We start from the raw sequence: 112,790 nt of genomic DNA on the forward strand, positions 1-112,790 counted from the left end.
GGCGCGGTCTCCGGCCCCCACGGGATCGGCGGGGCCGCGGTGAAGGCGGTGGCCGCCGGTGTCGACGCCGTCTGCGTGGGCGGCGAGAGCGCCGAGGAGTCCACCGCCCGCCTCCTGACCGACGCCCTCGTGGACGCCGTGGTCCGCGGCGATCTCGCCGAGGAGCGGCTCGCGGAGGCGGCCTACCGCGTACGGTCGTTCGCGGACTGGTCGGCGGGGCTGCGCCGGGCCGCCTCCGCCGGCTCCGCCGACGGCGACATCGGGTTCGTCGCCGCCCGCCGCGCCCTCCGGCTGACCGGGGCCGTGGGCACCGCGCTGCCGCTGTCCGCGCCGCCGCACGTGGTGGAGCTGGTCCCCGCCACCAACCTGGCCATCGGCAAGGAGACCCCGTGGGGCGTCGCCGGCCCGCTGAGCGAGCGGCTGCCCGGGACCACCTCCGTCCGGCTGCGCCCGCAGGACCTGGGCGCGCCCGACGCCGCGCTGGAGACGCGCGCGCTGGGGGCGGCGGTGGGCCGGCCGCTGGTCGTCGTCACGCGGGACGCGCCGCGGCACGCGTGGATGAGCCGGGCCCTCGCGGACCTCACCACCGCGCGCCCCGACGCGATCGTCGTCGAGATGGGACTGCCGGGGAGCGCGGCGCCGGGGGCGGTGCAGATCTTCACTCACGGCGCGAGCACGGCGTCGGGGGTGGCCGCCGCGGAGGTCCTGGCGGGCGGACGCTGAGCCTCCCCGGTCGTACCCCGTCACCGTCTCTTCGACGGCCACGCCGGACGGGCCGAACGGCTCGTCCGGGCTCCCCAGCCCCTCGGTACGGCTCCTGAACCGATCGCCCTTGCGCGGGGTTGCCCCTCGCGGCCCCTCACCGCGGGCCGAGTCCGGCCAGCCGCTCCGCCACCTCCCCCGCGCCGGACGGCGGGACGCGCAGGGCGATGTGGTGGTCGGGCCGCACCAGCAGCAGGTCCCGCGCCGCCGGGTCCTCCTGGATCCGCAGCAACGTGCCGTACTCGTCGGCCAGTCGGCGGAGCTCCGGACCGCCGGGACCGCGCAGGGTGAACCACGGGCCGCCCTCGCCGCGCCGCACGCCGCCCGCGCGCTCGCCCGCGTCGGGGCCGCCCCAGGCCAGCGAGCTCCACGGGTAGCCGACGCGCAGCGTCGTGGTGTCCTCGGTGACGGCCGCCTCCGTGCCCACGCCCGCCCTGCGCACCCCCTCGCGTACCGCGCCCAGGCGCTCGTCGGTCAGCCGCAGGGTCCACGCGGCGACCGGCATGCGCTCCTCCTCGTAGGTGTCGAGCAGCGGCTCCGCCGCCTCGCCTCGGTGCACGAGCGCCAGCTTCCAGCCGAGGTTGAAGGCGTCCTGGATCCCGGTGTTCATGCCCAGGCCCCCGGCGATCGAGTGGACGTGCGCGGCGTCGCCGGCGAGGAGGACGCGGCCGACGCGGAACCGGTCGGCCATGCGGACACTGATGCGGTAGACCGAGGTCCAGCGCACGTCGGTCAGCCGGACGCCGGGCACGCGGGCGTGCCGGTCGAAGATCCGCTGGAAGGACTCCGGAGAGGGCGGCAGCACCGTGCCGTCGGCGTCGCGTTCGGGCGCGGCCTGGAGCTGCCAGTGGTCGCTGCCGCGGAAGGGGCAGAGCATGATGCCGCCGTCCTCGTCGAACCACTGGTGCCAGTAGGACGGGTCGAGCCCGTCGGCCCGTACGTCGCCGATCACCATGCACTCCTCGGCCTCGGTGGCGCCCTCGAAGGACAGGCCGAGGAGCTTGCGGACGGATCCGCGCCCGCCGTCGCAGCCGACGAGCCGCTCGGCCCGGATCCGCCGGCCGTCGGCGAGGGCGGCGGTCACCCCGTGCTCGTCCTGGACGAACCCGGTCAGCTCGGCGCCGAGTTCGACCTCGACTCCCAGCCGGGCGAGACGTCCGCGCAGGATCTCCTCGGTCCGCCACTGCGGGATGATCAGCCCGCTCGCGTACGGCGTGTCGGCCGTCGGGACGTTGTCCCCGAAGGTCACGTAGTCGCTGACCGGGACGCCGCCGCGGTACTTGCGCAGGGTGATGTGCTCGATGCCGGAGGCGGTGGCCTCCTCGCCCGCCCCCAGGTCCTCGAAGATCTCCCGGCTGCGCTGGTTGAGCCCCTTGCCCCGGGACTCCCGGTGGAATTCCGGCGCCTTCTCGACGACGCGGACGGCCACACCGGCACGCGCCAGCACGATGGCCAGCGTCAGCCCCGTGGGCCCGGCGCCGACGACGAGGACCGAGGTGTCCGGCGGAACGGTGGCGTGGGTCATGGCGGTTCCCTTCCCCTGCGTGCGCTGAGGCGGCGCCCGCTGTCCGCGCGCGCCGCCCTGCCATGAAAGCCCACCGCCACCAGAAAGGCAACTCGGTAATGTTTGATTCTTGGTAAATGATGAGGAGTCGCCCGGGGTGTCAGCGGCCGGCCAGTGTGGTCGGGCGTTCGGGTCGGTTTTCGGTCTCGGCGGCCAGCGCCGGACGGCCTGAATTCGCCGTTCCGACCGTTAGGTACACCTGCAGGGCGCCGGCCCAGACGAGGGCCGAGCCGAAGAGGTGGAGGACGACGGCCAGGGCGGGCAGGCCGCTCAGGGACTGCATCAGGCCGATGCCTCCCTGCGCCACGACGGTGATGAGCAGGAGCACGGTCTTCTGCCGGGCCAGGGCGCAGCCGCGCTTGGGCAGGACGGACAGCAGGTAGACCAGCAGGCCCAGGACGGCGGCGCCCAGCAGGCCGTGCAGAGTGGTGACGAACCTCCAGTTCAGGGGCATGCGGGGGACGTCAGACGAGTCACCCGCGTGCGGGCCGGTGCCCGTGGCGAGGGTGCCCACCAGGATGAGGAGGGCGTTGGCGGCGACCAGGGCGACGGTGGCGGGGCGGACGGCCGGCGGCATCGGCACCGCCGGTCTCGTCTCCTCGCCGTGCCGCCGGACCCGGTGCCAGGTGACCACCGCGGCCGTGAGCAGCAGCATCGCGGCGAGGAAGTGCGCGGCGACGATGTACGGGCTGAGCTTCATCCAGACGGTGAGCCCGCCGACCAGCGCGTTCAGGACGACGATCCAGAACTGCGCCCAGCCGCCGCGCAGCACCGAGGGCATCGGGGTGCGCTGCAGCCGCGCCGCGACGATGACCCAGCCCACGACGGCGCAGAGCACGCCGGTGAGCAGGCGGTTGCCGAACTCGATCGCACCGTGCATCCCCATCTCCGCGGTCGGGGCGAGGGTGCTGTCCGTGCAGGCCGGCCAGTCCGTGCAGCCCAGGCCGGAGCCCGTGACGCGGACGACGCCGCCGGTGACGACGATGCCGATACTGGCCACGACCGAAAGGAGTGTTGCCCATCGGACACTGCGGGGTGCGAGCGTATAGCGGTCCGCGAGCCAGGAGAGAGGTGTGCGCACGACGATCCCTTTCGTGCTCTGTGATACCTGGCCGTCAGCGTACGCGCGGGGTGGTGGCAAGGGTGCCGTTCCGGACACGCCCGGGTGGACGGGCGGTTGGACGGTCGCCGGGGTCCAGGCCGCCCCCTGGCGGCAGGATCCGCGGCCGTCCCCGGGCGAGGTCCGCGACCACCCCCGACGGGATCCACGACCGCCCGCGCGGTGCCCGCGGCGTGGCGCGGTCAGCCGTGGTCGTACACCGTCACCGATATCCCCCGGTCCGTCAGCCGCGCCCGTATCAGGGGCTCCATCCGCTCCCAGCGGCCGCCCGCCAGGCCGCAGCCGATGCGGGGCATGTGCACCGAGGCGCCGAGCCGGGCGGCCTCGTCCGCGAGCTTCGCCAGGGCCGCGTCGATCGCCTCGTAGCGCACGGGCACGCCGCCGCTGCCGCCGGTCCGTATGCCGTGCTGTCCGACCATGTTGGCGACCCACAACCACCGCTCCACCCGCACCATTCGCACCGCGCCGAGGCCGAAGTCGTTCTCGGCGCGGGCGCGGTGCCAGCGCCGGTACTCCCGCTCGGGCTCCGGCCAGCGGCGCGAGAGCGCCACGACGAACCCCTTGCCCCAGCCCCCCAGGTCGTTGCAGACGTGCGCGATCACCCGGGGCCCCTTGCCCTGCGGTGTCGTCGCGTCACCCCGTACGTATGCGATGTCCGTCCCCATGTCCGCAACGGTAGGGGGCACCACTGACAACCCGGTTCCGGCGCGGGCCGCCGAGGGGCCGGAACGGCCTCACACCGGTCGCGCCACCAGCCGCGGGTCGTACAGGGCCGCGGCCGCGGTACGGGCCTCGGCCGCGAGGGCGGACGCGTCGGTCTCGTCCGTCGCCCACCCGATGTATCCGTCCGGCCGGACCAGGACGGCGTTGACGCCGGCCCAGGCCGCGCGGTCCGGCGCGAGCGGGCACCGGCACCGGTCGATCCGGTCGTCGGCGTCCCCGAGGCCGTCGGTCCGGCCGAAGCCGACGAACGCCGGGCGGCCGTCCCGGAGTACGTCGAAGAGGGACCGGGTGTCCGAGAGCCGCAGGTTCGGCGCCCGGTGGCCCGTGAGGGGGTGCGCCCGGCCCGGCGGCGGGTAGCGCACGGACAGCCCGGAGAGGCGTTCGGCGAGCGCGTCGCGCAACTGCGGCCGCTCCGCGATCAGTTTCCCCAGCAGGGACCTCAGTGCGGCGCCCTGCGGCGAGAAGCCCATCATCAGCGCGGTCTGCGCCTGGGTGTGCTCGATGGTGTCGGCTCCCACCGGGCGGCGTTCGGAGTGGTAGGTGTCGAGCAGTTCGTCCGGCGCCCGGCCGTCGACGACCGCGGCCAGTTTCCAGCCGAGGTTCATCGCGTCCTGCACCCCCACGTTCAGGCCGACGCCGCCGGCCGGCATGTGCTGGTGCGCCGCGTCGCCGGCCAGCAGGAAGCGCCCCGCGCGATAACGCCTCGCCAGGCGGCTGGTGTTGCCGTAGCGGGACAGCCAGGACGGGTCGCGCATCCCGTAGTCCGTGCCCACCACGCGCCGGACCCGCTCGCGGAACTCCTCGAAGGCGAGCTCCCCCGGCCGGTCGGTACGGACGTCCTCGGGCGAGTGCATCACGATCCGGTGCCGGCCGTCGGGCAGCGGGACGGCGATGAGCGTGCCGTCCGTCGTCCACGCGCTCGCGACGGCGCCGGGCGGCGGGTCGTCGAGCACCACGTCGCCGAGCGTGCCGAGGGCGGTGTGCGGGGTCCCGTCGAACGCGACGCCCGCGCATCGGCGTACCAGGCTGCGCGTCCCGTCGCACCCGACCACGTACGCGGCCTCCAGGGTGTACGCGCCGTCCGGCCCCTCGACCGACAACGTGACCGCGGCGCCGGTCTCCGTACAGCCCGTCACCCGGTGCCCGCACCGCAGGTCCGCGCCCAGGGCCAGGGCGCGCCGCCGGAGCAGTTCCGTGGTGCGCGCCTGCGGGATCGTGAGCGTGAACGGGAAGTCGGTGTCCAGCTCCCGGAAGTCCAGGCGCTCGTCGAGCACGGCGAAATGCCCGCTGGGGATCCGGCCGCCCTCGGCCAGCAGTTCCCGGTGGGCGCCGCGGAGCGCCAGGGTCTCGATCGTCCGGGGGTGGACCGTCAGCGCCCGGGAGTGCGGATCGACTTCCGGCTCCCGCTCCAGGACCACCGTGGGGACGCCGGCCAGCCGCAACTCGCAGGCCAGCCACGACCCCGTCGGCCCGCCGCCGACGATGACGACGCTCTGTTCCATGGCTCCGCCTCTCTCACCGGGATCTCGGAAACACCGGATCTCTATCACCGACCAAGACCCGCTGGGCCAAGATATAATCGATCAGTGACCAAGAAGCAAGGGACGGCCGACCGCTCCAAGGTCGGCATCACGCTCGACCAGGTGGTCGGCGCGGCGTTCGACGTGCTCGACCGGGGCGGCATCGGCAAGCTCTCCACCCGGGCGATCGCGGCGGAGCTCGGCGTCAGCATGAACACCGTCATGTGGCACATCCGCAGCAAGGACCGGCTGCTGGACGCGATGGCCGAGGCCGTCGTCGGGGAGGTCGGGCTGGAGGGGCTGCCCGAGGAGTGGGAGGAGCGGGCGGCCGAACTGATGGGGCGGCTGCGCCGGGCGATGCTCGGGCACCGGGACGGCGCCTCGCTCGTCGCGGGCACGTTCCCCGCGGAGCCGCGGACCCTGGCCTTCGCCGACCGCCTGCTGACCGCCCTGCTGCGCGGCTGCCCCGACCGCAGGACGGCCGCGTGGACGGCCTGGAACCTGTTCTACTTCACCCTGGGCCTCGTCCAGGAGGAGCAGGCGGTGCCCGCCACCGGCGCCCGCGACCGGCTGCGCGCGGGCGTGGCGGACGCACGGCGGTTCCCGGGGCTGGGCGCGGCCCTCGAGGACTTCCTGTCCGTCGACTTCGAGGAGCGGTTCCGGTTCGGGATCGGGCAGATCCTCCGCGCCGCCGCGGTTCCGGCGGCGGCCGAGGGCCCGCCGGGTCAGGGCAGGGGCATCAGCCGGTAGAAGAGGGTCGCGACGAGCCGCCGGGCGAAGGCGGCGTCGAGCGGTCCGGGGCGGAAGAGGACGCGGTAGATCATCGGAGCCACCAGGTGGTCCATCACGGTCTCCGCGTCCGGTACGTGCTCGCCGCGCTCCGCCGCGCGGTTGAGGATCGACTCGACCTGGTCGTGCGCGAAACCGGAGCACTGGCCGGCTTTGGAGCCGTCCGGGTCGCCGGCGAGGGTGTCACGGATGTAGGAGCGGCCGGGCGGGGACGACATCTCCTCCAGGAAGGCGACGGCCCAGTGTTCCAGGTCGGCCCGCAGGTCGCCGTGGTCCGCCGGGGGCGCCTCCGGGCGCAGCCGTTCCACCGCGACGTCGGAGAGCAGTTCCTGGAGGTCGCCCCAGCGACGGTAGACGGTCGAGGGGGTCACCCCGGCCCGGGCCGCGACGAGCGGCACGGTCAGGGCGGCCCCCTCGGCCTGGAGTTCGCGTACGGCCCGGTGGACGGACTCCTGGACGCGGGCGCTGCGGCCCCCGGGGCGTACGGCGGGTCTGGGGCTCATGACCCCAGCTTAACGCGACATCATTGCGCGACGAGCCGGGCGGCGGCAGGTTCCGGCGCCAGGCCCGGCCGGTCCGTCCCGGCCCTCGGCCCGCTCTGTTCGAGGACGTGGCCCACGCCGAGGAGGGTCGCCTCGTCGAAGGGCCGCCCGATGAGCTGCATGCCGACCGGCAGCCCCTCGCCGTCGAGCCCGACGGGGAGGGAGAGGGCCGGCAGACCGGTGATGTTCGCCGGGGCGCACAGCCGTACATAGGCGTCGGCGACGGTCTCGGTGGAGCCGTCGGGCCAGGTCACGGTCTCCGTGTCGCGGGGTACGGCGGTGAGCGGGACGGTCGGCGCGGCGACGACGTCCACGGCGTCCGCGCCGTCGAAGAGGCGTGCCCACTCCTGCCGCATGAGGGCGCGGGCGCGCTGGGCCCGCAGGTAGTCGCCGGCCGGGACGAGCCGCCCGGCCTCCAGCAGCGGGTGGACGTCGGCGCCGTACAGCTCGGGCGACGAGCGGAGGGTCTCCTCGTGCACCGCGCTCGCCTCGGGCACCATCAGCCCCCACTGCGTGGCCTTGACGTGTTCGGCGAGGGGGATCTCGACGTCGACGAGGCGCGCCCCGAGGTCCCGCAGCCGGTCGATCGCCGCGCGGACCGCCTCCTCCACGGCGGGGTCCACCCGGTCGAAGTAGTGGTTGCCGGGGACGCCCACGCGCAACGAGGTGAAGTCCGGTCGCCGGTCCGGTACCGGGCGTCCCGTCAGGGCGGCGAGGACGAGGCCGGCGTCCCGGCTGGTGCGGGTCAGCGGGCCCACGTGGTCCAGCGACCAGGAGAGCGGGACCACCCCGTCGACGGGCACGAGCCCGTAGGTGGGCTTGAGTCCGACGACGCCGTTCAGCGCGGCGGGGACGCGGATGGAGCCGCCGGTGTCGGTGCCCAGCGCGAAGGTGGCCGCCCCCGCGGCGACGGCCACCGCCGAGCCGCCGCTGGAACCACCCGCCACCCGGTCCGGCGCCCAGGCGTTGCGGGTCTGCGGAGTGGTCAGCCCGTAGGCGAACTCGTGCGTGTGCGCCTTGCCCAGCAGCACCGCGCCGGCCTCCGCCAGGCGCGCGGCGACGGTGCTGTCCCGGTGTGCCGTGTGGTGCTCGCGGACCCGGGAGCCCGCGCGGGTGGGCGTGCCGGCCACGTCGATGAGGTCCTTGAGCGCCATCGGCACGCCGTGCAGCGGCCCGCGCCGCCGCCCGGCGGCCAGTTCGGCCGCCGCCCGGGCGGCGGCCTGCCGCGCGGTGCCGGCGAGGACCTCGGCGTAGGCGTTCAACTCCGGCTGGACGGCCTCGATCCGGTCGAGTACGGAGTCGGTGAGCTCCACCGGCGAGAGGTCCCCGGCCGCGACGGCGTCGGCCGCCTCGGCGAGCGTCAGCTCATACGGCCGCATCGGCGCGCTCTCCTTCCAGGGGACGGGCTTCCAGAGGGCGGGCTTCCGGTGCGACCGTGTCCGGCCGGTACGCGGCCGCGGGCCGGACGCCGTCGAGGTCGAGTGCGCGCAGGGATCCGAGGACGGACAGGACGTGGTCGGCCGTGGCCGCCACGGCGGCGGTTCTGCCGGCCGCCTCGGGCGGGCCGGGGTCCGGTGTGGTCATGACGTGCCTCCACCTTCCATGCAAAAGCTGATTCTTTGCGTTAGCGGCACCCTAGGCCCTAGGCTCCCCTTAAAGCAAAAATTCTGCGTTTGCAGCCCGGAGAGGATCCCGCCCATGCTCCGCCCCGATCCCGCCCCCGAACCGTCCCCTCAGCCGGCCGCCCCCACGTCGTGGCAGGTCGGCGACGTCCGCGTGCACCGTGTCGACGAGATCGCCCTTCCGCCGGAGACCGGCGCGTGGCTGCTGCCGGCCGCGACTCGGGACGTCGTCTCGGAAGTACCGTGGCTGCGGCCCGACTTCACCACGGCCGACCACGCTCCCCGGCTCGCCAGCCACACCTTCGCCTTCGAGGCGGGGGGCAAGCGGGTGCTCGTCGACACCGGCATCGGCAACGGCAAGACCCGTGCCAACCCGGCGTGGCACCAGCTCGACACCGGGTACCTCCGCCGGCTCACGGCGGCCGGTTTCCCGCCCGAGTCCGTGGACCTGGTCGTGCTGACCCATCTGCACACCGACCACGTCGGCTGGAACACCCGCCGGGCCGAGGACGGCTCCTGGGTGCCCACCTTCCCCAACGCCCGCTACGTCACCTCGCGTACGGAGTGGGACCACTGGGCCGGGCAGGCCGCCACCATGGAGGAGAGCCGCCGGCAGATGTTCCGCGACTCCGTCGACCCGATCCGGGACGCCGGGCTCCTCGACCTCGTCGACGTCCACGACGGCCCGGCCCCGCTCGCCCCCGGCCTCCGGCTGCTCCCGACGCCCGGGCACACGCCGGGCCACATCGCCGTCGAACTCCGCGCCGCCGGAGGGGCGGCCGTCATCACCGGGGACTGCGTCCACCACCCCGTCCAGCTGGCCCACCCCGGGATCGCCAGCTGCGTGGACACCGATCCCGCCCAGGCCGTCCGCACCCGCCGCGGCCTCCTCGCCTCCCTCGCCGGCGCGGAGACGCTCCTGCTGGGCACGCACTTCCCGCCGCCGACGGCGGGCCGCGTCACCGCCGAGGGGGACGGGTTCCGGCTCGTACCGGCGTCCTGAGACCGGCCGGAGTGAAGGCGGGTCGCCCCGGGCTCAGGACTGCGGTACCGCCTGGATGTCGAGTTCCACCCGGATCGTCGCACCGATCATCGCGATACCGCGCTGGATCATCGACTTCCAGTTCAGCGTGAAGTCCTCGCGGTGCAGCTCGGTCACGGCCGAGCAGGCGGCGCGGGTCTCTCCCATGATGCCGGTGCCGATGCCCAGGTAGCGGGTGTCGAGGGCGACGTTGCGGCTGACGCCGTGGAGGTTGAGCACACCCTGGACGGACCAGCGGGGGCCGCCGCGGTGGACGAAGCGCTCGCTGGTGAACTGCATGTACGGGTACTGGGCGACGCCCAGGAACTCGGCCGACCGCAGGTGCTCGTCCCGCTGCCGGACGCCGGTGTCGATGCTGGCCGTCTCGATCACCACGTCCAGCCGCGACTCCTCCATGCGGTCGCCGACCCACAGCGTCCCCTCGAACCCGTTGAAGCGGCCGTGCACTTGGGCGAGGCCGATGTGGCGGGCGGCGAAGCGCACGGCGGTGTGGTCCGGGTCGATGCGCCAGGCGCCCGGTGTGGGCAGGGTCGGCGCGGGGGCCGGCTCCATCGCGAACGGCTCGACGGTCGCGTGGGCGCCGGGGACGCAGGTGAAGGGGCGGCGGACCGGGCGGAACCCCTCGCACGTCACCGCGAGCACGTAGTCGCCCGGCGCCAGGGTGGCCGTGAACCGGCCGTGCGGGTCCGTCTGACCGGTCAGCACCTCCCGGCCGGACGCGTCGCGGACCGAGACGTCCGCGCGGTACAGCGGCAGTTGCACCGGATCCAGTACCTGGCAGTCCAGCCCTCCCGCGCCGTCCGGGAGCCGGACACCCCCCTGCCCCGACGAACCCTTCCACCGGCGCAACAGCACAAGAGCCATCCCCGCCACACCTTTCCCCTCAACACAACAACCGCCCCCAACACCACCACACCAAGCCACACCAGCGCAAAACGACCCATCAGGCCCTATCCGTACCATCGGTAACAGTGGTAGCCATCACGCTCATGGGGCGCCATCCGGTACAACCGGCCTTATCGGACCCGATCGCCCGGGAACCGGCCGGCCCGGCCGCCATGACGCCCCCTGCCCGCGCCCGCCTCAGTCCACCGTGGACAGCACCTTGAGCAGGGCCTCGATGACCCGCTCCTGGACGTCCCGGCGCAGCGACGGGTACATGGGCAGCGAGAAGATCTCCTCCGCGCACTCCTCCGTCGCGGGGAGGCGGACGTCGGCGGCGGCAGTGCCGGCGAAGCCCTTCATGGTGTGGACGGGCCAGCGGTAGCTGACGTTGAGCTCGATGTCGTGGGCGCGCAGGCGCTCCAGGATGAGGTCGCGCCGGGGGTGGCGGGCGACGTAGAGGTAGTAGACGTGGTCGTTCCCGGGGGCGATGTGGGGCAGGGTGAGCGAGGTGTCCTTCAGGGCCTCCCGGTAACGGTCGGCGATGGCCCGCCGGGCGGCGATGTAGTCGTCGAGCCGGCGCAGTTTGCGGCGCAGGATCTCGGCCTGCACCTCGTCGAGCCGGCTGTTGTGGGCGGGGAGCGTCTCGACGAAGTACCGCTCCTCCATGCCGTAGTAGCGCAGCCGCCGCAGCGCGCGGTCGACCTCCGCGCCGCCGGTGAGGACCGCTCCTCCGTCGCCGTAGGCGCCGAGCACCTTGGTCGGGTAGAAGGAGTAGGCGGCGGCGTCCCCGAACGTGCCGGCGAGCCTGCCGTTCCGGCGGGCGCCGTGGGCCTGGGCGCAGTCCTCCACGACCGCCAGTCCGTGGGCGCGGGCGACCTCCCCGATCTCCTCCATGGCGGCGCACTGGCCGTACAGGTGGACCGGGACGACGCAGCGGGTGCGGGGGGTCACGGCGGCGGCCAGGGCCGCCGGGTCCATGAGGTAGGTCGCCGGGTCGATGTCGACGAACCGCACGTCCGCCCCGGTGCCGGCGATGGCGACGACGGTGGGCGCGGCCGTGTTGGACACGGTGATCACCTCGTCGCCGGGGCCGACGCCGAGCGCCTGGAGGGCGAGCTTCACCGCGTTCGTCCCGTTGTCGACGCCGACGCAGTGGCCGATGCCGTGGTAGGCGGCGAACTCGGTCTCGAAGTCCCGCACGCTGGGCCCCAGCACCAGGCGTCCGGAGGAGAACACCGTGTCCACGGCGTCGAGGATCTCCGCGCGTTCGGCCTCGTACTCATCGCCGTAGGCCCATACCAGCACGCTCATGCACATCCCACCTCGGGTCGAAGACGGACAGTCGAAGGCGAACAGTCGAAGACGGACATTCGGATGACGCGGTCGTACCAGGGCGCCGACTACCGCTCCGGCGCGAGGACTTCACCCGTGGCGGCGTCGCGGACGGTGATCGCCTCCATCGGGCAGGTGTCGGCGGCGTCGGCCACGCTGGGGTCGGGGTCGACGACCTCCGCGACCGGCCGGGCCCTGCCGTTGTCCAGGCGCATGTGCCGGGAGGCGGTCCCCAGGCACAGGCCGGTGCCGGCGCAGACGTTCCGGTCCACCTCGATGCGCCAGCGGCCGGCGGTGGCGGCCGGTCCGGGGGCCGCGGGGCGGTCCTGTGGCGGGACGTCGGGCGCGGTGCGGGGCTCGGGCATTCTCTTCTCCTCGGGGCGGGCGGGGCGCGGGCGGGGCGCGGGCGGTGGGACGGTGGTACGGGCTCGGCGACCGCGGCTCAGGGCCGCGGTCCGGGCCCCTCCGGCGCGTCCACGGTGTGCCGGTAGAGGGCGTCCACGGTGCGTTCCAGCGCCTGGTCCAGGGTCAGGCGCGGCTGCCAGCCGGTGACGCCGCGGAACGCGGACGCGTCGATCTCGACGCTGTGGAAGTCGGCCAGTTCGGCGTATTCGGGCGGGTCGACGGTGAGGACGGAGACCGGCGGGCGGCCGGTGCGTTCCGCGACGAGGTCGGCGATCCGGCGGAAGACGGCGCCCAGCGGTTCGCCGTGGCCGCTGCCGATCAGCCAGTGCCGGCCGACGAGTTCGTGCCCGTGCTCCAGGGCCGCCGCGAAGGCGCGGGCGACGTCGTCGACGTGCAGCAGGTCGCGGAGGACGGTGCCGTCGTGCCACATGGTGATGGGCTCGCCGGCCAGGGCGCGCTTGGTCATGGCGGCCACGACGCCCTTGGAGGTGGTGCGGCCGGGCGCGCAGCCGATGACGGTGGGCAGGCGCAGGGTGATCCCGTGGACGTCGCCCGCCCGGGTCGCCTGTTCCAGCACCCGTTGCGCGGCGAGTTTCTGCCGGTCGTAGGCGCCCTGCGGCTCGTCGGGCTCGGAGCCGTCGATGCGCGGGGCGGCGGTCAGGCCGACCTGGCTGGCCGCCCCGGCGTAGATCACGGTGACCGGACGGCCGCCGGGGCCCGGGCGGAGGACGTCGGTGAGGTGCCGCATGGTGCCGACGTTGACGCGCTCGGCGACCGGGTCCGCGCCCCGCCAGTTGATGTCGCCCGACAGGTCGGCCAGCAGGTGGACGACGACGTCGGAGCCGTCGACCGCGGCGGCGAGGGCCGCCGGGTCGGTGGCGTCGGCGGTGCGCAGTTCGACGTCCTTGGCGTCGGCGACGGCGGCCGGGGGGCGGTGTCCTCGGGTGACGAGGCGCAGCCGGACCGGCCGCCGGACGAACTCGGCCGCGACGGCGGAGCCGATGAACCCCGAGGCGCCGAGCACGGTCACCAGCGGGCGCTTGCCGTCCTGGGCGTTCACGCGCCGCTCCCTTCACGGCGGTCGCCCGGGTACGCGCCGTAGAGGGCGGCCTCGATCTCCAGCGACTTCTCGTAGTCCGGCAGCATGCCCCGCTCGGCGGACTCGTCCAGGGTGAGGGCGACCCGGTCGCGGTCGGACAGGATCACGTCCTCGGTGGGGACGGGGAGGTTCAGCGCCGGGTCGTGTATGGAGACGGCCTGTTCGTGGGCGGCGGTGTAGGGGACGGAGAGGAGGTACGTCATCACCGTGTCCTCCAGGGCCACGAAGGCGTGGCCGACCCCGACGGGGAGGTAGACGGCGCTGGGGTGTTCGGCGGTGAGCACCACCGACTCCCACACCCCGAAGGTGGGGGATCCGACGCGTACGTCCACCACGATGTCCAGCGCCCTGCCCTGGGAGCAGTGGACGTACTTGGCCCCTCCCGGCGGGGTCGTGGTGTAGTGGACGCCCCGGACGACCCCGCGGCGGGAGCGGCTGTGGTTGGTCTGCCGGACGGGGAACAGGCCGTGCCCGGTGGCCTTGGTGAAGGGCTCCTCCTGGAAGGGCGAGGCGAGGTGGCCGCGTTCGTCGGGGAAGTTGTCCGGGACGCAGTGGAAGGCGCCGGCGATCCTCAGTTCACGTACGTCCATGAAGGAGCCTTTCGGTAGGGGGCGCCGTCGGGGAGCCGGCGGCGGCCGACGGCATGAGGGAGAAGGGATGGGGAACGGGTCCGGGAGGGCCGACGGCGAGAAGGCGCTCCATGGCCGGTTCGCGGCGAACCGGCACCGGGGCAGGGGGGACGGAAGCTCCCTGCCGCCGCGTACCGAAACGATGCGCCCGCGGGGCCGTTCAAGGAAAGCGGCGTTCGAGCCCGGGGCGCGTCCGGCCCCGCCGCGCGCCTCGCCGGCGGGCGGTGTTCCGCGGCCGGCCCCGCCCGCGGCGGCCGCGGCCGAGCACGGTACGGTGACCTGCCGAAAGTTCCTTCGCGGAGCGCGACTTGCCGGTGTTCAACCGGGCAGGAGCCACGGTTGAACGGCCACCGGTGCGGCAGCGGCACCGAGTTGGGCCGTGTCCGTCGCGGGCGCTCCTCTCCCCGGCCTTCCCCACCGGCGCCCGCGACAAGCACAACCAACGCGCCCGGGAGCCGAAAGGCAAGACGGGGAACCGGCCTTCGGTCTCCGGGGCACGTGTGGCCCCGCCGTGCCGCGGGGGCGCCAGAGGCGTGGCGCGGACGGCGCGGGAAGCGGCCGTATCCGGACGTCCGCCGGGGCGTACCGGCGTGCCATCCTGGCCTGCGGGAGGGGGAAGCCTCCGGGGCACCGGCCGCCGGACCGGACGCCGTACGGGCCGGGTCCGTTCCCCGCCGCCGTCCGGGAACCGGCGTGCCCCTCCGGCCGACTTCCTCAGGGCGGTGTCCTTCCCCCGACGAGACCGGGAGCCCCCGGAATCCGGCCCGGCCGGGGAGTCCCACCGCGAACGATCGTCCGACCACCGGGGCGCGGGCCGCGCCGGTGGCGGGGCACGGGTGCGAGCGCCCTCGACACCCGGTTCCGGTCAACGGCGGCCTCACGGCCTCGGAGGGGAAACGATGCGGCACGGTACGCAGGAACTGCCGGAGGGGACGCGGCCCCCGGCCGAGGACGGACGGCCCCGGTGGGTGCTGGTCGGCATCGCCGGAGTGCTCTCGTTCGTGGCCATGCTCGACATGAACATCGTCAACGTCTCACTGGCCGACATCGCCCACGACCTGCGGGTCTCCCCCTCCATGGCGCAGTGGACGGTACTCGGCTACCAACTGTCCGTCGTCGCGCTGCTGTTGCCGGCCGGCCGCTGGCTGGACCTGAGCGGCGGCGGGACGGGCACGGGGCTGCGGCCGGCGGTCCTGACGGCCACGTCCGGGTTCGCCCTCTGCGGTCTGCTCTCCGCGGCGTCGCCCTGGATGCCGATGCTGGCCACCGCGCGCGTGCTCCAAGGGGCGTTCGCCGCCGTGCTGTTCGTCCTGATGCCCGTGCTGGCGGCCCGGTCCGTGCCGCCGCACCTGCGCGGCCGGGCCATGAGCGTCCCGGCGACCCTGGGCCCCCTCGGGGCCGTCACCGGACCGGCCGTGGGCGGTGTCCTGCTCGACGCCTTCGGGTGGCGTGCCGTGTTCCTCGTCAAGCTGCCGTTCTGCCTCGCGGCCCTGCTGGTGGCGCGCCGGGCGCTGCCCGCCCGGGGCCGTCTCGTCGCGCCCGACCGCCGGCTGCTGGCGGACGCCGCGCTCGTCGGCGGCGCGATCACCGCGCTGCTGCTCGCCCTGACCCTCGCCCCCTCCTCCCCCGCCTGGCTCCTGCTGGCGCTCGCCGGCCTGCCGCCCGCGGTGCGGTGGCTGCGCGGGCCGGGCGCCCGGCCGGTGGTGGACGTCGTGCGTGCCTCGGGTACGCAGGGTGTCTACGGGGCGGTGTTCGCGCTCGCGTGCGGCTTCGGTGCCATGCACTACGTCGTGGCCCTGCGGCTGCAGGACGACAGCGGGCTGTCGGCGACGGCCACCGGCCTGACCGTCCTCGCGTTCCCGCTCGCCATGGGCGTGGCCGGGCCCTTGGGCGGACGCCTCGCCGACCGCTACGGCCACCGGCCGACCGCCGTCGCCGGCGCCGCCCTCACCACCTTCGGCCTCTTCCTGCTCACCCTCCTCGGCGACCACGACTGGTCCTCGGGCGACATCGTCTGGCGGCTCGCCATAGCCGGGGCCGGCATGGGCCTGTACGGCGGGCCCACGCAGGCCCTGGTGATGAACGCGGCGCCCCCGAAGGCCGCCGGAACGGCAGGCTCCGCCGTTCAGCTCTCCCGCAACCTCGGCTTCACCTTCGGCCCCGCCCTGGCCTCCGCCACCTGGGGCCTCACCGACTCCCCCACCGGCGCCCGCTACGCCCTCGCCGTCGCCGCGGCGGCGGCCGCCTTCGCCTGCGCCCTGCTGGTCGTACGACGCAACACGGCAGGCGAGACGGAGGGAGCGGCGCCCCCCAGCCCGTCCGGCGTTTGAGGACAACCACGCGAAGCGTGGTTTCAGGGGGTCGGGGGGCTCCGCCCCCAGGAAACGGCGATAGCGAGGGGCCGGGGCAACCCTCACCTACCGGTACGAAGCCGAGCGTCACTCGTAGTGCACCACGGCCTCCCACGCCGCCGCCCGCACGTCCCCGTCCTCGTGCCGCCGCAACTCACGCAGCAGGACCCGCCACTCCTCGGGCCACCCCAGCCGCCGCCCCTGACCGGCCACCAGGGCGACGGCCAGCAGCCCGCCCGGCACGCCGTCGGCGGCGGCCGAGTGCCGCGCCGCGGCCAGGAAGACCGCCGGGTCCGGCGGCGTCGCGCCGGCGATCTGGCGCTCCAGGTAGCCGGCCGTGCGGCAGGCGAGCCCGGGTCGGCCTCGGAGCGCGTCGGCCAGCGCGGACAACCGCGCGCACAGGCCGGGGAGTTCGTGTTCCCGGTCCACCAGGCCGCGCAGCAGGCCGGCGCGGGCCTCGGCGAACGCGGGCTCGCCGGCCAGCTGGGCGGCCACCGCCTCCAGGACGGGGACGAGCCCGGGATCCGGGCGGTGGGGCACGCCCTGCAGTAGTCGGTCCAGCCGCTGGCGGGCGGGAAGGTCGCGGTCCGGGCAGGCGTCGTATTCCGCGCGCCGGACGGCGGTGAGGAGCTCGCCGATCGTGTCGTGGAGCAGACTGCCGGGCGCGGCGCCTCCGACGGGGTGGGGCAGTCCGGAGACGGCCAGGGAAGCCAGCGCCCGGGCCGCCTCGAGCCAGCCCACACGAACGTCGAAGTCGGTGACGGTCTCGCGGAGCACGGCAACGGCCCCGGGAGCGTAGGGGGCCCAGTCGGCCAGCGAGCCGAGCGCCGCCTCACGGACCTCGGGGTCCTCCGTGGAGCACACGCCGGCGACCAGCCGCGCGTACCGGGCGCGGTGCGCGGCGGGCAGTCGCCAGGGCACGGCGGCCAGGAGCGCCTGCCGGACCTGCGGCGCCCCGCGGCCGGCGTCGTCGAGCACGGCCCACGCGTCCGGTGCGCCGGGCAGCCGCGCCGCCGAGGCGACGACCGCGGCCCGGACGTCGGGATGCTGGTCCGGTATCCGGTAGGTGGCGGCCAGGAGCGCCGCGGCGCGCGGTGCCGGCAGGAACCGGGCCGCGAGCCGGACGGCCTCCTTGCGGCTGGTCACCTTCGCGTCCGGCTGCCGCAGGAGCACGTCCTCCAGCCGGCGGGCCAGCTCGGACGGTGTGACGGACCGCGCGGCCCGGCCGGCCGCGTACACGGCCACCCGGGCGCGGTCGCCGCCCGCGTGGCCGAGCAGGGTGCCGAGGGTCTCCCCGGGCCGGCCGCCGCGGGGCAGCGCGGCCAGCGCGGCCTCGGCCAGGAGCACGTCCGGCGCATGCAGTTGATCGACCACCAGCCGGTGGCCGGCGGGCAGTCCGGCGACCGTGCGCAGGGCTGCGGCGCGCTCGGGCAGCGGCCGGGACGCGTCCGTGACGACCGCGCGCGCCACCCGGACGACCGCCTCCTGCTGGCGGGGCAGCAGCCGGTCGCCGTGGCGGGGGCCTGGCAGGGGGCGGTCGGCGCCCGGGGGCAGGAAGCGGCCGTACGGCGGCCGGTCGCCGAGGAGGCCGTCGAGCAGGTCCGTCCGGCGCGCGGCGAGGACGTCCAGGACGGGCGGGAGGGCGGCGGCGGAGGGCTCGCGTTCCAGGACGCGGGCGACGCGTTCGTCGCGGGTCGCGGGCGGTTCCAGCCACAGCCGGACCGCCGTCGTGAACGCCCCGTCGTCACCGGTGCCGAGGGCGTCCTCCAGCATGCTCTGCAGCGCGGGCATCCGGTGGGCCCGCCGTCCGAGGGCGGCGGTGAACGCGAACAGCAGCCGGTGGTCCGCCTTTTCGTGGGCGGCTTCCAGCCAGGGGCGCAGCACCTCGAAGAGCCGGTGCTCCTGGCCGCGCCGCAGGGTGCGGTGCAGCGGCCCGAAGTCCTGGTCGCCCATGTGTCCGGTGATGCGTTCGAAGGCGTGCAGCGCCCACTGGAGGAGGGCCGGCCGGGTGCCGTCGTCCGTACCGTGCTCGACGAGCAGGCCGGCGGCGAGCCGGCGCAGCGCGTCCCGGGTGGCGGCCGAGGCGTCCCGGGCGCCGAGGGCGTCCAGCAGGATCCGGTCGAGGAACGCGGTGTCCTCGTCGGCGAACCGGGCGGGGTGGAGGTCCGCGAGGGCGCCGAGGGCGTCGGCGCGTACGGGATCCCGCTCGTTGCGCAGCCGCCGCGTCATGAGCTCCAGCACTTCCGCCATCCCGGCCCGTCCCCCGTCGCGTCCCGCGCAGGCGACCAGCAGCGGCCAGACGGCCGCGCGGTCGCCCGCGTCGGGGCGGTCGAGCGCGGCGAGCAGGTGGGGCCGCGCCTCGTCGAAGGGGCCGTGCGCACGGGTGTCCAGGAGGTCCAGCCAGAACATCTGCTCCACGTCCGGCTCGGCGAGGGACCTCCGGACCTCGGCCCAGCGGCGCTCGCGCGGGAGGAGGTCGAGGTCGCCGAAGGGCACCCGGCCGGGCTCGTCGGCCGCCGTGACCTCGGCGAGGAACGCGCCGCGGCGGCTCGGCGGCACCGCCTTGACCAGGGCCGTCAGGTGCGGCGTGCTTCTCGTCCAGTGGCGGCCCAGCTGGGGGAGGGACGGCGGATCGGCCCGCACCAGCGCCCGGAACGCCCCGGACGGCAGATGGGGTTCGTAGCGCGGGTGGTCCCGCTCCGGTGCGAGGAGCCAGCGGACGAAGCGCTCGGCGTCCGCGGCGACGAGGGCGCGGGCGGACCGGCGGAGGCAGTGGGGCAGGGTGCCGGGCCCATGGCGTTCCAGCAGGGTCAGTACCCGCTCCGGGTGGGTGGCCGTGGTGACGGCCAGGGCGCCGTCGTGCCGCTGCCACCAGTCGGTGCGCCCGGTGCCCCGGGGGCGTTCGGCGAGGTCCCGTTCGGCCTGGTCGAGGAAGGGGCCGGGGTGGCGGCGGGCCAGGCGCACCGGTGCCGTGACGGCGTGCGCGAGGCCGGGCAGCGCGGCGGCCACGAACGACGGCGAGCAGCCGGGGAGCAGCCGGGCCGCTTCCGCGTCGTCCCCTTGTTCGCGGAGGCGGGTCACCAGCCGTTCGGTGAGGCGCGGGCGGTCCCCGGCCCACAGGAAGCGGGCGATCCGGTCGCGGGTCGCGGCGGACGCGTCCTCGTGCGCCGTCTCGATCGCGGCGTCCGGCAGCGGCAGGGCCCGGGCGCCCCGGAGCGCGTAGCCGGCGACGACGGGGTCCGGGTCGGCGAGGCGCGCGGCGAGGAAGTGCTCCTGGCGGCCGACCAGGGCGGCCAGGGCCGCGAGCCGGCGCTCGTAGTCGCCGCGGCCGTCCAGTTCGTCCAGTACGGCGGTGAGCGTGCCCCGCTCGACGAGACCCGGCACGCTCAGGGCCAGCCGCCGCAGCCGGTGGTGGTGCGGGAGGGGGTCGAGAACGGCGAGCAGCGCGTCGGCGGTGTGGACCATGACGCGAAGTGTGCCTGGTCAGGGCCGTTTCCGGCCAATGGATTAACGGATGAGCGGATGAAGGGATGACGGACGGCCGGGGCCCCGGGGAACGTTCCCCTCAGCCGCCGTCATGTTCCTCGGTGGTCCCGGGAACCATCCGGCCCCCCGTGAGCGTCATCCGGTCACAGGCGTAACCTTCGTACCGGGATGAAACGGTGGCCTTCGTTCCGCCCGCGTCTCCGTCCGGTCACGGTGGAGGTTCCGGCCCCGGCGGGAACGCACAGGGAACCGTAATGTTTTCGCGACAGAACGGCACAAACCTATGGGATCCCATCCCATAGGGTCGAGCAGTGATCGAACGTCGTAAAGGGGCACATGCCCGGAAAGCCGCCGCTCCCGCCGGCCTCCGCCGGCTGCTGGGCACTCGTCAGGGAACCGCGCGCCGCTTCGGGCGGTGGTTGCGTCCGGCGTACCCGCGCCCGGGGCGGTCGGGCTGGCGGCGCTGGGTCCCTTCGTGGCGGCAGACCCTGGGGCTGATATTCAGCTGCGTCGGCGTCGTCACCGGCCTCCTGGCGATCATGTACGCGCGCACGGAGATACCCGCCGACCTCAACGCCTTCGCCACCCAGCAGGACAACGTCTACTACTGGGCCGACGGCACCGAGATGGCGCGCACCGGCGAGGTCAACCGGCAGGACCTGCCCCTCGACAAGGTCCCGGAGAAGGTGCGCTGGGCCGCGCTGGCCGCCGAGAACGAGACGTTCTACTCCGACAGCGGCGTCTCCCCCAGCGGCATGCTCCGCGCCGTCACCAAGATGATCACGGGCGGCAGTACGCAGGGCGGCTCCACGATCACGCAGCAGTACGTGAAGAACGCCTACCTGAACCAGGAGCAGACGTTCTCGCGCAAGCTCAGCGAGATGTTCATCGCCATCAAGCTCGACCGCAAGCTGTCCAAGGACGAGATCCTCGAGCAGTACCTGAACACCAGCTGGTACGGGCGGGGTACATACGGCATCGCGCGGGCCGCCCACGCGTACTACGACAAGGACGTCTCGGAGCTGAACGCGAGCGAGGGGGCCTTCCTCGCCTCGCTGCTCAAGGGGGCGGCGCTGTACGACCCCGCCGTGAGCGCCAAGAACCACGAGCGCGCGGTCGAGCGCTGGAACTGGGTCCTGGACCGGATGGTCGCCATCGGCAAGCTCTCGAAGAAGGAGCGGGCCTCCTACACCCGCTTCCCCGAGCCCGTCCGCCCGCCGCACCCCACCGGGCTGGCGGGCCAGACCGGTTATCTGGTGGAGACCGCGCGGGCGTACGTGACCGCGCACAGCGACGTCTCCGACCAGGACTTCGCCCGGGGCGGCTACCAGATCCACACCACCTTCGACCGGCGCCGCGTCGAGGCACTGGCCAAGGCCGTCGGCAAGGCGCGCGCGACCCTCGGCCCGGACCCGGACCACCCCGACCGCGACCTGCGCATCGGCGCCGCCTCGGTGACCACCGACGGGCGCATCACCGCCCTCTACGGCGGCGAGGGCTATCTGAAGCAGGGCTTCAACGACGCCAACTCCTCGGTGGTGCCCGCCGGGAGCGCCTTCACCCCGTTCGTCTACGCGGCGGCGCTGCGCGACGGCGTCCAGAAGGAGCGCGGCAAGCCGCGCACCCCCGTCACCCCGGCGACGCTGTACGACGGCGATGACAAGATCTCCCTGCTGACGCCGGAGGGCCCGTACTGGGACCGCTCGGGGAAGATCGTCAAGGCCGAGAACGACAACGGGAAGTCCTGGGGCAAGATCTCGCTGAAGAACGCGGTCGCGCAGTCGGTCAACACGTCGATGATGCAGCTCGGCATGGACGTCGGCCTGGACCGGGTCGGCAAGGTGGGCGTGGAGACGGGTCTGCTGGAGAGCAGCCTCGGCGAGAAGCTGCCGTCGTTCTCGCTCGGCACCTCGACGCCCAGCGCGATCCGCATGGCCGACGCCTACGCCACCTTCGCGGCCGAGGGCCGGCACACCGACCCCTATTCGGTGAGCGGGCTCCGCCGGAACGGGGCGGACGTCCCCGTGGAGCGGCCCAAGCCGCGGCAGGCGCTGCCGGCCCCCGTGGCCAAGGCGGTGGACGACGCGCTGCGGGAGGCCGTCCGGCACGGCACCGCGCTGGCGGCGAAGGCCGCCGGGCCCGGCACCGCGGGCAAGACGGGCACGGCTCAGGACGCCAAGTCGGCCTGGTTCGTCGGGTACCGGGGGGACCTGTCCACCGCGGTGTCGCTCGCCCGCATCGACCCGAAGACGCAGGAACTGCTGCCCCTGGACGGGAGCGGGGACGGCAAGGACAAGAGCGACGCCAAGGGGAAGGGGAAGGCCAAGGGCGGCGGCCCGTCCCCCGCCTCCGTCCCGCTCGGCATCTGGACGCGGTACATGACCGGCCGCTCGTGAGCGGGGGCCCGGGGCGGTCCCCTGACCGCCCCGGGCCGTGCCCGAGGTCTACTTCACGATCGACTTCCAGTCCGGGGACTGCGCCGGGTCGAGCCCGCGCAGCCGGGCCAGGACGTCGGGGTCCTGGACGTCCAGCCAGTCGGCCAGCTGCTTGAAGGAGACGCAGCGGACGCCGTCGCGCTTGCACACGGACTTCACGACGTCCTCTATCGCCTTCATGTATATGCCGCCGTTCCAGTCCTCGAAGTGGTTTCCGATGAACAGCGGCGCCCGGCTTCCGTGGTAGACCCGCTCGAAGCCGTTGAGGTAACCGTCCCGGGTCAGCTTCCGCCACTCCGCGTATTTCTTCGGATCGCCCTTGGTCTCGTCACCGGACTGGTTGTAGAGGAAGTTGAAGTCCATGGAGAGGACCTGCTTCTCGCTCTTGGGATAGGGCAGCAGCTGCAGCGGGAAGTTCCATATGCCGTCGATCTGGGACGGCCATATCTGGAAGTCGCCGGGCGAGCTGGCGTCGTAGCGCCAGTCGAACTGCCGCGCCGCCTTGAGCAGGTTCTGCTGGCCCTCCAGGCACGGCGCCCGGCCGCCGGCCAGCTCCTTCTCGTAGTCGAAGGGGAGCGGCGGCAGGTCCTTGTAGCCGGTGTTGGTCTTCCAGTGCTGGACGAAGGAGTACGCCTGCTCGATCTCGCTCTTCCACTCCGTCTCGCTCCAGTCGCCGCCACCCTTCTTGCCGCAGAAGTGGCCGTTGAAGTGCGTGCCGATCTCGTTGCCGTCGAGCCAGGCGGCGCGGAGCTGCTGGAGGGTGTCCCGGATGTGCGCGTCGGTCGCGTAGGAGATCGCGGATTCGCCCGGCTTGTGCTGCGGGGGCTTGTACTGGGACGCCTTGGATTTGGGCAGCAGATAGGTGCCGGTGAGGAAGAACGTCATGGTGGCGTTGTTCTCCTTGGCCACCTCGCGGAAGTGTGAGAAGAGGTGGTCGTCGCCCTCCAGGGCGCCGTCCCAGGAGAAGACGACGAACTGCGGGGGCTTCTCCCCCGGCTTCAGCTTCTCGGGCTTCGGCTGCTTCGGCTGGGGGCCGGTATAGGACGTGGAGCCGTCGCCGAGCACCTTGACCTTGCCGTCCCACTTCTCCTCCGGCTTGCGGCGGTTCTGCGGCCGGCTCTTGTGGGCGGCGGCGGAGTCCCGCGACGCGCCCGGCGAGGGCGACGCCGAGGAGTCCTTCCCGCCGGACTTCCCGCCGGAGTCGCCTTCGGAGTCGCAGCCCGACACCCCGAGTGCGACAGCGGCCGCGGCGACCAGGGCCGTCGCGCACTGCATGGTCCTCTTCGACACCTACGTACCCCCTGCCACCAAAACACACATTCCGGCCCCAGTATCACAGGAACCACTACTTCAACTCCCCATCACCCTGCCTTCATTCGGACATTTGCCGTCAAAAGCGACGCGATTCAATGGGCGGCAGGGGTGCGCGGGACCCGGTGGGCCCGGCCGGGGAACGCCGGACCGGGCCCCCGTCCGCGCGGCGAGGGATGCCCGCCCGCCGCGCGGCGGCACCGGTCAGGTGCGGTAGGCGTAGTAGACCGCGTCCGGGTAGGACGCGATGATGCTCGCCACCGACTTCCGGTAGGTGTTGGTGGAGTGGTACGTCAGGTACGGGAGGCCGTACCGGCTGCGGTACGTCACCATCATGGAGTGGTCCTTCGAACCGTCACCGTCGAAGTCCATCTGCATGACGTCGCCGACCTCGAGCTGGTACACGTTGGCCAGGCTGGTGACGCGCTTCGAGTTGAGCGCGTACCACGACCACTCGTTGACGCCGACCCAGCTGTCGGACTGGCCGGAGGAGCCGTACCACCACTTGCGGTAGTCGTCCGCCGAGCCGGTCTCGGGCTTCCAGCCACCGGCCTGCAGGGCCTGGCTGAGGAAGTTGGTGCAGTCGCCGCCGGCCTCGTTGAACTTCCGGTAGGACGGGTTGTAGTTCCGCCAGTACTTCTCGGTGTAGGCGGCCATGGCCGCGTAGTCGACACCGGCCTTGGCGCGCTTGGGCACCGACTGGCTCGTCCACGCGGTGGAGGCGCGGGGGGCGCTGGGCGTGGGGCCGAGGGAGGCGACGCGCTTCCGCACCGTGGGGTCGTTGACGGCGATGGGACCGTCGTCGTCGGTCGTCAGGGCCGTGAGCTCCCAGGTGCCGCCCGGGCGGGCGGTGAAGCGGGCCTCGTGCCGGGCCTTGAAGCCGGTCGTGACCGGCTCGTCGCCGCGGACCTTCTTGTAGGTGAGCGTGGTGGTCTCGGTGAGCCGCACGACCGCCCGGCCGCCGGCGGAGCGGGCCCCGTCCACGGCGACCTGGACGTCCGCCTTGGTGTACGCCTCGTGGAGGCCGGCGAGCCGCTTCTTGCGCGCCTGGAGGGTGGTCAGCCCGGCCTGCTCCGACTTGGCCGCGGCGGCGGCCAGCCGCACCTTGCGGTCGAGCTGGGTGGCTATTCGCGGCGTCTTCACCGAGTCCAGCAGCGCCGAGGTGCGCTCGGTCAGCAGGGTGTCGGCGGCCCGGCCGAAGGAGGCGACGGTCGCCTTGTCCACCGCGCCGGTCGCGGGCGCGGCGCTCGCGGTGGAGGCGGGCACCAGCACCGCCGGCACGGCCATGGCCAGCACGGCTCCGACGGCTGCTCTGAGAGTGGTTGGTTTCACGAAGTTTCCCCTTGTCACCCGGCCCACACGGGCCGGGCACGGAATCTTCGCACGAGCCCCCCACGCCCGGAATGCTGGCCCCCGCATCCAGCGCTCCCCCTTCCCGGCCCCTTCCCGGCCCCTCTCCGGCCGCCCGTGACGGCCCGTCCGCCGGTGTGGTCCCGGGGCCCGGTGGGCGGCGGAAAACCGCTGCCAGGAGGGGACCTTGTGACCTAAGGTCCAGACATGACGAGACTTCGCAGGGCGGCCTCGGCCGCCGTACTCGCCTGCCTGCTCCCCCTGACCGCGACGGTGGCCGCCTCCGCCGCGCCGGAGACCCCCCGGGCGCCGGCTCCCGCCACCGCCGCCGCCCGGCTGCCCGACCCCACCGGGCCGTACGCCGTCGGCCGTTCGACCTTCCACCTCGTCGACCACGGCCGCAAGGACCTCTGGGTCCCCGAGGCGGACGGCCGCGAGCTGATGGTCGACGTCCACTACCCCGCGCGCCCCGGGGCCGGCCCGTCCGCCCCCTACGCCACCACGGAGGAGGCGCGCCTGCTCCTGAAGGACCGTGAGCTGGACAAGGTCATACCGCCGGAGCGGTTCGCCGCGACGCGCACGCACAGCCGCGTCGACGCGGCACCGGTGGGCGGGCGCCACCCGCTGGTGGTGCTCTCCCCGGGCTTCAGCGTCGCCCGCTACACCATCACCGCCCTGGCCGAGGACCTGGCGAGCCGGGGGTACGTGGTGGCCTCGATCGACCACGCCTACGAGTCGGTGGGGACGCTCTTCCCCGGCGGCCGGATGCTGACCTGCGTGGCGTGCGAGAAGGCGCAGAGCGAGAAGGACTTCAACGCGGCCGTGGTGAACCGCGCCAAGGACGCCTCTTTCGTCCTGGACCGGCTGACGGGTTCGCGATCGCCGTGGAAGCACGCGGATCTGATCGACCGTCAGCGGGTGGGCATGGCCGGGCACTCGCTCGGCGGCGCGACCGCGGCCGCCGTCATGGCGGCCGACCCCCGGGTGCGGGCCGGGGTGAACATGGACGGTTCCTTCCAGGGGGCGGTGCCCCCCGGCGGGCTCGGCGGCCGGCCGTTCATGATGCTCGGCACCGACGACGGGATCCACCGGCCGGGCGGCGAGGACAAGTCCTGGGACGAGGCGTGGTCCCGGCTGGACGGCTGGAAGCGGTGGCTGACCGTGGCCGGCGCCGACCACTTCTCGTTCTCCGACTTCCCCTTCCTCGGCGACCAGTTGCTGCCGCCGGGGACCCCGTACCCGGGCTCCGGACTCTCCGGCCGGCGGTCGCTGGACATCACCCGGTCCTACGTCGCCGCCTTCTTCGACCGGCATCTGCGGCACATCCCGCAGCCACTGCTCGCGGGCCCGACGCACGCCAATCCGGAAGTACGGTTCAACCAGCCCTGACGAGGGAGTGACAGGTGATGGCGATCCGCCCCGCCGATGGTCAAGCGGCGCTCACGGCACGGTTGTCGGCCGAGGACGGAGAGGAACCGGACGTGCGCGAGGGCCAGTTCCACCGCGTGGTGGTCGGCGCGCGAAGAGTGCTGTGCTTCCCGCGCACCCCGGCCGCGGCGGCCCGGCTCCCCGCCCGCGCGGCGACGCTGCGGGCGGTCGGCCGGGCGGGCCTGCCGTTCGCCGTCCCGTCGCCGCTGTCCGTCGAGGACGGCACCGGCGGCCCGGCGCACCTGGTGCTCACCCGGGTGCCGGGCGCGCCGCTGGAGCCGTCCGCGCTCGCCCGGCCGGAGGCCGCCGACGCCGCGGCCCGGCAGTTCGCCGCGCTGCTGGCGGCGCTGGGTCGCGCGGGCGGCGAGCCGGGACCGCGCGCGGAGCTGCCGGAGGCCCCGCGCGACGAGTGGCGCCGGTTCGCGTCCGACGTCCGCGCGGAGCTGTTCCCGCTGCTGTCCGCCGCCGGACGGGCGCGGGCCGAGCGGGAGCTGGCGGCGGCCGAGGCGCTGCCCTACGTGTCGGGCGCCCTGGTCCACGGCGACCTGGGCGGCGAGAACGTGCTGTGGGAGACGGAGGACGGGCTGCCCGAGCTGCGCGGGGTGATCGACTGGGACGAGGCCGTGATCGGCGACCCGGCCGTGGACCTGGCCGCCGTCGCCGCCTCGTACGGGGACGCGTTCCTGCGCCGGGTGGTGGCGCTGGGCGGCCCCGCCCTGCGCGGCCCGGCCGCCCGAGTGGCCGCGATCCGCGGCACCTTCGCGCTCCAGCAGGCGCTGTCCGCGCTCCGGGACGGTGACGCGGCGGAACTGGCGGACGGGCTGCGGGGATACGGTCACCGGGACGGGACCGCGGTCACCCCCGGGGCAGGGCCTCAAGGCCCTCCCGCAGGTCGTCCGCGTTCATGACGGGGTGCAGTTCGACCTCGGCCTCCATGTCGAGGAAGAACCGCTCCAGCAGCGCCGGCATCTCGGAGGACTCCCGCATGTCGAAGACGAGGATGCAGGTGCGCCCGCCGTCCATGCAGGTGAAGTAGGCGGCTTCGGGACGGAGCTGTTCGAGGACGTCCCGCATGGCCGCCCCCATGGTGCCGTTCCTGACCGCCTCGTTGGCCGTGTGGGTGTCCAGCCGGGCCCTGAGCAGAGTACGCATGGCGCTCTCCTTCGCCATGGCGTGCCGCGCCCGGCGCTCGGGTTCCGCGCCGACCGGAAGCGCGGGACGTCCCTTCCACCGTCCCTCCGGGCCGCCGGGCAGGCAAGGCGGGACCGCGAGGGCCGGGGGAAGCGGCGGCGAGGCCGCCCGGTGGAGACCGGCCACATCGGCTCAACTTGACCTGTACATGCCCCCTCACCGGTGGTGGCATGTCTCGCGCAGTCACTCGGCGGAGCAGCTGGAGGCATCCCCATGTGGAAACCGGCACTCATCGGCACCGCGGCCGTGGCACTCGCCGCCACCGCCTTCTCCCCCCAGGCCGCCGCGGCCGAAGGCGCGCCGCCGCCGGGGAGAATCCAGATCGACGTGGTCTCCGTCAACGGGTCGGGCTGCCCGGCGGGGACGGCGGCCGTCGCCGTGGCGGGCGACAACACGGCCTTCACCGTCTCGTACAGCAACTACCTGGCCCAGGTCGGCGTCGGCTCCAAGCCCACCGACTTCCGGAAGAACTGCCAGCTCGGCCTGAACGTCCACGTCCCGCAGGGCTACACCTACGCCATCGCCAAGGCGGACTACCGCGGGTTCGCCCATCTGCAGAGCGGGGCGACGGGCCTGGAGAAGGCGAGCTACTACTTCCAGGGCATGCAGCAGACGACCTCCACCAGCCACCGCTTCAGCGGCCCGTTCAGCGACGACTGGCAGACCACCGACGTGACGGACGTCGACGCGCTGGTCTACGCGCCCTGCGGCACCCAGCGGATCCTCAACGTCAACACCGAGCTGCGGGTGAGCGCCGGCACCTCCGACCCGGGGTCGACCACCAGCTTCATGGCCATGGACTCGGCCGACGGCAGCGTCAACACCCTCTACCACTTCGAGTGGAAGCAGTGTTCCTGATCCGTGCCTCATCCGCGCTCCCGGGCGCGGCGCAGCGGGACCAGTGGGACCAGCGAGACCAGGGAGACCAGGGAGAGGGGCCTTCATGCGCGGACCCACCAAGCTCAGACCGGCCGTGCTCGGCGGCGCCGCGGCGGCCCTGCTGACCGTCGCGGCCCCGCCGGCGGGCGCCGCCCCGATCGGGGTGCCGCCGCCGGACAAGATCGTGATCGACGTGGTGACCGTCAACGGGTCGGGGTGTCCGGCGGGCACCGCGAACGTGGCGGTGTCCCCCGACAACACGGCCTTCACCGTGTCCTACAGCAACTACACGGCCCAGGTGGGCGTCGGCTCCAAGCCCACCGACGCCCGCCGGAACTGCCAGCTCAGCCTGAACGTCCACGTCCCGCAGGGCTTCACGTACGCGGTCGCGCGGGCGGACTACCGCGGGTTCGCGCACCTGGAGAAGGGGGCCGCGGGGCTGGAGCGGGCGAACTACTACTTCCAGGGGATGCAGCAGACCTCGTTCGTCAACCACCACTTCACCGGCCCGCTCAACGACAACTGGCAGACGTCCGACACTACGGACATCGACGCGCTGGTCTACGCGCCCTGCGGGGCGATGCGCTACTTCAACATCAACACCGAGCTGCGGGTGGACGCCGGTACCTCGGACACCTCCAAGACGTCCAGCTTCCTGATGATGGACTCGACGGACGGCAACATCAGCACCCTCTACCACTTCGCCTGGAAGCAGTGCCCCGCGAGGTGAGCGGGGAGCGTCCGGGTACGGAACGGCCCGCCTGGCGACGGATGGCGTCGCCGGGCGGGCCGGACGGCGAGGGGCGGGACGCGCCTCAGTCGTGCGCCTCGGCCTCCACCGGCTTCGGGATCAGGAACGACGTCCCGATCGCGAGGGCCAGGATCACCACACCGGCGATCATTCCGGCGACGTACCCGCCGGGCGAGGACGGGTCGGACGGCGCCATGGCCGTCTTGACGGCGTAGAGCGCGGCGAAGCTGAGCCCCGCGCCGAGGTTGAAGGCGCCCGCGTTCAGGCCGGGCAGGAAGCCGGGGTTCTCCTTGGGCGAGAGCACGATGCCCAGCCCGTTGAGGACGATGTTGGCCACACCCGCGTAGGCGATGCCCACCAGCAGGGAGGTGACCAGCAGCAGGACCCGGGAGTCCGCCGGCACGGTCACGATCATCAGGATGACGGAGAGCACCGAACCGGCGAGGCCCAGGCGCAGCACCCGGCCGTAGCCGTAGGTGGCGGCGAGCCGGCCGGCGACCGGCCCCATGGCCAGTCCGGCGAGCGCGTACGGGGTGAGGGTCCACCAGGCGGACTCGCTCGCGCTCATGCCGAGGCCGGCCTGCGCGTCCTGGGCGAAGGACGGGATCAGGCCGTTCATGACCGCGAAGACACCGGTCATGGTGAGCACGGTGGTGAGCAGGGTGGCCCAGGTGGCGCGCTGCTTCAGGTGGTGCGTGGCGACCAGCGGGTTCGGCGAACGGTTCTCGGTGCGCCAGAAGAGGGCGAAGGCGAGCGCGGCGACCACGACGAGCCCGCAGGCGAGCGTCCAGTCGGCGGCCTCCAGCTTCCCGGCCTCGTTGAGGGCGACGAGCAGCGAGCCGACGGATACGACGAGAAGGCCGACGCCGGGCCAGTCCATCCGGTGCGCCGACGGGACCCTGGTCTCGGGGGTCATGGTGGCGACCATGACGGTGGCGATGAGGGCGACGACGGCCATCGCCCAGAAGACGGCCTGGAAGCCGTGGTGGTCGGCGAGGTAGCCGCCGCCGAGGGAGTCCACGCCCGCGATGCCGCCGTTGACGGCGGTGATCACGCCGAGCAGGGTGCCGTAGCGCTTGGGCTCGGGCACCTCGACGCGGAGCATGATCAGGCAGAGCGGCACGGTCGGGCCGGACGCGCCCTGGATGACCCGGCCCAGGAACAGCACGGCCACGCTGTTCGCCAGCGCGGCGACGACGCAGCCCACGGCCATCAGGGCGAGCATCCCGACCAGCACCTTGCGGCGCCCGAGGATGTCGCCGAGGCGCGGGAGGAACAGGGAGAACAGCGCCGCCGAGGTGAAGAACGCGGTCTGGGTGAGACCGATCTCCGCGGAGGTGGCGCCGAGGCTGTCCTCGATGCTCTTCAGCGCGGGGCTGAGCATGCTCGCGTTCAGCTGGAAGGCGATGCAGGCCGTGAGGAGGGCGGTGACCAGGACGGCCACCCGGGTGGTGCGGCCGGCCGGGGCGCCGGTGGTGGCGTCGGCGCCGTGCGGGCCGGTGTGAGAAACGTTCATGCCTCGACGTCTTCGTGGGGGGCGACACCCGCTGCCCGATGGGACAGCGGTGGAGCGGAGCGCTTCGGGTGTGCGGCATCGTCTCCGCCGTCCGCGGCGCGGCCGTTCCGTCGGCCGGAACGAACCAGGTCACGAACCGCCCGTACGTCCAGTCCGTGGCCAAAGGTACCTGTTGTGGACGGTTGACCGGAGTCCGCCGTTCCGCTCCCGGCCGGACAGCTCCCTCACATCACCCGGTGACGCCCACGCCGTCACCGACCGCTACGAAGACCCCCAAGGGGTCGCCACGCCCCGTCAGGCGGTGCCCATGGTCTCCGCGAAGGTCTCCGGATCGGCGTCGAAGCCGCGCAGGAGCGGACGGAACGACCACAGCCCGCCGGCGTCGCGGACGAACTCGCCCACCGTGGCCGCGGTGGCCCCGCCCACGGACGCGAAGTCCTCCTCCGCCAGCACCTCGTACCCGGCCACGATCTGCACCCGGGGCGCGGCCACGTCCGCGAAGGTGAGCCGGCCGTCGGTCTGCTGGGCGGCCACGCCCACGACGACGCGCCCGTTGGCCTCGGACATCCGGAACAGCTCGACGGTCATCACCTCGTCCCAGCCCAGCCCCTTGCCGTCCCGGCTGTCGCGGTTGAGGACGACGGTGCCGTCCGGTGAGCGGCGGCCGAAGTGCACCAGCTGGGCCGGGGCGCCGTGCGGATCGTCGGCCCGGAGGACGGCGATCACCAGGTCGAGGTCGTGCGGGTCGGCGCCGTAGGGCGCGGGATCCCACTTCAGCCGCACCTCGGCCTTCTCGATGCCCTTGCCGAAAACGCTCACGCGTCGTCCCTCCCCGGGTCCGGTGCCTTGTGTCCCCACATGATGGCGTGGAGCGGGGCGGCCCCGGAAGGGGGATCCGGCGGCACCGCACGGTGGGGGGACGGGGCGGGCGCCCGGCCGCCGGGTCAGGACTTCCGGTAGCGCCGCAGCATCCAGGGCAGGGCGACCGCCCACAGCCGCCGCCACACCGGCCTCGGGAGGAACCGGCTGCGCTCCTCCCGCCCGTACGGGTGCCGGCCGCCACCGGGGCGAGGGCAGTGCCCTCCGGGATCCGCGGCCTTCGGTGCGGTAGGCACCGCTTCGTACCCCAGGCGCGGGGCCGCTCCCCGAGCCGCTTCTCTCCTGACGTCTTGTCAATGCAATGTCACATTACTACGTTACGCATCACACAGCGCTCAGTGGCCGTCTCCCCCAAGCACCCCGAACCAGGGGGAAGTCCGGCCTCCCTCGAATCCCCCACGTATCCCCCCACTCTGGAGACAACGGTGTCCCGACACAGACCTGTCCGCCGCACCCTGGCCGCCGGCGCCCTCGCCGCGGCCCTGCTCGGCCCGGCCGTCCCGGCGGCCGTCGCCGCGCCGGCGGGCGCACCCGGCCGTCCGGCCCCGAAGCCGGCCTCGACGGCGGCGCCGGGGACGGCCGGGCCGGACGACGGCCACGACCGGGCCGACCGCCTCGCCCGCGCCCCCCGGCCGGCCGCCCGCCCCCTGCCGGCCCCCGGCGGCCTCCCCGACGGCCGGGTGGCGGGCGCCCGTACGCCCGCCCACCAGGGCGGCACGCCCCGCCCGGGCCTGGCGCCCTGCACGCTCGACGGCGTCACCGGCCTGGGGCCCGAGGCGTTCGCCGACTTCCTCGCCGACCCGGCCGTCACCGCCGACGGCTGCCTCCGCACCCTCATCTGGACCTGGGACGCCCGGCTCGCCCCCGTCATGTCCAAGGCGCACGTCCAGGCCGTCTCCCGCCGGATATCCGCCCTCGCGCCCCGGCACGACGGCCGGAACGGCGGCCACCTGCTGGAGATGCTCACCTACCTCCACGCCGTCGTGTACCACGACTTCTCGCGCACCGAGATCGACGTCACGGACCCGCCGACCGCCGAGGCCATGCGCCGCGCGATCAGCGACTTCGGCGGCGCGGCCCACAGCTTCGACGTCACGCGCTCCAACGCGGAGAGCCTGCGCGAGGCCCTGTACGCGGGCAGCGGCCCCGGGCTGCGCCAGTCCCAGCTCGGCCTGATCCGCAAGGTCCTGGCGACCATGGACCCGTACCACACCACCACGTACAAGGACCCGTCCTGGGCCGGCGCCGCGCTCGCCGGGCTGTCCGTCAACTACCTGGGCCTGTACCCGGGCAACAAGGACACCGCGTTCCGCACCGTCGTCACCGGCAACGCCGCGTACCGCGAGGCGTTCCGCAAGTTCGCCGGCTACACGCACCTGAAGGGCACGCCCAACGAGTGGGTGGTGCGGGACGCCGTCGGCGAGTACGGCCGCTTCGGCGAGGTCGACGCGCTGCGGAACGAGACGGTGTCCGGCCTCGGCGCGCTGCTGCCCGTCGCCGAGCGGAACTTCGGCGCGCTCGGCTCACCGTGGGCCAAGGCGGCGGGCTGGCTGGTCTACTACCAGTCCTGCGCCGCGTACGGCGTCTGCAAGCCGGACATCGAGCGGCGCCTCTTCCCCGTCACCTACACCTACGACGGGGGCGGCATGAAGGTGCGCACCGCCCTGGACCGGGCCACCGTCGACCGGCTGTACTACGCGAGCAAGCAGGTGAAGGCCCAGTTCCACCGGGTACTGGGCACCGAGAAGCCGCTGGCCGGCGACGTCAACTCCACCCTGAACATCGTCCTGTACGCCTCGCGCGCCCAGTACGAGGACTTCCAGCCGCTGCTCACCGGGCTGAGCACCGCCAACGGCGGCATGTACATCGAGCAGGGCGCGACCTTCTACACGTACCAGCGCCGCGTCCCGCAGGACTCCTCGCTGACCCTCGAGGAGCTGTTCCGGCACGAGTACACCCACTACCTCAACGGGCGGTGGGCCGTGCCCGGCCTGTTCGGCGAAGGCCCCTGGTACCAGGGCGACCGGACCACCGCGATGGACGAGGGCACGGCCGAGTTCTTCGCCGGGGCCACCCGCGGCGACGGCGTCAAGGTGCGCAAGTCCCTGGTCCGGGGCGTCATCAAGGACACGGCGAACGGCGGTCCGCGGATGAGCGTCGACCGGCTGCTGCACGCCACGTACGACGGCGACGGCTTCCGCTTCTACGACTACGCGGGCACCTTCTTCGAATTCCTCTGGACGGAACGGCCGTCGCTGCTGCGCGAGATGTACGGCCTGCTGCGGGCGGACGACCCGACGGGGTTCGACGCCTGGCGCGACCGGATGGGCAAGGACGCGGGACTCCAGCGCGCCTACGACGCCTTCCTCGACCGGCGGATCGCCGAGGTGGACGGGCTGTACGTGCCCAGCACCGACGTCATCCCCAACGACCGGCTGCGGGACGCCTCCCCCGAGGCCGTCGGCGCGTCGCTGGCCTCGGCCACCTCGCTGACGCCCGCCTGCGCCGCCGGCCCGGACCCGTCGGTGCGGCGCTTCGTGTGCACCGGCCGGATCACCGCGAGGCTCACGGACGCGGCCGACCCCGACCGGGTGTTCCGCGACATGTCGGGCACGGTCGACTACTTCATCCTGGAGCGGGCCCGTCCCGCCTCCACCAACCTGGAGGAGATGAACTGCTCCTTCGGGCCGGTGGACGTCTGGTCCGACGGCCGGGGCGGGACCTCCGACTACACGTGTGAGGGGCCGCTGCGCAGCTGAGCGGCCTTACGGGCGGGCCGCCGGCCCGCCCTCTCACCGTTCGCCGCCCTCCTCCGGGCGCATCGGCGGCTCGACGGGCGCCTGCGGCTCGGGGCGCAGCAGGACGGCCCGGGCGACGGCCGGCGCGAACAGGGCGGACGGCGGTACGACGAGCCCCGTCATCGCCCGGAAGGCGGCCCCGACGACCGGGTCGCCGGTGGCCCGCCGGACGACGCGGGACATGTACCAGGTGCCGGGCCGGTCGACGGCCCGGACCGCGGTGGCGTTCCCGAGGGCGGTGGGCAGCAGGCGGTCGCCGCCCGCGGAGATGTTCCACGGTGGGCGGACGGTCGCGCACAGCGCCCGCTGCACCCGCCGGGTCGTCGGGACCCGGCGGGTGTCGTCCAGGGCCTCGCGCAGGGCCAGGGCACTCAGCGCGGCCACCGTCATGCCCTGCCCGTACACGGGGTTGAAGGCGCACAGCGCCTCCCCGGCGGCGAGGAAGCCCGCCGGGCGGCGGCCCGGACGGTCGTAGCGGCGGCGGACGTTGGCGGTCGACCGGTAGCCGTGGGCGGGGCCGAGCGGCTCGGCCTTGTCGATCCACTCGCCGAAGACGGGATGCGGCAGGTGGTCGGCGAAGGCCCGGAAGCCGGCGTCGTCGGTGGGCGGTTCGCAGCCCCGGAGCCCGGAGAGCAGGACGGTCCAGCGGTCCCCTTCCATCGGCAGGATGAGCCCGCCGTACGGCTGGGTGGCGTCGGGGACGATGTAGACGCCCCGGAACGGCGCGCCCACGTTGGCGCCCGCCCGGTAGAAGCGGGTGGCGTAGGCGAGTCCGGTGTCGATCCGTTCCTCGTGGGCCGGTTCGGCGCCGAGTTCCGTCAGCCAGCCGGGTGCCCGGGAGGAGCGGCCGGAGGCGTCCAGCACGAGGTCGGCCGCCAGCGTGCCGGGCTCCTCCCCCGCCCGTCCGGCGCCCCGGGCCCGCAGCCGGACGCCCCGCACCCGGTCGGCGTCACCGACCAGGCCGGTGACCTCCGTCCCGTCGACGAGCCGGATCCGGGGATCGGCCAGCACCCGGCGGCGTACGACCCAGTCGACCAGCGGACGGGACGCGCTGACGAAACGGAGGGTGGCGGGGGTGCGGCGGTACCACCGGCCGGCCTGCCAGTGCAGCAGCTCGTCGGGCATCCCGATCGCCGGGGCGCCGTGCCCGCGCAGCTCGTCCATGACCCCGGGCAGCAGCCGGTCCAGCGCCTGCCGCCCGCTCTCCAGCAGCACGTGCGTGTGCCGGTCCTGCGGCAGCCCCGCCCGGTGCTCCGGCCCGTCGGGATAGCGGTCGCGCTCGACGATGGTCACCGTATCGGCGTGGTCCGCCAGCACACACGCCGCGAGCAGCCCGCTCAGGCTCCCCCCGACAACCACCGCGTGCCGCCCACGCACCCCTGCCGTCGCACCCACACACAACCCCCAACTCCGGCCGCCCCACTCCCACGGCGAGACGGACTCCTTCCCCCGAGCAGGGCCACGCTACCGGTCGCGCGGCTCCTCCGCTCCCGGCCTCTTCGAGGAGCGCGGCGACCCCGGCCAGGAAGCGCCGCAGGCCGAATGCGAAGAGGCCGTCGAGGTCGAACTCGTAAGGCGCCCGCGGCCATCTGCGCGGGCGCCCCTCGCCGCGGGATGCCGTCGCTCGCACGGCAGTTGGCGCGGTGCCTCTAGCGGGGGCGTGCCGAGTGTTCGACGATGACGCAGCGGGTCTCGGCCAGGACGGCGACGAGGCTGCCGCAGTTGTTGCTGTGGTCGACGGCGGTGCTGGTGAGGATGCCGGTCAGGACGCCGTCGAAGGTGTCGGTGTTGTGCGTGGGGGCGTGGCCGCGGTCGCCGTCGTTGCGGCAGTCGCGGGAGGTCAGGAGTCCGACGGAGTCCCGGCAGTTGTTGGACGAGTCGTCGGCCTGCTTGTTCCGTACGCCGCTCGCCACGCCCGACGCGCCCACTACGTTGCGGTCGCCGCTCCGGCCCCCGTCGTCCGCCGAGGCCGGGCCCGCCAGGCCGAACAGGGCGACGGCCACCGTGCCCACGGCGACACCGATCCGCATCAGGCCACTCATCACGCATCACTCCGTCATGTAGTCGTTCGATCGCCCTACGCTCCGCCGTGTGGCGGATCCGTACGACCAACGGCGGGCGGTTCGTACGAGGAACGGACCATCGCGTCGACCCACTCGAAAGAGGGATCCGCTCTCGGATGACGACAATGGGGGGAGGAGCATGGCTCCTGCCCGCCAACCGGCTCTCCCTGGGAGCGGCACATGACGAACCCCGACCCATCGGCACGGCGTCTGCGCACACGCGTGGATCTCCACGGTGATCGCGCCGCCATTCGCCTCACGGGCGAGGTGGACCTCGGCACCGCCCCCGGACTGCGCCGGGCCATTTGCGCCTGCCTCGGGCAGCACCGCCCGTGCGCCCTTGACCTGCACCTCGCCGAGGTGAGCTTCTGCGACTGCACGGGGCTGAACACCCTGCTGTGGGCCCGGCTGGAGGCGGCGGACGCGGGGGCCGCGCTCGTCGTGCGGGGGCCGTTGCAGAGTGGCGTCGCCCGCCTGCTGTCGGTGACCGGGACCGATACGGTGCTCGGCCCCTTGGCCGCCTGAGCGGGCCGGCCGACCGCGCGTCTCACAGGCCGGTGGGGACGCGGTAGACCACCAGGGCCTCGTTCTCCTTCTCCAGGGTCAGGCCGCCCGGCACCGGGGCGGTCTCGCCGTCGTAGGCGAAGTGCGCGCCGGGGTGCAGCCCGCCGACGCGCAGGCGTCGCAGGCGGGCGGTGCTCAGGAGCGGAGTGCTGCGGATGCCGCCCGTCAGGGCCGCCGCCAGGAGGCGGGTGCGGGCCAGCCGGCCGGCCGAGACGATGCGGACGTCCAGGACGCCGTCGGCGAGGTCGTGGCGGCGCACCGGGGCCGCGCCGAGGCCGCGGTAGGTGCAGTTGCCGGCGAAGACCGTCCAGACCCGACGGCGCCGGCCGTTGATCTCGACGGTGATGGGCCGGCCGGCCCGCAGGACGTGCACGGCGGCCAGGATCCCGGCGGGCCAGGCGCCGATCCGGGAGGCCCATCGCTCGCGGATCCGGACCAGCTCCGGGTAGGCGCCGACGCTGAAGGTGTTGAGGAACCACCGTTCGTCGCGCTCCATCCCGCCCCGGATCCGCACCATGTCGACGGCGACCGCCTCCCCGCACTCGACGGCCCGGCAGGCGTCGCCGAGGGTCTCGATGCCCAGGTCGTAGGCGAAGTGGTTGCGGGTGCCGCCGGGCAGCACGGCCAGCGGCAGTCCGTGCCGCCTGGCGACGGCCGCGGCGGCGTTGACCGTGCCGTCGCCGCCCAGGACGCCGAGCGCGCCCCCGAGCTCCCGGGCCCGGTCCGCCGCCTCCTCCAGGGCCTCCTCCAGTGAGGGGCCGGAGGCGTCGGGGCGGGTGCCGACGGTCAGGAACTCGGCGCGCGGCAGGGCGGAGCGCAAGGGTTCGACGACGTCCGGGCGTTCGGTCAGCCGCTGGCCCGAGCCCGGGTTCGCGACCACGACCAGCCCCTTGCCCTCCGTGAGGGCGGGCGCGTCCGCCTGCGGCCGGGCGGGCGGCGCGAGCTGCCGGCGGGTGGGCACCAGGCCGCGTACGGCGAACGCGGCGCCCGCGCCGAGCGCCGCCCCGATCAGCACGTCGCCCGGGTAGTGGACGCCCGTGTAGACGCGGGAGAAGCAGACCGACGCGGCGAGCGGCGCCAGGGCGAGCCCCCAGCCGGGGTTCTCCAGCGCGACGCCGGTGGCGAAGGCGGCGGCCGACGCGGAGTGCCCGGAGGGGAACGACGTGGTGATCGGCTGCCGGGCCAGCCGGCGGACCAGGGGGACGACGTCCAGCAGGGGCCGCTCGCGGCGCACGGACCGTTTGCCGATCGTGTTCACCGTCGCCGAGGCCAGGGCGAGCGACGCGGCGCCCCGCAGCGCGGCCCGCCGGGCCGGCCTGCCGCCCAGGACGGCCGCACCGGCCGCGATGCCGAACCACAGCAGGCCCCGGTCCGCACTGCGCGACAACCGGGGCAGTACGCGGTCGGCGCCGGGCCAGTGCCGGGTCGCCACCGCGCGGAAGGCCGCCTCGTCCCATGAACTCACCGCTTTGCGCATGCGCCACGACTACCCCGGCGGCGGGCGATGATGCGGACGCGCCGGAGGGCGGCGGCATCCGGTTATTCGGTGCCGCCGCCCTCCGGCGCGTTTCGTTTTTCGCTCCCCGTCAGTAGGCGGAGTTCACGTTGTCCATCGAGCCGTACTTGTCGGCCGCGTAATTGCAGGACGCGACGATGTTGGCGACCGGGTCGTAGATGTCCCAGGACGTGCCGTCGACGTGGTACGCCTTGAACGTCGGGTCGATGATCTGCAGCAGACCCTTCGACGGCACACCGTTCACGGCGTTGATGTCCCAGTCGTTGATGGCGTGCGGGTTACCGGTCGACTCCCGCATGATGTTCCGCTTCACACCCTCGTACGAGCCCGGGATGCCCTTGGCCTTCATGATGTCCAGCGCCTGGGCGATCCAGCCCTCCAGGTCATTGCCGTACGCCTTCGGCGCCGGAGCGGCCGGCTTCTGCAGCGGCTTGCGGTCGGTGGAACGGTTCGCGGCCTGCTTCTCGGCGCGCTGCTTGTCCGCCTCGGCCTTCACCTTCGCCGCCGCCTCGGTCTTCGCCCGGGCCGCGGCCTCGTCCGCGTGACGCGCCGACTCGCCCTGGCCCTGACCCGCGAGCGCCTTGGTCTCGAACGCCACCGGCTTCACGGCCGGACGCGCGTCCGCCATCGCCGGGCCACCGGAGACCACCGCGAAAGCGACCGCGGCGGCACCGGCGGCACCAAGGCCGGCGGCGGAGAACTTGTGGACCTTCGACAGACGGGTATAGCCGGAGTGGTTGGAGCGCATCAGTAGCTGAACCTCTCGGATCGGGAAACCGCACTCGGCCGGAACCGGCGCAAGCAAAAGCGCCGTTCTCGGTCGGACGGCGCCGTGCGGTCCAGCAATTGTTAGCGGCCCGGGAAAACCCCGACAAGCACTGTGACCTACTCCCCCGCTTCGTTGTCAGCGCATCGCACCGGCCGATTTCGCGGGGAATTCGGGAGCGCACGGCACTAAAGAGGTCCGTATGTGATCGAGGCCCTATGCGCGGCCTCACACCGCGGCCCCCTCCGGATCACGCAGGGCGAGGGTGCGCATACGGACCGCGGGGGTCGCCGCGCGCGGCGCCGTGCGGCGGCGCGTTCCCGCCGCGTGCGCCAACTTCCCGCTCCGTCGCGCCGGTTGCGGCGCATCGGCCGGGGAGGAGCGGGCATGCGGTCCGGTGCCCACCGGCGGCACGGAGCCGGCAAGCGATGGGCGGCAACGGCATGGACGGTTGTGAGACCGGGAGGTGGACGATGCTCTGGTGGGGCTGGCTGATCATTGCGGCCGTGGGCCTGCTCGTCGTGGCCGGCACCCTGGCCGGCGTACAGGCGCGCAGGCGGGCCGGAACGGTGATCGTGGTCCGGCGCGGGCACCGGGCGGGCAGGGGAGGCACGCGGTGGACTCGCTGATGCTCGCGTCCGAGCTGGCCAAGCGGCCGGTGGTGACCCTGGACGGGGAAGCCGTCGCGGAGATCAAGGACACGGTCTTCGACGGCGCGGCCGGGCAGATCACCGGGTTCACGCTCAATGGGCGCGGCCTGCTGGCCGGGCCGCTCAAGCAGAGCCTGCCGTGGTCCTCGGTGCACGCGCTGGGCCGGCACGCGGTGATGATCCCCGGCCGGGAGGCGCTGGCCGAGCCGGCGGCCGTCGTGGCCTCGGGCGAGGCGGCGCACGGTGCGGTGCCGGGGGCGAAGGTGCTGACGGAAGAGGGCGTCGAGGCGGGCAGCGTGCTCGACGTCGTGGTGGCTCCGGATGGCCGTGTGGTCGGATTCCGGATCTCCGCCACCGAGGCGTTCGTCCACCGGGAGCACGGGCGGAACGGCGTCTTCGTGCCCCGGGGCGAGGCGCTGGCCGTCTCGGGGCGGGCGCTGGTGCTGCCTTCCGGCGCGTCCCATTTCGTGGCGGACGACCTGCCCAGTTTCACCACGCAGGTGGAGATCTTCGCGGCGAGGGCGGCGGACACCAGGCCGCGGGGAGCGGACGCCGGCACGGCGGCGGAAGGAAAGGAGCACCTGTGATGATGCTGTTCAGCGGGACAAAGGGGCTGCCCGTCGTGACGGCCGACGAGGCGGCCGAGCTCGGCACCGTCGAGGCGCTGGCCGTCGAGGCCCCGCTGGGGCTGATCGGTCACCTGCGGCTGTCGGGCTCCGGCGGCCCGGCCCGCAGGGGCCGGGCCTGGCTGCCCTGGAGTCTGGTGCGGGCGGTGGGCCCTGACGCGGTCATCGTCCGCTCGGCCGCGGAACCGGTGGTGGCGCGGGAGCCGGACCACCACGAGATCCTGGGCCGCCGGGTGCTCACCGACCGGGGTGACGAGCACGGCACCGTCAAGGACGTCGCCTTCGACCCCGCGACCGGGCGCATCGGGACCGTGCACACCACGCAGGGGAACGTGTCCGGGCACCGCCTGCTGGGCCTGGGCGACTACGCCCTGGTGGTCCGCGCGGAGTGACCGGCCGGCCGGCCTTCGGGCCGGACGGCCCGGTCCGCCGCCCGCAGCGCCGTGCGGGCGGCCGGGACGGCCGGGCGGGGCAGGACCGTGTCGACGGCTCCGGAGACGCCCCCGGCGCGCACCCCGGAGCGAGCCCCCGAGCGGGCGTCGGAGCCCGTCGCGGCGTCGGGGGCGTCGGCCAGCCGCCGGCGGGCCGCCCGCAGCGCGTCGGCGATGTCGCGGGTGCCGGTGGTCACGCACAGGGTGTAGGTCACGTCGGCGAGCTGCCGCCGGATCGCCGGGTCCGCCGGCCGTGCGGTCGCGGAACGCTGCAGTGCCGTGTGGCGCTCGACGAGGTCGCGGAGTACGGCGGGGTGGGCGAGCAGCATGGGTTCCTCCCGGAGGGGTGTGGACAGGCGTACCGACCAGGACGCGCCTGCCCCGGATCCCGCCGCTCATTCCGTTTTCGTTCACCGGTGCCTTCCGCTTCGCCGTCGGCACCGGCTCTTTCCCGGCCGCCCCCGGCTTCGCTCGCACCCCTGGAGGGACCGCGTGCACCGGGAATTCCCCTCCGTCCGGGGGGTAGCGCCAAAGGCGTTCCGCCGAGGGCATCAGTTCCGGCCTCGCGGATACACGCACCGGTATGAGCGGGGAACTCGCAGCCGTAGAGGAACTGTTGACGGGGGCGCGAACGCGCCGCCAGGTGGCCCGGGCCTATCGGCGGATCCGGGCGGGAGACGGGCCGGGACGGGACGGACCGTACGCGCGCGGTGCCGCGGCCGGATACCGGTGGGCGCTGGGCGCGCCCGGCGGGGCGCCCGTCACCGGCGCCACCCCGCACGGCGGGGTGAGCATGGAGACGCTGATGGCGGAGGTGGACGCGGCCGTGGTGCAGCTCGACGACCCGGCGCAGCCGCCCGGCGCCGCGCTGTACACCCAGGGCGCGCACGACGCGCTGGCCTGGATCTGCGGTCTCAGCGACCACTGCCCCTGACGGCGGAGCAGGAGGGCCCGGGAGCAGGGGTGCCGGGCGTGGTTCAGGCCGGTACCAGGGTCGTCACCAGCACGTCGCGGACGGCGGGACGGCCGGGGTCGAGGGGGCGGACGGGCGAGACCTCGTGGAGGGTGGCCCGGTCGTCGCCCAGGAGCAGGGTGCCGGGCTGGGTGAGGGTGACGGCCAGCAGCCGGTCGCCGTCCGGGGTGTGGACGGCGCTCTCGCCGCCGGTGGCGTTGTGCCGGGCGACGGCGAGGGACGAGACGAGCGTGACGCCGTCGCGGTGCCGGCCTTCGGGGGTGGGCTGCCCGTCGCCGTCGGCCGAGGCGAGGACGCGGAACGGGTGGACGTTGGCCTTCCACTCGGTGCGGTCGTCCAGGGCGGTGGCCGTGCGGCCCAGCAGCCGGAGGAGGGCGCGCAGCACGGGGTCGGCGACGAAGTCCGGGGTCAGGGGCTCGAAGTGGCGGTCGACGTCGACGTAGAGCGGGTTGCTGCGGTCGGGCTGGACGAACGGGACGTGGTCCAGCGGGCGGATCGCGCCGGTGGCCGGCGTCACGGCGAACTGACCGTAGCGGCGCAGCCGCCGGCCGCCGCGCGCGGCGGCGTACGGGTCGGGGGCGAGCCGGTCCCAGTGGGAGGCGAACGCCGCCCAGCGCCCGCCGGCGTCCCGCGCGTCGAGGCGGGCCCGTACGTCGGGGGCCGTGAGCAGGTACACGCCCTCGGTGGCGAGCGCCCGCCGGGCGGCCTCCACCGGGTCGGTGCCCGGGTCGGGCGGGGCCGCCGGGCCACCCGGCCGGACGCTCTCGCCGGTCTCGCCGGTCTCGCCGGTCTCGCCGGTCTCGCCGGTCTCGCCGGTCTCGCCGGTCTCGCCGGTCTCGCCGGTCACATGGTCCACGGGTGTGGTCCACGGGTGGTCGCCTCCCTCGGTCGGCGCGTCGTTCCCGCCGGGGCGGGAAGCGGTGGCCGCGCCCGGGCCGTCGCACGGGGGAACCGCCCGTGGAATGCGGACGGTTCCCCGGTGGCCGTGCTGCCCCGCGGGCCGGGCCGGGGGCCTCGGCCGGGGCCCTCGCGGTCCGGGCCTCGATCGTGGCCTCAGTCGCGGTCCTCGTAGTGGGCCAGCGCGAGGCCGAGGGTGAAGAACGTCGGCGCCCACTCGCCGACGAAGATGCCCCAGCGGTCGGCCCGGGCGGTGCCCGCGCCCTCCGCCTTCAGCGACCCGGCCCAGGCCACCACCGTCAGGGCGATCGAGCCGAAGGCCATGCAGTAGGCGTGTTCGCTCCGCAGTCCGGCTTCGTGCAGTTTCTGGACGATCATGCTCATTCACCCTTCCGTGGGGGACGTCGAGATCGTCGTTCCAGCGTGCACGCCCCCCTTCCGGGCCGCATCTCGGGCCGGGCGGGACGACGCTTGCGCACCGGACCGCCGGGAAGCCGGAGACCGGTCACCAGGGGTGGTCGGGCGCGTCGTCGGGCTCGGTGACCCAGCCGGCGGCCAGGATCAGACCGGACCGCCGGTGCACGGCCAGGAAGCCGTACGGACGCTCGAAAAGGGCGGACACGTGCCGTGAACGCCGCGTCGGCACGCCGGCCGCGGCCATGCCGAACGCGGTCACGGCCGCCGCCTCGAACCCACGGGCCGTGAACGCCGCCACGACGTTCTGCCGCGCCGACGAGACCGCCAGCGGGACCGGGCTGATGCCCGGGAAGTGCCCGGTGGACCGGTCGACGGCCGTGCGCAGCCCGAATGCTTCGGGGCGTTCGAGGAGGTCGTGTTCGGCGCGGACGGTGAACCGGGCGGTGGAGACCGCCAGGACCGGGCTGTCGTCCCAGCCGGTCGCGTCGGCGACGGTGACGCCCGGGCCCGGTTCGCCGTAGGGCAGGGCGGAGCCGGGAACGGTGACGTGGTCCCCGGCGAGCACGCCCGGGCCGGCCGCGAGGACGTCCGCGCCCGGGACGCCCTCGGCTCCGAGCAGCAGGTACACGTCCAGGCCGTTGTCCCCCCGGACCTCGGCGACGGTCAGCGGCCCGGCGGGGGTGTCCGGCGCGACCCGGACCGAGTCGAGGTCGCCGCCGGTCCGGTACAGCCCGGCCAGTCGGCGGTCCCGCCACGGGCCGGTCTCGGGGGTGAGCCGGCCCTCGGAGAAGGGCGTCGTCCACCGGGTGCGCACGAGCAGGGCGCCGGCCAGGACCATCGCGAGGTCGGGGCCGGTCGGCACGGGCATCGACGGGACGGCGCCGGCCGTGTGCCCGGCGGCCCAGGCGTCGAGCGCGCGGCCGTCCCGCTCGGGGTCGCCGGTCAGCTCGCCCCGCACCCCGTCGGGCAGCCTCGCCTCCCACACCGGCCGGATCGGCACGTCCCGTCGCGTCCACAGCCCGACGGCGGCGTCGACGCCGTCGGCCGCGCGCAGCACCTCGACCATCCGGCGGCCGCGTTCCGCCGCGTCGGCCGCTCCCGGCAGGCCCAGGACGGCGCGCAGTTCGGAGCGGGCCGGGCCGTCGGCGCCCGCCGCCAGGAGGGCGAGCAGCGGCCAGACGGCGGCCGCGGAGAACACGGTTCCGCGCCCCTCGCCCGGTCCCACGGCGAGCCGCGCCCAGTCGGCCGTCAGGTCGTTGACGGAACGTATCGCTTCTTCGTCGGGTCCGGTCGGCACCGGGCACCCACCCCTCTCGCTCACAGGCTCTCGTCGCTCATGGGCATGGCGATGGTCATGGCGAAGATCAGGGACGCCTCGGGCGTCCGTCGGGTTCCGCAGCGTGTGGAGCGGCTGGCCGGTCAGGGCCGTTCGAGAACCAGGTGGCTCCATGTCACGTCCGCCCGGCCGAGCGGGTCGCCGCCGTGCGCGAGGTGGAGGGCGGCGAGCCCGTACCGGCGGGCCAGGGCTGCCGTCTCGTCGGCGGTGACGGGGAACATCCGGCGCCCGGGCGGTACGGGTCCGTGCCGCAGGGAGAGGACGACCCGCCCGCCGGAGCCGACGAGGCCGCTCACGGTCTCCATGGCCGCCGGCCTCTCGTCCTCGTCCAGGTGCATCCACACGGCGGTCAGCAGGACCAGGCCGAAACGCCGTCCGAGCAGGGTCCGCAGCCCGGGCAGGGCGTCGTCGATCCATTCGATGTCGCGGTCCGCGTGCAGCCGCCGGCCCACCGCGCGGAGCGCGGCCGTCGGTTCCACGGCGACGACGCGGTGCCCGCGCCCGGCCAGCGCGGCGGCGTCCCGTCCGGTGCCCGCCCCGATGTCGAGGACGGTGCCCGGGCGTTCGGGGAACAGGTGCAGCACCTCGCGGTGCACCTCGGCGAAGTCCACGCTCTCGTACTGCTCGGCGAGCGCTTCGGCGGTCTCACCGTAACCGGCGGTACCGGGCGGGGGGCCGGTGCGGGTTCCGTCATGCATACCGCCGCACTCTAGAGGGCGCTGACGGGCGTGGTGCGAGCCGCACTCGGTCACCGGCGCCGGCGCCGGTCGCGCACGGCGTTCCGGAGCCCGTCCCGCAGCCTCCGGGCCGTCGGGGCGCTCGCGGTGACGAGCAGCCCGGAGAGCAGGTTGCCCAACAGGTCGTGGGTGATGAAGTCGTACACGGCGGTCCGGCGCGCGTCGGCCGTGCCGGACCGCGCGCCGTGCTCCTTCGCGTACGCCGAGGCCACCGACGTCCGGCACCATCCCCCCGGCTACCGGCGTCGTGCGAGGCCGCCGCGCCCCGCCGCCCTCGCGGGCGGTCCGGGTACAGACGGTCCGGTACCGCCGTCCAGTCTGCACCGGCGCGGGGCGGAGGGGAAGCGGGCGAACGAGCGCGAACGCGTCCGGGAGGCAAGGGCGTTCGGGCACGGGGTACGGACGGGATACGGCCCTCGGTCACCCGTAGGAGATGTGCGAGCAGATGTCGTCGTCGGCGGAGCGGGCCTCGTCGGTCACGCGGGAGGGCACGGTGGAAGGTGTCCGCGCGGAGGGCGAGGGGGTGTCCGGTCCCGGGTGGGAGGCGTAGGAGGTACCCAGGGTGACGTCGATCCCCGGTGTGGCAGCGGAGCGCAGTTCGGCGTCCGGGAAGCGGTCGGCAACGGTCCGCGCGCGGTCCTGGAGGCCCGGGCCGTAGGTGACGACGGTCTTCCGCTCGCGGGAGGGCGCGTCGCCGGTGCCGGTGACCGTGAAGCCCGCGGTCCGCAGCTCGCCGGCGGCCTTGGCGGCCAGACCAGGGACGTTCGTCCCGTTGTGGACGCCGACGCTGATGCCGGCGCCGGAGGTGGGCGAGGGCGAGGGCTTCGGTCTCCCGCCGCCGGTCTCCTCGCCGTCGAGGGTGCGGTCGTGCCGCAGCGCGTCCCACAGGGCGTCGGCGTCGGGCTGGACGATCGCCACCCGGTTGCCCTGGTAACGCCAGGGCAGGGTGACGAACTTGGTCTCGTGCAGGTCCACGTTCTTGAGCGACATGGCGAAGGAGAGCAGCTTCCGGGCCGAGTCGAGGCCCGGGTCGACGGTGAGGGAGCGGGTGGCGGCGTCGGCCAGCGGCAGCAGGGTGGTGGGGTCGAAGCCCTCGCCCTTCACCTTTTTGATGAGGGCGCCGACGAAAGCCTGTTGACGCCGGATCCGGCCGATGTCGGACCCGTCGCCCAGGCCGTGCCGCAACCGCACGTAGTCCAGGGCCTTCTGCCCGGACACGGTCTGCGGTCCCTTGGCGAAGATGCGCTCGCCGCGCGATCCGCGGTGGGGGTTGAGGTCCCCTTCGTAGACGTCGCCGGGCAGGCACACCCGTACGCCTCCGACGGCCGAGGTCATCGCCGCGAATCCGGCGAAGTCGACGACGACGGTGTGGTCGACGCGCAGGCCGGTGAGCTTCTCCACCACGTTCTGGGTGCAGGCGGGGTTGCCCTTGGCCGTGAGTCCCACGGAGAAGGCGGAGTTGAACATGGCGCCGGACTTCGGCTCGGTCCACGTCCCGTCCGGGAGGCGGCAGGGCGGGATGTCGACCAGGGTGTCCCGGGGGATGGACACGGCGACGGCGTGCCGCCGGTCGGCGTAGACGTGCAGGAGGAACGCGGTGTCGGAGCGACCGACGTCCCCTTCTCCCCCGCCGAGCGCGCTGTTGGCCCCGGAGCGCGAGTCCGAGCCGATGACGAGGACGTTCCGGCCGCCCTGCCCTCCTGCGGGGCGGTTCTTGGACAGCCCTCCGGCGTCGAAGCTGTCGATGTTGCCGTCGAGCCGGCAGTAGAACCACACGCCTCCCGCCAGCAGCAGGAGGACGCAGGCCGTGGCGGCGACCGCGAGGACGCGTATGCGGCCGCGCCGCCGCCGCTTCAGCCGCGTGGTCCGCCGGCTCGGGCGTGTGATCCGTCGACTCGGGTGTGCGGTCCGTCGGCCGCCGGGACGCTCGGCACCCGTGGCGCGTGTCATACGCACACCTTCATCCGCTTCATCCGCATTTTCATGGTTGCGCAATATAGCAAGTATGAATGACGGCGCGACCGGGCGGCGCCCGGGCCGGGTGCGCGCCACCGCACGGCGGCCGTACGGGACTTCGGCGGGCCGCCCGATGGGTAGGAACTTCCGGGGCGGGCCGCTCCCCGGCCTCGCGCCCGCCTCTCCCTCGCTCTCCCCTCGCCCTCCCCTCGCTCCCGCCCCCGCCCCGCTCCCGCCCGCCGTGACGACGAGGACCGTGCATGCCGAGCGCCGACCCCACGCGGACCGAAGACCGAGCCGACTTCGAAGACGTCCTTGAACAGGGCCTGAGTTCGCCGCGGATCGCCGAGGCGCTCCGGACCACGACCGCCGTCTCCGCCGACCGGCTGCGCGACTGGGCGCTGGAGTCCCGCGCGTCGATCGCCGCCGCCGCGATCCCCGAGTACCGCGCCTACCTGGAGGCCCGAGCGTCGCGCCGGCGCGACGGGCCGTCGCCGCTCGGGAACGGGCTGGGCGCGCTGGCCGTTCTCATCCCGGCGCTCGCGGCAGCCGCGGCGGCGGTGTTCCTCGTCCTCGGCTACGGCTTCCGCCTCCTCGGCGTCCAGGCCCGGCTCGCCCGCGGACTGCAGGCCGCCGGCTGGACGGCGGTCGCGGTGGCGACCGCGGCGGTCCTGCTCGGGGTCGTCGCCGTCCTGGTGATCGCGGTTCGCAACCGCACGGCGCGGCCCGCCGCTTCGGACGGCGAGCGCGTGGCGGCGGCGCGGGCAGCCTGGCGGCGGGCGCTGCTGGAGCGCGGGGTGCTGCCGTTCCTCCGCCACCAGATCGAGGAGGCGGGCCGCCCGGAGTGAACGGGCCGCCGGCCTTGTGCGCGCACCTTGCCTTCCTGCTCGCATCATTCGGTTTCTTGATTGCGCAACCAGGAAACTATAGGGTCCCACCTGGGGATGTCCCCCGTAGCGCCGACTCGACCGATCAACCGTCATCCGGAGGAAGTTCATGGCAGTGACCCTGGCCAAGGGCGGCAACGTCTCGCTGAGCAAGGAGGCGCCGGGCCTGACCGCCGTCACCGTCGGCCTCGGCTGGGACGTCCGCACCACGACCGGCGCCGACTACGACCTGGACGCCTCCGCCCTGCTGTGCGACGCCCACGGCAAGGTGCCGTCCGACCAGCACTTCGTCTTCTTCAACAACCTGCGGAGCCCCGAGGGTTCGGTCGTCCACTCCGGCGACAACCTGACCGGCGGCGGTGACGGCGACGACGAGCAGATCCAGGTCGACCTGGCCGCCGTCCCGGCCGAGGTCGACAAGATAGTCTTCCCGGTCTCCATCTACGACGCCGCCCAGCGCGGCCAGAGCTTCGGCCAGGTCCGCAACGCCTTCATCCGCGTGGTGAACCGCGCCGACGGCCGCGAACTCGCCCGGTACGACCTGACGGAGGACGCCTCCACCGAAACCGCCATGGTCTTCGGCGAGCTCTACCGCCACGACCCGGAATGGAAGTTCCGCGCCATCGGCCAGGGTTACGCCTCGGGCCTCGCGGGCATCGCCCAGGACTACGGCGTCAGGGTCTGAGCCGCCGGGCCCCCGAACTCCCGGGCGGGCGCCGCGCCGAACGCCGTCGCGAACGAGCCACCGGCACGACCCCCGCCCGGAACGCCGTGACCGGCACGCCCGGTCACGGCCCTTTTCTCGTATGGCTGCCGCCACCCGGCAAGTAGCGCTGAGCAGCCGTCGCAACGTTCTGTGCCACAGCTTGACTCCCTCGCCGAGGCCGGGGTGACGCGCGTCTCCCCGGGGAAGGTCTCCACCCGCGCCACCCGGCGCCCCGAGTTGGAGGCCGCCGTGAGGCTCGCCGGCGAACGGCAGGGCTCCCACCACCCCTCCGGCATCGTGTTCACTGTGCTCGCTGCGGTGTCCGGGAAGGAGCGCGAGTACATCCGCGACCGCACTCTCGAAGGGCACGATTCCGCGCGCAAGCGCGGCAAGGCCATCGGCGGCGCGGGCGTCACAGACGAGTCGATTGCGGCCAGGGTTTCCGGCCCCCGCCCCGCACCAGGAGCACCCACTGCCCAGCCGACGGGCCGCTGGGCAGGCTCGGTCTGAACGACCGTCCGGCTCTGACCGCTCCGGTACGACGCATCGACATCCCCGGCCGCTGCTTCTACACCCGACCTCCGGCAACCGGGCGCCTGCGGCAGTGACGCGCCCCGTCCACATGGCACGCGTGATCCGGCACGTCAGGGGACCTGGGCCTCGTCGGAAAGGCCGGACGCGCGCGCAGGGCCTGCAGCAGCACCTCCATGACCAATCGGGATCCGGTACCGCCCGACCCGTAGCGTCCCCACACCGCCGCGAGTTGGAGTTGCTCGCCGAAGGCCTCACGCAGGCGCAGGGCCAGGGCGGTGATGCGCTGCTTCCAGTCGCCCTCGGGGCGGTAGCCGTCCATGACCGTCAGCAGGATCCGGTCGGCAACGGCGCGTAGGAGTTCGGTCTGAACGACTCGGCGTCGCTCGTGCGCAGCAGTTCCGCCGCCGCGTCCAGGATCTCTTCGGTCGACGATCGTTTTCGGCCAGTCATCTCGCCCCTCTCGCCCGGGCCCAGCCCGATCTATGCACTTGCCGATGCACGCGGTGCGTGCATAATCGGTGCAACGCCCTGTTCGCCACAACGTCGCACCCGGCATCCGGCCGGGAGGGGAGAAGGAGACATGAGCGAGCTCACTACCGTGACGCGACCGCCGGAGCCGGACTTCTCGGTGATAACGACCGAGGAACTGCGCGCCTACCGGGAGGCGGAGAACCGCTTCCGGGCCTCCAGCGCGGCGCGGGCGATGCTCGGAGAGCCGGACACCGGTGTCGCGATCGACTGGCAGGAGATCGCGCTGCGTGGCCGCGACCTACCGGTCCGGGTCTACCGGCCGGCACCGACGGGAGACGACGAAGCCGCAGCCCGAACCGACCTGCCACTGGTGGTCCACGTTCACGGAGGCGGCTTCGTGGGCACGGCGGTTCAGTGCGACTGGACCAACAGCCACCTCGCCGCGCGGCTGCCCGCGCTCGTCGTCTCGGTCGAGCACCGCCTCCTCGCCCCCGGCGAACCGCTCGCGAACGCCGCCGACGACGGCTGGGACGTACTCCGGCACGTGGTGCGGCAGGCCGCGCAGTGGGGCGTCGACCCGGCGCGCACGGCCGTCTTCGGTGAGAGCTGCGGCGCGCTGATCAGCGCGCTGACGGCCATCCGCGCCAGAGAGGCCGGCCTGGAGCTCAAGGCGCAGGTGCTGGTCAACCCCGTAGTCGACGTGACCGGGACGATGTTCGACCACCCCTCGATCGCCGAATACGCATACAGCCCCACCCTGGCCCTGCCGCAACTACGGCTCATCCAGCGGCTCGCCGTCCCGCCGGGAGTCGACGCCCGCACAGTCTCGCCGCTGCACGCGGACGCCTTGAGCGGGCTCGCCCCGGCGCTCGTGGTCGTGCCCACCCAGGACCCGGTCGCCGACCATGGTCGCCGCTACGCCGAGCGGCTGCGCGAGGCAGGAACCTCCGTGCGACTTTCCGAATACCCAGGAGCAAAGCACGCGTTCCTCACCCTGCCCGGTGTGGAACCACAGGCCGAGGCAGCCCGGGCGGAGATCCTCGCGTTCCTCCGCGCGGCCCTGGCGAAGTGACGGAGGAACGATGCACCGCACCCTTGGACCCAACGGCCCGGCAATCTCCCGACTCGGTCTCGGCTGCATGAGCATGACCGGCATCTACGGCCCCACTGACCCGCGCGAGGCTGCGGCCACCCTGCTGGAGGCCCTCGATTCGGGCGTCATCATGTTCGACACCGGCGACTTCTACGGCGACGGAGCAAACGAGATACTCCTCGGCCGGACCCTCGCACCGCACCGCGACCGCGTCGTGCTGGCCACCAAGACCGGCGTCCGCCGCACTGCCGAAGGCCTGGTCCCCGCCGGCTCGCCCGACGATCTGCGGCGTGCCTGCGAAGCCTCGTTGCGCCGGCTGCGCACCGATCACATCGACCTGTACTACCTCGCCCGCATCGACCCGGCCGTCCCCGTCGAGGAGTCCGTCGGCGCCCTGGCCGACCTGGTCGCCGAGGGCAAGGTGAGCCACATCGGCCTGTCCGAAGTCTCGGCCGCCACCCTCCGCCGCGCCCACGCCATCCATCCGATCAGCGCCGTCCAGACCGAGTACTCGCTGTGGGAACGCCACGTCGAAACCGACATCCTGCCCACGATCCGCAGTCTCGGCACCACCCTGATCGCCTACAGCCCTCTCGGCCGCGGCCTGCTCACCGGGGCCGTCCGCGCCACCACGCGCTACGAACCCGGCGACTTCCGCGCCACTGCCCCCCGCTACAACGGCGACGGCCTCAAGGCCAACCTGGCCATCGTCGACGCCATCACCCACCTCGCCGCCACCAAGAGCGCCACCCCCGCCCAGATCGCCCTCGCCTGGCTCCTCAGCCGCGGCGACGACGTCATCCCCATCCCCGGCAGCTCCCGCCGCCCCCACCTGCGCGACAACCTGGCCGCCCTCGACCTGCACCTGACCGCCACCGACCTCGGCGACATCGACGCCGCCGTCCCCGACACCGGGGCCAAGGGGGCCCGATACAGCGACCACGGCATCGCCCTGATCGACCAATGAGCAGAGAAGCACCCTGATGACGAAACCACCCCATGCACGAGCACCGCTCGGCGTGGGCACTGACCAGATGCGCCTCGATCGGCGCCTGAGGGACAGGAGCAGTCATGTTCGACGACCTTGACCTTTCGTTGCCGGCCCGTCGCCCCGGAGCGAAGTGGAGCCGGGCCGAGCCGGGTGTGCTGCCGGCATGGATCGCGGAGATGGACTTCCCGCCGGCCCCCGCCGTGCAGGAGGCCCTCATTCGGTGTGTTCACGAGGAACTGGGATACCCCTCGTGGGACGGGCACCCCGAGCAGATCCCCCTGCGGGGCGCCTTCGCCGAGCGCATGCGCGAACGCCACGGCTGGGTGCTCGACCCAGGCCACGTCCGGGAGTTCACCGACATCAACCAGGGTCTCCAGGCCGTCCTGCGCGTCGCCACGCGCCCCGGCGACGGCGTCGCCCTGCACACTCCGGCATACCCGCCCTTCCTGAAAACGGTGACGGGCATGGAGCGGCGCCTGCACCCCGTCCCGTACATCCTTCAGGACGAAGGCTGGGTCTTCGACGCCGAACGGCTCGACCGGGAGCTGGCCGACAGCGGCTGCCGGGTGCTGCTGCTGGTGAACCCGCACAACCCGACCGGGCGCGTGCTGCGCCGCCAGGAACTGGAGACGATCGCCGAACTGGCCCTGCGCCACGACCTGCTGGTCATATCCGACGAGATCCATTCCGACCTCGTGCACAGCCCGCACCGGCACATCCCCTTCGCCTCCCTGTCGCCCGAGGCGGCCTCCCGGACAGTGACTCTGACCTCCGCGACCAAGGCGTTCAACGTGCCGGGGGTACGCTGCGCCGTCGCGCACATCGGCGCGGCCGATGTGCGCGCGGCCCTTTCGGTCCCGACCCATCTGTACGGCGAGCCCAACACCTTCGGCGTGGCCGCCACCTTGGCGGCCTGGCGGGATGGTGACTCCTGGCTGTCACAGCTGCGGCCGGTCCTGGACCGGAACGCCGCGCGAGTGCGTGAAGGGCTGCCGCGCGGCATCGGATACCGCGTCCCGGAGGCCGGCTTCCTCGCCTGGCTGGACTGCCGCGCCCTCGATCTCCCCACCGACCCGCACACATTCTTTCTGGAGAAAGCCCGTGTCCTGCTGAATGACGGCCGGACCTTCGGTCCTGACGGCGAGGGCTTCGTCAGGCTCAACTTCGGTACGTCACCGGACCTCCTGCGGGACATCCTGGGCCGTATGCGCGAGGCCGTGGGCTGACGGCGTTCTCAGGCCGAACCGGCCGCGGTCGCCCACGCGAGTCGTCATCGGTCTCGCGGGCGGGGCGATCCGCTGCCCGCCTTGCGCTGCACCGCAGTCGATGTGGTCACCACATCCTGGCGAGTGAGCCCCTGAGTGGCGTGAAGATCCAGATCGTTGCCAGATGATTACTCAGCGCTCCTTGTCGGGTGGCGGCAGCTATACGAGAACAGGGCCGTCACCGGTAACGTCACCGGGATGACCGCGACCTCCGCGAACCTCCTGTCCCGGGCCCTCGACGCCCCCGGCGAACCGCCCTTGCGACCGCTGCCGCCCGTGGTGGCGGAACTCCTGCGGACCCTGGGAGCACCACCGCGCCTGGCGGCGCACCTGCGCGCGGTCCACGACGTCGCGGCCCAGCTGACCGACTGGCTGCGGGACCGCCACCCGGACGCGGCCGTCGACCACGGCGCCGTCCTCTTCGGCGCGGCGACCCATGACGTCGGAAAGGTCCTGCACCCCGAGGAGTTGACGGGACCCGGCTCGGCCCACGAGGAGGCGGGCCGGGACCTGCTCCTGAGTCACGGCTTCAGCCCCGCGACGGCCCGGTTCGCCGCCACCCACGCGAGCTGGGCCGACCCGGCCGTGACGATCGAGGACCTCCTGGTCAGCACGGCCGACAAGATATGGAAGGACAAGCGCGTCCCCGACCTGGAGGACAGGCTCGTCCGCGTGTTGGCCGACGCCGGCGGCCGGGAGCCCTGGCAGGAGTACCTCGCCCTTGACGACCTCCTCACCCGCCTCGGCGCGGACGCCCCCCACCGGCTGGCCTTCCAGGCGGCGTTTCCCGTGCACGGCTGAGCCCGCCGGGCTGCGCTCTTCCGCCCGTGACGCCCGGTGTGTACGGCCGCGCGCCGCGACGGCCCGCGGGGCGATAACCCGGTGCCATCCGCCGCCCGGCCGCATAGGATCCGGGCACCTGACACGCGGCCTGACCGGAGCCGCGTCGCCCCTCCCCTGGAGACGACATGAGCAGCGCCCTTCTGGTGATGGACGTCCAACGGGCCGTCGTGGACATCGCCGTCGACGACTCCGGGTACCTGCCACGTCTGCGCAGGGCGATCGACGGGGCGCGGGCCGCCGGCATACCCGTGATCTACGTGGTCATCGCGCTGCGGCCCGGCTTTCCGGAGGTCGGTACGCGCAACAAGCCGCTCGCCGCCATCGCGCGGGACGGTCTCTTCGTCGAGGGGGAGCCGGGCACGGAGATCCACCCCGATGTCGCGCCCCGGCCGGGCGAGGTGGTGGTGACCAAGAGGCGGGCGAGCGCTTTCTCGGGCAGTGATCTGGACGTGGTGCTGAGGGCGCGCGGTATCGACAGCCTCGTCCTCACCGGCGTCGCCACCAGCGCCGTGGTGCTGGCCACCGTGTGCCAGGCGAACGACCTGGACTTCGGTCTCACCGTCCTCTCCGACGCCTGCGCGGACACCGACCCGGTCCTGCACGGCGTCCTCACCGAGCGGCTGTTCCCGCAGTGGGCGGATGTCGTCGCCGTCGACGACTGGCTCAAGACGGTCGCGCCGCGGTAGTGGCGGAAGGTGCGGAACGGGACGGCTTCGCGTGCGTCCTGCGGGAGTTGAGCATGGCGGACGCCGCCACGGCGTCGGAGGTGCGGGATGTCGGCCGTCGGGCCTACGCGGTCGAGGCCGGGCTGATCGGTTTCGCCGGCATCCCGGCCCTGCGGGAGAGTCTGGAGGAGATGCGGGCCCAGCCCCTGCGCTGGCTCGGCGCGGTCACCGGGAGCGGCCGGGTCGCCGCGTTCGTCGCCTGGCGGGAGCCCGGTGAGGGGACGGATGGGGAGGCGGTCGTCGACGTGCACCGCGTGTGCGTCGATCCGCCCTGGTTCCGTCGCGGACTGGCCTCACGGCTGCTGCGCCACCTGCTCGACGAACTGGCCCCGGCACACGACGTGGCGGTGAGCACGGGTGCGCGCAACCACCCGGCCGTGGCGCTGTACCGGCGGCTCGGTTTCGTCCGCGTCGGCGGTTTCGAGCCGGTTCCGGGAGTGCCCGTCTCCCGGTTCCGGCTGACGCGGCGGTCCGCGACGGACTGAGCGGCTTATGCGGTCGCGGAGTCGCCGGTAAGGGTGCGCGCATGCGATGCACTCCGACGGACGAACGACGACTCCAGCCGTAGTACTCTCAGCGAAGTGGCTCACGCTTAGTACTACGACCGGAGTACCTGACATGGCACGACGAAACGACCAGCGCCGCGCCGCCCTCGTCGACGCCGCGATCGAGGTGCTGGCCCGGGAAGGCGCGCGCGGCCTGACGTTCCGGGCGGTGGACGGCGAGGCGGGGGTGCCCGCCGGAACCGCGTCCAACTACTTCGCCGGCAGGGACCAGCTCCTCACCCAGGCCGGTGCCCGCGTCTACGAGCGGCTCCAGCCCGACGAGGCCACGATCGCCCGGCAACGGGCGGCCGGCCGCGACCGGGAGACCTACACGGAGCTGATGCGCGAGCTCGTCGGCCGCGTGGCCTCCTTCCGGACCGGGTACCTGGCCCTGCTCGAACTCCGGCTGGAGGCCACCCGCCGCCCCGAGCTGCGCGAGGTCCTCACCGAGCGGGTCCGCGCGGACCTCGACGCCAACCTCGCCTATCACGCGGCCTCCGGCCTCCCCGGCGACGCCATGGCGGTCAAGCTCCTCATCGCGACGCTGAACTGGCTGATCGTCGAGCAGCTCACCCTGCCGGACGTCTTCTCCGAGGCGGAGCGCGACGAGTTGGTCCGGGCAGCCGTCAACCGGATCGTGACGGAGGAGGAGTAGGCGAGCGGCTGCCGTCCGCGGCGGAGCAGCGCGATATTCGTGTGCGTGGACGAGCGGCGCTCCGGTAGCGTGCCGGCCATGTCGAGCCCCGAAGCATCCAGGGCGGGGGCTGCCGGTCACGCCGTCAGCTCCCTGCACCACTGATTTCCGCAGCCGCAGCCGCAGTTCTTCCTTCCGGACGGTTGCCGGACGGTTGCCGCACGCGTGCCGGACGCATACCGGACACGTGCGCCCAGGGTGCTGACCGCGGTGACGAGACGAGCCTTTCCGCGCCTCTCCTCACCTCGGAGCCACTCGATGCCCCTCCCCTTGTATCTGCTCGCCCTGGCGGTCTTCGCCATGGGAACCTCCGAATTCATGCTGTCCGGCCTCGTCCCGGACATCGCCTCCGACCTCGGCGTACCGCTCGGTACGGCGGGCGCGCTCACACCGGGCTTCGCGATCGGGATGGCCGTCGGCGCCCCGCTCGCGGCCGTCCTCACCCGCGACAGGCCGGGGCGCGGCAACCTCCTGCTGTTCGTCCTCGGGTTCGCGGCGGCGCACGCGGTGGGGGCGGTCGCGACGAGTTTCCCCGTGCTGTTCGCGACCCGGGTCGTCGCCGCGCTCGCGAACGCGGGCTTCCTCGCCGTCGCGCTGACGACCGCCGCCGGTCTGGTGCCGCGCGACCGGAAGGGCCGGGCGCTGGCCGTCCTGCTGTCGGGGACGACGCTCGCCACGATCGCCGGCGTCCCCGCCGGAGCGCTGCTCGGCACGCTGCTCGGCTGGCGGGCCGCCTTCTGGGCGGTGGCCGCGCTCTGCCTGCCCGCGGCCGTCGGCATCGTCACCGGTCTGCCCGCCCTTTCCCCGCGGGAGGACGCGGCCGGCAGGCCGGCCCTCCGCGCGGAGTTCGCACGGCTCCGCAGCCCTCGGCTGCTCCTGGTGATGCTGCTCGGCGCACTGGTCAACGCGGCGACCTTCGGGAGCTTCACCTTCCTCGCCCCCGTGGTGACCGAGCGCGCCGGGCTGGGCCGGCTGTGGGTCCCGGCCGTCCTGGTGCTCTTCGGGGCCGGTTCCCTCGCCGGTGTCACCCTCGCCGGGCGGTTCGCGGACCGGCGCCCGGGCCCGGTCGTCGCGGTGGGCGGCCCGCTGCTGCTCGTCGGCTGGCCGGCGCTGGCCCTCCTGGCCGAGCGGCCCGCCGCCCTGCTCGTCCTCGTCTTCGCCCTGGGCGCCCTGTCGTTCGCGCTGGGCAGCACGTTGATCACACGGGTCCTGTACGAGGCGGCGGGCGCGCCCACGCTGGCGGGCGCGTACGCGACCGCCGCCCTCAACACCGGCGCGGCCGTCGGACCGCTCCTCGCCGCCACCACCCTCGGCACGGGCCTCGGCACCGTCGGACCGCTGTGGGCCGGCGGCGGACTCGTCGCGGTGGCCCTCTCCCTCGCGCTGCCCTTCCGCGGGGTCGTCTCGGGTGAGCAGAGGAGGGGTGGGAGGAGGACCGGCGCGGCGGTCCGCTGACGCAGTCCCCGTCCGCTCCCCACCGGCGTCCGCCCCGCCCGCTTTCCGCCAAGTTCCCCGGCGGGGCGATGACGGCGCCGGTGGCCTTCTCCCGGGCGTCCCGGCGCCGCCCGGCCCTCCCGGTCCCGAACGGACCGTCGGCACGGGTGGCCGGTTTCCCTCCCCTCTCGCCCTCCTCCTTCCGGTTCCGCTCAACGGGTGGGCGCACCACGGGAGTCCTGTCTCCCGTACACACCTCTCATCCCACAGTGAGCGACAGAAGCGACAGAACGGAGACCGCAGATGAGCAGCGCAAGGACCCTGCGCGGGGCCCTGGTCGCCGCGGCGGCGGCCGTGACGGTGGCCGCGACCGGCGTCACCTCGGCCGTGGCCGCCCCGGCGGCGGTCGCACGCACTTCGCACCAGGCGACGCAGGCCGCGCTGGAGGCGCACGTGCGCGCCGGAATACCCGGGTTGCTCGCGGAGGCCCGCGACGAGAGCGGGCGGTGGAACGGCTCGGCGGGCGTCGCCAACACGCAGACGCATCGCAAGCGGCTGCCCCAGGACCGCTTCAGGATCGGCAGCATCAGCAAAGTGTTCAGCTCGGTCGTCCTCCTCCAGCTCGAAGCGGAGGGCAAGGTCGACCTCGACGACACGCTGGAGCGCAGACTGCCCGGCGTCGTCCGGGGCAACGGGAACGACGGCAGCCGCATCACCATCCGGCAGGTGCTCAACCACACCAGCGGCCTGTACAACTACACGGACGACGAAGGCATCCGGAAGTCGCTCAGCACGGACTTCCTCAAGCACCGCTACGACACCCGGAAGCCGGCCGACCTCGTGCGCACGGCCCTGTCGCACCAGCCGGACTTCAAGCCGGGCACGAACTGGCACTACTCCAACACCAACTACCTCCTCGCCGGGATGCTCATCGAGAAGCTGACCGGCCACTCCTACGCCGACGAGATCGGGCGCCGCGTCGTCAAGCCGCTGGGGCTGCGCGCCACCACGCTGCCGGGCACCTCGCCGGGCGTACCGGGCCCACACGGGCGCGCGTACAGCAAGCTGTTCGACGACTCGTCCCCGAAGGTCTACGACACCACCGAGCAGAACCCGTCCTGGGCCTGGGCGGCCGGCGAGATCATCTCCACCACGGGTGACCTCAACCGTTTCTACAGCGCCCTGCTCGGCGGCCGGCTGCTGCCCGAGCGGCAGCAGCGCGAGCTGCTGACCGCCGTTCCGAGCACGGGCGACGCGGGCCAGACCGGGTACGGGCTGGGCATCATGCGGGCCGTCACCTCGTGCGGCACGCCGGTCTGGCTGCACAGCGGCGGCATCCACGGTTCGACGTCGCTGGCCGTCTCGTCGCCCGACGGGCGGCACACCGCGGCGTTCAACCTGAACGGTGACTGGGGCGGCGACCTGGCCGCCCTCGTCGACGCGGAGTACTGCGGCACGAGCAAGCCCACCCCGGACACCCGTGACCGGCGGAACGACCACCGGGCGCTCCAGCGGCTGACCGCGCTGCGCTGATCCGACGCGGCGGGCGGGGCGGCTCGTCCCCGTCCCGCCCGCCCGGGGTGCCCCAGATGCGCCTCACGGGTGCGGGACCACCGCGACCGGGCCGGGCGCGTGGTGCAGGGCCGCCAGGGCGACCGGGCCGAGGCGGTGGATGCCGTGCCGCCCGGGCAGCCGGCGTCCGACGACCACGAGCGCCGCCCCGGCGCCATGGGTGAGCAGCACCTGGGCCGCGCTGCCCGTCTCGACGTGCACGGCCACGTCGACCGCCGGGTGGCGTTCGCGCCACGGGCGCAGGATCTCGTCGAGGCTCCGGCGCTCGCGTTCGCCCATCCCCTCGTCGTCCTCGGCGAGCCACAGGGAGCCGGGGCTCCAGGCGAAGACCGGTGGAACCGTCCAGGCCCGTACCGCCCTCAGCCGCGTGCCCAGGCGTTCCGCCGCGGCGAAGGCGAAGTCCAGCACCGGAGCGACGCGTTCCGACAGGTCCTGTACGCCTACGACGACCTCGCCCGTGGTCACGTCGTCCGCCGGACCGTCCGCGTACCGCCCGCTCCCCCACCGGTCGTCGTCGCGCGGACCGCGGACCACCACGACCGGGCCGGTGGCCTGGCGCAGCACGTGCAGGCCGACGGAGCCGAGCAGGTGGCCGACGACGGTGCCGTGGCCGCGCGAACCGAGCACCAGCAGGTCGGCTCCGGCCGCCTCGGCGATGAGGGCGGGAACCGGGTCGGCGGCGACCTGCCGGGTGGTGACGGTGAGTTCGGGGAACTCCTTGGCCGCCCGCTCCCCCGCGTCACGCAGGACGCCGGCCGCCCAGCGCTCGCGCGCGGCGGCGTCCTCGGCGGGGACCACGGCACGGGGGCGCCGTACGGAGGCGTGCACCAGGCACAGCTCCATGCCGCGCCGCGCGGCCTCGGCCGCCGCCCAGTCGGCCGCGGCGCGGCTGTGGTCGGTGCCGTCGACTCCGACGGCGATGGTGCCGGGCATGGGACCCTCCTGAGACACGGGAGCGAGGCGTCGGACGTCGGGCGTCGGACGTCAGGCGGGAGTGACCGCCGCGTCCACCGTGACTGCCGGGACCGGCTTTCCGGGAGGGGCCGAAGGGCCCCGACCCGGGCCCGAACGGGCCGATCGTCAGGCGCCGCTCAAGGGCTGACCGCCAGCACCACGTACGCCGCCAGAAGTGACAGGTGCACGCCACCCTGGAGCGGTGTGGCCCGGCCCGGGATCACCGTGAGGGTGCCGACGGCGACGGTGAGGGCGAGCAGGACCATGTGGGTGGCGCCGAGGCCGAGGACGAGCGGGCCCTCCAGCCAGACCGAGGCCGCGGCGACCGCCGGGATGGTCAGGCCGATGCTGGCCATGGCGGAGCCGAGGCCGAGGTTGAGGCTGGTCTGGACCCGGTCGCGGCGGGCCGCGCGGACGGCGGCGATGGTCTCCGGGAGCAGCACCAGGAGGGCGATGACGACGCCGACGACGGACGCCGGGAGGCCGGCCGCGGCCACGCCGGACTCGATGACCGGGGAGACCCCCTTGGCCAGGCCGACCACCGAGATCAGGGCGACGCCCATCAGCCCGAGGCTGGTCAGCGCGGTCCGGGCGGACGGCGGGTCGGCGTGGTCGTCGGTGTCGATGACGTCGCCGGCGGCCGTCACGGGCAGGAAGTAGTCCCGGTGCCGTACGGTCTGGGTCGCCACGAACAGGCCGTAGAGGATCAGCGCCGCCAGCGCGGCGAAGACCAGCTGGGCGGCGGAGAACTGCGGCCCGGGGGTGCTGGTGGTGAACGTCGGCAGGGCCAGGCTGAGCCCCGCCAGGGTCGCCACGGTGCCGAACGCCGCGGCCGTCCCCTCCGCGTTGAAGACCGCCACGCGCCGCCGGAGCGCTCCCACCAGCAGGGACAGGCCGACGATGCCGTTGCAGGTGATCATCACGGCGGCGAAGACGGTGTCCCGGGCGAGCGAACTGCTCTTGTCGCCGCCGTCGGCCATCAGCGTGACGATGAGGGCCACCTCGATGACGGTCACCGCCAGGGCCAGGACGAGCGAGCCGAAGGGTTCGCCGACCCGGTGGGCGACGACCTCCGCGTGGTGCACCGCGGAGAGCACCGCGGCGGCCAGGCAGCAGCTCACCAGGGCCACGAGGCCGGGCGACAGCGACCGCCCCCAGGTCAGCGCGAGGACGGCGGCGGCCAGGACGGGCGCGCCCACCGGCCAGTGCGCCAGGAGGGAGCGGAACCGAGCGCTCATGTGCCGATCCTCGCAGATCGCCCGATACGCGCACGTTTTCCGCGGACGCCCGCCCCCTTCCGCCTCTGCCACCCCTGCCACCCCCTTCCGCCTCTGCCACCCCCTGCCGCCCCTACCGCATGACGATCACCGTGTGTGATGCGATCGTCCGCATATCGGACGAGCCACGCACCGGCTCACCCGTTTGCCCATAATCGAGACCTCCCGATCTCGCATATTGGACAGGCATGACCATGAGCCGGACACTGACGCCCTCCCCGCCGCCCTCCGGCGGCGGTCCCGCGACCGACGCACCGCCCGTCGGCGGCGCGGCCCTCGACGACCGCGCGACCGCCGCCCCGTCGGAGCCGAACCCCTCGGGCTCGCTGTCGAACGGGCTCAAGCAGCGGCACCTGTCGATGATCGCGCTGGGCGGGGTCATCGGCGCGGGTCTGTTCGTCGGCTCGGGCGCCGGCATCGCCGCCGCCGGGCCCTCGATCGTGCTCGCGTACGCCGTGTCCGGCCTGCTCGTGATGTTCGTGATGCGGATGCTCGGCGAGATGTCCGCCGCCAACCCCGCGTCCGGTTCGTTCTCGGTGCACGCCGACCGGGCGATCGGCCCGTGGGCCGGGTTCACCGCCGGCTGGATGTTCTGGACACTGCTGGTGGTGGGCGTGGCGATCGAGGCGATCGGCGCCGCGCACATCCTCCAGGGGTGGTTCCCCGGCACCCCGTCCTGGATGTGGGTGCTGATCCTGATGGCGCTGTTCTGCGGCAGCAACCTGGGCTCCGTCGCGCACTTCGGCGAGTTCGAGTTCTGGTTCGCGGCCCTGAAGATCGGCGCCATCGCCCTCTTCCTCGGCCTCGGCGTGCTCGCGATCCTCGGTGTGCTGCCCGGCAGCGACTCCCCCGGCACCGCGCACCTCCTGCACGACGGCGGCTTCCTGCCCACCGGCACCAACGGGCTGCTGATCGGGCTGCTCGCCTCGGTCGCCGCCTACGGCGGCCTGGAGACGGTCACCATCGCCGCCGCCGAGTCCGAGAACCCGGTGGGCGGCGTGGCCAAGGCCGTCCGGACGACGATGTGGCGGATCGGCGTCGTCTACGTCGGGTCGATGCTGGTGATCGTCACGCTGCTGCCGTGGCACGACAAGGCCGTCACCGAACAGGGTCCGTACGCGGCCGTGCTGGACCGGCTCGGCGTCCCGGGCGGCGGACAGATCATGAACGTGGTGGTGCTGATCGCGCTGCTGTCGGCGATGAACGCCAACATCTACGGCTCGTCGCGCATGGCCTACTCGCTGGTCGCGCGGGGGCAGGGTCCGAGGTTCCTGGCGAAGGTGTCGGGCGGGATCCCGCGCCGCGCGGTGCTCGCCTCGTCCGGCTTCGGGTTCTTCGCCGTCCTGCTCTCCTTCTGGTGGCCCACCACCGTCTTCGCCTGGCTGCTCAACATGGTCGGCGGCGTCGTGCTGGTCGTGTGGGGGTTCATCGCCGTCTCCCAGCTGCTGCTGCGCCGCCGGCTGGAGCGCGAGGCGCCCGGCAGGCTGGTGGTCCGGATGTGGGGCTTCCCGTACCTGACGTGGGTGACGCTGGCCGGGGTGGCCGGGGTGCTGGTGCTGATGACGCTCGACGCGGACACCCGGGTGCAGCTGTACTTCACAGGCGGCCTGGCGCTTGCCCTGGCCCTGGTCGGACGGCTGCGGCAGCGCGCCGGGAGCCGCTGACCGGCCGCGCCCGCCACGACGACCGCCGGAGAGGCCGTTTCCCGTAGGGACGGGGAGCGGCCTCTCCGGCGTCTTGAGCGCCGACCGCCGTAGCGACGGCAAGGGACCGCCCGTCCTGGCCGGAATGACCCGGTCACCTGCCGCTGGCAGGTTTTCGCTCTCGCCCTCCTCCCCGCGGCCCGGTTGACTCGGCCCACGCAGCCGCACGGTAGAACGTTGCACGAACTTGCGTGCGGCACATCGTCACGTCCACGGAACCGCCCAGCGCGCCACCGACCGCCTGAGGAGTCACCGTGAAACGCCTGCACACCGCCTTCGCCCTGAGCACCGCCGCCCTCGCCTGCGCCGCCGCCCTGGCGACCCCGGCCGGCGCCGCCGGCCACGCCCCCGTCAAGTCCGCGAAGTTCTGCACCTACATCGTCGACACCGGCCAGTCGGGCTGCTTCTCCAGCGAGTCGAAGGCCGCCGCCGCCTTCGGCGCCCGGACGCAGGCATACAAGGACCTCGGCAGAATCTGGAGCGACGCCAACTCGGGCGGCAGCCAGCTCACGTTCCGCGGCAGCCAGGGCTGCGGCTGGCGCTACCCGGAGTTCGCGAGCCTGGGCAACGGATGGAACGACACGGTCAGCTCGGCCCAGGGGCTGGCCTGCCCGATCACCCTCTGGGAGCACAGCGACTTCCGCGGCGCCCACCAGACGTACCACGGCTACAACGCCTACGTCGGCGACGGCATGAACGACAAGGCCAGCTCGGTCAGCTTCGACCTCAACTGACCTGGTCGCCTCCCCGCCCGTCCGGGTACCGCCGGCCGCACGCGCGCCGGCCGGTGCCCGGGCGTTCGCCATTCCCCAACGCGCCCCCGCCGGACCCGAGTAGGGCGCGTCACACGCATGGCGGCCGGATCTCCGGGCAGCCGTCGGTTCAGGAGATCGAACACGCGACGGCGCGAGCGGCTGACGACGTCAGGAACCGCACCCGCGCGTCGTCGCCCGCGGACCGCCCATTCGACAGCTCGACGGAAAGGACGGACATGTTCTTCCTTGTCCTGGCCCTCTTCCTGCTCGGCGTCCTGACCGGGACGGCCGCGCACGTGCCCCTGTCCGTGACCCTGGTGTCCGCGGCGGCGATCCTCGTCTGGCTGGCCGCCTTCGCGGTGCGGGAGCGCCGGGCGCACCGGCGGGACCGGTAAGGAGGAGCCCCCGTGAACCCCTTCTCTTCCCCTTCCCTCGACGCGCGGAAGCCCGCCGGCCCCGCGGCCGGCGGCCGTGGCGCCGCCGACACGCACGAACGCGCCGGCGAGTACCGGGCCGCCCCCGTCAGGCCGGACGCCGGAGGCCCGGACCGCGTGCGGCATCCGGCCGACCTCGGCCCGGACGGCCGTCATCCGGCCAACCGGCCCGACGGGAACCGGAATCGGCGCCCGCATCAGGACACCGGTCCGCGCCCCGCGAGCCGGCGGTTCCGCGACCGCCGGGTTGCGGGCGCCGATCCGGCCGAACGGCGGCGCCGGAACGCCGACTTCATGGCCGTGACGTCGTTCGTCACGGGCCTGCTCGGGCTGTTGATCGCCAACCTCGTCTTCGGTCCCTGCGCCATCGCGCTGGGCGCCGTCGCCCTGGCCCGGGGGACCGTCCGGCGCTTCCGCGCCCGGCTCGGCATGGTGCTCGGCGCCGCCGGACTGGTGCTGTACGTGGTGCTCTCGGTGGCGGACGGGACACCGAGCTGGCACCTCTGAGCCCACAGGGGCGTCCGGGCCGCGTCCGGTCGTCGACGGACGCGGCCCGGACCATTGACAGCGGGTTGGTCTGAACCAACGATGCGCCCATGCCACGACGCCACGCATCCCTCCCCCGGCTCCTGACCCTCCTGACTCTCCTGGTCCTCACGGTCTGCGCGGTCCTCACCGGACCGTTCGGCTCCGCCACCGCCCACGGCACCGCGCGGCCCCTGCCGCCGGTGCTCTCCCGCGTACCGACGCACGACCGCGTCGTCTTCCTCACCATCGACGACGGCTGGTACCGGGACCCCGCGGCGGCTGCCCTGCTGCGCGACCGGCGGATCCCGGTCTCCCTCTTCCCGCTTCCGGACGCGGTGGAGCAGGATCCCGGCTACTTCCGGCAGTTGGTCCCGGGACACCGGCCGGCCGTCGGCAACCACACCGTCGGCCACCCCGACCTCACCACCCTCGACCTCACGGGGCAGCGGAAGGAGATCTGCGCGGCCCGCGACCGGCTGGCCGCCACGTTCGGTCGCGCGCCCGCGCTGCTGCGCCCGCCCTTCGGCCGTTACGACGACACCACCCGGGCCGCGGCGCGCGACTGCGGCGTCCGGGCGCTGGTCACCTGGACGCACGACTTCACGACCTGGGGCGACACCCCGCCGCCGGTGCCGCGGCTGCGGCGGGGTGACGTCGTCCTGCTGCACTTCACGCCCACCCTGACCGCCGACCTCGGCCGCGCCCTCACCGCGGCGCGCGAGGCCGGTCTCGTCCCGGCCCCGCTCGGCGCGTACGTCCGCTGAGCGGCCGCCGCTCACCCGAGTCCGCTGAGCAGCGGTCCGTAGTGGCCGCCGTCGCCCTCGGCGAAGGCCGCGAGCATGGCGGTGGCGTGGGCGCGGTCGTCCTCGTCGGGTTCCTCCTCGGCCAGTTCGTTCTCCAGCACCCACATCTCCAGCAGGACGGCGTGGCCCAGGAGGACGTCGGGGCCGCCGGCCTCGCCGAGCGTGCCGGCGGCGATACGGCGGACCGCGTCCCGCAGCGGAGCGTCCCCGTCCGCGTCGTCCGGGCCGTACGCCGTCTTCACCGCCTCGTTGAGGTCGACCGCGACGGGGGCGACGACGGCGAACTCGAAGTCGAGCAGGGCCACGACCTCGCCGTCGTGCCAGAGGGCGTTGGGCGCGCAGAAGTCACCGTGGTTGAGCGCGTGCTGCGCCCGGGGCAGGGCGGACCAGAAGCGGTCGAGGACGTGGCCGAGCCCCCGGGCCTGCTCGCCGGTGAGCTGCCGGGCCCGGACGAGCCGGTCGAGGGAGGCCGCCGCGTCCGCCGGGGTCTCGGGGAAGAAGGGCGAGCGCGCGCGGGCGTGCGGGGCCGCGGCGGCCGGGTCGACGCGGTGGACGTGCCGGACGCGCTGCCACATCTGTTCGAGGGCGCGTGCCCGCGCGGCGGGGTCCAGCGACGGCCAGACCTCCTCCAGGTTCTCCCCCGGCACCCGGCGGGTCAGCACCCATGCGTGTCCGTGCAGGACGCCCGAGTCGACGATCTCCGGGTAGCCGACCTCGGCCGGGAGCAGCCGGGCCAGCCGCTCCTCGCGCAGCAGGTCGGTCCGGCCGGGCGCGGTGGCGACGCGGACGACGAGGTCGTCGGTCAGCCAGGTGGCGTTGGTCCAGCCCCGGCCGCGGAGCGCGTCCGTGAGGCCGGTGCCGTACCGGCGCAGGATCTGCTCGGCGACGCGGCGGGGGGTTTCGGCGGCGGCCGACGCTCCCAAGTCCGCTGCTTCCCGCGTGATTTCCGTGTTCTCTGCGTTCTCTGTGTTCTCTGTGTTCGCAGCCGTCACGGTGGTGACGCTAACGCAGCGCCTGCCGGGCGGCCACCGAATTGGGCCGCCGGCCCGCACGACCTCCACGTGCGCGCGGGCCGGCTCCGTCCGTCCCGTCCGGGAGAGCCCCCGGGCGGAGCGTCGGATCAGTGGTGGATCTGCACCTCTTCCAGACCCAGGTACATCACGGACGGCCGCGCCGGGTTGAAGGCGATGGCCGAGATGCCGTCGTGGGCATTGTGCGTCTTGCCGACCTTGCCCGTCCGCGCGTCGTAGCGGTACAGGTCGGTGCCGTACGCCTGGAAGTACGTGCCGTACTCGAAGTAGAGGACGTTGGGGTCCACCGGGCTGGGCGCCAGCAGGGTGCTGTTGGTGAGTTCGGTGTCCGGGGTGTCGTCGACGATCCGGGTGTACGTCCGGCCGCCGTCGGTGGACCGGTACAGGTGCCGGCCCTCGGCGCCCGAGTTGGGCGCGGCCTCGACGAGGTCGATGCCCAGGGCGTAGACGACGTTGCGGTCGGCCGGGGAGACGGACGCCGCGAAGAGGTTGGACTTGCCGCCGGCCGTGGCGGACAGGCCGGTGGCGGCGGTCCAGGTGGCGCCGCCGTCGGTGGTGACCGCGCCGCCGGTCGTCATGCCGCCGGCGACCGCGTGGTCGAGGTCGGCCGGGTCGAAGGACACGGTGTAGACGCTCGCCCCCGGGCCGAAGGCGAGCTTGCCGAGCGGCTTCCAGGTGGCGCCCGCGTCCGTCGAGTCGTACAACTGTCCGTCGCTGCCGGCGAGGCGGACGTGGTCGCGGCGCGCCTTGTCGGTGCCGACGCCGACGATGTCGGCGCTGGGCGAGGACAGCTTGGTGACGGTTCTGCCGTCGACGCGGGCGAGGTAGCCGCCGTTCTTCTCCCAGGCGAAGGCCCGGCCGCCGGTGGCGGCGGTGAGCCAGGTGGAGCCGCTGCCCAGGGTCGCGACCTTGGTCCAGGTGCAGCCCGCGTCCGTCGAGCGCTGGAGCTCGTCGTTGTGCGTGGCGAGCAGGGTGTTGGGGGTGTCCAGCGCGACCAGGCCGTGGGTGTAGCTGACGGACTGCAGGGTGCCCGTCGTCGGGGCGAGGGTGGCACCGTCGTCGGTGGTGAAGGTGACGGCGCCGTCACCGGTGACCTTGGTGCACGAGGGGGCCCGCCACCCGGAGGTGGAGTCCGCCGCCTGGGCGGCGAGGGACGACTGGGCCAGGACGATGGTGGTGACGGCCGCGGTGACGGCCCATCCCATCCGCTTCACGATCTCTCCCTTGTGGGGCGCAGACATGAGGTTGTTGTTGACGATCAGGTTCTATCGGGGCGGAACTGCGGAGCAGAACACACTTGGGCGCCAATCTTCCTGTCCAGAAAGGATCTTGACGTAAGGTTTCCGGTCTGCGGGGAGGGGTTTCGTCACCGTTCCGCCCGCCGGAGTTCACCCGCGCGCCACTCGTCGGCCCGCTCGGCACGCCCGGGGGCCCGACGCGGCGGCCGCAGCCCCCGGCGCGCCGCGCGTTCGGCCGGCGACCGGCGACCTATACCGCTTTAGTCGATCCGGCCTCTCGGCCGTGCATCGGGCCGCGACATTTTCGATCTTGATCAGGCCCGGCCGCGGATCCTATTACCCGCGGGTATTCTCCGGCGGTCCCGGCCTGCCCTTCCCTTCGAGTTTCGGCACCCTCCGCGATCGCCGCAAGCGGTCTTTGGTAGAGCCATCTATCGGCGGGCGGAACGATACGGGAGCAGGATCACATTCAAGCGATCAACCATTGACACACCGCATTCAGTGATCAATCATCGCCGTACAGCCCAGACACCGACACACGGAGCCTGTCACCCCGCGTTCCTTACGCCACGGCGACCAGGCGGCCCGGAGGTTCGCCATGCCCTGACGACGCCGCATGAAGTCGTTCATGACGGCTGGTCGTTACCGGTGCGGCAGTCGAATTTCCCCCGGTAACCGCACGCCCCCCACCTGTGCCTTTCCCCGCTTTCCCCCCTCAGAAGCGGTCTTCCCCCCTCCCCTTGAGGAGAAGAAGCAGCCTTGCCCGCGCAGCAGACGCCCAGCGCCCCCACCCCCCAACAGCCGTACGCGGCGCGGAAGAAGCGGAAGGAGGGGACCGGCGGACCGCCCGCACGCTCCGCGCCGACCGCCGCCCCCGGCCGCGACCCCGCTCCGGCGGCCGACGCGCGGCACCGCGTCCCGGCGTCGTTCGCCCAGCGACGGCTGTGGTTCCTGGCCCAGTTGCCGGGGGCGAGCGAGGCGTACCACGTGCCGCTCGCCTTCGACGTGCGCGGTCCTCTCGACCGGACCGCCCTGGCCCGCGCGCTCGACGCCCTGACGGCGCGCCACGAGGCCCTGAGGACACGCCTGTTGGCGGTGGACGGCGAGGTATTCCAGCAGGTGGACCCGGTGGACACCGGGTTCGCGCTGTCCGTGGCCGACCTGTCACGGGCGCCCGGCACCGGGGCCGGTGCGGCGGAGCGGCTGGAGCGGCTGCGCCGGGAGGAGGCCGCGGCCCCCTTCGACCTGGCCCGGGGTCCGCTCGCGCGCGGCCGGCTGGTCGTCCTGGGCGAGGACCGGCACCAACTGCTGCTGACCTTCCACCACACCATTTACGACGGCTGGACGGAAGTCCTGCTGATGCGGGAACTCGGCGCCCTTTACACGGCGTTCCTGCGCGGCGAACCCGATCCGCTGCCGCCGCTCGCCTCCGGATACGCGGATTACGCCGTGCGGCAGAAGCGCGAGTGGGAGGACGGGACGTTCGCGGAGCAGGCCGCGTATTGGACGGAATCCCTGGCGGGGGCGCCGCCGTTGCTGGAACTCCCCACGGACCGGCCGCGTCCGGCGGAACAGGATTACCGCGGCGCCGAGGTCCCGTTCGCTTTCGACGCGGAACTGACGGCCGCGGTGAAGTCGCTCGGCGAGCGACACGGCGCCAGTTTGTTCATGACCGTGCTCACCGGCTGGTCCCTGCTGCTTTCCCGGATGTCCGGGCAACGGGATCTCGTCGTCGGGATACCGGTCGCGAACCGCCGGCGGGGCGACGTCGAGGACGTCGCGGGATTCTTCGTCAACACCCTGGCCCTGCGCGTCGACCTGTCCGGCGAGCCGACGGTCGCCGAGGCGCTGGACCGCGTACGGGCGGTGGCCCGGGCCGGGCTGCGCCGCCAGGACCTGCCGTTCGAGCACGTCGTCGAGCTGGTGAAGCCGGTGCGCAGCCCGGCGCACACCCCGCTGTTCCAGAACATGCTGGCGTGGCAGTACACGGACGGCGGCGCGCTGGAGCTGGCGGGCGTCGAGGTGACGCCGCTGCCGCTGCCGGCGCCCGGCGCCACGTTCGACCTGACGCTGATGGCGGCGGAGAAGGACGGCCGGCTGACCGGCTGCCTGCGCTACGCCGAGGCGCTGTTCGACGAGGTGACGGCCGAGCGGTACGTCGGCCGGCTGCGGCAGGTGCTGGCGTGGATGGCGGACGGCCCGGAGCGCCCGGTGGCGGACCTGTCGCTGCTCGACGGGCGCGAGCGCGGGCGGGTCGTGGAGGAGTGGAACGACACCGCCTCGCCGGCCGATCCGGCCGGGCTGGTGGCACGTTTCGAGGAGCAGGCGCGGACGCGTCCCGCCGCACCCGCCGTGGTGGACGGCGCGGTACGCCTCTCCTACGCGGAGCTCGACCGGCGCGCCAACCGGCTGGCCCACGCCCTGATCGCCCGCGGGGTTCGGCGCGGCCACGTCGTGGGGCTGCACCTACGGCGCTCGGCGGAGCTCGCGGTGGCCGCCCTGGGCGTCCTCAAGGCCGGGGGGACCTGCCTGCCGCTCGACCCGGACCTGCCGGCGGAGCGGCTGGCCGGGATGGTGGCGGACGCCGGTCCCGCAGTGGTGCTGAGCGGTGAGCCGGCGCGGCCCGAGGGGTGGGCGACGTTCGCCGCCGTCGAGGCGGAGGCGGCGCGCGCGGACGCGCCCGGCGTCGCGGTGTCCCCCGACGACCTCGCGTACGTGATCTACACCTCCGGCTCGACCGGCCGTCCCAAGGGCGTGGCGGTGCCGCACCGCGCCGTCCTCAACCTGCTGGACCACTGGGTGGCGCGGTGCGGCGCGCTGCCCGGCGAGCCCGCGTCGCAGTGGGCGAGCACCGGCTTCGACGTGGCCCAGCAGGAGTTGCTGCTGCCGCTGACCACCGGCGGGGTGCTGTACCCGGTGCCGGACGAGGTGCGCCTCGACCCGGCGGCGCTGGTGGACTGGATGCGGGAGCACCGGGTGGCGCAGGCGTTCCTGCCGCCGGCCTTCGTCCGGTGGATCGACGAGGCGCCCGAGGAGCGGCTGAAGGGGCTGGCACTGCGGCAGTTGCTGACGGGGGTGGAGTCGCTGCCCGAGGCCACGCTGCACCGCTTCACCGAGGCCCTGCCGGGGCTGCGGCTGCTGTACGGCTACGGGCCGACGGAGACGACGGTGTACAGCACGGCGTACTTCACGCCCCGGCCGCTGGACCGGCAGAGCCCGGTCGGCCGGCCGATCGCCAACACCCGGGTGTACGTGCTCGACGAGCGGCTGCGGCCGGTGCCGCCGGGTGTGCCGGGTGAGGTGTACGTGGCGGGGGCGGGCCTGGCCCGCGGCTACCTGGGCCGTCCGGGGCTGACGGCCGGGCGGTTCGTGGCCGACCCGTTCGTGCCGGGCGGGCGGATGTACCGCACCGGGGACCTGGCCCGGTGGCTGTCGGACGGCGATCTGGAGTACGCGGGGCGCCGGGACGACCAGGTGAAGCTGCGCGGGTTCCGGATCGAGCCGGGCGAAGTGGAGGCCGCGCTGCGGGCCGAGCCGGGCGTCGGCGAGGCGGCGGTGCTGGTGGACCGCGCCGCGCCGGGCGGTCCGGTCCTGGTGGCGGCCGTGGGGCGGGACGGCGTGGAGCCGCGCCCGGCGGCGGAGTGGCGGGCGGCGCTGGCCCGGCGGCTGCCGGACTACATGATCCCGCAGGTCTTCGTGGAGTTCCCGCGGCTGCCGCTGACGGCCAACGGCAAGCTCGACCGCGCGGCGGTGCTGGAGCGGGCCGCGTCGCGCGGCCCCGCCGTCGTCAACCAGGCCAGTCCGCGCGACTCCATAGAACTGACGCTGTATCAGATATGGCGAAGTCTGTTGCTGCATCAGGACATCGGCGTCCGCGACGACTTCTTCGCCCTCGGCGGCACGTCGATCTCCGCCATCAAGCTGGCGCACGCGGTCCGCGAGGCGTTCGGCGTCACCCTTCAGGTGCGGGACGTCCTGCTGCACCCGACGATCGAGGCGCTGGGCGGCCTGCTCCGCGAGGGCGCGGCGGAGCGCCGCCCCGGGAGCCTGATCGAGTTCCGCCCGGGGGCCGGCGGGGCGCGGGTGGTCTGCGTCCACCCGGCCGGCGGCACCGCGTTCTGCTACCTGCCGCTCGCCGGGCTGCTGCCCGACGAGGTCGGCGTGACCGGCGTCCAGGCGCCGGGCCTCAACGAGGGTGAATCGTTCCTGCCCACCGTCGAGGCGATGGCGGAGGAGTACCTGCGGCTGATCGAGCCGCTGCCCGACGCGCCGCTGGTGCTCACCGGCCTGTCGTACGGCGGGCTGATCGCGCACGAGATGGGCCGCAGGCTGGCGGCGGCCGGCCGCACCGGGGTCGGCGTGGTGCTGCTGGACACCCACGGCACCGACGACCCGGCCGAGCGGGCGGCGATCGGGCCGGTGGAACTCGCCGAGTTCCGCGACAAGCTCGTCCGCTTCAACGGGATGTACCCGGGGATCGACGACGAGCAGATCGAGCGGTACTTCCAGGTCTACAACCACAGCCGGCTGACGACGCGCGACTACGCGGTGCCGCCGACGGCCGCCCGCACGGTGCTGGTCCAGGCCGAGGGCCCGGAGGACGACCGGGTGGCACCCGAACAGCTGGCCCGCCAGCGGGAGTTCTGGGCCCGGCGGACCGGCGCCGGCCTGACCGTCGAACCGCTCGCCTGCGGCCACTGGGACGTCCTCGAGGGCGGCGGTGTGGCCCGGGTGGCCGCGCTGATCGAAGCCGAGCTGTCCCGCCTCGCGGCGTCCCCCGCCGCCGTCCCCACCCCCCGTACCGCCCCGGCGCAGGAGACACGATGACGAGCACCCCCCGCGGCCTGGCCCAGAGCGTCCTCGACCGGGCCCGCCGCACCCCGTCCGCCCCCGCCGTGGCGGAGGGCGACCGGATCCTCGACTACGCCGGACTCGACGCCGGTTCCGCCGCCGTCGCCCGCGCCCTGCGCGCCCATGGCGTGCGGCCTGGACAGGCGGTGGCCGTGGCGCTGCCGCGCTCGGCGCGCCTGGTCCGGGTGATGCTCGGCGTGCTGCGGCTGGGCGCGGTGGTGGTCCCGCTGGACGCGCAGAGCCCGGCCGGCCGGCAGCGGCACATCTTCGCCGACTCGGGTGCCGCCGTGGTGGTGCACGACGGGACGCCGCCCGCCGGCGCGGGCGAGGGCGTCACCGCGCTGGAGGCGGCGGCCCTGGAAGCCGGTCCGGTGGCGGACGGGCCGGTGGCGGACGAGCTGATGGCCGACCCGTCCGGCACGGCGTTCGTCTTCTACACCTCGGGCACCACCGGCCTCCCCAAGGGCGTCGAGGTGCCGGGCGCCGGGATCCTGCGGCTGGCCCGGCCGGGCTGGCTGCGGCCCGGCGGCCCGAAGCGGCACGCCTGGCTGGCCAACCCGGCGTTCGACGCCCTCAACTTCGAGGTGTGGGTGCCGCTGCTGACCGGCGGCTGCTGCGTGGTGCTCGACGACGCGACGGTGCAGTCCCCCGAGCTGCTGGCCGCCGCGCTGCGCGACGCCCGGATCGACACCCTGTTCGTCACGGCGGCCCTGTTCAACGCCGTGGTCGACACCGTCCCCGACTGCTTCGCCGGGGTCGGCGAGGTGCTGATCGGCGGCGAGAAGCTCACCGCCCGCGTCATCCGCGACTGGTACCGCGCCAACCCCCGTACCAGCACCACGCTGTACAACGCGTACGGCCCGACGGAGTGCACGACGTTCGCGCTGACGTATCCGATCCCGCGCGACTTCGACGGCGACGCGGTGCCGATCGGGCGCCCGCTGCCGGGCACCGGCGCGCTGGCCGTGGTGGGCGACCGCCCGGCCGCCCCCGGCGAGCTGGCCGAACTCCTGCTCTCCGGCGAGGGGTTGGCGGACGGCTACCGCAACCGCCCCGAGGAGACCGCCCGCGCCTTCGTCCGACTGCCGTGGCACGACGGCGGCCGGGAGCGCCACTACCGCAGCGGTGACCTCGTACGGCTGGACGACGACGGGCTGGTCACCTACGTCGGCCGGGTGGACCGGCAGGTGAAGGTGCGGGGCTTCCGCATCGAGCCCGGCGAGCTGGAGCAGCGGATCACGGCCCATCCGGCCGTCCGCCGGGCGCACGTCTGCGCCCGGCCCGACGCGGCCGGCGTGCTGGAGCTGCTGGCGTTCGTGGTGCCGGACGAGGGGCTGTCGTACGAGGAGTTCGACCGCCACCTGACCGCGGCCCTGCCGCCGTACATGCGCCCGCACCACCTGTACCGGGTGCCGGCCCTGCCGCGGAACGCCAACGGCAAGGTCGACGAGGCCGCGCTGCTGGCCCACGACGGGCGGCCGTGGCGCCCCGGGCGGACGCCGGGCGGCGGGGACGTCACCCCGTGGCAGCGCGAGGTGCTGGACCTGGCCGAGGAGGTGCTGGGCGTCACCGGCCTGCGCCCCGGCGACCGCTGGATCGCGAGTGGCGGCGACTCGCTCAAGGCGCTGCGGCTGCGCTTCGAGGCGCGCCGCCGCTGGGGCTGCGAGCCGCCGCGCGCGGCCGTGGTCGGCGGGGACTTCGCGTCCCTCGCCGCCGCCCTCGCCGCCCTGCGCGACGGCGAACCGGCCGCGTACCCGCCGGTGCCCGCCCCGGCGGACGCCCGTACGGCGCCCGCGACATCGGAACAGCAACGGCTGTGGCTGCTCCAGCAGCGGGAACCGGACTCCCGCGCGTACCACGTGGGCATGGCCTTCCGGCTGGACGGCGCCGTGGACACCGGCGCGCTGCGCGAGGCGCTGCGCCGGCTGGTGGTCCGCCATCCGGCGCTGCGCACGGCGTTCGTCCCCGCGGCCGAGGGGCTGCGGCAGGAGGTCGGCGCGCCCTACGACCCGTGGACGACCGGCGCGGACGCCGGGGACGAGGCGCGGCACCGGTTCCTCACCGCTCCGTTCGACCTGGCGCGGCCCGAGATGTTCCACGCCCGCTGGCTGCCGGAGGGCGACGGCGGGACGCTGCTGCTGCGGCTGCACCACATCGCGATCGACGGCTGGTCGCTGAACGTGCTGTTCGAGGAGGTGTCCGCGGCGTACGCGGCCCTGGTGTCCGGCGCGGAGCCGGACGAACCGGCCGCCGTGCCGACGCCGCTGGACTTCGCCGGCTGGCAGGCGGCGTGGTGCGCCACGCCGGGCTACGCCGAGCAGCGGGCGGCGCTGCGCGAGCGCCTGGCCGGTGTCGAGGAGGCGGAGCCCGCGCTGCCGTCCCTCCCCCGGCCGGCGGAGCCCGGGCGGCTGCTGTGCACGACGCTGGACGCGGAGCGGCGGGCGGTGCTCGACCGGCTCTGCGCCGACCTCGGGCTCACCCGCTTCCAGCTGCTGCTGGGCGTGTACGCGTGGAGCCTGTACGGGGTGGCGGGCCGGACCCGGCCGCGGCTGGCGGGCCCGGTGGCCAACCGGCCGGTGCGGGAGTTCGCGGACAGCGTCGGCATGTTCGCCAACACCCTGCCGCTGCCCGTCGAGGTGGCGCCGCGCGAGAGCCTGCGCGGTCAGCTGCTGCGCCAGGGCGAGCTGGTGCGGGAGGTGCTGGAGCGGCAGGACGTGGCGTTCGCGGACGTCCTGGCCGACCGTCCGTCCCGCCTGGACGGGCCGCCGTTCGACTTCCTGTTCGTCCTGGAGAACACGGACTTCTCCGCTCTGTCCCTGCCCGGCGTCGTGACGCGTCCGGTGTGGCACGCGCCCGCGGACGCCAAGTGCCCGATGACCCTGTCCGTCGTGGAGCGCGGCGACGGCCTGGACTGCCTGTGGGAGTACGCGGCCGACCACTTCACGGCCGACGAGGTCGCGGCCATGGACGACCTCTTCCGGCGGGGCCTGGACGCGCTCGCCGAGGGCGGCGACACGACCCCGGCCGAACTCGTGGCCGGCTACCGGCGGAGCCTGCCGGAGCCCGGGCGCGGTCCCGTGGCCGAGCCCGCGTTCACCACGGTGGCCGAGGGCTTCGCCCGCCAGGCGCGCCGCACCCCGGAGGCGACGGCGGTGGTGACACCGGACGGCCGGGAGATCCGCTACGCCGAACTCGCCTCGTACGCGGCCGGGTTGGCCCTGGAGCTGCGGGACCGGCACCCGCTGCCGCCCGCCTACCGGCCGGCGAGCGTCGCCCTGTACCTGGAAGCGTCGGCCGAGCACGTGGTGGCGCTCCTCGCGCTGGCCCGGCTCGGGGTGACCGCCGTCCCGCTGGACCCGGCGTACCCGCCGGAGCTGCTGCGGCAGGTGCTGGACCAGGCGGCGCCGCTGTGCGTGCTGGTCCCGCCGGGCGGCGCGCCCGCGCTCGACGCCATCGCCCCGGAGGGGCTGCCGCGCCACCCCGTGGTGCTGTCGGCGGCGCCGGACGGCACGAATCTACCGGAGAACCCGGGCAGGCGCCCGCTGTACACCCTCTTCACCTCCGGCTCCACGGGCCGGCCCAAGGGCGTCCAGGTGCCCGACGCGACGCTGTGCAACCTGCTGCGCTGGCAGGAGACGGACGGCGGGCTCGCGGGGCCCGCGGTGACCCAGCAGTTCTCGATGCTGTCGTTCGACGTGTCGTTCCAGGAGGTCTTCACCACGCTGACCGGCGGCGGCCGGCTGCACCTGGTCAGACCCGGCTGGCGGCGTGACGCGCCCGCGCTGCTGGAGCAGTTGGAGACGGCCGGCGTCGAGCGCCTCTTCCTGCCGTACGTGGCCCTCCAGTTGCTCGCCGAGCACGGGGTGCGGCTGGGCCGCTTCCCGTCCCGGCTGCGCGAAGTGGTCACGGCGGGCGAGCAGTTGCTGTGCACCGACGCCATCCGCGGCTGGTTCGCGGGGCTGCCGGATGCCCGGCTGTTCAACCACTACGGGCCGACCGAGACGCATGTCGTCAGCGGACTGTGCCTGGACGGCGACCCGGCCGGCTGGCCGTCCCGCCCGGCGATCGGCCGCCCGGTGGCGGGCGCCGTGCTGCGGGTGGTGGACGCGGAGGGCGAGCCCGTGCCGCCGGGCTGCCCGGGCAGCCTGCTGATCGGCGGCCCGATGGCCGCGCCCTGCTACCCGGGCGACGACGACCTCAACGCCGCGCGGTTCACCGAACTGCCCGGGGAGGGGCTGTTCTACCGCAGCGGCGACCGGGCGGCCTTCGACCGGCAGGGCCTGCTGCACTACCTGGGCCGCGAGGACCGGCAAGTGAAGCTGAGCGGCCACCGGTTGGAGCTGGGGCAGGTGGAGGCGGCGCTGCTGCGCCACCCGGCCGTCGTCAACGCGGTCGTGGCGCAGGACGGCGGGCGCCTGGTGGCGTCCTTCGAGTGCCACGGCGAGCCGCCGGCCGCCGACGAGCTGACGGCCCATCTGGCCGGGCTGCTGCCCTCGCACGTGCGGGTGGACCGCTTCCGCGTCGTGGAGGCGCTGCCGCTGACGCCGAGCGGCAAGCTGGACCGCCGACGCGCCCTGGCGGTCCCGGGGACGGACCTGCGGCCGGGACGTGGCTCCGGACCGGCGCCGTCGCCGCTGGAGGCGCGGCTCTCGGGGCTGCTGGAGGAGGTGCTGGGCCGTGCCGTCGATCCCGACGAGCGGTTCTTCGACGCCGGGGCGTCCAGTCTCGACCTGATGCGCTTTCATCTGCGCTGCACCGGCGAACCCGGGCTGCGGTTCACGATCCCCGACCTGTTCGAGCACGTCTCCGTCCGGCGGTTGGCCCGCTTCCTGGAAGAGGGCGCGGCGCCGGGTGCCCCCGCCGTCGCGGAGGACCGTCCCGCCGCCGACGAGCCGGTCGCCGTCGTCGGCATGGCCGTCCGGCTGCCCGGCGCGGACGACCTGGCCGCCTTCTGGGACCTGGTCCGCGAGGGCCGGCGCGGCATCGAACGGTTCGACGCGGCCGACGGACTGGTGGGCGCTCGCAGCCAGTTGACGGGCCCGCTGGACTTCGACCCGGAGCACTTCGGTATCAGCCGCCAGGAGGCGCGGCTGATGGATCCGCAGCAGCGCCACTTGCTGATGGCGTCGGTACAGGCGCTGGCCCATGCCGGGATCGCCGGCGATACGGCGGCGCGGCGGACCGGCATCGTCGCCGGCTGCGGTGAGAACACCTACTTCCAGTCCCTGCTGCGGGACGCCGACCCGGCCGCGCTGCCGGACGCGTTCCGGCTGGCCCAGCACCACGACAAGGACTTCCTCACCACCAAGGTCGCCTACCACCTGGGGCTGACCGGCCCGGCGTTCACCGTGCAGGCCGCCTGCTCCAGTTCGCTGCTCGCGGTGCACGTCGCCGCCGGGCTGCTACGGCAGGGGGACGCGGAGGTGATGCTGGCCGGCGGCGTCCTCGTCGACCCGACGCTGACCGGCGGCTACCGCTACCAGCCGCAGCACATCTTCTCCCCCGACGGCCACTGCCGCCCCTTCAGCGACGACGCCGCCGGGACGGTCGGCGCCAGCGGTGTCGGCGTGGTGGTGCTCAAGCCGCTGCGGCTGGCCCGGCGGGACGGCGACACCGTGTACGCGGTGGTCACCGGCTCGGCCGTGAACAACGACGGCGCGGACAAGATGAGTTACAGCGCGCCCTCGCTCGCCGGGCAGCGCGAGGTGATCCGCACCGCCCTGCGGCGCAGCGGCCGGACCGCCGCCGACCTCGGCTACGTCGAGGCGCACGGCACCGGCACCCGGCTCGGCGACCCGGTCGAGGTGGGCGCGCTGCGGCAGGCGTACGGCCTGGAGGAGCCGGGCCGGTGCGCGCTGTCGTCGGTGAAGAGCCAGCTGGGGCACCTGGGGGCGGCCGCGGGCGTCGTCGGGCTGGTCCGCGCGGCGCTGGCGGTGCACCACGGCGTCGTCCCGCCGACCGTCGACTTCCGGCGGCTCAACCCGCGGATCGCCGACGAGCGGCTGCCGTTCCGGATCCCGACGGCGGCGGAACCCTGGCCCGCGGACCGGCCGCGGGTCGCGGCGGTCAGCAGCTTCGGCATCGGCGGCACCAACACCCACGTCGTTCTGGAGGCCGGCGAACCGGCCGCCCCCGAAGCGACCGGACCGGCCGTGCCCGTCCTGCCGCTGTCCAGCGGCAGCGAGGCCGGCCTGCGCGCCGACGCGGCCCGGATCGCCGACTACCTGGAGGCGCGCCCGGAGGCGTACGGCCGGGTGCTGCGACACCTCCAGTCCGGGCGCCCGGCCCGCCGATGGCGAGCGGCGGCGGTGTGCGCCGACGCGGCGGAGGCGGTGACCTGGCTGCGGACGGTCAACGGCGACACGGCCGGGGCGACGGACGGCACGACCGCGTCGCCGGACGGCACGACCGCATCGCCGGACGGCACGACCGCGTCGCCGGACGGCACGACCGCGTCGCCGGACGGCACGACCGTCGGCGCGCAGGGCGGGCCGGCCGGCGACACGCAAGGCGAGCCGGCCGGCGACCCGACAGCCGCGTGGCGAGCCGGCACGAACGCCGACGCCCTGCCGGCCGGCGAACCGGCGACCGCGTGGCAGGCCGGCACGGCCGTCGACACCCAGAACCTCCCGGCCGACGAGCCCGCGGTCGCACGGCGGACCGGCACGGGCCTCGACGCCCAAGTCCTGTCGCCCGCCGACCTGGTGGCCGCGTGGCGGGCCGGTGCGGACGTTCGCTGGCCGGAGGGGTCGGCGCAGGCGCCGTGGGACTTTCCGCCGCCCGCTTTCGACCTGGCCCGCTACGAGGTCGAGCGGGTGGCGGCTCCCACCCGGGAGCCCTCCTGGCCCGAGCGGCTGCCGGAGGCCGAGTGGCTGCGCCAGCCGCACTGGGTGCGGCGGCACCACGCGGGCACGGACCCGGCGGCCCGGGTCGCCGGCATGCTCGTCGTCCTGACGGACGGCCCGCTGCCGGAGGGCGCGCTGCGCCCGTTCGAGGCGGCGTTCGAGCGGGTGGCGCACGTCCGGGCCGCGGCGTCCTTCGCCCGCGTCGGCGCGGACCGGTACGAGGCCGACCCGGCCGACCCCGGGTCGCTGCGGCAGCTGTTCGACGCGCTGGGCGCCGCCGGGGCGGACACGGTCGACTGGCTGCACGCGCTGCCGCTCGCCGTCGAGGGCCCGGTCGGCGAGGAGGCGCTGGAGCGCGCCCGTTGGGCGTGTCTCGACACGCCCGCCGCGCTGCTGCGGGCCGCCGCGGACCTGCCCGCCGGGACGCGGCTGCGCCCGTGGTGGCTGTCGTACGGCGCCCATCCGGTCGAGGGTCCGGTCACCCGCCCCGAACTCGGGCTGCTGGCGGGCGCGTCGGAGGTGGTGCCGCAGGAGTGCGGCGTGGACGGCCGCTGGCTGGACCTGCCGGGCCGCGACCCGGCCGACTGGGCCGCGCTGCCCGCCCTGCTGGCCGAGGCGGACGAGGCGGACCCGGCTGCGGAGCTGCCACGCCGGCTGGCGCTGCGGCAGGGCTACTGGTGGCGGCAGGCGCTGCTGCCGGTGCCCGCGCCCGCCCCGGTGGCGGCGCCGGCACGGCCGGTGGGCCCGGGCACGTACCTGGTGCTCGGCGGGACGGGCGGCATCGGCCGCAGCGTCGCCGCCCGGCTGCTGGAGCACGCCGGCTGCCGGGTCGTGCTGCTCGCCCGCCACGCCGAGCTCCCGGAGGAGCTGGCGCCCTGGGCCGACCGCGTCGACCTGCTGGAGGCGGACCTCGCGACGGAGGCGCCGGAGGCGGTCCTCGACCGGCTCGCCACCCGTGTCGACGGCGTGGTGCACGCGGCGGGCGTGGCCGCGGGCGGCCTGCTGCTGCGGCGCGACGCCGCCGCGGCGCGGGCGGCCTCGGCGGCCAAGCTGCGCGGCGCGCTCCTGGTGGAGCGGCTGATCGAGCGCGACCGGCCCGCGTTCGCCGTCTACTGCTCGTCGATGGCGGCGCAGCTCGGCGGGGTCGGCCAGTTCGACTACGCCGCCGCGAACGGCCTGCTGGACGGCTTCGCCCGGTACCAGGGGGACGGGAGCACACTGCGGATCGGCGTCGGCTGGGACGTGTGGAGCGAGACCGGCATGGCGCTGGACGCGCTGCACGCCGACGCCCGCCACCAGGCACACCTCGCGGTGGGACTGACGGTGAAGGAGGGGCAGCGGCTGTTCGCCGACGCGCTGCGGCTGCGCCTGCCCCAGCTCCTGGTGTCCACCACGGACCCCGAGGAGGCGCGCGTCTTCTACGCGCCGCCGCCCGGTGCCGGCCGGCCCGCGACCGCCGAGGCGCGCCCCGCGCCGGCGGCGGCCGAGCGGCTCGCCGAGTGGCTCCGCCGCTCCCTGGGCGTCGACGAGCTCGACCCGGAGGCGTCCCTGTACGACCACGGCGCCGACTCCCTCACCCTCCTCGACCTCATCGGCACGGTCGAGGAGGAGTACGGCGTCGAGCTCGAACTGTCGCGGCTGAGCCACCGGGTGAGCCTGGCGGAGGTGCTGGCGCACCTCGCGGAGGCCACCGGCGCTTCCGGTCACGCCTGCGACGAGGTGCCGCTGGACGTCTGGCAGGAGGGCACGGGCGGCGACGTGCTGTGCCTGGTGCACCCGGTCGGCGGCGACGTGCGGGCGTACCGCGAGCTGGTGTCGGCCCTCGACCCCCGGCTGACGGTCTGCCTGATCAGCGATCCGGGCCTGCGCGGCGCGGAGGCCCCGGCCTGGACGGTCGCCGAGCGCGCGGACCGCTACCGCGCGGCGCTGCGCCGGCGCTTCCCCCGGGACGCCTGGCGCTGGCGGCTGGCCGGCTGGTCGTTCGGCGCGTGGGTGGCCCAGGCGATGGCGGCCGGGGAGGAGGCGTCCGACGGGCCGGTCGCGGAGCTGTACCTGCTGGACCCGCCGCCGCCCGGCGCCGGGAAGGACGTACCGGGCTACGACGAGGGCCAGTTGGAGCGGCTGTTCGCCCGGGAGCTGGCCGAGGCCGGTTCCGGCGCCCCTGCGGGTCCGGAGGCCCGGGCGTACGCCGAGCGGCTGGCGCGCTGCTGCCGCGCCAACCTGGCGGGCATGGCGGGCCACGAACCGCCGCCGCTGCCCGCGACGCCCGTCCGGCTGTGGCTCGCGGAGCGGGCGGAGGCCGGGCTGCCCTCCCGGGTGCCGGCGGCGGAGCAACGGCGGCTCTGGGCCGGGCGGTTGCCGCTGCTGGCGGAGGCGCGGTGCCTGGACACCACGCACTACGGCATCGTCCGGCCGCCGCACGTGGCGGCGGTCGCCGAGGCCGTCAACGCGGCGTGCGTCCCCGCGCCGGAGGCGACCGCCCGTGCCTGAGCCGACCGGCGCCGGCACATCACGACCACCCACACGGACGAACCGAGGCCGAGAACCCCACCCCATGAATCCCTATCAGTCACTCCCGTCCCACTCCTTCTGGCGGACCGCGGTCGCCGAGCCCGCGTGGGCGGACATCGACGGCCTGTGGACGCCGAAGTTCGCCATCGGCCAGGACGACGTCCTCCTCACGGCCGGATCCTGCTTCGCCCGGCACATCGGCCGCGCCCTGCGCGACCGGGGCATGAACTGGCGCGACACCGAGCCCGCGCCCCCGGGCCTGACCCCGGAGCAGCGCCGCGACCGCCACTTCGGCGTGTTCTCCTTCCGCACCGGCAACATCTACACCGCCGCCGTGCTGCGCCAGTGGTTCGCGTGGGCGCTGGGCGCGGAGGAGCCGCCGCGCGAGGTGTGGCACGACGGCGACCGCTTCCACGACCCCTGCCGCCCGGCGGTCGAGCCGGCCGGGTACGCGTCCGCCGAAGAGCTGTTCGCCGCGCGGGCGGCGACGCTCGCCGCCGTCCGCGCGGGCCTCGCGGAGGCGGACTGCCTGATCTTCACCCTGGGCCTGACCGAGGCGTGGCGCGACCGCGACGGCGGCCCGGTCCACCCGGTCTGCCCGGGCACCGTGCGCGGCACCTTCGACCCCGAGCGGCACGTCTTCCACAACTTCGCCTTCGACGAGGTGCGCCGGGACCTGACCGCCGCCCTGGAGCTGGCCCGGTCCGTCAACCCCGGGCTGAAGGTGCTGCTCACCGTCTCGCCGGTGCCGCTGACGGCGACCGCGACCGGCGGTCACGCGCTCACCGCCACGACGTACTCGAAGTCGGTCCTGCGGGCCGTCGCCGGCCAACTCGCCGCCGAACACGGGCACGTGGACTACTTCCCGTCGTACGAGCTGGTCACCGGCGCGCCGTTCCGCGGGGTGTTCTTCGAGCCGAACCTGCGGACGGTGACGCCGGAGGGCGTCGCCTTCGTGATGGACCGGTTCTTCGGCGCGCTCGAAGGACGGCGGGCGGCCCCCGTGAGTCCGCCCGCTACCGACCGCTCCCCCGCCCACCCCACCGCCGGAGAGGACTTCTGGTGTGACGACGCCGTACTCGACTACTACAGCCCCCGCTGACGCCGCCCCCGCCAGGTTCCTGCTGCTGGGCGACTCCCACGCCGGTCCCGTCGGCCGGGCGGCGCAGGCGGCCAGGATCCCGTTCGCGGGCGGGCCCATCGGCTCGGGGCGGGACTTCACCGCCGGCTTCTACGACCTGCGGGGGCGGGACGTCGTCTTCCGCGACGCGGAGACGGAGGCGCGCTACCGCTCGTTCCTCGACGAGCTGGGGGTGCCGGGTCTGGACCGGCTGACCGTGCCGCTGGTGTGCACGTTCGGCTTCAGCGCCCACTTCGTCGCGACGACGGAGAACTGGCGGATCTACCGCACCCGCGGCGGCGCCTTCCCGCCGGGCTTCCTCGACAGCCCGCTGTTCGACGCGCTCGTCCGGGCGGCCGTCCGCGACGCGCTGGCGTTCTACGCCCACGCCCGCGGCCTCGGCCTCCGGGTGCTGGCGGTGATGCCGCCGCAGCGGGTGCCCGGCATGTCGGACCGCGAGGTGTTCATGGCGGCGCAGGAGTGCGTCCGCCGGGCCGTCGCCGCGCTGGGCGTGGAGGTCGTGGACCTGCGCGCCCGCACCACCGACGCGTCGGGGCTCCAGCGGCCCGAGCTGTGCGAGAAGGACGACATCATCCACGGCAACCTCGCCTTCGGCCGCATCATCCTCGCCGAACTCCTCGACCGCGGGCTCTGAAGCCCCTCACCCCTACCGCGACGCAGTACAGGAAAGGCCATGGAAGACTACGCACTCGACGCCGTGAAGGCGCTCACCACCCGCCCGAAGCCCGCCTACGAGACCATCACCCTGGACCCGGTCACCCCGGTCCTCGGCGCGGAGGTCTCCGGCGTCGACCTCTCCCAGGAGCTGACCGACCGTCAACTGGCCGAGATCAAGGACGCGTTCCTCGCCCACCACGTCCTGGTCTTCCGCGACCAGGAGATCACGTCCGAGGACCACAAGCGGTTCGCGGCGCACTTCGGCCCGCTGCACCCGGTGGCGCTGGCCGCCCCCGACAGCGACCCGTACGTGCTGGAGATCAGCGCGTCGGCCGAGTCGAAGAACGTGGCGGGCAACGGCTGGCACGCCGACGGAACCGCCGACGCCGAGCCGTCGCTCGGCTCGATGCTGCACATCACCCGCATACCGGAGGCCGGCAGCGGCGGCGACACCATGTTCGCCAACATGCACCTCGCCTACGAGATGCTCTCCCCCGCCATGAAGGCGTTCCTCGACGGCCTGACCGCGGTCCACGACGGCGCCCAGCCCTGGGGCAAGCAGGGCCCGCCGGCCGAGTACGAGGTGCCGGTGAACGAGCACCCGGTCGTCGTCCGCCACCCGGAGACCGGCCGCAAGCTCCTCTTCGTCAACCGTCCCTACACCTCGCACATCCCGCAGCTGTCGGCGGCCGAGAGCGAGGCCCTGCTGGAGCTGCTGTACCGGCACATCGCCGGGACGCCGTTGCTCGCCTGCCGGGTGCGCTGGCAGCCGAACACCCTGGTGTTCTGGGACAACCGCTGCGTCCAGCACCACGCGATCTGGGACTACTTCCCGCACGGCCGCTACGGTCGCCGGGTCGCCATCGACGGTACCAAGCCGCAGAGTTGACGAAGCGTCAGCGGCGGTCCGCCCTCCCCCGGCGGCGGGGAGGGCGGACCGCCGTCCGGTGTCCGGGTCAGGGTCCGGTGTCGCCCGGGTGGGAGCAGAGCCCGCCGCGGTAGCCGCTGTCGTACCAGGCGCCGGTGGCGTCGAAGTCCAGGTTGGTGCGGCCCGGGCCCACACAGCGGTGGTAGTTGGACCGGGGGAAGCGCGTGACCTGGATCCACACGTTGGTGTTGGTGGCGCAGTGCTCGTAGTAGGCGCGCTCGCCGCCCCTGCTCTCGTTCCAGCCGCAGCCCTGGATCCGCTCCGGGGCGGCGGTCGCGGGGGCGACCGTGGCGCACGCGAGGGCGCCGGCCAGGGTGACCGCCGCGAGGCCGAGCCGGGCGGTGGTGGCGGACAGTGTTCCGCGGAGTTTCATGCGTCGTCTCCTTCGCCGGAGGGTGGTGGCGAATCCCGTCCCGCCACCGCTGCCAACGACGCCAGAGTGGCCTGACGAGGGCCGTGTCACCAGGTGTTTCGACGGTGCTCGAAGGAGTCGGAACGACGTTTCCGGGTTCGAACGGCCGTCCGTTTTCCCGGCGTTGCCCGGCCCCGGCCGCCTCAGGCCCCCGCGGCCCTCTCCAGACTCTCGGCCAGCCCCGCCGCGAGCCGCCCGCAGGCCGCCCGGCGCCGCTCCTCCCGGCCGTCGGCCGTGTCCTGCCCGGCGAGCGCGAGGGCGTAGGCGTTCACCGCCGCGAACGGGTAGCACGCCGCGTAGGCGGCCGGGTCCGCCGCCGCGTAGGCCGCCGCCAGCGCGCGGGCCTGGACGATGGCGTTGGCGTCGGCGTAGGACGTCACGTTGGCGCCGGTGTTGAGCCGGGCGTAGCCGTCCGCGAACTCCCGGGCCTCGGCCTCGCCGTAGTCGTTGGTGCGCGCCCAGGCGAGGGCGTTGGACGCGGACGTGGCGAAGGCGTCGGCGTACGGGTAGGCGCGCCGGTGGACGTCCCGCAGGACGGGTTCGAGGGCGGCGGCCCAGGCGTCCTCCGCGGCCGGCTCCCCCGCCGCCGCCCTCGCGTGCAGCGCCCGTACGTCCTCGTAGGGCCCCGCCTCGTCCGGTCCGGCCAGCAGCGGTACGACGGTGCGGGCGTGCCAGTCGTGGACGGCGGTGAGGGGGATCCGGCCGTCGAGGCGGGCGCAGGCGTCGTGGACGCGGCGGGCCCACTCGGCGGCCGCTGCGGGGCCCTGGCCGTTCTGGCCGCTCTGGCCGCTCTGGCCGCTCTGGCCGTTGTGACCGTTCTGATCTGCCTGGTCGCTCCGGCCGTCCTGGCCGTCCCACAGGGCGCCGGTGAGCTGGACGAACCAGTCGGGCAGGTCCGGGCCCGGCGTGGGACGCTCCTCCCACCGGCCGGCCGCGGCGGCGTCGAGCCGGGTGAGGAAGCGCGGGAGTGCCTCGGCGGAGGGCGCGGGACGGCTCACGGTTCTTTCTCCTGTCCGCTGTACTGCTGGTTCGCGCGCGCCGGGATGCTCCGGCCCGCACCCGTATCCTCACCCGCCGGGGGCGCCGGGCGCGATGTCGCGATCATCACCTGGCGCGGAGAATCCGGCACGGAGGATCCGGCACGGAGGAGGCCCCGTCCGGCCGCTTGGGTTCTAGTGGTCGTCGCAACACCCCAGCTCAGGGGATGCGATGGACTTCAAGATCCGTGAGAGCCGCAGGGAACAGGGCCCACGGAAGCTGCACCGGGAACGGGAGGAATACTTCCGGCTCATGCAGCTGGGATTCGGTAACGCGGAGGCGAGCCGACGCGTAGGTGTCAACCCTCGGACCGGCCGTGAGTGGCGCAACGGCCGGCCCGAGGGCCGCAGGAAGCCGCCGAGGCTGCCCGCACACGCTGTGCGGGCGCCCTCGCTGTCGTCCCGGTACCTGACCGAGACCGACCGGATCCACATCGCCGACCGGCTGCGGGAGAAGGCATCGGTGCGGGCGATCGCGGCCGAGCTGGGCCGCAGCCCCTCCACGGTCAGCCGCGAGATCCGCCGCAACCGCCACCCCGTGGGCGGGCAGTACCGTCCCCACGCTGCCCAGGCCCGCGCCGATGCCCGCCGGCCCCGCCCCAAGCAGGGGAAGATCGCCCGCAACCCGGCACTCCGGGACTTCATCCAGCGCCACCTGAGACGGCGGTGGAGCCCGGAACAGATCTGCAACGCTCTGCGGGCACAGTTCCCGAACCGGCCGGAGATGCACGTGGTCCACGAAACCGTCTACCAGGCCCTCTACATCCAAGGACGCGGCGAACTGCGCCGCGAAGTGGCCCGCTCCCTGCGAAGCGGCCGGGCCATGCGCAGGCCACAGCGCCAGGCCGCCTCGCGCCAGCCGCGCTTCACCCACCCCATGGTCATGATCAGCGAACGCCCCGCCGAGGCCGAGGACCGGGCGGTGCCCGGCCACTGGGAAGGCGACCTGATCATCGGCAAGGACAGCGGTTCCGCGATCGGCACCCTGGTCGAGCGCGCCACCCGCTACGTGATGCTGGTCCATCTGCCGGACGGCCGCGGTGCCGAGCAGGTCCGCGACGCGCTCCAGGAGACCGTGCAGCGGCTTCCCACCCACCTGAAACGGTCCCTGACCTGGGACCAGGGCAGCGAGATGGCCGCCCACCACGCTTTCACCATCGCCACTGATGTCCCGGTCTACTTCTGCGATCCCGCCAGCCCCTGGCAGCGCGGCTCGAACGAGAACACCAACGGCCTCCTGCGGCAGTACTTCCCCAAGGGCACCGACCTGTCCGCCCACAGCCGTGAAGACCTCGACGCCGTCGCAGCCGAACTCAACGGCCGCCCACGCAAAACGCTCGGCTGGGAAACCCCAGCCGAGCGCCTGCATAAACTGCTTGCGGCCTGATCAACACGACCACGTGTTGCAACGACCCCTAGAAACCGCCCCGTCGGACGGGGCCTCCTCCGCTCACCTGCCTACTTGCCCGGTACGGGTCCTTCCGCGCGAGGGAGACGCTTGATCCAGCCCGGCAGCCTGCGCGGCTCGCGGGTGCTGTCCGACTCGCCCTTGTTGCACGCGGGGCACGGGTGCACCAGTTTGGTGCCGCCCTGCAGATGCTCGTCGATGAATCCCACTCCGAAGCACTTGTGGCACATCGCGATCACTCCTAGCTGTGTTCAATGCGCCCGGTGCCGCCGCAGTCGGAGCACGAGCTCGTCAGACCGTCGCTGGTCACGTACCCGGTCCCGTTACAGGTCGAACACGGCGTCGATCCCATGGCGTTTCCCTTCCGTGGGCCGTCCACTTCCACCCCCTGATGGCCGCGTGCGCCTCATGGGGCCGGAGTCACGAGCGCAGCCTAGGGGGCGCGCGCCCGGCCGGTCGACGGTCCACGGGAATCCTTCGGACCGCCGGGGACCCCGGCGGCCGCTCAGGCGAAGGCGTCCAGGCCGGTGAGCCGGGCCGAGAGGTCCCAGAGGCGGGCCGCCGACTCGGGGTCGGCCGCCCACGGCTTGACGCCGCCGACGAGCATGTCGTCGGTGGTGGCGGGCCCGGCGATGTCGCAGTCCTGGCAGTAGACCCCGCCGTGGTCCGCCAGGAGCGGCGAGGTGGCCGCCCAGACGGCCGTCGCCGCGCCCTGGGCGGGGGACTTGAAGCCCGCCGCCGGGGTGCCGTCCGCGTCCATCCAGCCCTGGGCGATCTGTTCGTCGCGGGGAACGTGGCGCTGGAGCGGGGTGAGGATGCTGCCGGGGTGGACGGAGTAGGCCCGCAGGCCGTCGTCGGCGCCCAGGGTGTCGAGGTGCAGGGCGAACAGCGCGTTGGCCGTCTTGGACTGGGCGTAGGCGAGCCACCGGTCGTACCCGGTGCGGAAGTGGGGGTCGTGCCAGCGGATGTCGGAGAGGAAGTGGCCGGCGGAGGCGACCGCCACGATCCGCGCCCCGGACGGGTTCAGGGCCGGACGCAGGCGGTTGACGAGAGCGTGGTGACCCAGGTGGTTGACGGCGAAGTGGAGCTCCCAGCCGGCGTCGGTGCGCGTCTCCGGGCAGGCCATGACACCGGCGTTGGCGATGAGGAGGTCGAGGGCGCGGCCGGTGGCGAGGAAGCCGTCGGCGAAGTCCCGGATGGCGGCGGGGTCGGCGAGGTCGAGCGCGTGGACGGTGACGGCGCCGTGCGGCGCGGCGGGAAGCGCCGCGCGCAGGGCCGTCTCCGCCGCGGCGGGCCGGCGGACGGCGACGAGGACGCGGGCCCCGGCCCGGGCGAGGGCCCGCGTCGCCTCCAGGCCGAGGCCCGAGGCGCCGCCGGTGACCAGGGCGGTCCGGCCGGTGAGGTCGACGCCCGCCAGGACGTCGTCGGCGGTGCCGGCGGCTCCGAAACCGGAACCGAGCGGGCGCTGCCGCCGCATGCGGTCCGCCGGCGCGTGGTGCGGTGTGTTCATGGCCGGGACGCTAGAAGCTGGAGTGCGGTCCAGGTCAAGCTAGGCTGCGGCGTCATGGACACAAGCGCGGACGACACGGGTGTGTGCGACGGCCGCTCCCCGGACGAGGGCCGCTCCATAGGCGAGACCGTACGGGCGACCGGGATGAGCGTGGACACGCTGCGGTTCTTCGAGCGCGAGGGCCTGCTGCTGCGCCCGGTCCCGCGGAACGCGGCGGGCCGGCGGGTGTACGAACGGGCGGACGTGGACTGGCTGTTGCTCGTCGCCCGGCTCCGGGCGTCGGGCATGCCGGTGGCGACCGTCGCGCGGTTCGCGGAGCTGGTGCGGTCGGGGCCCGGGAACGAGGCGCTGCGGCTGGAGCTGCTCCGCGAGCACGAACGGGCGGTGCGCGCGAGGATCGCCGCCCTCGGCGAGGACCTGGAGATCATCCGGAACAAGGTGACAATCTACGAGCGGCATGTGCGCGAGGGGACGGCCGCCGGGGTCTGGGCGCCGGTTCCTTCGGCGCCGGGCGACGCGCCATAAGCCCTGACCTCGCTGGTCCCGACCTCGGCGGTAGTTCCACGACCTCGCCACTCCCGTCGCATGAGCCCCGCCGACCTGGGTAACAGCCCGTTCACCGCGGACGGCGTGCCCCCTCATCGGCACCGCGCGGCACCCCCACAGGGAAATCGGTGAAAGGAGTGGTGACCCGTGTTGATGGCTCACCCCGCTGTCCTGGCGAATCTCGTGGAGCAGTACACGGCGCTCGACCTGCTGCACGTGGAGTCGGGTGACCCGGAGGCGCGGCAGCGGCTGGACGACGTCGCCTACCTCCTCTGCCTGGCCACGGGCACCAACGACGTGGACGCGGCGCTGATCGCCGCCCGCTACCGGCTGCCGGGCGCCCCGGGTACAGGACGATTCCCTGCTCGCCGCGGGCGAATGAACGCGGGCGGCCCCGCCCCGCCGGCCGGGCGCCGTGTGAACCTCCGGCGGAGGGGTAACCGGAGGGCTCGGAAAGCGAGTACTCGTCACGCACGAAAAACGCAGGGAGGACACACCATGGCCACGGGTGAAACCGGATTCAGCGACGTCGTCTTCGATCTCGTCTCCGTGCAGTACCACTCGCTCAAGGCGGGCCACGATTACGGGCAGTACGTCCGTGACGCCGAGAACGCCGGCAAGAAGGAGATCGCGGAGTTCTTCCGCTCGGTCATGGCCGAGGACTCGCGCCGCGCGGCCGAGTGCCACCGGTTCCTCAAGGAGCTGTCGGGGACGAAGGACGCGGGCCCGGCCGCGGGCTGAACAGCCGGGACCATAGTCGGAGGGGGCCGTTCCGTCCGGTGCGGCCCCCTCGTCCCGTCCATTCGGGGAACTCCGCGTCCGGCGACGGCCGTAAAACGTGCCGAAATGCGCGGCCGGAATTCCGGCCGGATTGCGGAAACCTCCGGCCGGGGGTTGGCTGGAAGCGGCGGTTCCGCACGCGTACGGCCGCCGGCCGGAATTCGGTTCCCGGAGCATCCGGGAGCCGGACCTGTTCGGGCGCCCTGTCCCGTCGCTTTTCCGACGCGGCGCCCGGCCGGAAACGGCGCCCGGCCGAAAACGCAGTGAAACGAGTGCGGAGGAACCGCCGTCGATATGACCGCCCCGGATGCCCTGCCCGTTCTGACGTCCCTCGACGACCTGGTCGCCATGGTCGAGCGAGGCAAGAACCTGTTCGTGCGGTGGTCGCGCGGTCCCGGGACGGATCTGGGTCCCGCCTCCAGCACCGACGACCTCACCGGCACCAGCCTGCCCGGCCTGTCCGTCAACGCCCTCGACGTCGAACCGTGGTGGGACGACCGCCCGCTGCGGCTCTGGGTCGCCCGGCGCCTCTACGACTACTGCCACCTGCGCCGCGACAAGGGCCCCGGGGTGCGGCCCTGGGTGCTCGAGGGCCGGGAGATCGGCCGGGGGCCCGACAACGAGCCGCTGGTCCGGGACGCACGGCCGCTCGCCTGGATCGGTACGGAAGTGATCGACGAGGCGGAGCGCGAGGTCGTCCGCCAGCGCGGCCCCTGGGGCCCGCTCCGCCGGTCGGCCGACGGCGAACCGGCGGGCTGAGCGCGGCGGCGCGCGGAGGGTGAAGCACGGCCGGGGGGCGCGGAAGGCCGAGGCAAGCGGAAGGCCAAGGCAAGCGGAAGGCCGAGGCAAGGGGCGCGGGGAGAACCCCGCGCCCCTTTCGCACACCCTTCTCCCGCCCCTCCCGCCCGTCCTCACGCCGCCAGCAGTTCCCGCATCACCGCCGCCGACCGCACCGCCGCGTCGCCGCAGCAGTTGTTGAACAGCACATGGACCTGCTCGGCCTCCCCGGCCAGCCGCCGGATCCGGTCGCGCCAGGGCGCCAGTTCCTCGGCGGTGTAGGAATGCCGGTACGCGTCCTCCTTCCCGCCGGTGCGCCACGCGGCCGACCGCCCGTGGAAGCGGACCACCGCCAGCTCGGGCCGGGTGACGGCGGCCACCGGCGGCACGGCGTCGGGCACGTCCTGGGCGGTGTCCACGGCCACCAGCGACATCCCGTGCGCCCGCAGCACATCCAGGGTGCGCTCCCGCTCCCCCGGGGCCAGCCAGCCCGGGTGCCGGAACTCGACGGCCAGCGGCAACCGGCCCGCGCGCCGCCGGCACTCGGCCAGGAACGCGTGCCCCCGCTCCCCCGCCCGCACCCACGGCGGAAACTGCAGCAGCACCGCCCCAAGCCTCCCCGCGTCCCACAGCGGGCGCAGCGCGCCGGTGAAGCGCTGCCACAGTTCGTCCACCACGCCGCGCGGGAGCCGGGCGGGGGTCAGCCGGCGCTGCGGGGGGCCGGGCGGCCGGAGGTCGGGCGGCAGCGCGCCGGCGCGGGCGGAGTGGCCGGTCAGGGTGGCGAACGCCTTGACGTCGAAGACGAAGCCGGGCGGGGTGCGGTCCGCCCAGAGCGTGCAGTTGCGGGTGCTGGGCAGCCCGTAGTACGTCGCGTCGACCTCCACGACGGGGAACCGGGCGGCGTAGTGCCGCAGCCGCTCCTCGGGGTCGTCGCGCGCGGCCGGCGGGTACCAGCCGCTGGCCCGCAGGGCGGGGTCGGTCCAGGAGCAGGTGCCGACGAGGTACTTTTCCATGTGCCGGCGGTTACCCCGTCACGGCGCCGGTCCGCACGCTTCGTCCGCACGCCTCGTCCGCGCCTCCACCGGTGCGGTTGAACTCCCCCCGGCCGGTTATCCGTTGGGGCGTGACGGCGACGGAGAAGAGCACGGCGGGGGCCGGTCCGGACCCCCAGGTCGAGCGGCGGGCCCCGGACGAGCCGACGCGACTGCGCGCCCGCTCGTGGAGGTCGGTGCTGCGGCGGACGGCGACGGAGTTCGTGGACGACGAACTGGCGGACCGCGCGGCCGGGTTGACGTACTACACGATGCTGTCCCTCTTCCCGGCGCTGCTGGTGCTGGTGTCGCTGCTGGGCGTCGCCGGGAAGTCGGCGGCGGAGAAGCTGCTGGCGAACCTGGAGCATCTGACGCCCGGTCCGGTGCAGGACATCCTCACCGGCGCGGTGCGCCAGGCGAGCGCGAGCGGCGGCACCGGTTCCGTACTGGCGGTGACGGGCCTGCTGGGCGCGCTGTGGTCCGCCTCCGGCTATGTGGCGGCGTTCATCCGCGCCTCCAACGCCGTCTACGACATCAAGGAGGGGCGGCCGGTGTGGAAGCTGACACCGCTGCGCCTCGTGGTGACCCTGGTGCTGATGCTGCTGGCGACGGCGAGCGCGCTGATCGTGGTGTTCACCGGCGGCATCGCCCGGCAGGCGGGCACCGCCCTGGGCGTCGGCGACGAGGCGCTGGCGGTGTGGTCGGTGGTCAAGTGGCCGGTGCTCGTGCTGCTGGTGACGGTCATGATCGCGCTGCTGTACTGGGCGGCGCCGAACGTGCGCGGGCGCGGCTTCCGCTGGGTGACGCCGGGGAGTCTGGTGGCCCTGGCGCTGTGGATGGCGGTCTCGGCGGGCTTCGCGCTGTACGTGGCGAACTTCGGCACCTACAACAAGGTGTACGGGACCTTCGCCGGTCTCATCGTCTTCCTGATGTGGCTGTGGTTCACCAATCTCGCGATCCTGCTGGGCCTGGAGTTCGACGCCGAGCTGAGCCGGGAGCGGGCGATCCTCGGCGGCCACCCGGAGGACGAGGAGCCGTACGTGCCGCCCCGGGACACCCGCGCCTGGCCGCCGGGCGACGACGGCGCGGCGTAGGAGGCGCGGGAGGGGCCTCCGCCCGGGAGAACGCCCGGGGGCGCGAGGCTCGGCCTCGCGCCCCCGACCGCTGTCTACCAGCTCCAGTAGCCGTGCGAGATCCAGCCGGACACGCCCGTGGTCACGTCGTAGACCTTGTCCCACTGACCGTCGCCCGAGACGTCGCGGTGCGCGAGGCGGTGGTCGCTGTAGCACAGGCCGACGACCGAGGCCGACGTGCTCGCGGCGGCGCGGATGCGCACGCCCTCGCCCGTGCAGTGGCCGTAGACGTCGTCGGCGTGGGCCGGCGCCGCCAGCGCGGCGCCGCCGAGCGTGGCGGCGGCCAGCAGGCCCGCCATCGCGGCGGCACGCTTGCCCGCGGTCTTCCCCCGGTTTTCGGATGTCACTTGTCGCTCCTTGCTTTCGGTTTCACACCGGTCACCGCTGGTCGCGGGGCCGGCGAGGAGGAACGTATCAGCAGATGATCTTGAAAACGGGCCCTGAAGCCGTTTCAAGACATGTTCATGATTAAACAGTGACAGTGCCGCGCCGCCGCCCGGCGCGCATGCCCGGCGGCCGGCCGGGCACCCGGTACTCGGGCCGGACGACCACGGCCGTACACGGACGATCGAGCGGAGGACCGCGCATGACCGACAAGGACGCCCCGGAGCACCAGGCCGGAAAGCCCCGCACCGCCGCCGAGGAGGCGGTCGAGGAGCTCGTGGAGCTCACGGAACGCCCCGACCGGCGGCACGAGCGGGACGCGGCCGACGCCATGACGCCCAACCCGGGCGCCCAGGAGTCCGTCCAGCGCGAGCGGCGCGGCGGCGCGCGTCCCGCCCGCGACCGGGGCTGAGGAGCGGGTCGGGAGGCCACCGGGAGCGGGGCCCGGCACGGCACGCCGGCCGGGCGCGCCCCGGGCCCGGCCGCCCGCCCCGGGAAGTCATGGAACCCAGGGAACCCGCACGGCCCCGAGGAGCGCCGGGCAGCCGCACGGAGGAGACTGGAGGTGACGTCGCTGCGGGGCCGCGCGGGAGGAAGGAGCGCAGCATGTCCGACGACGCGATGGGTGACGAGGTCTATCAGCCGGTGCGTTCCGACACCCGGGACAACCCCGACGACCTGGACCTGGAGAACGCGCTCGACGGCGACGGCCTGGACGAGGTGCTCGACGAGGGCTGGTCGCCGCCGGAGAAGCCGCTGGCCGTGACCCACCACGGCACCACGGCCCGTGAGCAGCGCGAACGGGAGACGCTGGACCAGCGGCTCGCCGAGGAGGTGCCCGAGCCGGCCGTCCCCGACGGCGACGGCATCGGGGACGCGCCGCGCGACGGGGAGCCGATCGACGAGGAGGCCGGCGACGAGCGCGCGGGCCGCCTGACCGGCACGTGGGACCTGATGCCGCCCCGAGTGAACGACATCTACGCGCGGGACGTCGGCGTCAACGGCGGGGCCGCCTCCGCCGAGGAGGCGGCGATGCACGTGGTGCCCGAGGAACCCGTCGTCCCGCCGGAGGAGTTCGAGGGCTGATCCGAGGAGGACACGTCCGGCGGGACGACGGTCAGACGCGGCGCCAGGAGTCGTCCTCCAGGTGCGAGCCGGCCTGGGGTCCCATCCGCAGCATCCCGCCGTCCACGCTCCACGACGCGCCGGTGACGTAGGACGCCTCGCTCCCGCAGAGGAAGGCGATCACCGCGGCCACCTCCCGGGCGTCCCCGGGCCGTCCCGCCGGTACGCCGGGGCGGCGCACCCGGTGCACGTCGACGTCTTCCTGGCCGGTCATGGGGGTGGCGATCTCGCCGGGCGCGACGGCGTTGACGGTGATGCCGTGTTCGGCGAGTTCCAGGGCCATGACCTGGGTGAGCAGACCGAGGCCGCCCTTGGCCGCGCAGTAGGGGGCGGCGCCGACGCGCGGCTGGTGCTCGTGGACGCTGGTCACGTTGACGATCCGGCCGCCGTCGCCCTGCCGGATCATCCGCCGTGCGGCGCGCTGGCCGCACAGGAACGGCCCGACGAGGTCGACGTCGAGCACGCGGCGCACGGTCTCCAGGTCGAGGTCGAGGTAGGGCGCGGCGGTACCGGTGCCGGCGTTGTTGACGAGGACGTCGATCCGGCCCAGTTCGTCGGCCAGCGCGTCGACGGCGTCGGCGGCCTCGGGCAGCAGGGTCAGGTCCATCCTGGCCAGGGCGGCGCGCCGCCCGTGGGCGCGGACCTCCTCGGCGGTGCCTTCGGCGCCCTCCCGGTCGCTGTGCCAGGTGATGCCGACGTCGAGGCCCTGCCGGGCCAGGTGGACGGCCGTGGCGCGGCCGATGCCGGAGTCGGCACCGGTGACGACCGCGACGCGGGGGCCGGCCGGGTGGCTGCTCATCCGCGGACTCCTCTCGTACGGGCGGTTTCCGTGCGGGCCGCCGGCCGTGGCCGGGGCCCCGCGGGTGGGTACCCGGCCGGCGGGGCCGCACACGGGCCCCGGAAGGACACCGCGCGCCGCCGGGCCGGGCCCGGGCCCCGAGGGGCGGCGGGCCGGCCGCGGCGGCGCGCGGTGTCGTTCCGGGGCCATCCCCGGAGGAGTCGTCCGGCGGGCTATTTCTTCTTGGTGACGGCCTCGGTCACGGCCGCCGGCGAGTCGTACTCCTTCTTGGGCATCGAGCTGAGCGCGTCCAGCGTGGTCTTGTCCGCGCCCTTCTTCTTGGCGTGTTCGACGAGGGTTTCCTTGTCGGCGGGGTAGTGCATGCCGCCGAGGCTCTTCTGGAGCTCAATGGGGTTCGGCTTCGCTGTCATGAGCTCCGGGTACCCGTGCGACGCCAGGGGATGAGCGGGCGCCCGGGATTCACCCGGACGGCCGTGCTCCCGGAACCCCGCTGCGCCGTCCTCCGGCCCTCCGCATAAGGTGGCGATCATGGAAACGGAAGATCGGAATCCGCATTCCCGGCCCGGCCCGTGGGAGCGCTTCCGGCGGTCCCCCTTCCTGCCGGCCACCGTGCTCGTCCTGATCATCTCGGCGGCGGCCGGCCTGTTCGCCGGTTCGTACACCTACGCCATGGCCAACCCCACCCCGCACCGCATCCCCACCGCCGTCACCGGGGTACCCACCTCGGACGTCAAACGGGTGGAGTTCGTCCAGGGCATGGAGCACGCCCTCGACGCGTCCCTCGAACTGCACCACTACGACACCTACGCCCAGGCCCGGCAGGCGGTCGAGGAGCAGAAGGTGTACGCGATCCTGCGGGCCCGGCCGCACGGCGCGGCGCTGGACGTCTCGGGCGCCTCGGGCGCCACCGTCGCCCAGTTGCTGAGCGAGACCGCGCCGAAGGTGGGGGACGCGATCGGGGTGCGGGTCGCCGTCACCGACATCAACCCGCTGCAGGAGGGCGACCCGCGCGGGCTGGCCCTCTTCTACATCTCGCTCGCGGCGGTGATCCTCGGCTTCGTCGGCGCCATCCAGCTCAGCGTCCACGCCCGCTCCCTCAACCCGGCCGAGCGCGTCGCCTTCACCGTCGCCTACTCCGTGCTCGGCAGCTTCGCCATCGCCGCGATCGTGGACTGGGGGCTGGGCGCGCTGCGGCTGCCCTTCGGGGAGTCGTGGTTCATCCTCGGCCTCACCATGTTCACCAGCGGCATGTTCTTCACCATGTGCAACACCCTGTTCGGCCGGTGGGCGATGCTGCCGACGTGGGGCCTGATGGTGCTGCTGGGCAACCCCTCCTCCGGCGGCGCCGTCTCCTGGCCGCTCCTGCCCTCCCCCCTCGCCGCGATCGGCCGCTGGCTGCCGCCCGGGGCCTCCGTCAACGCCCAGCACACGGCCGTGTACTTCCGCGGCCACCAGCAGCTCTTCCCGTTCGCCGTGCTGGCGGTCTGGGCCGCGGTGTCCACGGCGGTCTTCTGGGTCTGGCGCCACCGCCACCCGGGCGGCCGGGAACTGGGCGACCGGCTCGTGGAGGAGCCCCCGCGGCCGGAGCCCGGGGCGGCGCCGTCGGCCTGACCGGCCGTACGCGCCCCCGTCACGGCGGGAAGCGCGTCCGGTGCGCCCCCGGCGTATGGCCGAAGGCGCGGCGGAAGACGTCGATGAAGGCGCTGCTCGACGCCCAGCCGCAGCGCCGGGCCACGGTGGAGACCGAGGCGCCCTCGGCCAGCAGGCGCAGCGCGTGGTGCAGCCGGACCTGGGTGCGCCACTGCGGGAAGCTCATGCCGAGTTCGGCGCGGAAGAGCCGGGTGAGGGTCCGTTCGCCGGCCCCGAACGCCGCGCCGAGCTGGGCGAGGGTGCGGTGGTCGGCGGGGTCGTCGCGGAGGACGGCGCAGACCGCGGCCAGCCGGGGGTCCCGGGGCGCGGGGACGTGCAGGGGCTGTTCGTCGGAGCGGCGGAGCCGGTCGAGGAGGACGGCGCGCAGGCGGAGCCGCTCCGCCGTGGGGTCGGCGGGCTGCTCGGTGTAGGCCAGGATCAGTTCCCGCAGCAGCGGGCCGACGCCGATGACGGCCGGCCGGTCGAGCGCGAGCGGGTTGTCCTCCAGCGGCAGCCCCACCAGGTGGATCTCGGTGTCGCCGTACGCCCGGTGCTCGTGGACGGTGCCGGCGGGGATCCAGATCGCGCGGTTGCCGGGCGCGATCCAGCTGCCCGCGTCCGTCGTGACGGACAGGACGCCGCGGCCCGCGTAGACGATCTGGTGCTCGTCGTGCCGGTGGGCGTCGACCTCCGTCCCCGCGGGCAGCGGTCGGTGGCCGGTGGTCGCGCGCGGCGCGTGCCGGACCGGGCCCCCGCGCGCGCCCTCCTCCCCCGGCGGTCTTGTCGTCGTCACCCCGGCCTCCCTTCTGGTCCAGACCTATTGACGCGTATGGCGGTCGCCCCTACTTTCCCTGACACCCCACTCCCACCCCCCACTCAGGGAGCGAACGTGACCTCTCGGACCCTTGGGACGGTACGCCTCTCCGCCACCGTCCTGGCCTTGGCCTGCGCCCTGCAACTGCCCGCCGCCGCGTCCCCGTCCGGCACCTCGGACGAGACCTGCGCCGTCAAGCCCAAACCCGCCGGGAAGGTCCTCCAGGGCTACTGGGAGAACTGGGACGGCGCGGCCAACGGCGTCCACCCGCCGCTCGGCTGGATCCCGGTGACCGACGACCGCGTCCGCGGCCACGGCTACAACGTGGTGAACGCGGCGTTCCCGGTGATCCTCTCCGACGGCACGGCGCTGTGGGAGGACGGCATGGACGCCACCGTGAAGGTCCCGACCCCGGCGGAGATGTGCCGGGCGAAGGCGGCCGGGGCGACGGTGCTGCTGTCCATCGGCGGCGCGGCGGCCGGCATCGACCTCAACTCGCCGTCCGTGGCGGACCGGTTCGTGGACACGGTGGTGCCGATCCTGAAGAAGTACAACTTCGACGGCATCGACATCGACATCGAGACGGGCCTCACCGGCAGCGGCGACATCACCCGCCCGTCCGCCTCGCAGGCCAACCTCATGCGGATCATCGACGGCGTACTGGCCCGGATGCCCGACGGGTTCGGGCTGACGATGGCGCCCGAGACGGCGTACGTGACCGGCGGCAGCGTGACGTACGGGTCCATCTGGGGCGCCTACCTGCCGATCGTGAAGAAGTACGCCGACAACGGCCGGCTGTGGTGGCTCAATATGCAGTACTACAACGGCAACATGTACGGCTGCTCCGGTGACTCCTACTCCGCCGGGACGGTCCAGGGGTTCACCGCGCAGACCGACTGCCTCGACCGGGGCCTGGTCGTCCAGGGCACCACCATCAAGGTGCCCTACGACAAACAGGTCCCCGGCCTCCCGGCCCAACCGGGCGCCGGGGGCGGGTACATGGCGCCCGGCCAGGTGGCGCAGGCGTGGCGCGCCTACAACGGCCGGCTCAAGGGGTTGATGACCTGGTCGGTCAACTGGGACGGGTCGAAGGGGTGGACGTTCGGCGACAACGTCAAGGCCCTGCAAGGCCGGTGAGGCCGAGATGAGGCCGACCGCGAGGGCGGCCGTGTACGCATGAGCCCCAAAAGACACGGAAATCGACGATCCGGGTAGCCATGTTTCATGGCCGACAGTGATGCCGCGGCACCTTGTATTGCTCGGCGCCGCCACGTGATCTCGATCCGGCGGACGTGTCGGCGATTTCACGAGTCGAGGGGATTCGCGATCGCGCGCCGCGGCAACGACCATTCCTTCCGCGCCTGCGTCGGATGAAAGCCGGATGAAAAAGAACAGCGGCGCCCCCCCTACGGCGTGCAGTGCGCCAACAAGTGGTGTTAACAGGCCCCTTGTCCGGCGGGCACGGCGGTTGATTTCGGTGGACCCGCCGATATAGGGCGGTTGACCTCGAGGGGAACATCCCGGCGAAAGAGATCCGCCGGGATGCCTTCCTTACGCCGGGGCGGACCCAACTCCCCTCTTGCATAAGGGGTTTACTGCTGTCTTAAATGAGCGCCATCACTCGGCGGCGGCGCCCTCGCGGCCCGTACGCCGTCGCACCGACGCCAGGGGGAGGCGCGAATACGGTGCATCACGCGTCATCACTCCCTTCCGTCGCGTGCTCACTGCGAGGAAAGACGGAAGATTTGACATCGTTCAGACCGGCTCGGGCCGGGATCGCGGGGCTTGCCGCCGCCGCCGTCCTGGCCGGGCTGATACAGAGCGGTGCGGCGCTCGCCGCACCGGACACCCCGCCGGCCGATACGAAACCGGCCGGCGCGCCGACGGGTTCGGGGGCGGTCGCCGACCCCGACCGCCATCTCGGGAAGGACTGGAAGACCTCGAAGGACCAGGCCGTCACCGCCGCCGCCGACTCGGCCGGCCTGCGCGTCCTCGTCGCGGAGTCTGGCCGGGCCTACGCGTGGCGGACGGCCGCCGTCCTCAACGAGCCGGGCATGCCCGCCGACACGTGGATCGGCAACCAGTGCGTCATGGACGACTCCCACGTCGCCGCCGTGTACGCCCCGCGCGCGTTCACCAACAAGCCCGACCTGATGCAGGGCGGCGCTTTCACGGCGATCGTGAACACCACGACGGGCGCGGTGACGAAGCTGCCGTTCACGGCGACGCTCGCCTACTTCGACCCGACCTGCAACACCAGCACTCACACCGCCGCCTTCACCCAGTACCGCGACATGAACGACGCGTCGCGGACGAAGACACGCGTGATCACCGTCGACACGTCCGGCAGGACGGTCCTGAAGACGGGTGAGCTGCGCGGGCAGGTGTCGTCGGCCGCCCCGCTGAAGGACGGCGTCGTCGCCGGTCTCGGCAGCGATCTCGTCCGGATCGACGGCCGGGGGAAGACCGGGCGGCTCGCCAAGGCCGACAGTATCCCCTTCGACATCCGCCCCCTGGCCGACGGCCGGATCGGCTTCATGGACCGCAAGGGCACCCAGACGGCACAGGTGAAGGTGTACGGCGGCCACGGCGCACCGCGCACGGTGGCCACCGGTCCGCTCGGCGACCTCGACCTGGCCCAGGGCGCGCAGGGCCGTGCCTTCCTCACCGGCAGTACCAAGGACGCGAAGGTGGAGGGGAGCGGGATCACCAGGATCGACGCGCCCGCCGACACCGACGTCTCCTCGCTCGGCCGCCTCGCCGTCGACCCGGTGCTCACCCCCGGCGTCCGCGCCGGACTGACCCGCATCAAGGGCGGCGGCAAGGGCTTCGACAAGGCGGACGAGCCCGAGGCGGGTGTGCGCTCCCGTTCCGGCAAGGCCCCCGGTGTGGCGGACGCCACCACCACGCTGACCGTCACCTCGACCGCCACGCCCACGGGCGACAAGGTCGAGCAGCGGGTGGCCTCCGCACGGCCGCGTCCGAAGGACGTCCTCTCCCCCGCGCTGACCGGCGGCACCCGGCCGCGTACGCGGACCGGCGGACCCGCCGTGCGGGCGCCCGACCCCGCGCCCGTCTCGCACGATCCGACCGACACCGACCGCTGGTGCTCGGTCTCCCGCAACGACATGGGCGTCCAGGCGCTGCAGCCGACGCCGAACCAGGTCGAGTGGGCGGCGGACATGGCCGTCCGCGGCGAGCTGCGCGGCAAGTGGCTCCGCCAGGGCGGCTACCGTGACCAGGCCGGGCTGGGGTCGATCGACCCGCAGGGGCTGTTCCCCCTTCCGTCGCTCACCGGCGGCGGCCGGATCCCGGTCAACGTCCTCCTCGGCGTCCTGGCCCAGGAGTCCAACCTGTGGCAGGCCGAATCCGGCGCGATCCCCGGGCAGATGGGCAACCCGCTGGCCGCGGTGGACGGCTACTACGGCCACAGCACCAAGGACACCCTGCTCGGCTACTGGCGCATCAACTGGGAGAAGTCCGACTGCGGTTACGGCGTGGGCCAGGTCACCGACGGCATGCGCATGAAGGGGCACGAGAAGACGGACAAGGACACCGGCCGGCAGACCGAGACGAGCCTCGACCCCAAGCTGCAGAAGATCATCGCGATCGACTACGCCGCCAACGTCGCCGCCTCCATGAAGATCCTCGCCGACAAGTGGAACGAGGTCCACAAGGACGGCCAGAAGATCACGGTCAACAACGACGACCCGTCCCGGGTGGAGAACTGGTTCACCGCGGTCTGGAACTACAACCTCGGCTTCAACCCCCCGTCGGAGGCGGGCAAGAACGGCGGGCGCTGGGGCCTGGGCTGGTACAACAACCCCGCCAACCCCCTCTACAAAAAGGGTGCCTGGGACCACCCCTTCATGGACACCTCCCTCGACCCCAAGAACATCACCGACGCGGCGCGCCCGCAGAACTGGCCGTACGAGGAGAAGGTGATGGGCTGGGCCGCCTGGTCCATCGACACCGGCTTCTCCTACGACTCCGACGGCAAGCAGGGCTGGAAGGGCGAGTCCGGCTACGCCACGGCGGGTTTCCAGCCGGCCTGGTGGCTCAGCGCCCAGAGCCGTTCCCGCATCAGCCCCCCGCTGGACACCTTCTGCAACAAGAACAACAACTGCAACCCCGGGAACCCGATCGACTGCCCGGACGAGGCGTGCTACCGGCAGTTCTGGTGGAACCAGGCGAACGCCACCTGGAAGTCCGACTGCAAGGACTCGTGCGGCAACGAGAAGATCAAGTACGTCACCCTGCGCGACGAGCCCGGCCGCGGGTACCGGCTGAAGAACGGTGAGCCGGTGTGCGGCGGGGCCCCGAGCGGCTCCGACGTCGTCGCCTCGATCCCGGCCGGCACGGAGACGTGGTCGAGCTGCGGGAAGGCGGCGTCGACGGGCACCTTCGAGTTCACCTTCCACCCCGACCTGGACAAGCACTACGAGGCGAAGGCCGATCTGCACTCGATCGGCGGCGGCCACGGCGGTCACTTCTGGTACACCCACACCCGCGACGACGACCACCTCGGCGGCGACGGCAACCGGATGGCCGTCGAGGGCGAGTGGACGGCGGGCACGACGTACGACATCGCCGCCGTCTACGCGTACGTCCCCGACACCGGGGCCCAGACACGGCGGGCCACGTACGTCGTCAGCGGCGCCGTCGGCGGTCCTTACGAGCGGGTCGTGGACCAGAACGCCAACAACGGCAAGTGGGTGCCGCTGGGCGCCTACAAGTTCACCTCCACGCCCAAGGTGAAGCTGACGAACTACGCGAAGGGCGGCACCGCCGACGAGGACGTCGCCTGGAACTCGGTGGCCTTCAAGCCGATCAAGGGCACGTTCGTCCGCCGCTCCCTGACCGCCGCCGCGGTCTTCGACCCGAACCAGGAGCTGAACTCCAACTCGCCGGTGACGGAACTGGAGACGCCCGTGCGGTCGATGAAGTCGCTCTACGACTGGGGCCTGGGCCTCGCCGAGCGGGGCCCGCTGTGGGACAACAACGGCAACGGCGTCGAGGCGTTCGGCCTCACCTACGAGGCGCGCTGTCCCGCGGCCAAGGCCGTGGGCGAGTGCACGGGCCAGAAGACCTACGACGAGGCCGCGCAGTGGGCGAAGGACATCAAGGCGGGCGGCTGGAAGCCGAACGCCGACGGGTCCGTCCCCGCCATGTCGATCCCGAGGTGGATGGCCATGGCGAACCCCGAGCGTCCCGACGCCTCCAAGCCCGCCTCCGAGATGTTCAAGGACCCGAACAGCTACAAGATCAAGTCCGATGTCAGCGTGACCTTCGTGGTCGGCGAGGACGGGAAGATCGTCGACGGCAGCGTGGGATCGGACTACCGGAACCGCGTCGGCAACGCCCACCTGCCCTACTTCGTCACGAAGATCATGAAGGCGATCGAGGCGGACTACGGCATCCTCGCCCCGGACATCGACTACACCACGCAGGACGCGCTGGAGTACGGCAACGTCCAGAGCTCGCACCCCTACACGGACGGGGACACCCCGGGACAGGCGTACTTCCCGCACTTCCGCGCCGCGCGGCTCGACGACGCCCGGCAGTGCGTGGACTTCCGGGCGGTCGGCGGCGGTGTGCACGGCTACCGCGCGATGATCGGCCACAAGTCGATCAACGACAACGTCAAGAAGTGGGTCGACGAGGTCAACGAGAACACGGAGACCAACCACGCGGTGCGGCGGTTCGCCGGGGACGTCTACTCGATGTTCTTCAAGAACAGCGGCTCGTGGAACAAGAACATGTGGGGCTCCATGATCGGCAACGCCCCGCCGATCTGGCAGGACGTCGCGGCGGCCTTCTGCGCCGACGGGTCCGTCAAGCCGACGCACTACCAGAAGAACGACGACGCCAACCCGCCGAACGGCATCGTCTTCCAGTCCTACATGCCCGACCTCTACCTGTACGTCGACGACCGCATGACGGACAACCTCGGACGCCCGTCCGACCGGCGGATCAGCGTCGGCGACTGGAAGAACTTCTCCAACCTCCCCATCACGCCCAACGGCCATGCCTACGCCTCGTGCGGTGTGGCGACCCGGGGCAGCGGGGGCAACCCGTGGGCCGTGGACGCCCCGGTCCCGATCTTCGGTGACGGGCCCGGGAACCGGCCCGACAAGGTGGCCCACTGCGACGAGCCGGAGCAGCAGTTCACGGTCAACCTCACCCGGTGACGGGGAGAGCCGCACGGTGAGGTGACACCGCGCCGAGGGGAGGGAGCCGGGCCTCAGGGACCGGCCTCCCTCCCCTCTTCGCACGTCGGGCCCCGACGTCGCGCGCCTACAGGGACGTCGGCGCCCCGCCCTCCGGGAGGTCCGCCGTCAGCGGGGCGCGGTCGCGCCACATCGCCACCATCGGCTCCAGCATCGGCCCCAGTTCGGGCATCCGCGGGGCGACGCTGAGCGCCGACACCGTCTGGAGCAGCCGCGCCCCCTCCATGACGTGCAGCAGGGCGCGGTCGACGGTGCCGCCCGCGCGTTCGTACGCCTCGACGCCGAGGAGGCCGACGAGGGTGAGGTCCCACTCGACGGGGCCGCGCGTCGCGTCCTCGAAGTCGCTGAAGCGGTGGCCCTCGGCGGTCCGCAGGACGTTGTAGGCCGGGGAGTCACCGTGCAGGGCCTGGAGGCGGGCGCCCGGGAAGCGGGCGGGCAGGTCCCGGACCAGCGCCTCCAGGGCGGCGTACTCGGCCTCGGCGCGGTCGAGGTCGGCCGTCGTGAGCGTCTGCGGCTCCTTGCGCAGGGCCTCCAGCGCCGAGCCGATCGCCGGGACGAGCGGGGCGAGGACGGGCAGCTCGCCGGGGTAGTCGGCGAGCTGCCGGTGCAACTCCGCGGCCCAGCCCGTCTGTTCGGCGAAGCGCCGCTGCATCGCCTCGGCGTCGTCCTGCGGGAGGTCGGCGAGGCGGTCGGTCTCGGTGACGAACTCCCAGAAGGTGAGCGACGTCCCGTCGATCTCCACGGGCTCGCGGGGCACCAGCGGGCTGGGGCCGACGACGGGGACGCCCCGGTCGGCCAGCCAGCCGGTGACGTCCAGTTCGCGCCGCTGCTTGGCCACCAGCTCGTCGTACGGCATGAGGGCAAGGGACGGGACGCGCACCACGACCGGGTCCGGCGCCAGGTGCACCAGGACGTTGAAGACATCGTGCAGGACGCGGGGTTCGTCGGCGCGCAGGCCGAGCCGGCGGCCGGCCCGGGTCGCGAGGTCCACGGCGCGCCGGGCGCGGTCGCTGAGGGTGGTGTCGGGGGTATGCGGGTTCACCATGAAGATGATCTTGCCTGGTGGACGGCCCGGCTGTCGACGCGTTTCCCGGGTCGTTCCGCGGTTCAGGCGGTCGCGGCCCGTCGCCGGTACGCCAGCACGAGGTGTGCGCCCATGCCCAGGACCAGTCCCCAGAAGGCGGATCCGATGCCGAAGAGGGTGACGCCGGAGGCCGTGGCCAGGAAGGTGACGAGGGCCGCCTCGCGGTCCTCGGCGTCCTGGACGGCTCCGGTCAGTCCGCCGGACAGGGCCCCGAGGAGGGCGACACCCGCGACCGCGGCGACCAGTTCCTTGGGCAGTCCGGCGAAGAACACCACGAGCGTCGCCCCGAAGACGCCGATGAGCAGGTAGAACACCCCGCAGGCGACGCCAGCGACATAGCGCCGGCGCGGGTCCCGGTGGGCTTCGGGGCCGGTGCAGATGGCGGCGGTGATGGCCGCGAGGTTGACGGCGTGCGAGCCGAAGGGGGCGAGCAGGGTGGAGACGGCACCGGTGGTGCCGATCAGCAGGCGGTCGTCGGGCCGGTAGCCGGACGCGGTGAGGACGGCCATGCCGGGGGCGTTCTGCGAGGCCAGCGTCGCGATGGCGAGGGGGACGGCGACGCCGATGAGGGACGCGGCGGAGAAGTGCGGCGCGGTCAGCACCGGCCGGGCGAACTCGATCCCGTCCAGGTGCACATCGAGGCGGGAGTCGGCGGCGGCGCAGACCACGCCGACCGCCAGGGCCGCCAGGACGGCGTACCGCGGCAGCCACCGCTTGGCGAGGAGATAGGCGAGCAGGACGGAGCCGGCGACGAGCGGCGCGGTCTTCAGCGAGGTGAACACGCCGACCCCAAAGGGGAAGAGGATGCCGGCGAGCATGGCCGAGACGACGGCGGCCGGCACCCGGCGTATGAGCCGGCCGAACACGCCGGTCAGCCCGGCGACGGTGATGGCCACTCCGGTGACCAGGAACGCCCCGATGGCTTCCGGGTAGGAGTACGCGCCCAGTCCGGTCACCAGGAGCGCCGCGCCGGGCGTGGACCAGGCGGTGATCACGGGCATCCGGGTCCACAGGCTCAGCCCGAGGCAGGTGAGGCCGCTGCCGAGGGAGATCGCCCAGACCCAGGAGCCGGTCTGCGCGGTGTCCAGGTGCCCGGCCCGCGCGGCGGTGAGGACGATGGCGAGCGGGCCGGAGTACGACACCACGACGGCCACCAGGCCGGCGAGTACGGCGGAGAGGGAGGCGTCGCGCAAGAGGCGCGGGCGGTCGGGGGGCGCCGCCCCGGACGTGTCGTCGGATCCTGTGACGAGACCGGTGGCGGGATCGGTGGAGCTGCTGGTGCCCGAGGTCATGGGGGGTCCTCTCCTGTCGCGGGCCCCTGACGGTATAGCGCCGGTGATCAGGCTTCCACCCGGTTCAAAGCGGGGGCGCCGACGGGGACTTCGCCCGCGCCCGGCCCGGCGGCCGGCCCGGACCCCACCCCCACCCACCTCCAACATCGACTTAGGTTAGGCTGACCTAACCAACAGTCGGCGACAGGAAAGGTGCCACCGTGACGACGGCGTTCCCCCACGAGGTCCGCCCTCCGGCCCTCGCGCCCCTCGGCGAACGGGACCCCGGACGCGTCCGCGCGGCCCGGCCGGCCGACGCCGCCGCGCTCTACGCGCTCTCCGAGCCGTTCATGCGCTCGGGCGCGCTCCGCCGGCGGTCCCGGCGGCTCTACGAGCTGACGGCGGACCAGTTCCTGGTGGCGGAGGACGCGGACGGGACGCCCGAGGGCTGTGTGGCCCTGCGCACCTACCCGGACGAGCCGGCCGCCGTCCTGCACAACTTCTGCGTCCGGGCCGACCGGCAGCGCCGCGGCGTCGGCTCGCGGCTGCTGGCCGCCCTGCTGTCCGAGGCCGCCGCCCGCCCGGCGAGCGGGGTCTTCGCGGCCACGACCGGCGGCGGGCGGTCGTTCCTCCGCGCCGGGTTCCGGGAGACCGACGCCTCGGCGGCGCCCCGCCCCTGGGCCGCCGCGCTGGATCCGGCGCGCGGTTCGCGGATCTTCGTACGGGACCTGCCCTTCCTGGAGGACGAGCCCTTCCCGCCGAACCGGCCGGAGTACGCGGACGACAGGGCGTAGGGACGCCCGGCGGCCCCGACCGCGTACGCTGCGCACGCGGTGACGTCGGGAAGCCGCCCGATGGGGAGCCGGAGGGGAGGGGAAGGAAGGGGTGGACGTCCGGCAACTGGAGTACTTCCTGGCGGTCGTCGACCGTGGCGGGTTCGGCCGGGCCGCCTCGGCGCTCTACGTGTCGCAGCCGTCGCTGTCGCAGGCCGTGCGGGCGCTCGAACGCGATGTGGGCGCGGAGCTGTTCCACCGGATCGGCCGCCGAGTGGTGCTGACGGAGGCGGGCAGGGCGCTGATCGACCCGGCCCGCGCCGCGGTGCGGAGCCTGGAGGCGGCGCGCGCGAGTGTGGCGTCCGTGCGCGAACTCCGCTCGGGGCGGCTGGACATCGCGGCGATGCCGTCCCAGGCGATCGAGCCGCTCACCACGCTGATGCGTTCCTACGCCGAGCGGTACCCCGGCGTGGTGGTGACGGTCGGCGCGGCCTTCACCGCCCGCGACGTCGTCGAGGCCGTGCGGACGGGGGCCGTGGAACTGGGCCTGCTCGCGACGGCCGGTGCCGTGCCGGACGCGGAGGTCCGCTCGCGCGTGCTGGGCGAGCAGCGCTTCGTGCTGCTGGCCCCGCCCGGAGGGCCCTTCGCCGGCCGGGACCGGGTGCGGTGCGAGGAGCTGGCGGGTCGGCGGCTGATCGTGGGACGTCCGGGGACGGGGATGCGGGCGTACGTCGACTCCCTGCGGGACCGGGGCGTCGACTTCACCGTGACGGCCGAGACCGAGCACCGGGTGGCCCTGCTGCCGCTGGTGCTGGCCGGGGTCGGGCTCGCGGTCGTGACCGAGGCGTGGCGGGACGTCGCCCGGCGGACGGGCGCCGAGGTCCTGGACATCGAACCCGCGGCCGCGCTGCGGGTCTTCCTCGTGAGCCGGCGAGGAGTCCTCTCCCCCGCCGCCGCGGCGTTCTGGTCGGCGGCCACGCCCACTCCGACCGACGGATAGGCGTTCCTTATCAGGCGCATCCGGTCTGCGTCTTGGACGCCGCCCGGAGCCCGTTGCTGGAATCGACGGCATGACGACCCACCGCATCGGCCTGATCCCCGGGGACGGCATCGGCCCCGAAGTGCTGTCCCCCGCACGCCTGGTCCTCGACGCCGTCGCCCGCCGCCACGGCCTCACCCTCACCTACACGTCGTACGACGACTGGTCCTGCGAGCGGTACCCGCGCGAGGGCGCGATGATGCCCGACGACGGCATCGACCGGCTCCGCGACCGGGACGCGATCCTGCTGGGCGCCGTCGGACACCCCGGGGTGCCCGACCACGTCTCGCTGTGGGGCCTGCTCATCCCCATCCGGCGCGCCTTCCGGCAGTACGTGAACCTGCGGCCCGTCCGCGTCTTCGAGGGCGTCGACGGCCCGGTGCGCGGCGCGCGTCCCGGCGAGGTGGACCTCGTCGTCGTGCGGGAGAACACGGAAGGCGAGTACAGCGAGATCGGCGGCCTGTTCAACCGGGGTCTCCCCGAGGAGACGGCCGTCCAGGAGGCCGTGTTCACCCGGGCCGGTGTCACCCGCGTGCTGGACTACGCCTTCGCGCTCGCCGCCCGCCGCGGCGGGCGGCTGACCTCCGCGACCAAGTCGAACGGCATCGTGCACACCATGCCGTTCTGGGACCGGATCGTCGCCGAGCGGGCCGCCGCGTTCCCGGACGTCCCGTGGGAGCGGGAGCACATCGACGCGCTCGCGGCCAAGTTCGTCCTCGACCCCGGCCGGTTCGACGTCGTGGTCGCCTCCAACCTCTTCGGCGACATCCTCAGCGACCTCGCGGCGGCGGTCGCCGGGTCCATCGGCATCGCTCCGGCGGCCAACCTCAATCCCGAGCGGGAGTTCCCCTCGATGTTCGAGCCGGTGCACGGCTCGGCGCCCGACATCGCCGGGCGGGGCGTCGCCAACCCGCTGGGCGCGATCCGGTCGGCCGCCATGATGCTCGATCACCTCGGCCACCCGGCCGCGGCCCGGGACGTCACGGACGCCGTCGTCTCGCTCCTGGCCGGGACCGACGTCCGCACCCCCGACCTGGGCGGCACCGCGACCACCGCCGAGTTCACGGACAGGCTGCTCGCCTTCCTCTGACGGCCGGTACCGGGGCCGGAGCGGGCGGCGCCGCCCCCGCTCAGCCCTGCCCGGACCGCCACTGCCGGGCCAGCACCCACACCAGGTAGCAGCCGCCGACGACACCCGTCAGCACCCCGACGGGCAACTGCGTGGGCGCCAGCATCCGTTGCGCCGCGATGTCGCTGAGCGACAGCAGCAGGGCGCCCATGACCGTGGACGCGAGCAGGTTGGGGCCGGTGGCCCGGGTGAGCCGGCGGACGACCTGCGGTGCGACCAGGGCGACGAACGGGACGGGCCCCGCGACGGCCGTGGACAGCGCCGTCAGCCCCACGCCCACGGCGAGGGCGCCGGAGGTGACGCGCCGGACGGGCACCCCCAGCGCGGCGGCGGTGTCCTCGCCCATCTCCAGCATCCGCAGCGGCCGGCCGAGCAGCACGGCCGCCGGGCCGAGGACGGCCAGCGTGGCCACCATCGTCCAGACGTGCTCCCAGCCGCGGCCGTTGAGGCTGCCGGTGAGCCAGACCTGGGCGCTCTGCGCGTCGTTGAAGGAGGCCCGCGCGATCAGGTAGGAGTTGGCGGCGGTGAGCAGCGAGCTGACGCCGATGCCCACCAGGATCAGCCGGTAGCCGGCCGCGCCGCCGCGCCAGGCGAGCAGCCAGACGGCGGCGCTGGTGACCGCGCAGCCGATGACGGATCCGACGGCGACGGAGGCCGCGCCCGCGCCGAGCACCAGGATGGTGACGAGGGCGCCGGTGGCGGAGCCGACCGTGAAGCCGATGACGTCGGGGCTGCCGAGCGGGTTGCGGGCGATGGTCTGGAAGAGGGCGCCGGACAGGCCCAGGGCGGCGCCGACCAGCAGCGCGGTCAGCAGCCGGGGCAGCCGGAGTTCGCCCACGATGTAGTCGGCGCCGGGGACGTGCTCGCCGGCCAGCACCTTCAGCACGTCGGACACGGGGACGTGGAAGTCGCCCGTGGTCAGCGTCCAGACGCCGACGGCCGCGGCGGCCAGCGCGAGGAGGGCGCCGACGGCGGTGGCGCGCGGGTCCCAGCGCACCGACAGGGTCCTGCCGGGCCCGGGCAGGCGCAGGGCGCCGATAGGAAGCCGCCGGTGCCGCGCCGCCGGGCCGGCGGCGGGGCGCGCGGGCGTGGTGCTGCTGGTCACAGTTGGGCGATCCTCTTGCGGCGGACGAGGGCGATGAACAGGGGCGCTCCGAGGAACGCGGTGACGACGCCGGCCTCCAGCTCCTCGTTGGCCAGCACGACGCGGCCGACGATGTCGGCGGCCAGCAGCAGGGCCGCGGCGAGGACGGCGCTGTAGGGCAGCAGCCAGCGCTGGTCGGGGCCGGTGATCAGCCGGGCGAGGTGCGGAACGGCCAGTCCGACGAAGGCGATCGGGCCGACGGCGGCGGTGGCCGCGCCGCACAGCAGGGTGATCGCCGCCATGGTCGCGAACTGGGTGCGGCCCGGGTGGGCGCCCAGCGAGCGGGCGGTGTCCTCGCCGAGGGCGATGGCGTTGAGCGGCCGGGCCAGCAGCGCGGCCAGCAGGGCGCCGGCGCCCAGGAAGGGCAGGAGCCGGACCAGGACGGAGCCGGACTGTCCGGCCAGCGTGCCGATCTGCCAGAACCGGAACCGGTTGAGGGTGAGCGGGTCCAGCAGGATCAGCCCGTTGACGACGGCGGTCAGCACGGCGGAGACGGCCGTGCCCGCGAGCGCCAGCCGGACGGGCGTGGCCCGCGACCGGCCGCGGGTGCCCAGCAGGTAGACGGCGGCGGCGGCCACGGCGGCGCCGAGCAGGGCGGCCCAGACGTAGGCGGAGAAGGAGTCGAGGTCGAGCAGGGCGGTGGAGCCCGCGACGGCCGCCGCCGCGCCCGCGTTGACGCCGAGCAGGCCGGGGTCGGCCAGCGGGTTGCGGGTGAGGGCCTGCATCAGGGCGCCGGCCAGGCCGAGGGACGCGCCGATGACGATGCCGAACAGGCTGCGCGGCAGCCGGGAGGTGCGGACGACGATCCAGTCGTCGCTCCGCGGGTCCCGGGTCAGCAGCGCGTGCACGACGTCGCCGGGCGCGATGCTCTTGGCGCCGATGCCGATGCCGAGGACGGCCAGGACGAGGACGAGGCCGACGCAGGCCAGCAGTCCGGCGGCCCGGCGGGCGTGCCAGGCGCGCCCGGCCCGGGGCGGCGCGGAGACGGGAGGGGTTGCGGGTGAGCCGGTGACGGCCGGGGCGGTCGTGCTCACGCGTGCTCGTGCTCTTCGTCCTCGTGGTGGTCGTGGTTCTCCACGCCGCGCTTCCAGTAACCGTCCACGTCCACCTGCTCCTTGGCCAGGCCGAGCTCACGGCGCAGGTAGCGGCGGACGGGCTTGAGGGAGGTCGCCTCGCCGGCGACCCAGGCGAAGCCGAGGCCGTCGGTGGGGAGTTCGGCGGCGCGGATGGCGCGTTCGATGAGGTCGCTGTGGCCGGCCGGGGTGGTGCCGCGGTGCAGCCAGGTCAGCGACAGGTCGGTGGCGGTGCGGAAGGTCTGCTCGTCCTCCGGGCCCGGGACCTCGGCGAAGGCGATGACGCGGACGCCGGCGGGGAGCTTCTCCAGCCAGCGGGCGAGGGCGGGCAGGGCGGTCTCCTCGGCGGCCAGCAGGTACCAGTCGTGGACCATGGGCAGCACCTCGGAGCCGCGCGGGCCGAGGACGCCGAGCCGCATGCCGGGCCGGGCCCGCTCGGCCCAGGTGGAGCCGACGCCGCTGCCGTGCAGGACCATGTCGACGTCCAGCTCGCGGGCGTCGCGCCGGTAGTGACGGACCGTGTAGTCGCGGGTGATGGGCTCCACGGGGGCGTCCATCCAGGTGTCGTTCACGACGACCGGCTCGACGGGGAGTTCGGCGCCGTCGTGGGCGAAGCAGAGCTTCACGTGGTCGGTGGGCGCCTGCTCGCAGAAGCCGTCGAGGTCGGGGCCGCCGAGGGTGACGCGTACGGTGGAGGGGGTGATCCGGTCGACCTTCCGCACTTCCAGCAAGCGGTACTTGAGGGGGTGGCGGACGATGCGCATGCGCGGGAGCAGCGTGTCGGTGGTCATCGATCATCCCAATCCGGTCGGGCGTTCGGCGGGGCGGTACCACCGCGACCCCCGGCGCGGTGGTACGCGCCGGGGGCCGACGGGGATCGGCTCGTCGGTCGGGCCAACCTCCCC

98 protein-coding genes and 2 pseudogenes (1 of these 100 running past the window's edge) are annotated in these 112,790 nt (G+C 74.0%); 51 read left to right on the forward strand and 49 right to left on the reverse strand.

Annotation, left to right across the window (positions count from 1 at the left end):
* On the forward strand, positions 1–723 hold the final stretch of the coding sequence (locus tag J7W19_RS00775; RefSeq protein ID WP_004940587.1) for a glycoside hydrolase family 3 protein. The gene continues 789 nt to the left of window position 1, outside the view; 723 of the gene's 1,512 nt are visible here — the last part of the coding sequence; the start codon falls outside the window, past its left edge; it ends in the stop codon at positions 721–723.
* A 136-nt stretch (positions 724–859) separates the two neighbouring features.
* Here J7W19_RS00775 and J7W19_RS00780 read toward each other — a convergent pair whose 3' ends face one another.
* The 4 genes from J7W19_RS00780 to J7W19_RS00795 form a co-directional block, all read right to left on the reverse strand.
* Entirely contained in the window at positions 860–2,287 is a 1,428-nt protein-coding gene (locus J7W19_RS00780) for an FAD-dependent monooxygenase (RefSeq protein ID WP_004940591.1), read from the reverse strand.
* A 139-nt stretch (positions 2,288–2,426) separates the two neighbouring features.
* Positions 2,427–3,485, reverse strand: a complete 1,059-nt coding sequence (locus J7W19_RS00785) for a COX15/CtaA family protein (protein WP_325176050.1) — start codon at positions 3,483–3,485, stop codon at positions 2,427–2,429.
* Between the two features lie 143 nt (positions 3,486–3,628).
* Positions 3,629–4,111 (reverse strand): macro domain-containing protein, encoded by a 483-nt coding sequence (locus J7W19_RS00790; protein ID WP_040888201.1) that lies wholly within the window; start codon positions 4,109–4,111, stop codon positions 3,629–3,631.
* A gap of 69 nt (positions 4,112–4,180) precedes the next feature.
* Complete coding sequence (locus J7W19_RS00795; protein WP_004940604.1) at positions 4,181–5,671, reverse strand: FAD-dependent monooxygenase; 1,491 nt, start codon at positions 5,669–5,671, stop codon at positions 4,181–4,183.
* Between the two features lie 84 nt (positions 5,672–5,755).
* Here J7W19_RS00795 and J7W19_RS00800 point away from each other — a divergent pair, with 84 nt between their 5' ends.
* Positions 5,756–6,439 carry a TetR/AcrR family transcriptional regulator C-terminal domain-containing protein gene (locus tag J7W19_RS00800; RefSeq protein WP_004940606.1) on the forward strand — a complete coding sequence of 228 codons (684 nt, stop codon included), beginning with the start codon at positions 5,756–5,758 and terminating at the stop codon, positions 6,437–6,439.
* On the opposite strand, the gene J7W19_RS00805 is transcribed toward J7W19_RS00800, so the two are convergent.
* The 3 genes from J7W19_RS00805 to J7W19_RS00815 are packed head-to-tail and all read right to left on the reverse strand — an operon-like array spanning position 6,415 to position 8,604.
* On the reverse strand, positions 6,415–6,981 hold the full coding sequence (locus J7W19_RS00805) for a TetR/AcrR family transcriptional regulator (protein ID WP_004940609.1): 567 nt from the start codon (positions 6,979–6,981) through the stop codon (positions 6,415–6,417). The genes J7W19_RS00800 and J7W19_RS00805 overlap by 25 nt on opposite strands.
* Positions 6,982–7,001: 20 nt before the next feature.
* Positions 7,002–8,399: an amidase gene (locus J7W19_RS00810; RefSeq protein WP_004940612.1), complete on the reverse strand. Its 1,398-nt coding sequence runs from the start codon at positions 8,397–8,399 to the stop codon at positions 7,002–7,004.
* On the reverse strand, positions 8,386–8,604 hold the full coding sequence (locus J7W19_RS00815; protein ID WP_004940614.1) for a hypothetical protein: 219 nt from the start codon (positions 8,602–8,604) through the stop codon (positions 8,386–8,388). Before J7W19_RS00815 ends, J7W19_RS00810 begins: the two co-directional genes overlap by 14 nt.
* 114 nt (positions 8,605–8,718) lie before the next feature.
* On the opposite strand from J7W19_RS00815, the gene J7W19_RS00820 reads away from it, so the two are divergent.
* Positions 8,719–9,645: an MBL fold metallo-hydrolase gene (locus J7W19_RS00820; RefSeq protein WP_004940617.1), complete on the forward strand. Its 927-nt coding sequence runs from the start codon at positions 8,719–8,721 to the stop codon at positions 9,643–9,645.
* Positions 9,646–9,678: 33 nt separating this feature from the next.
* Here the strand turns inward: J7W19_RS00820 and J7W19_RS00825 are convergent, their stop codons facing one another.
* From J7W19_RS00825 to J7W19_RS00845, 5 genes are all read right to left on the reverse strand, one after another.
* Complete coding sequence (locus tag J7W19_RS00825) at positions 9,679–10,548, reverse strand: YceI family protein (RefSeq protein WP_040888205.1); 870 nt, start codon at positions 10,546–10,548, stop codon at positions 9,679–9,681.
* 219 nt (positions 10,549–10,767) lie between these two features.
* Entirely contained in the window at positions 10,768–11,880 is a 1,113-nt protein-coding gene (locus J7W19_RS00830; protein WP_004940622.1) for a DegT/DnrJ/EryC1/StrS family aminotransferase, read from the reverse strand.
* 89 nt (positions 11,881–11,969) lie between these two features.
* On the reverse strand, positions 11,970–12,266 hold the full coding sequence (locus tag J7W19_RS00835; RefSeq protein WP_004940624.1) for a ferredoxin: 297 nt from the start codon (positions 12,264–12,266) through the stop codon (positions 11,970–11,972).
* Positions 12,267–12,343: 77 nt separating this feature from the next.
* Positions 12,344–13,366 (reverse strand): NAD-dependent epimerase/dehydratase family protein, encoded by a 1,023-nt coding sequence (locus J7W19_RS00840; RefSeq protein ID WP_004940627.1) that lies wholly within the window; start codon positions 13,364–13,366, stop codon positions 12,344–12,346.
* Positions 13,363–13,995, reverse strand: a complete 633-nt coding sequence (locus J7W19_RS00845; protein ID WP_004940629.1) for a dTDP-4-dehydrorhamnose 3,5-epimerase family protein — start codon at positions 13,993–13,995, stop codon at positions 13,363–13,365. The genes J7W19_RS00840 and J7W19_RS00845 overlap by 4 nt, the downstream gene beginning before the upstream one ends.
* 938 nt (positions 13,996–14,933) lie before the next feature.
* Here J7W19_RS00845 and J7W19_RS00850 point away from each other — a divergent pair.
* Positions 14,934–16,364, forward strand: a complete 1,431-nt coding sequence (locus J7W19_RS00850) for an MFS transporter (RefSeq protein WP_004940631.1) — start codon at positions 14,934–14,936, stop codon at positions 16,362–16,364.
* A 108-nt stretch (positions 16,365–16,472) separates the two neighbouring features.
* Here J7W19_RS00850 and J7W19_RS00855 read toward each other — a convergent pair whose 3' ends face one another.
* On the reverse strand, positions 16,473–19,850 hold the full coding sequence (locus tag J7W19_RS00855; protein ID WP_004940633.1) for a hypothetical protein: 3,378 nt from the start codon (positions 19,848–19,850) through the stop codon (positions 16,473–16,475).
* Positions 19,851–20,182: 332 nt separating this feature from the next.
* Between J7W19_RS00855 and J7W19_RS00860 the strand changes: the two genes are divergently transcribed.
* Positions 20,183–22,267, forward strand: a complete 2,085-nt coding sequence (locus tag J7W19_RS00860) for a transglycosylase domain-containing protein (RefSeq protein ID WP_063825755.1) — start codon at positions 20,183–20,185, stop codon at positions 22,265–22,267.
* Positions 22,268–22,315: 48 nt separating this feature from the next.
* On the opposite strand, the gene J7W19_RS00865 is transcribed toward J7W19_RS00860, so the two are convergent.
* Both J7W19_RS00865 and J7W19_RS00870 read right to left on the reverse strand, forming a co-directional pair.
* Positions 22,316–23,581, reverse strand: coding sequence for a polysaccharide deacetylase family protein (locus J7W19_RS00865; RefSeq protein ID WP_004940640.1), 1,266 nt, complete (start codon positions 23,579–23,581; stop codon positions 22,316–22,318).
* Positions 23,582–23,821: 240 nt separating this feature from the next.
* Entirely contained in the window at positions 23,822–24,913 is a 1,092-nt protein-coding gene (locus J7W19_RS00870; RefSeq protein WP_004940642.1) for an amidase domain-containing protein, read from the reverse strand.
* Positions 24,914–25,174: 261 nt separating this feature from the next.
* Between J7W19_RS00870 and J7W19_RS00875 the strand changes: the two genes are divergently transcribed.
* Together J7W19_RS00875 and J7W19_RS00880 are read left to right on the forward strand one after the other, a co-directional pair.
* Positions 25,175–26,356, forward strand: a complete 1,182-nt coding sequence (locus J7W19_RS00875; protein ID WP_004940644.1) for an alpha/beta hydrolase family protein — start codon at positions 25,175–25,177, stop codon at positions 26,354–26,356.
* Between the two features lie 17 nt (positions 26,357–26,373).
* The gene (locus J7W19_RS00880; protein ID WP_004940651.1) at positions 26,374–27,303 is read left to right on the forward strand and encodes an aminoglycoside phosphotransferase family protein; all 930 of its coding nucleotides are present in this window, start codon (positions 26,374–26,376) and stop codon (positions 27,301–27,303) included.
* Here J7W19_RS00880 and J7W19_RS00885 read toward each other — a convergent pair.
* Positions 27,251–27,547: a hypothetical protein gene (locus J7W19_RS00885; protein WP_040888256.1), complete on the reverse strand. Its 297-nt coding sequence runs from the start codon at positions 27,545–27,547 to the stop codon at positions 27,251–27,253. The genes J7W19_RS00880 and J7W19_RS00885 overlap by 53 nt on opposite strands.
* A 252-nt stretch (positions 27,548–27,799) precedes the next feature.
* On the opposite strand from J7W19_RS00885, the gene J7W19_RS00890 reads away from it, so the two are divergent.
* The gene (locus J7W19_RS00890; RefSeq protein ID WP_004940653.1) at positions 27,800–28,444 is read left to right on the forward strand and encodes a DUF4360 domain-containing protein; all 645 of its coding nucleotides are present in this window, start codon (positions 27,800–27,802) and stop codon (positions 28,442–28,444) included.
* Between the two features lie 85 nt (positions 28,445–28,529).
* Positions 28,530–29,195 (forward strand): DUF4360 domain-containing protein, encoded by a 666-nt coding sequence (locus J7W19_RS00895; protein WP_004940656.1) that lies wholly within the window; start codon positions 28,530–28,532, stop codon positions 29,193–29,195.
* Positions 29,196–29,280: 85 nt separating this feature from the next.
* Here the strand turns inward: J7W19_RS00895 and uriT are convergent, their stop codons facing one another.
* The 3 genes from uriT to J7W19_RS00910 form a co-directional block, all read right to left on the reverse strand.
* On the reverse strand, positions 29,281–30,732 hold the full coding sequence (uriT, locus tag J7W19_RS00900) for a uridine transporter UriT (protein WP_004940660.1): 1,452 nt from the start codon (positions 30,730–30,732) through the stop codon (positions 29,281–29,283).
* Between the two features lie 294 nt (positions 30,733–31,026).
* Positions 31,027–31,551 (reverse strand): TerD family protein, encoded by a 525-nt coding sequence (locus tag J7W19_RS00905; RefSeq protein ID WP_004940663.1) that lies wholly within the window; start codon positions 31,549–31,551, stop codon positions 31,027–31,029.
* A gap of 125 nt (positions 31,552–31,676) precedes the next feature.
* Entirely contained in the window at positions 31,677–31,847 is a 171-nt protein-coding gene (locus J7W19_RS00910) for a hypothetical protein (protein WP_158688733.1), read from the reverse strand.
* A gap of 189 nt (positions 31,848–32,036) precedes the next feature.
* On the opposite strand from J7W19_RS00910, the gene J7W19_RS00915 reads away from it, so the two are divergent.
* Positions 32,037–34,370 carry a collagenase gene (locus tag J7W19_RS00915; RefSeq protein WP_004940664.1) on the forward strand — a complete coding sequence of 778 codons (2,334 nt, stop codon included), beginning with the start codon at positions 32,037–32,039 and terminating at the stop codon, positions 34,368–34,370.
* A 33-nt stretch (positions 34,371–34,403) separates the two neighbouring features.
* Here the strand turns inward: J7W19_RS00915 and J7W19_RS00920 are convergent, their stop codons facing one another.
* Complete coding sequence (locus tag J7W19_RS00920) at positions 34,404–35,786, reverse strand: FAD-dependent oxidoreductase (RefSeq protein ID WP_078587748.1); 1,383 nt, start codon at positions 35,784–35,786, stop codon at positions 34,404–34,406.
* Positions 35,787–36,058: 272 nt separating this feature from the next.
* The gene (locus J7W19_RS00925) at positions 36,059–36,451 is read right to left on the reverse strand and encodes a hypothetical protein (protein ID WP_040888213.1); all 393 of its coding nucleotides are present in this window, start codon (positions 36,449–36,451) and stop codon (positions 36,059–36,061) included.
* A gap of 201 nt (positions 36,452–36,652) precedes the next feature.
* Here J7W19_RS00925 and J7W19_RS00930 point away from each other — a divergent pair, with 201 nt between their 5' ends.
* Positions 36,653–36,997, forward strand: a complete 345-nt coding sequence (locus J7W19_RS00930; RefSeq protein WP_063825757.1) for an STAS domain-containing protein — start codon at positions 36,653–36,655, stop codon at positions 36,995–36,997.
* Positions 36,998–37,019: 22 nt separating this feature from the next.
* Here the strand turns inward: J7W19_RS00930 and J7W19_RS00935 are convergent, their stop codons facing one another.
* Both J7W19_RS00935 and J7W19_RS00940 read right to left on the reverse strand, forming a co-directional pair.
* Positions 37,020–38,513 (reverse strand): bifunctional phosphatase PAP2/diacylglycerol kinase family protein, encoded by a 1,494-nt coding sequence (locus tag J7W19_RS00935; protein WP_004940672.1) that lies wholly within the window; start codon positions 38,511–38,513, stop codon positions 37,020–37,022.
* A 109-nt stretch (positions 38,514–38,622) separates the two neighbouring features.
* Positions 38,623–39,300 carry a transglycosylase SLT domain-containing protein gene (locus tag J7W19_RS00940; protein ID WP_210455239.1) on the reverse strand — a complete coding sequence of 226 codons (678 nt, stop codon included), beginning with the start codon at positions 39,298–39,300 and terminating at the stop codon, positions 38,623–38,625.
* 491 nt (positions 39,301–39,791) lie between these two features.
* Here J7W19_RS00940 and J7W19_RS00945 point away from each other — a divergent pair, with 491 nt between their 5' ends.
* From J7W19_RS00945 to J7W19_RS00955, 3 genes are read left to right on the forward strand one after another with little or no spacing between them, the layout of a single operon-like run.
* Positions 39,792–39,947 (forward strand): hypothetical protein, encoded by a 156-nt coding sequence (locus J7W19_RS00945; protein WP_210455240.1) that lies wholly within the window; start codon positions 39,792–39,794, stop codon positions 39,945–39,947.
* Positions 39,935–40,555: a PRC-barrel domain-containing protein gene (locus tag J7W19_RS00950; protein WP_004944766.1), complete on the forward strand. Its 621-nt coding sequence runs from the start codon at positions 39,935–39,937 to the stop codon at positions 40,553–40,555. Before J7W19_RS00945 ends, J7W19_RS00950 begins: the two co-directional genes overlap by 13 nt.
* The gene (locus J7W19_RS00955) at positions 40,555–40,986 is read left to right on the forward strand and encodes a PRC-barrel domain-containing protein (protein ID WP_004944765.1); all 432 of its coding nucleotides are present in this window, start codon (positions 40,555–40,557) and stop codon (positions 40,984–40,986) included. Before J7W19_RS00950 ends, J7W19_RS00955 begins: the two co-directional genes overlap by 1 nt.
* Here the strand turns inward: J7W19_RS00955 and J7W19_RS00960 are convergent.
* Positions 40,959–41,354 (reverse strand): DUF5133 domain-containing protein, encoded by a 396-nt coding sequence (locus J7W19_RS00960; protein ID WP_004944761.1) that lies wholly within the window; start codon positions 41,352–41,354, stop codon positions 40,959–40,961. The two genes, J7W19_RS00955 and J7W19_RS00960, sit on opposite strands and share 28 nt — an antisense overlap.
* 254 nt (positions 41,355–41,608) lie before the next feature.
* On the opposite strand from J7W19_RS00960, the gene J7W19_RS00965 reads away from it, so the two are divergent.
* The gene (locus J7W19_RS00965) at positions 41,609–41,959 is read left to right on the forward strand and encodes a hypothetical protein (RefSeq protein WP_233478043.1); all 351 of its coding nucleotides are present in this window, start codon (positions 41,609–41,611) and stop codon (positions 41,957–41,959) included.
* 43 nt (positions 41,960–42,002) lie between these two features.
* On the opposite strand, the gene J7W19_RS00970 is transcribed toward J7W19_RS00965, so the two are convergent.
* The 6 genes from J7W19_RS00970 to J7W19_RS00995 form a co-directional block, all read right to left on the reverse strand.
* Entirely contained in the window at positions 42,003–42,854 is an 852-nt protein-coding gene (locus J7W19_RS00970) for a 2OG-Fe dioxygenase family protein (RefSeq protein WP_233478044.1), read from the reverse strand.
* A gap of 197 nt (positions 42,855–43,051) precedes the next feature.
* The gene (locus tag J7W19_RS00975) at positions 43,052–43,273 is read right to left on the reverse strand and encodes a hypothetical protein (RefSeq protein ID WP_004944756.1); all 222 of its coding nucleotides are present in this window, start codon (positions 43,271–43,273) and stop codon (positions 43,052–43,054) included.
* A 127-nt stretch (positions 43,274–43,400) separates the two neighbouring features.
* Complete coding sequence (locus tag J7W19_RS00980) at positions 43,401–44,609, reverse strand: serpin family protein (protein WP_004944753.1); 1,209 nt, start codon at positions 44,607–44,609, stop codon at positions 43,401–43,403.
* 122 nt (positions 44,610–44,731) lie between these two features.
* Positions 44,732–45,346 (reverse strand): class I SAM-dependent methyltransferase, encoded by a 615-nt coding sequence (locus J7W19_RS00985; protein ID WP_004944750.1) that lies wholly within the window; start codon positions 45,344–45,346, stop codon positions 44,732–44,734.
* A 50-nt stretch (positions 45,347–45,396) separates the two neighbouring features.
* Positions 45,397–45,597 (reverse strand): hypothetical protein, encoded by a 201-nt coding sequence (locus J7W19_RS00990; RefSeq protein WP_004944748.1) that lies wholly within the window; start codon positions 45,595–45,597, stop codon positions 45,397–45,399.
* Between the two features lie 208 nt (positions 45,598–45,805).
* Complete coding sequence (locus tag J7W19_RS00995) at positions 45,806–47,335, reverse strand: LCP family protein (protein WP_004944746.1); 1,530 nt, start codon at positions 47,333–47,335, stop codon at positions 45,806–45,808.
* A 266-nt stretch (positions 47,336–47,601) separates the two neighbouring features.
* Between J7W19_RS00995 and J7W19_RS01000 the strand changes: the two genes are divergently transcribed.
* The 3 genes from J7W19_RS01000 to J7W19_RS01010 all read left to right on the forward strand — a co-directional run bounded on the left by J7W19_RS01000 (position 47,602) and on the right by J7W19_RS01010 (position 49,444).
* On the forward strand, positions 47,602–48,189 hold the full coding sequence (locus tag J7W19_RS01000) for a hypothetical protein (protein WP_004944741.1): 588 nt from the start codon (positions 47,602–47,604) through the stop codon (positions 48,187–48,189).
* Positions 48,190–48,337: 148 nt separating this feature from the next.
* Positions 48,338–48,913 (forward strand): TerD family protein, encoded by a 576-nt coding sequence (locus J7W19_RS01005; protein WP_004944738.1) that lies wholly within the window; start codon positions 48,338–48,340, stop codon positions 48,911–48,913.
* Positions 48,914–49,084: 171 nt separating this feature from the next.
* On the forward strand, positions 49,085–49,444 hold the full coding sequence (locus tag J7W19_RS01010; protein WP_004944735.1) for a recombinase family protein: 360 nt from the start codon (positions 49,085–49,087) through the stop codon (positions 49,442–49,444).
* A 149-nt stretch (positions 49,445–49,593) separates the two neighbouring features.
* On the opposite strand, the pseudogene J7W19_RS01015 reads toward J7W19_RS01010, so the two are convergent.
* A pseudogene (locus J7W19_RS01015) lies at positions 49,594–49,918 on the reverse strand (TetR/AcrR family transcriptional regulator C-terminal domain-containing protein); the annotation flags it as partial.
* Between the two features lie 130 nt (positions 49,919–50,048).
* On the opposite strand from J7W19_RS01015, the gene J7W19_RS01020 reads away from it, so the two are divergent.
* The 9 genes from J7W19_RS01020 (at position 50,049) to J7W19_RS01060 (ending at position 59,062) form a co-directional block, all read left to right on the forward strand.
* Complete coding sequence (locus J7W19_RS01020; protein ID WP_004944730.1) at positions 50,049–51,011, forward strand: alpha/beta hydrolase; 963 nt, start codon at positions 50,049–50,051, stop codon at positions 51,009–51,011.
* Between the two features lie 10 nt (positions 51,012–51,021).
* The gene (locus J7W19_RS01025; RefSeq protein WP_040889750.1) at positions 51,022–51,999 is read left to right on the forward strand and encodes an aldo/keto reductase; all 978 of its coding nucleotides are present in this window, start codon (positions 51,022–51,024) and stop codon (positions 51,997–51,999) included.
* Between the two features lie 104 nt (positions 52,000–52,103).
* Entirely contained in the window at positions 52,104–53,249 is a 1,146-nt protein-coding gene (locus tag J7W19_RS01030) for a MalY/PatB family protein (RefSeq protein WP_004944723.1), read from the forward strand.
* Positions 53,250–53,486: 237 nt separating this feature from the next.
* Positions 53,487–54,089 (forward strand): HD domain-containing protein, encoded by a 603-nt coding sequence (locus tag J7W19_RS01035; protein ID WP_004944719.1) that lies wholly within the window; start codon positions 53,487–53,489, stop codon positions 54,087–54,089.
* A 167-nt stretch (positions 54,090–54,256) separates the two neighbouring features.
* Positions 54,257–54,817, forward strand: coding sequence for a cysteine hydrolase family protein (locus J7W19_RS01040; RefSeq protein WP_040889747.1), 561 nt, complete (start codon positions 54,257–54,259; stop codon positions 54,815–54,817).
* Positions 54,818–54,870: 53 nt separating this feature from the next.
* Positions 54,871–55,341 (forward strand): GNAT family N-acetyltransferase, encoded by a 471-nt coding sequence (locus J7W19_RS01045; protein ID WP_063825793.1) that lies wholly within the window; start codon positions 54,871–54,873, stop codon positions 55,339–55,341.
* A gap of 133 nt (positions 55,342–55,474) precedes the next feature.
* The gene (locus J7W19_RS01050) at positions 55,475–56,056 is read left to right on the forward strand and encodes a TetR/AcrR family transcriptional regulator (protein WP_004944711.1); all 582 of its coding nucleotides are present in this window, start codon (positions 55,475–55,477) and stop codon (positions 56,054–56,056) included.
* Positions 56,057–56,353: 297 nt separating this feature from the next.
* Positions 56,354–57,550, forward strand: coding sequence for a Cmx/CmrA family chloramphenicol efflux MFS transporter (locus J7W19_RS01055; RefSeq protein ID WP_004944708.1), 1,197 nt, complete (start codon positions 56,354–56,356; stop codon positions 57,548–57,550).
* Positions 57,551–57,832: 282 nt separating this feature from the next.
* On the forward strand, positions 57,833–59,062 hold the full coding sequence (locus J7W19_RS01060) for a serine hydrolase domain-containing protein (protein ID WP_004944706.1): 1,230 nt from the start codon (positions 57,833–57,835) through the stop codon (positions 59,060–59,062).
* A gap of 63 nt (positions 59,063–59,125) precedes the next feature.
* Here J7W19_RS01060 and J7W19_RS01065 read toward each other — a convergent pair whose 3' ends face one another.
* Together J7W19_RS01065 and J7W19_RS01070 are read right to left on the reverse strand one after the other, a co-directional pair.
* Positions 59,126–60,034 carry a universal stress protein gene (locus tag J7W19_RS01065; RefSeq protein WP_004944703.1) on the reverse strand — a complete coding sequence of 303 codons (909 nt, stop codon included), beginning with the start codon at positions 60,032–60,034 and terminating at the stop codon, positions 59,126–59,128.
* Positions 60,035–60,192: 158 nt separating this feature from the next.
* Entirely contained in the window at positions 60,193–61,293 is a 1,101-nt protein-coding gene (locus tag J7W19_RS01070; protein WP_004944698.1) for a calcium:cation antiporter, read from the reverse strand.
* Positions 61,294–61,526: 233 nt separating this feature from the next.
* Between J7W19_RS01070 and J7W19_RS01075 the strand changes: the two genes are divergently transcribed.
* The 5 genes from J7W19_RS01075 (at position 61,527) to J7W19_RS01095 (ending at position 65,516) form a co-directional block, all read left to right on the forward strand.
* The gene (locus J7W19_RS01075) at positions 61,527–62,996 is read left to right on the forward strand and encodes an amino acid permease (RefSeq protein WP_004944695.1); all 1,470 of its coding nucleotides are present in this window, start codon (positions 61,527–61,529) and stop codon (positions 62,994–62,996) included.
* A 293-nt stretch (positions 62,997–63,289) separates the two neighbouring features.
* Positions 63,290–63,769, forward strand: coding sequence for a hypothetical protein (locus J7W19_RS01080; protein ID WP_004944692.1), 480 nt, complete (start codon positions 63,290–63,292; stop codon positions 63,767–63,769).
* Positions 63,770–64,026: 257 nt separating this feature from the next.
* Positions 64,027–64,185: a hypothetical protein gene (locus tag J7W19_RS01085; protein WP_004944687.1), complete on the forward strand. Its 159-nt coding sequence runs from the start codon at positions 64,027–64,029 to the stop codon at positions 64,183–64,185.
* A gap of 12 nt (positions 64,186–64,197) precedes the next feature.
* Positions 64,198–64,731, forward strand: a complete 534-nt coding sequence (locus tag J7W19_RS33590) for a DUF4190 domain-containing protein (RefSeq protein ID WP_004944683.1) — start codon at positions 64,198–64,200, stop codon at positions 64,729–64,731.
* Between the two features lie 89 nt (positions 64,732–64,820).
* A complete protein-coding gene (locus tag J7W19_RS01095; RefSeq protein WP_004944681.1) occupies positions 64,821–65,516 on the forward strand; it encodes a polysaccharide deacetylase family protein in 696 nt (231 codons plus the stop codon).
* A gap of 11 nt (positions 65,517–65,527) precedes the next feature.
* Here J7W19_RS01095 and J7W19_RS01100 read toward each other — a convergent pair whose 3' ends face one another.
* Both J7W19_RS01100 and J7W19_RS01105 read right to left on the reverse strand, forming a co-directional pair.
* Positions 65,528–66,478 (reverse strand): phosphotransferase family protein, encoded by a 951-nt coding sequence (locus tag J7W19_RS01100; RefSeq protein WP_004944678.1) that lies wholly within the window; start codon positions 66,476–66,478, stop codon positions 65,528–65,530.
* 197 nt (positions 66,479–66,675) lie between these two features.
* Positions 66,676–67,827 carry a WD40/YVTN/BNR-like repeat-containing protein gene (locus tag J7W19_RS01105; RefSeq protein ID WP_233478045.1) on the reverse strand — a complete coding sequence of 384 codons (1,152 nt, stop codon included), beginning with the start codon at positions 67,825–67,827 and terminating at the stop codon, positions 66,676–66,678.
* A gap of 756 nt (positions 67,828–68,583) precedes the next feature.
* Here J7W19_RS01105 and J7W19_RS01110 point away from each other — a divergent pair.
* From J7W19_RS01110 to J7W19_RS01135, 5 genes are all read left to right on the forward strand, one after another.
* Entirely contained in the window at positions 68,584–72,651 is a 4,068-nt protein-coding gene (locus J7W19_RS01110; protein ID WP_004944672.1) for a non-ribosomal peptide synthetase, read from the forward strand.
* A complete protein-coding gene (locus J7W19_RS01115) occupies positions 72,648–82,010 on the forward strand; it encodes a non-ribosomal peptide synthetase (protein ID WP_004944669.1) in 9,363 nt (3,120 codons plus the stop codon). The genes J7W19_RS01110 and J7W19_RS01115 overlap by 4 nt, the downstream gene beginning before the upstream one ends.
* Positions 82,011–82,074: 64 nt before the next feature.
* Positions 82,075–83,133 (forward strand): GSCFA domain-containing protein, encoded by a 1,059-nt coding sequence (locus tag J7W19_RS01125; RefSeq protein WP_004944667.1) that lies wholly within the window; start codon positions 82,075–82,077, stop codon positions 83,131–83,133.
* Positions 83,096–83,806, forward strand: coding sequence for a hypothetical protein (locus J7W19_RS01130; RefSeq protein WP_004944665.1), 711 nt, complete (start codon positions 83,096–83,098; stop codon positions 83,804–83,806). Before J7W19_RS01125 ends, J7W19_RS01130 begins: the two co-directional genes overlap by 38 nt.
* 39 nt (positions 83,807–83,845) lie before the next feature.
* Positions 83,846–84,718: a TauD/TfdA dioxygenase family protein gene (locus J7W19_RS01135; protein ID WP_004944661.1), complete on the forward strand. Its 873-nt coding sequence runs from the start codon at positions 83,846–83,848 to the stop codon at positions 84,716–84,718.
* A 67-nt stretch (positions 84,719–84,785) separates the two neighbouring features.
* On the opposite strand, the gene J7W19_RS01140 is transcribed toward J7W19_RS01135, so the two are convergent.
* Positions 84,786–85,130, reverse strand: a complete 345-nt coding sequence (locus J7W19_RS01140) for a DUF6355 family natural product biosynthesis protein (RefSeq protein WP_004944658.1) — start codon at positions 85,128–85,130, stop codon at positions 84,786–84,788.
* A 182-nt stretch (positions 85,131–85,312) separates the two neighbouring features.
* On the reverse strand, positions 85,313–86,167 hold the full coding sequence (locus J7W19_RS01145) for a hypothetical protein (protein WP_004944656.1): 855 nt from the start codon (positions 86,165–86,167) through the stop codon (positions 85,313–85,315).
* A gap of 211 nt (positions 86,168–86,378) precedes the next feature.
* On the opposite strand from J7W19_RS01145, the gene J7W19_RS01150 reads away from it, so the two are divergent.
* Positions 86,379–87,593, forward strand: coding sequence for an IS30 family transposase (locus J7W19_RS01150; protein WP_004956531.1), 1,215 nt, complete (start codon positions 86,379–86,381; stop codon positions 87,591–87,593).
* 71 nt (positions 87,594–87,664) lie between these two features.
* On the opposite strand, the gene J7W19_RS01155 is transcribed toward J7W19_RS01150, so the two are convergent.
* On the reverse strand, positions 87,665–87,844 hold the full coding sequence (locus J7W19_RS01155) for a hypothetical protein (protein WP_152266132.1): 180 nt from the start codon (positions 87,842–87,844) through the stop codon (positions 87,665–87,667).
* A 275-nt stretch (positions 87,845–88,119) separates the two neighbouring features.
* On the reverse strand, positions 88,120–89,124 hold the full coding sequence (locus tag J7W19_RS01160; RefSeq protein ID WP_233478046.1) for an oxidoreductase: 1,005 nt from the start codon (positions 89,122–89,124) through the stop codon (positions 88,120–88,122).
* Positions 89,125–89,178: 54 nt separating this feature from the next.
* Between J7W19_RS01160 and J7W19_RS01165 the strand changes: the two genes are divergently transcribed.
* The 4 genes and pseudogenes from J7W19_RS01165 (at position 89,179) to J7W19_RS01180 (ending at position 91,209) form a co-directional block, all read left to right on the forward strand.
* A complete protein-coding gene (locus tag J7W19_RS01165) occupies positions 89,179–89,649 on the forward strand; it encodes a MerR family transcriptional regulator (RefSeq protein ID WP_051072599.1) in 471 nt (156 codons plus the stop codon).
* Positions 89,650–89,817: 168 nt separating this feature from the next.
* A pseudogene (locus tag J7W19_RS01170) lies at positions 89,818–90,052 on the forward strand (DUF5133 domain-containing protein).
* Positions 90,053–90,168: 116 nt separating this feature from the next.
* Complete coding sequence (locus tag J7W19_RS01175) at positions 90,169–90,411, forward strand: hypothetical protein (protein WP_004944942.1); 243 nt, start codon at positions 90,169–90,171, stop codon at positions 90,409–90,411.
* 333 nt (positions 90,412–90,744) lie between these two features.
* Positions 90,745–91,209 (forward strand): DUF6098 family protein, encoded by a 465-nt coding sequence (locus J7W19_RS01180; RefSeq protein WP_004944945.1) that lies wholly within the window; start codon positions 90,745–90,747, stop codon positions 91,207–91,209.
* Between the two features lie 152 nt (positions 91,210–91,361).
* Here J7W19_RS01180 and J7W19_RS01185 read toward each other — a convergent pair whose 3' ends face one another.
* Positions 91,362–92,240: a DUF72 domain-containing protein gene (locus J7W19_RS01185; RefSeq protein WP_004944948.1), complete on the reverse strand. Its 879-nt coding sequence runs from the start codon at positions 92,238–92,240 to the stop codon at positions 91,362–91,364.
* Positions 92,241–92,350: 110 nt separating this feature from the next.
* On the opposite strand from J7W19_RS01185, the gene J7W19_RS01190 reads away from it, so the two are divergent.
* Positions 92,351–93,352 (forward strand): YihY/virulence factor BrkB family protein, encoded by a 1,002-nt coding sequence (locus J7W19_RS01190; protein WP_004944951.1) that lies wholly within the window; start codon positions 92,351–92,353, stop codon positions 93,350–93,352.
* Positions 93,353–93,426: 74 nt separating this feature from the next.
* Here the strand turns inward: J7W19_RS01190 and J7W19_RS01195 are convergent, their stop codons facing one another.
* Positions 93,427–93,738 (reverse strand): SH3 domain-containing protein, encoded by a 312-nt coding sequence (locus tag J7W19_RS01195; protein ID WP_004944954.1) that lies wholly within the window; start codon positions 93,736–93,738, stop codon positions 93,427–93,429.
* A 239-nt stretch (positions 93,739–93,977) separates the two neighbouring features.
* On the opposite strand from J7W19_RS01195, the gene J7W19_RS01200 reads away from it, so the two are divergent.
* Together J7W19_RS01200 and J7W19_RS01205 are read left to right on the forward strand one after the other, a co-directional pair.
* On the forward strand, positions 93,978–94,187 hold the full coding sequence (locus J7W19_RS01200) for a hypothetical protein (RefSeq protein WP_004944959.1): 210 nt from the start codon (positions 93,978–93,980) through the stop codon (positions 94,185–94,187).
* Between the two features lie 194 nt (positions 94,188–94,381).
* A complete protein-coding gene (locus J7W19_RS01205) occupies positions 94,382–94,861 on the forward strand; it encodes a DUF5709 domain-containing protein (protein WP_004944963.1) in 480 nt (159 codons plus the stop codon).
* A 31-nt stretch (positions 94,862–94,892) separates the two neighbouring features.
* Here the strand turns inward: J7W19_RS01205 and J7W19_RS01210 are convergent, their stop codons facing one another.
* The gene (locus J7W19_RS01210; RefSeq protein ID WP_004944966.1) at positions 94,893–95,699 is read right to left on the reverse strand and encodes an SDR family oxidoreductase; all 807 of its coding nucleotides are present in this window, start codon (positions 95,697–95,699) and stop codon (positions 94,893–94,895) included.
* 212 nt (positions 95,700–95,911) lie between these two features.
* On the reverse strand, positions 95,912–96,109 hold the full coding sequence (locus J7W19_RS01215) for a DUF2795 domain-containing protein (protein ID WP_040889810.1): 198 nt from the start codon (positions 96,107–96,109) through the stop codon (positions 95,912–95,914).
* Positions 96,110–96,227: 118 nt separating this feature from the next.
* Between J7W19_RS01215 and J7W19_RS01220 the strand changes: the two genes are divergently transcribed.
* Positions 96,228–97,310, forward strand: coding sequence for a hypothetical protein (locus J7W19_RS01220; protein WP_004944971.1), 1,083 nt, complete (start codon positions 96,228–96,230; stop codon positions 97,308–97,310).
* A gap of 19 nt (positions 97,311–97,329) precedes the next feature.
* Here the strand turns inward: J7W19_RS01220 and J7W19_RS01225 are convergent, their stop codons facing one another.
* Complete coding sequence (locus tag J7W19_RS01225) at positions 97,330–98,121, reverse strand: AraC family transcriptional regulator (RefSeq protein ID WP_004944975.1); 792 nt, start codon at positions 98,119–98,121, stop codon at positions 97,330–97,332.
* 96 nt (positions 98,122–98,217) lie between these two features.
* On the opposite strand from J7W19_RS01225, the gene J7W19_RS01230 reads away from it, so the two are divergent.
* Positions 98,218–99,279 (forward strand): chitinase, encoded by a 1,062-nt coding sequence (locus J7W19_RS01230; protein WP_004944977.1) that lies wholly within the window; start codon positions 98,218–98,220, stop codon positions 99,277–99,279.
* Positions 99,280–99,887: 608 nt separating this feature from the next.
* Entirely contained in the window at positions 99,888–104,333 is a 4,446-nt protein-coding gene (locus J7W19_RS01235; protein ID WP_004944980.1) for a carbohydrate-binding protein, read from the forward strand.
* 106 nt (positions 104,334–104,439) lie between these two features.
* On the opposite strand, the gene J7W19_RS01240 is transcribed toward J7W19_RS01235, so the two are convergent.
* Positions 104,440–105,417, reverse strand: coding sequence for an aminoglycoside phosphotransferase family protein (locus J7W19_RS01240; RefSeq protein WP_004944983.1), 978 nt, complete (start codon positions 105,415–105,417; stop codon positions 104,440–104,442).
* Between the two features lie 62 nt (positions 105,418–105,479).
* Positions 105,480–106,748: a benzoate/H(+) symporter BenE family transporter gene (locus J7W19_RS01245; protein ID WP_004944987.1), complete on the reverse strand. Its 1,269-nt coding sequence runs from the start codon at positions 106,746–106,748 to the stop codon at positions 105,480–105,482.
* A 200-nt stretch (positions 106,749–106,948) separates the two neighbouring features.
* On the opposite strand from J7W19_RS01245, the gene J7W19_RS01250 reads away from it, so the two are divergent.
* The 3 genes from J7W19_RS01250 (at position 106,949) to J7W19_RS01260 (ending at position 109,629) form a co-directional block, all read left to right on the forward strand.
* A complete protein-coding gene (locus J7W19_RS01250) occupies positions 106,949–107,521 on the forward strand; it encodes a GNAT family N-acetyltransferase (protein ID WP_004944989.1) in 573 nt (190 codons plus the stop codon).
* Positions 107,522–107,612: 91 nt separating this feature from the next.
* Complete coding sequence (locus J7W19_RS01255; RefSeq protein WP_004944992.1) at positions 107,613–108,500, forward strand: LysR family transcriptional regulator; 888 nt, start codon at positions 107,613–107,615, stop codon at positions 108,498–108,500.
* 70 nt (positions 108,501–108,570) lie between these two features.
* Positions 108,571–109,629 carry a tartrate dehydrogenase gene (locus J7W19_RS01260; RefSeq protein ID WP_004944997.1) on the forward strand — a complete coding sequence of 353 codons (1,059 nt, stop codon included), beginning with the start codon at positions 108,571–108,573 and terminating at the stop codon, positions 109,627–109,629.
* 40 nt (positions 109,630–109,669) lie between these two features.
* On the opposite strand, the gene J7W19_RS01265 is transcribed toward J7W19_RS01260, so the two are convergent.
* The 3 genes from J7W19_RS01265 to J7W19_RS01275 are packed head-to-tail and all read right to left on the reverse strand — an operon-like array spanning position 109,670 to position 112,676.
* Positions 109,670–110,773, reverse strand: coding sequence for a FecCD family ABC transporter permease (locus tag J7W19_RS01265; protein WP_004944999.1), 1,104 nt, complete (start codon positions 110,771–110,773; stop codon positions 109,670–109,672).
* Positions 110,770–111,846, reverse strand: coding sequence for a FecCD family ABC transporter permease (locus tag J7W19_RS01270; RefSeq protein WP_004945002.1), 1,077 nt, complete (start codon positions 111,844–111,846; stop codon positions 110,770–110,772). The genes J7W19_RS01265 and J7W19_RS01270 overlap by 4 nt, the downstream gene beginning before the upstream one ends.
* Positions 111,843–112,676 (reverse strand): siderophore-interacting protein, encoded by an 834-nt coding sequence (locus J7W19_RS01275; protein ID WP_004945005.1) that lies wholly within the window; start codon positions 112,674–112,676, stop codon positions 111,843–111,845. Before J7W19_RS01275 ends, J7W19_RS01270 begins: the two co-directional genes overlap by 4 nt.
* Positions 112,677–112,790 lie beyond the last annotated feature (114 nt).

The organism is Streptomyces mobaraensis NBRC 13819 = DSM 40847 (genome assembly GCF_017916255.1).
Classification (GTDB): Bacteria; Actinomycetota; Actinomycetes; order Streptomycetales; family Streptomycetaceae; genus Streptomyces; species Streptomyces mobaraensis.

Excerpts from the sequence above, each read along its gene's own strand:
- J7W19_RS00815 (WP_004940614.1), bottom strand. The coding sequence starts at position 8,604 with ATGACCACACCGGACCCCGGCCCGCCCGAGGCGGCCGGCAGAACCGCC.
- J7W19_RS00930 (WP_063825757.1), top strand. The coding sequence starts at position 36,653 with ATGACGAACCCCGACCCATCGGCACGGCGTCTGCGCACACGCGTGGAT.
- J7W19_RS00960 (WP_004944761.1), bottom strand. The coding sequence starts at position 41,354 with ATGCTGCTCGCCCACCCCGCCGTACTCCGCGACCTCGTCGAGCGCCAC.
- J7W19_RS01220 (WP_004944971.1), top strand. The coding sequence starts at position 96,228 with ATGGAAACGGAAGATCGGAATCCGCATTCCCGGCCCGGCCCGTGGGAG.
- J7W19_RS00850 (WP_004940631.1), top strand. The coding sequence starts at position 14,934 with ATGCGGCACGGTACGCAGGAACTGCCGGAGGGGACGCGGCCCCCGGCC.
- J7W19_RS00830 (WP_004940622.1), bottom strand. The coding sequence starts at position 11,880 with ATGAGCGTGCTGGTATGGGCCTACGGCGATGAGTACGAGGCCGAACGC.
- J7W19_RS01165 (WP_051072599.1), top strand. The coding sequence starts at position 89,179 with ATGGACACAAGCGCGGACGACACGGGTGTGTGCGACGGCCGCTCCCCG.
- J7W19_RS00810 (WP_004940612.1), bottom strand. The coding sequence starts at position 8,399 with ATGCGGCCGTATGAGCTGACGCTCGCCGAGGCGGCCGACGCCGTCGCG.
- J7W19_RS00975 (WP_004944756.1), bottom strand. The coding sequence starts at position 43,273 with ATGATCGTCCAGAAACTGCACGAAGCCGGACTGCGGAGCGAACACGCC.
- J7W19_RS01260 (WP_004944997.1), top strand. The coding sequence starts at position 108,571 with ATGACGACCCACCGCATCGGCCTGATCCCCGGGGACGGCATCGGCCCC.
- J7W19_RS00780 (WP_004940591.1), bottom strand. The coding sequence starts at position 2,287 with ATGACCCACGCCACCGTTCCGCCGGACACCTCGGTCCTCGTCGTCGGC.
- J7W19_RS00805 (WP_004940609.1), bottom strand. The coding sequence starts at position 6,981 with ATGAGCCCCAGACCCGCCGTACGCCCCGGGGGCCGCAGCGCCCGCGTC.
- J7W19_RS00895 (WP_004940656.1), top strand. The coding sequence starts at position 28,530 with ATGCGCGGACCCACCAAGCTCAGACCGGCCGTGCTCGGCGGCGCCGCG.
- J7W19_RS01095 (WP_004944681.1), top strand. The coding sequence starts at position 64,821 with ATGCCACGACGCCACGCATCCCTCCCCCGGCTCCTGACCCTCCTGACT.
- J7W19_RS01065 (WP_004944703.1), bottom strand. The coding sequence starts at position 60,034 with ATGCCCGGCACCATCGCCGTCGGAGTCGACGGCACCGACCACAGCCGC.
- J7W19_RS01020 (WP_004944730.1), top strand. The coding sequence starts at position 50,049 with ATGAGCGAGCTCACTACCGTGACGCGACCGCCGGAGCCGGACTTCTCG.
- J7W19_RS00925 (WP_040888213.1), bottom strand. The coding sequence starts at position 36,451 with ATGAGTGGCCTGATGCGGATCGGTGTCGCCGTGGGCACGGTGGCCGTC.
- J7W19_RS01040 (WP_040889747.1), top strand. The coding sequence starts at position 54,257 with ATGAGCAGCGCCCTTCTGGTGATGGACGTCCAACGGGCCGTCGTGGAC.
- J7W19_RS01125 (WP_004944667.1), top strand. The coding sequence starts at position 82,075 with ATGAATCCCTATCAGTCACTCCCGTCCCACTCCTTCTGGCGGACCGCG.
- J7W19_RS01055 (WP_004944708.1), top strand. The coding sequence starts at position 56,354 with ATGCCCCTCCCCTTGTATCTGCTCGCCCTGGCGGTCTTCGCCATGGGA.
- J7W19_RS01030 (WP_004944723.1), top strand. The coding sequence starts at position 52,104 with ATGTTCGACGACCTTGACCTTTCGTTGCCGGCCCGTCGCCCCGGAGCG.
- J7W19_RS01135 (WP_004944661.1), top strand. The coding sequence starts at position 83,846 with ATGGAAGACTACGCACTCGACGCCGTGAAGGCGCTCACCACCCGCCCG.
- J7W19_RS00820 (WP_004940617.1), top strand. The coding sequence starts at position 8,719 with ATGCTCCGCCCCGATCCCGCCCCCGAACCGTCCCCTCAGCCGGCCGCC.
- J7W19_RS01105 (WP_233478045.1), bottom strand. The coding sequence starts at position 67,827 with ATGTCTGCGCCCCACAAGGGAGAGATCGTGAAGCGGATGGGATGGGCC.
- J7W19_RS00985 (WP_004944750.1), bottom strand. The coding sequence starts at position 45,346 with ATGCATGACGGAACCCGCACCGGCCCCCCGCCCGGTACCGCCGGTTAC.
- J7W19_RS00875 (WP_004940644.1), top strand. The coding sequence starts at position 25,175 with ATGACGAGACTTCGCAGGGCGGCCTCGGCCGCCGTACTCGCCTGCCTG.
- J7W19_RS00865 (WP_004940640.1), bottom strand. The coding sequence starts at position 23,581 with ATGCAGTGCGCGACGGCCCTGGTCGCCGCGGCCGCTGTCGCACTCGGG.
- J7W19_RS00880 (WP_004940651.1), top strand. The coding sequence starts at position 26,374 with ATGGCGATCCGCCCCGCCGATGGTCAAGCGGCGCTCACGGCACGGTTG.
- J7W19_RS01000 (WP_004944741.1), top strand. The coding sequence starts at position 47,602 with ATGCCGAGCGCCGACCCCACGCGGACCGAAGACCGAGCCGACTTCGAA.
- J7W19_RS01275 (WP_004945005.1), bottom strand. The coding sequence starts at position 112,676 with ATGACCACCGACACGCTGCTCCCGCGCATGCGCATCGTCCGCCACCCC.
- J7W19_RS01140 (WP_004944658.1), bottom strand. The coding sequence starts at position 85,130 with ATGAAACTCCGCGGAACACTGTCCGCCACCACCGCCCGGCTCGGCCTC.
- J7W19_RS01085 (WP_004944687.1), top strand. The coding sequence starts at position 64,027 with ATGTTCTTCCTTGTCCTGGCCCTCTTCCTGCTCGGCGTCCTGACCGGG.
- J7W19_RS01240 (WP_004944983.1), bottom strand. The coding sequence starts at position 105,417 with ATGGTGAACCCGCATACCCCCGACACCACCCTCAGCGACCGCGCCCGG.
- J7W19_RS00790 (WP_040888201.1), bottom strand. The coding sequence starts at position 4,111 with ATGGGGACGGACATCGCATACGTACGGGGTGACGCGACGACACCGCAG.
- J7W19_RS00995 (WP_004944746.1), bottom strand. The coding sequence starts at position 47,335 with ATGACACGCGCCACGGGTGCCGAGCGTCCCGGCGGCCGACGGACCGCA.
- J7W19_RS01060 (WP_004944706.1), top strand. The coding sequence starts at position 57,833 with ATGAGCAGCGCAAGGACCCTGCGCGGGGCCCTGGTCGCCGCGGCGGCG.
- J7W19_RS00825 (WP_040888205.1), bottom strand. The coding sequence starts at position 10,548 with ATGGCTCTTGTGCTGTTGCGCCGGTGGAAGGGTTCGTCGGGGCAGGGG.
- J7W19_RS01160 (WP_233478046.1), bottom strand. The coding sequence starts at position 89,124 with ATGAACACACCGCACCACGCGCCGGCGGACCGCATGCGGCGGCAGCGC.
- J7W19_RS01050 (WP_004944711.1), top strand. The coding sequence starts at position 55,475 with ATGGCACGACGAAACGACCAGCGCCGCGCCGCCCTCGTCGACGCCGCG.
- J7W19_RS01155 (WP_152266132.1), bottom strand. The coding sequence starts at position 87,844 with ATGTGCCACAAGTGCTTCGGAGTGGGATTCATCGACGAGCATCTGCAG.
- J7W19_RS01205 (WP_004944963.1), top strand. The coding sequence starts at position 94,382 with ATGTCCGACGACGCGATGGGTGACGAGGTCTATCAGCCGGTGCGTTCC.
- J7W19_RS00940 (WP_210455239.1), bottom strand. The coding sequence starts at position 39,300 with ATGCGCTCCAACCACTCCGGCTATACCCGTCTGTCGAAGGTCCACAAG.
- J7W19_RS01245 (WP_004944987.1), bottom strand. The coding sequence starts at position 106,748 with ATGACCTCGGGCACCAGCAGCTCCACCGATCCCGCCACCGGTCTCGTC.
- J7W19_RS01210 (WP_004944966.1), bottom strand. The coding sequence starts at position 95,699 with ATGAGCAGCCACCCGGCCGGCCCCCGCGTCGCGGTCGTCACCGGTGCC.
- J7W19_RS00955 (WP_004944765.1), top strand. The coding sequence starts at position 40,555 with ATGATGCTGTTCAGCGGGACAAAGGGGCTGCCCGTCGTGACGGCCGAC.
- J7W19_RS00835 (WP_004940624.1), bottom strand. The coding sequence starts at position 12,266 with ATGCCCGAGCCCCGCACCGCGCCCGACGTCCCGCCACAGGACCGCCCC.
- J7W19_RS00890 (WP_004940653.1), top strand. The coding sequence starts at position 27,800 with ATGTGGAAACCGGCACTCATCGGCACCGCGGCCGTGGCACTCGCCGCC.
- uriT (WP_004940660.1), bottom strand. The coding sequence starts at position 30,732 with ATGAACGTTTCTCACACCGGCCCGCACGGCGCCGACGCCACCACCGGC.
- J7W19_RS01150 (WP_004956531.1), top strand. The coding sequence starts at position 86,379 with ATGGACTTCAAGATCCGTGAGAGCCGCAGGGAACAGGGCCCACGGAAG.
- J7W19_RS01180 (WP_004944945.1), top strand. The coding sequence starts at position 90,745 with ATGACCGCCCCGGATGCCCTGCCCGTTCTGACGTCCCTCGACGACCTG.
- J7W19_RS00885 (WP_040888256.1), bottom strand. The coding sequence starts at position 27,547 with ATGCGTACTCTGCTCAGGGCCCGGCTGGACACCCACACGGCCAACGAG.
- J7W19_RS01200 (WP_004944959.1), top strand. The coding sequence starts at position 93,978 with ATGACCGACAAGGACGCCCCGGAGCACCAGGCCGGAAAGCCCCGCACC.
- J7W19_RS00935 (WP_004940672.1), bottom strand. The coding sequence starts at position 38,513 with ATGCGCAAAGCGGTGAGTTCATGGGACGAGGCGGCCTTCCGCGCGGTG.
- J7W19_RS01075 (WP_004944695.1), top strand. The coding sequence starts at position 61,527 with ATGAGCCGGACACTGACGCCCTCCCCGCCGCCCTCCGGCGGCGGTCCC.
- J7W19_RS00965 (WP_233478043.1), top strand. The coding sequence starts at position 41,609 with ATGAGCGGGGAACTCGCAGCCGTAGAGGAACTGTTGACGGGGGCGCGA.
- J7W19_RS01035 (WP_004944719.1), top strand. The coding sequence starts at position 53,487 with ATGACCGCGACCTCCGCGAACCTCCTGTCCCGGGCCCTCGACGCCCCC.
- J7W19_RS00845 (WP_004940629.1), bottom strand. The coding sequence starts at position 13,995 with ATGGACGTACGTGAACTGAGGATCGCCGGCGCCTTCCACTGCGTCCCG.
- J7W19_RS01185 (WP_004944948.1), bottom strand. The coding sequence starts at position 92,240 with ATGGAAAAGTACCTCGTCGGCACCTGCTCCTGGACCGACCCCGCCCTG.
- J7W19_RS00945 (WP_210455240.1), top strand. The coding sequence starts at position 39,792 with ATGCTCTGGTGGGGCTGGCTGATCATTGCGGCCGTGGGCCTGCTCGTC.
- J7W19_RS01215 (WP_040889810.1), bottom strand. The coding sequence starts at position 96,109 with ATGACAGCGAAGCCGAACCCCATTGAGCTCCAGAAGAGCCTCGGCGGC.
- J7W19_RS01070 (WP_004944698.1), bottom strand. The coding sequence starts at position 61,293 with ATGAGCGCTCGGTTCCGCTCCCTCCTGGCGCACTGGCCGGTGGGCGCG.
- J7W19_RS01025 (WP_040889750.1), top strand. The coding sequence starts at position 51,022 with ATGCACCGCACCCTTGGACCCAACGGCCCGGCAATCTCCCGACTCGGT.
- J7W19_RS00855 (WP_004940633.1), bottom strand. The coding sequence starts at position 19,850 with ATGGTCCACACCGCCGACGCGCTGCTCGCCGTTCTCGACCCCCTCCCG.
- J7W19_RS01005 (WP_004944738.1), top strand. The coding sequence starts at position 48,338 with ATGGCAGTGACCCTGGCCAAGGGCGGCAACGTCTCGCTGAGCAAGGAG.
- J7W19_RS01115 (WP_004944669.1), top strand. The coding sequence starts at position 72,648 with ATGACGAGCACCCCCCGCGGCCTGGCCCAGAGCGTCCTCGACCGGGCC.
- J7W19_RS01175 (WP_004944942.1), top strand. The coding sequence starts at position 90,169 with ATGGCCACGGGTGAAACCGGATTCAGCGACGTCGTCTTCGATCTCGTC.
- J7W19_RS00795 (WP_004940604.1), bottom strand. The coding sequence starts at position 5,671 with ATGGAACAGAGCGTCGTCATCGTCGGCGGCGGGCCGACGGGGTCGTGG.
- J7W19_RS01045 (WP_063825793.1), top strand. The coding sequence starts at position 54,871 with ATGGCGGACGCCGCCACGGCGTCGGAGGTGCGGGATGTCGGCCGTCGG.